At 65.1% G+C, this 115,343-nt stretch carries 102 protein-coding genes and 2 pseudogenes (2 of these 104 cut by a window edge); 62 read left to right on the top strand and 42 right to left on the bottom strand.

What is annotated here, in order from left to right; translation table 11 throughout:
* Both hpnN and F7R19_RS08640 read left to right on the top strand, forming a co-directional pair.
* Positions 1-1,634 carry the 3' portion of a hopanoid transporter HpnN gene (gene hpnN / locus F7R19_RS08645; RefSeq protein ID WP_150979978.1) on the top strand. It extends 1,093 nt beyond the left edge of the window, so only the last 1,634 of its 2,727 coding nucleotides appear in the window; its start codon lies off the left edge, out of view; it ends in the stop codon at positions 1,632-1,634.
* A gap of 92 nt (positions 1,635-1,726) precedes the next feature.
* Entirely contained in the window at positions 1,727-2,596 is an 870-nt protein-coding gene (locus F7R19_RS08640; RefSeq protein ID WP_150979977.1) for an MlaA family lipoprotein, read from the top strand.
* 296 nt (positions 2,597-2,892) lie between these two features.
* Here F7R19_RS08640 and F7R19_RS30565 read toward each other — a convergent pair whose 3' ends face one another.
* The 11 genes and pseudogenes from F7R19_RS30565 to F7R19_RS08590 form a co-directional block, all read right to left on the bottom strand.
* A complete protein-coding gene (locus tag F7R19_RS30565; RefSeq protein WP_317851322.1) occupies positions 2,893-3,534 on the bottom strand; it encodes a sensor histidine kinase in 642 nt (213 codons plus the stop codon).
* Between the two features lie 822 nt (positions 3,535-4,356).
* Positions 4,357-5,313: pseudogene (locus F7R19_RS30560) on the bottom strand (CHASE2 domain-containing protein); the annotation flags it as partial.
* Positions 5,288-6,868 (bottom strand): FecR family protein, encoded by a 1,581-nt coding sequence (locus F7R19_RS08630; protein WP_223506070.1) that lies wholly within the window; start codon positions 6,866-6,868, stop codon positions 5,288-5,290. The gene F7R19_RS08630 and the pseudogene F7R19_RS30560, both read right to left, overlap by 26 nt.
* A gap of 67 nt (positions 6,869-6,935) precedes the next feature.
* On the bottom strand, positions 6,936-7,637 hold the full coding sequence (locus tag F7R19_RS08625; RefSeq protein WP_150979975.1) for a response regulator transcription factor: 702 nt from the start codon (positions 7,635-7,637) through the stop codon (positions 6,936-6,938).
* 546 nt (positions 7,638-8,183) lie between these two features.
* Positions 8,184-9,554 carry an exopolysaccharide Pel transporter PelG gene (gene pelG, locus F7R19_RS08620; RefSeq protein WP_150979974.1) on the bottom strand — a complete coding sequence of 457 codons (1,371 nt, stop codon included), beginning with the start codon at positions 9,552-9,554 and terminating at the stop codon, positions 8,184-8,186.
* 1 nt (position 9,555) lies between these two features.
* Positions 9,556-11,142: a GT4 family glycosyltransferase PelF gene (gene pelF / locus F7R19_RS08615; protein ID WP_150979973.1), complete on the bottom strand. Its 1,587-nt coding sequence runs from the start codon at positions 11,140-11,142 to the stop codon at positions 9,556-9,558.
* Positions 11,139-12,125: a tetratricopeptide repeat protein gene (locus F7R19_RS08610; RefSeq protein ID WP_061957328.1), complete on the bottom strand. Its 987-nt coding sequence runs from the start codon at positions 12,123-12,125 to the stop codon at positions 11,139-11,141. Before F7R19_RS08610 ends, pelF begins: the two co-directional genes overlap by 4 nt.
* A 3-nt stretch (positions 12,126-12,128) precedes the next feature.
* The gene (locus F7R19_RS08605; RefSeq protein WP_407648894.1) at positions 12,129-13,598 is read right to left on the bottom strand and encodes a PelD GGDEF domain-containing protein; all 1,470 of its coding nucleotides are present in this window, start codon (positions 13,596-13,598) and stop codon (positions 12,129-12,131) included.
* 21 nt (positions 13,599-13,619) lie between these two features.
* Positions 13,620-14,168, bottom strand: a complete 549-nt coding sequence (locus tag F7R19_RS08600) for a hypothetical protein (RefSeq protein ID WP_061957327.1) — start codon at positions 14,166-14,168, stop codon at positions 13,620-13,622.
* A gap of 35 nt (positions 14,169-14,203) precedes the next feature.
* Positions 14,204-18,402: pseudogene (locus tag F7R19_RS08595) on the bottom strand (tetratricopeptide repeat protein).
* Positions 18,365-21,250 carry a bifunctional glycoside hydrolase 114/ polysaccharide deacetylase family protein gene (locus tag F7R19_RS08590; RefSeq protein WP_150980033.1) on the bottom strand — a complete coding sequence of 962 codons (2,886 nt, stop codon included), beginning with the start codon at positions 21,248-21,250 and terminating at the stop codon, positions 18,365-18,367. The pseudogene F7R19_RS08595 and the gene F7R19_RS08590 overlap by 38 nt, the downstream one beginning before the upstream one ends.
* 949 nt (positions 21,251-22,199) lie before the next feature.
* Here F7R19_RS08590 and F7R19_RS08585 point away from each other — a divergent pair.
* The 8 genes from F7R19_RS08585 to F7R19_RS08550 all read left to right on the top strand — a co-directional run bounded on the left by F7R19_RS08585 (position 22,200) and on the right by F7R19_RS08550 (position 30,311).
* A complete protein-coding gene (locus F7R19_RS08585; RefSeq protein WP_008650922.1) occupies positions 22,200-22,403 on the top strand; it encodes a cold-shock protein in 204 nt (67 codons plus the stop codon).
* Between the two features lie 74 nt (positions 22,404-22,477).
* A complete protein-coding gene (locus F7R19_RS08580; protein WP_407648893.1) occupies positions 22,478-23,062 on the top strand; it encodes a BON domain-containing protein in 585 nt (194 codons plus the stop codon).
* Between the two features lie 134 nt (positions 23,063-23,196).
* Entirely contained in the window at positions 23,197-24,045 is an 849-nt protein-coding gene (hpnD, locus tag F7R19_RS08575; RefSeq protein ID WP_150979972.1) for a presqualene diphosphate synthase HpnD, read from the top strand.
* A 68-nt stretch (positions 24,046-24,113) separates the two neighbouring features.
* Positions 24,114-26,126, top strand: a complete 2,013-nt coding sequence (gene shc / locus F7R19_RS08570) for a squalene--hopene cyclase (protein ID WP_061957323.1) — start codon at positions 24,114-24,116, stop codon at positions 26,124-26,126.
* Positions 26,123-26,818, top strand: a complete 696-nt coding sequence (locus F7R19_RS08565) for a phosphorylase (RefSeq protein WP_223506068.1) — start codon at positions 26,123-26,125, stop codon at positions 26,816-26,818. Before shc ends, F7R19_RS08565 begins: the two co-directional genes overlap by 4 nt.
* 421 nt (positions 26,819-27,239) lie before the next feature.
* Positions 27,240-28,238 carry a Bug family tripartite tricarboxylate transporter substrate binding protein gene (locus F7R19_RS08560; RefSeq protein WP_150979971.1) on the top strand — a complete coding sequence of 333 codons (999 nt, stop codon included), beginning with the start codon at positions 27,240-27,242 and terminating at the stop codon, positions 28,236-28,238.
* 22 nt (positions 28,239-28,260) lie between these two features.
* Positions 28,261-29,460, top strand: a complete 1,200-nt coding sequence (locus F7R19_RS08555) for a CaiB/BaiF CoA transferase family protein (RefSeq protein ID WP_150979970.1) — start codon at positions 28,261-28,263, stop codon at positions 29,458-29,460.
* Complete coding sequence (locus tag F7R19_RS08550; protein WP_061957320.1) at positions 29,457-30,311, top strand: citryl-CoA lyase; 855 nt, start codon at positions 29,457-29,459, stop codon at positions 30,309-30,311. The genes F7R19_RS08555 and F7R19_RS08550 overlap by 4 nt, the downstream gene beginning before the upstream one ends.
* 33 nt (positions 30,312-30,344) lie before the next feature.
* On the opposite strand, the gene F7R19_RS08545 is transcribed toward F7R19_RS08550, so the two are convergent.
* The 3 genes from F7R19_RS08545 to imuA are packed head-to-tail and all read right to left on the bottom strand — an operon-like array spanning position 30,345 to position 36,309.
* Positions 30,345-33,929 carry an error-prone DNA polymerase gene (locus F7R19_RS08545; protein ID WP_150979969.1) on the bottom strand — a complete coding sequence of 1,195 codons (3,585 nt, stop codon included), beginning with the start codon at positions 33,927-33,929 and terminating at the stop codon, positions 30,345-30,347.
* Between the two features lie 9 nt (positions 33,930-33,938).
* Positions 33,939-35,510: a Y-family DNA polymerase gene (locus F7R19_RS08540; protein ID WP_150980029.1), complete on the bottom strand. Its 1,572-nt coding sequence runs from the start codon at positions 35,508-35,510 to the stop codon at positions 33,939-33,941.
* The gene (imuA, locus tag F7R19_RS08535) at positions 35,443-36,309 is read right to left on the bottom strand and encodes a translesion DNA synthesis-associated protein ImuA (protein ID WP_150980030.1); all 867 of its coding nucleotides are present in this window, start codon (positions 36,307-36,309) and stop codon (positions 35,443-35,445) included. Before imuA ends, F7R19_RS08540 begins: the two co-directional genes overlap by 68 nt.
* Before the next feature lie 221 nt (positions 36,310-36,530).
* On the opposite strand from imuA, the gene F7R19_RS08530 reads away from it, so the two are divergent.
* Entirely contained in the window at positions 36,531-36,854 is a 324-nt protein-coding gene (locus F7R19_RS08530; protein WP_061957317.1) for a hypothetical protein, read from the top strand.
* A 101-nt stretch (positions 36,855-36,955) separates the two neighbouring features.
* Here the strand turns inward: F7R19_RS08530 and F7R19_RS08525 are convergent, their stop codons facing one another.
* The 6 genes from F7R19_RS08525 to F7R19_RS08500 form a co-directional block, all read right to left on the bottom strand.
* Positions 36,956-37,453, bottom strand: a complete 498-nt coding sequence (locus F7R19_RS08525; RefSeq protein ID WP_061957316.1) for a DUF1579 domain-containing protein — start codon at positions 37,451-37,453, stop codon at positions 36,956-36,958.
* A gap of 290 nt (positions 37,454-37,743) precedes the next feature.
* Positions 37,744-38,130: a DUF2880 domain-containing protein gene (locus F7R19_RS08520; protein ID WP_061957315.1), complete on the bottom strand. Its 387-nt coding sequence runs from the start codon at positions 38,128-38,130 to the stop codon at positions 37,744-37,746.
* A 77-nt stretch (positions 38,131-38,207) separates the two neighbouring features.
* Positions 38,208-41,324 carry an efflux RND transporter permease subunit gene (locus tag F7R19_RS08515; RefSeq protein ID WP_061957314.1) on the bottom strand — a complete coding sequence of 1,039 codons (3,117 nt, stop codon included), beginning with the start codon at positions 41,322-41,324 and terminating at the stop codon, positions 38,208-38,210.
* A 6-nt stretch (positions 41,325-41,330) separates the two neighbouring features.
* Positions 41,331-42,488, bottom strand: a complete 1,158-nt coding sequence (locus tag F7R19_RS08510; RefSeq protein WP_150979968.1) for an efflux RND transporter periplasmic adaptor subunit — start codon at positions 42,486-42,488, stop codon at positions 41,331-41,333.
* Positions 42,489-42,490: 2 nt separating this feature from the next.
* Entirely contained in the window at positions 42,491-43,882 is a 1,392-nt protein-coding gene (locus F7R19_RS08505) for a TolC family protein (RefSeq protein WP_061957334.1), read from the bottom strand.
* Positions 43,883-44,072: 190 nt separating this feature from the next.
* Positions 44,073-44,489: a hypothetical protein gene (locus F7R19_RS08500; RefSeq protein WP_061957312.1), complete on the bottom strand. Its 417-nt coding sequence runs from the start codon at positions 44,487-44,489 to the stop codon at positions 44,073-44,075.
* A 524-nt stretch (positions 44,490-45,013) separates the two neighbouring features.
* Between F7R19_RS08500 and F7R19_RS08495 the strand changes: the two genes are divergently transcribed.
* From F7R19_RS08495 to F7R19_RS08455, 10 genes are all read left to right on the top strand, one after another.
* A complete protein-coding gene (locus F7R19_RS08495) occupies positions 45,014-45,928 on the top strand; it encodes a dihydrodipicolinate synthase family protein (protein WP_150979967.1) in 915 nt (304 codons plus the stop codon).
* Positions 45,929-46,056: 128 nt separating this feature from the next.
* Positions 46,057-46,701, top strand: coding sequence for a TRAP transporter small permease (locus F7R19_RS08490; RefSeq protein WP_150979966.1), 645 nt, complete (start codon positions 46,057-46,059; stop codon positions 46,699-46,701).
* A gap of 1 nt (position 46,702) precedes the next feature.
* The gene (locus tag F7R19_RS08485; RefSeq protein ID WP_061957310.1) at positions 46,703-47,968 is read left to right on the top strand and encodes a TRAP transporter large permease; all 1,266 of its coding nucleotides are present in this window, start codon (positions 46,703-46,705) and stop codon (positions 47,966-47,968) included.
* An 84-nt stretch (positions 47,969-48,052) separates the two neighbouring features.
* On the top strand, positions 48,053-49,054 hold the full coding sequence (locus F7R19_RS08480; protein ID WP_150979965.1) for a TRAP transporter substrate-binding protein: 1,002 nt from the start codon (positions 48,053-48,055) through the stop codon (positions 49,052-49,054).
* A gap of 150 nt (positions 49,055-49,204) precedes the next feature.
* Complete coding sequence (locus F7R19_RS08475) at positions 49,205-49,879, top strand: GntR family transcriptional regulator (RefSeq protein WP_150979964.1); 675 nt, start codon at positions 49,205-49,207, stop codon at positions 49,877-49,879.
* A gap of 152 nt (positions 49,880-50,031) precedes the next feature.
* The gene (locus F7R19_RS08470) at positions 50,032-50,454 is read left to right on the top strand and encodes a hypothetical protein (RefSeq protein ID WP_150979963.1); all 423 of its coding nucleotides are present in this window, start codon (positions 50,032-50,034) and stop codon (positions 50,452-50,454) included.
* 11 nt (positions 50,455-50,465) lie between these two features.
* Complete coding sequence (locus F7R19_RS29710) at positions 50,466-50,615, top strand: hypothetical protein (protein ID WP_157779520.1); 150 nt, start codon at positions 50,466-50,468, stop codon at positions 50,613-50,615.
* A 138-nt stretch (positions 50,616-50,753) separates the two neighbouring features.
* Complete coding sequence (locus tag F7R19_RS08465; protein ID WP_061957305.1) at positions 50,754-50,993, top strand: hypothetical protein; 240 nt, start codon at positions 50,754-50,756, stop codon at positions 50,991-50,993.
* A 338-nt stretch (positions 50,994-51,331) separates the two neighbouring features.
* Positions 51,332-52,351, top strand: coding sequence for a hypothetical protein (locus F7R19_RS08460; RefSeq protein WP_223506065.1), 1,020 nt, complete (start codon positions 51,332-51,334; stop codon positions 52,349-52,351).
* 5 nt (positions 52,352-52,356) lie between these two features.
* On the top strand, positions 52,357-53,517 hold the full coding sequence (locus tag F7R19_RS08455; protein ID WP_061957303.1) for a BamA/TamA family outer membrane protein: 1,161 nt from the start codon (positions 52,357-52,359) through the stop codon (positions 53,515-53,517).
* A 66-nt stretch (positions 53,518-53,583) separates the two neighbouring features.
* Here F7R19_RS08455 and F7R19_RS08450 read toward each other — a convergent pair whose 3' ends face one another.
* Positions 53,584-55,569, bottom strand: coding sequence for a PhoX family protein (locus tag F7R19_RS08450; protein ID WP_150979962.1), 1,986 nt, complete (start codon positions 55,567-55,569; stop codon positions 53,584-53,586).
* A 957-nt stretch (positions 55,570-56,526) separates the two neighbouring features.
* Between F7R19_RS08450 and F7R19_RS08445 the strand changes: the two genes are divergently transcribed.
* On the top strand, positions 56,527-57,954 hold the full coding sequence (locus F7R19_RS08445; protein WP_061957301.1) for an L-lactate MFS transporter: 1,428 nt from the start codon (positions 56,527-56,529) through the stop codon (positions 57,952-57,954).
* A gap of 18 nt (positions 57,955-57,972) precedes the next feature.
* Positions 57,973-58,104 (top strand): MFS transporter small subunit, encoded by a 132-nt coding sequence (locus F7R19_RS08440; RefSeq protein ID WP_150979961.1) that lies wholly within the window; start codon positions 57,973-57,975, stop codon positions 58,102-58,104.
* Between the two features lie 87 nt (positions 58,105-58,191).
* On the opposite strand, the gene F7R19_RS08435 is transcribed toward F7R19_RS08440, so the two are convergent.
* A complete protein-coding gene (locus F7R19_RS08435; RefSeq protein ID WP_061957299.1) occupies positions 58,192-59,214 on the bottom strand; it encodes an SDR family oxidoreductase in 1,023 nt (340 codons plus the stop codon).
* A 286-nt stretch (positions 59,215-59,500) separates the two neighbouring features.
* Between F7R19_RS08435 and ligD the strand changes: the two genes are divergently transcribed.
* The gene (gene ligD / locus F7R19_RS08430) at positions 59,501-62,182 is read left to right on the top strand and encodes a DNA ligase D (protein WP_150979960.1); all 2,682 of its coding nucleotides are present in this window, start codon (positions 59,501-59,503) and stop codon (positions 62,180-62,182) included.
* A gap of 39 nt (positions 62,183-62,221) precedes the next feature.
* Here the strand turns inward: ligD and F7R19_RS08425 are convergent, their stop codons facing one another.
* On the bottom strand, positions 62,222-62,404 hold the full coding sequence (locus tag F7R19_RS08425) for a hypothetical protein (RefSeq protein WP_223506063.1): 183 nt from the start codon (positions 62,402-62,404) through the stop codon (positions 62,222-62,224).
* Positions 62,405-62,715: 311 nt separating this feature from the next.
* Here F7R19_RS08425 and F7R19_RS08420 point away from each other — a divergent pair, with 311 nt between their 5' ends.
* Positions 62,716-62,901: a hypothetical protein gene (locus tag F7R19_RS08420; protein WP_150979959.1), complete on the top strand. Its 186-nt coding sequence runs from the start codon at positions 62,716-62,718 to the stop codon at positions 62,899-62,901.
* A 63-nt stretch (positions 62,902-62,964) separates the two neighbouring features.
* Here the strand turns inward: F7R19_RS08420 and F7R19_RS08415 are convergent, their stop codons facing one another.
* The 3 genes from F7R19_RS08415 to F7R19_RS08405 all read right to left on the bottom strand — a co-directional run bounded on the left by F7R19_RS08415 (position 62,965) and on the right by F7R19_RS08405 (position 64,042).
* Entirely contained in the window at positions 62,965-63,213 is a 249-nt protein-coding gene (locus F7R19_RS08415; RefSeq protein ID WP_061957295.1) for a hypothetical protein, read from the bottom strand.
* A 52-nt stretch (positions 63,214-63,265) separates the two neighbouring features.
* Positions 63,266-63,556, bottom strand: a complete 291-nt coding sequence (locus tag F7R19_RS08410) for a hypothetical protein (protein WP_061957294.1) — start codon at positions 63,554-63,556, stop codon at positions 63,266-63,268.
* A 216-nt stretch (positions 63,557-63,772) separates the two neighbouring features.
* On the bottom strand, positions 63,773-64,042 hold the full coding sequence (locus tag F7R19_RS08405; protein WP_150979958.1) for a hypothetical protein: 270 nt from the start codon (positions 64,040-64,042) through the stop codon (positions 63,773-63,775).
* A gap of 238 nt (positions 64,043-64,280) precedes the next feature.
* Here F7R19_RS08405 and F7R19_RS08400 point away from each other — a divergent pair, with 238 nt between their 5' ends.
* Complete coding sequence (locus tag F7R19_RS08400) at positions 64,281-64,565, top strand: hypothetical protein (protein ID WP_061957292.1); 285 nt, start codon at positions 64,281-64,283, stop codon at positions 64,563-64,565.
* A gap of 227 nt (positions 64,566-64,792) precedes the next feature.
* Here the strand turns inward: F7R19_RS08400 and F7R19_RS08395 are convergent, their stop codons facing one another.
* On the bottom strand, positions 64,793-64,996 hold the full coding sequence (locus F7R19_RS08395; protein ID WP_061957291.1) for a cold-shock protein: 204 nt from the start codon (positions 64,994-64,996) through the stop codon (positions 64,793-64,795).
* 305 nt (positions 64,997-65,301) lie between these two features.
* Between F7R19_RS08395 and F7R19_RS08390 the strand changes: the two genes are divergently transcribed.
* From F7R19_RS08390 to ku, 9 genes are all read left to right on the top strand, one after another.
* Positions 65,302-65,538 carry a hypothetical protein gene (locus F7R19_RS08390; RefSeq protein ID WP_061957290.1) on the top strand — a complete coding sequence of 79 codons (237 nt, stop codon included), beginning with the start codon at positions 65,302-65,304 and terminating at the stop codon, positions 65,536-65,538.
* A complete protein-coding gene (locus F7R19_RS08385; RefSeq protein WP_150979957.1) occupies positions 65,535-65,996 on the top strand; it encodes a hypothetical protein in 462 nt (153 codons plus the stop codon). The genes F7R19_RS08390 and F7R19_RS08385 overlap by 4 nt, the downstream gene beginning before the upstream one ends.
* 240 nt (positions 65,997-66,236) lie before the next feature.
* Positions 66,237-66,701, top strand: a complete 465-nt coding sequence (locus F7R19_RS08380; RefSeq protein WP_407648892.1) for a hypothetical protein — start codon at positions 66,237-66,239, stop codon at positions 66,699-66,701.
* A gap of 17 nt (positions 66,702-66,718) precedes the next feature.
* A complete protein-coding gene (gene infA, locus F7R19_RS08375; protein WP_008646230.1) occupies positions 66,719-66,940 on the top strand; it encodes a translation initiation factor IF-1 in 222 nt (73 codons plus the stop codon).
* A 23-nt stretch (positions 66,941-66,963) separates the two neighbouring features.
* Complete coding sequence (locus F7R19_RS08370) at positions 66,964-67,218, top strand: hypothetical protein (protein ID WP_061957287.1); 255 nt, start codon at positions 66,964-66,966, stop codon at positions 67,216-67,218.
* 435 nt (positions 67,219-67,653) lie between these two features.
* Positions 67,654-67,809: a hypothetical protein gene (locus tag F7R19_RS29705; RefSeq protein ID WP_157779518.1), complete on the top strand. Its 156-nt coding sequence runs from the start codon at positions 67,654-67,656 to the stop codon at positions 67,807-67,809.
* A 189-nt stretch (positions 67,810-67,998) separates the two neighbouring features.
* The gene (locus F7R19_RS08365; RefSeq protein ID WP_150979956.1) at positions 67,999-69,999 is read left to right on the top strand and encodes a hybrid sensor histidine kinase/response regulator; all 2,001 of its coding nucleotides are present in this window, start codon (positions 67,999-68,001) and stop codon (positions 69,997-69,999) included.
* 27 nt (positions 70,000-70,026) lie between these two features.
* On the top strand, positions 70,027-70,173 hold the full coding sequence (locus F7R19_RS29700) for a hypothetical protein (protein ID WP_170292571.1): 147 nt from the start codon (positions 70,027-70,029) through the stop codon (positions 70,171-70,173).
* A gap of 24 nt (positions 70,174-70,197) precedes the next feature.
* On the top strand, positions 70,198-71,256 hold the full coding sequence (gene ku, locus F7R19_RS08360) for a non-homologous end joining protein Ku (RefSeq protein ID WP_061957285.1): 1,059 nt from the start codon (positions 70,198-70,200) through the stop codon (positions 71,254-71,256).
* A 112-nt stretch (positions 71,257-71,368) separates the two neighbouring features.
* Here ku and F7R19_RS08355 read toward each other — a convergent pair whose 3' ends face one another.
* A complete protein-coding gene (locus F7R19_RS08355; RefSeq protein ID WP_223506061.1) occupies positions 71,369-71,830 on the bottom strand; it encodes a BON domain-containing protein in 462 nt (153 codons plus the stop codon).
* Between the two features lie 377 nt (positions 71,831-72,207).
* Between F7R19_RS08355 and F7R19_RS08350 the strand changes: the two genes are divergently transcribed.
* On the top strand, positions 72,208-72,453 hold the full coding sequence (locus tag F7R19_RS08350) for a hypothetical protein (protein ID WP_061957283.1): 246 nt from the start codon (positions 72,208-72,210) through the stop codon (positions 72,451-72,453).
* Between the two features lie 196 nt (positions 72,454-72,649).
* Here F7R19_RS08350 and F7R19_RS08345 read toward each other — a convergent pair whose 3' ends face one another.
* Together F7R19_RS08345 and F7R19_RS08340 are read right to left on the bottom strand one after the other, a co-directional pair.
* Complete coding sequence (locus F7R19_RS08345; RefSeq protein WP_061957282.1) at positions 72,650-73,594, bottom strand: tripartite tricarboxylate transporter substrate binding protein; 945 nt, start codon at positions 73,592-73,594, stop codon at positions 72,650-72,652.
* 245 nt (positions 73,595-73,839) lie between these two features.
* Positions 73,840-74,943, bottom strand: a complete 1,104-nt coding sequence (locus F7R19_RS08340) for an alpha/beta fold hydrolase (protein ID WP_150979954.1) — start codon at positions 74,941-74,943, stop codon at positions 73,840-73,842.
* 144 nt (positions 74,944-75,087) lie between these two features.
* Here F7R19_RS08340 and F7R19_RS08335 point away from each other — a divergent pair, with 144 nt between their 5' ends.
* Positions 75,088-76,032, top strand: coding sequence for a LysR family transcriptional regulator (locus tag F7R19_RS08335; protein WP_150979953.1), 945 nt, complete (start codon positions 75,088-75,090; stop codon positions 76,030-76,032).
* A gap of 68 nt (positions 76,033-76,100) precedes the next feature.
* Here F7R19_RS08335 and F7R19_RS08330 read toward each other — a convergent pair whose 3' ends face one another.
* From F7R19_RS08330 to pcaH, 6 genes are all read right to left on the bottom strand, one after another.
* Positions 76,101-78,782 (bottom strand): tannase/feruloyl esterase family alpha/beta hydrolase, encoded by a 2,682-nt coding sequence (locus F7R19_RS08330; RefSeq protein ID WP_150979952.1) that lies wholly within the window; start codon positions 78,780-78,782, stop codon positions 76,101-76,103.
* 183 nt (positions 78,783-78,965) lie between these two features.
* The gene (pobA, locus tag F7R19_RS08325) at positions 78,966-80,162 is read right to left on the bottom strand and encodes a 4-hydroxybenzoate 3-monooxygenase (RefSeq protein ID WP_150979951.1); all 1,197 of its coding nucleotides are present in this window, start codon (positions 80,160-80,162) and stop codon (positions 78,966-78,968) included.
* Between the two features lie 59 nt (positions 80,163-80,221).
* On the bottom strand, positions 80,222-81,400 hold the full coding sequence (gene pcaDC / locus F7R19_RS08320; protein WP_150979950.1) for a bifunctional 3-oxoadipate enol-lactonase/4-carboxymuconolactone decarboxylase PcaDC: 1,179 nt from the start codon (positions 81,398-81,400) through the stop codon (positions 80,222-80,224).
* Positions 81,401-81,412: 12 nt separating this feature from the next.
* Complete coding sequence (locus F7R19_RS08315; RefSeq protein ID WP_150979949.1) at positions 81,413-82,801, bottom strand: 3-carboxy-cis,cis-muconate cycloisomerase; 1,389 nt, start codon at positions 82,799-82,801, stop codon at positions 81,413-81,415.
* Between the two features lie 99 nt (positions 82,802-82,900).
* The gene (gene pcaG, locus F7R19_RS08310; protein WP_150979948.1) at positions 82,901-83,470 is read right to left on the bottom strand and encodes a protocatechuate 3,4-dioxygenase subunit alpha; all 570 of its coding nucleotides are present in this window, start codon (positions 83,468-83,470) and stop codon (positions 82,901-82,903) included.
* Between the two features lie 3 nt (positions 83,471-83,473).
* Complete coding sequence (gene pcaH, locus F7R19_RS08305; protein ID WP_150979947.1) at positions 83,474-84,187, bottom strand: protocatechuate 3,4-dioxygenase subunit beta; 714 nt, start codon at positions 84,185-84,187, stop codon at positions 83,474-83,476.
* Positions 84,188-84,284: 97 nt separating this feature from the next.
* Between pcaH and F7R19_RS08300 the strand changes: the two genes are divergently transcribed.
* The 7 genes from F7R19_RS08300 (at position 84,285) to F7R19_RS08270 (ending at position 90,933) form a co-directional block, all read left to right on the top strand.
* Positions 84,285-85,223, top strand: a complete 939-nt coding sequence (locus F7R19_RS08300) for a LysR substrate-binding domain-containing protein (RefSeq protein ID WP_150979946.1) — start codon at positions 84,285-84,287, stop codon at positions 85,221-85,223.
* A gap of 75 nt (positions 85,224-85,298) precedes the next feature.
* Complete coding sequence (locus F7R19_RS08295; RefSeq protein ID WP_061959973.1) at positions 85,299-85,847, top strand: shikimate kinase; 549 nt, start codon at positions 85,299-85,301, stop codon at positions 85,845-85,847.
* 253 nt (positions 85,848-86,100) lie between these two features.
* Positions 86,101-86,868: an SDR family NAD(P)-dependent oxidoreductase gene (locus F7R19_RS08290; protein ID WP_150979945.1), complete on the top strand. Its 768-nt coding sequence runs from the start codon at positions 86,101-86,103 to the stop codon at positions 86,866-86,868.
* Positions 86,855-88,630, top strand: a complete 1,776-nt coding sequence (gene treF, locus F7R19_RS08285; protein ID WP_211922720.1) for an alpha,alpha-trehalase TreF — start codon at positions 86,855-86,857, stop codon at positions 88,628-88,630. The genes F7R19_RS08290 and treF overlap by 14 nt, the downstream gene beginning before the upstream one ends.
* 629 nt (positions 88,631-89,259) lie before the next feature.
* Positions 89,260-89,817, top strand: coding sequence for a type II toxin-antitoxin system VapC family toxin (locus F7R19_RS08280; protein WP_150979944.1), 558 nt, complete (start codon positions 89,260-89,262; stop codon positions 89,815-89,817).
* 30 nt (positions 89,818-89,847) lie between these two features.
* A complete protein-coding gene (locus F7R19_RS08275) occupies positions 89,848-90,240 on the top strand; it encodes a cupin domain-containing protein (protein ID WP_223506059.1) in 393 nt (130 codons plus the stop codon).
* 21 nt (positions 90,241-90,261) lie between these two features.
* On the top strand, positions 90,262-90,933 hold the full coding sequence (locus F7R19_RS08270) for an MliC family protein (protein WP_150979943.1): 672 nt from the start codon (positions 90,262-90,264) through the stop codon (positions 90,931-90,933).
* A 125-nt stretch (positions 90,934-91,058) separates the two neighbouring features.
* On the opposite strand, the gene F7R19_RS08265 is transcribed toward F7R19_RS08270, so the two are convergent.
* The 5 genes from F7R19_RS08265 to F7R19_RS08245 all read right to left on the bottom strand — a co-directional run bounded on the left by F7R19_RS08265 (position 91,059) and on the right by F7R19_RS08245 (position 96,106).
* On the bottom strand, positions 91,059-92,018 hold the full coding sequence (locus tag F7R19_RS08265) for an acyl-CoA dehydrogenase family protein (RefSeq protein WP_150979942.1): 960 nt from the start codon (positions 92,016-92,018) through the stop codon (positions 91,059-91,061).
* A gap of 108 nt (positions 92,019-92,126) precedes the next feature.
* Entirely contained in the window at positions 92,127-93,287 is a 1,161-nt protein-coding gene (locus F7R19_RS08260; protein ID WP_150979941.1) for an acyl-CoA dehydrogenase family protein, read from the bottom strand.
* 24 nt (positions 93,288-93,311) lie between these two features.
* Complete coding sequence (locus F7R19_RS08255; protein WP_407648943.1) at positions 93,312-94,292, bottom strand: tripartite tricarboxylate transporter substrate binding protein; 981 nt, start codon at positions 94,290-94,292, stop codon at positions 93,312-93,314.
* A gap of 89 nt (positions 94,293-94,381) precedes the next feature.
* Positions 94,382-94,840, bottom strand: a complete 459-nt coding sequence (locus F7R19_RS08250) for a MaoC family dehydratase (RefSeq protein ID WP_061959979.1) — start codon at positions 94,838-94,840, stop codon at positions 94,382-94,384.
* A 96-nt stretch (positions 94,841-94,936) separates the two neighbouring features.
* A complete protein-coding gene (locus tag F7R19_RS08245) occupies positions 94,937-96,106 on the bottom strand; it encodes a CaiB/BaiF CoA transferase family protein (RefSeq protein WP_150979939.1) in 1,170 nt (389 codons plus the stop codon).
* Positions 96,107-96,217: 111 nt separating this feature from the next.
* On the opposite strand from F7R19_RS08245, the gene F7R19_RS08240 reads away from it, so the two are divergent.
* The 17 genes from F7R19_RS08240 to F7R19_RS08165 all read left to right on the top strand — a co-directional run bounded on the left by F7R19_RS08240 (position 96,218) and on the right by F7R19_RS08165 (position 111,894).
* The gene (locus F7R19_RS08240) at positions 96,218-97,111 is read left to right on the top strand and encodes a LysR family transcriptional regulator (protein ID WP_150979938.1); all 894 of its coding nucleotides are present in this window, start codon (positions 96,218-96,220) and stop codon (positions 97,109-97,111) included.
* A gap of 212 nt (positions 97,112-97,323) precedes the next feature.
* Entirely contained in the window at positions 97,324-99,054 is a 1,731-nt protein-coding gene (locus F7R19_RS08235; RefSeq protein WP_150979937.1) for an AMP-binding protein, read from the top strand.
* Between the two features lie 304 nt (positions 99,055-99,358).
* Positions 99,359-99,523: a periplasmic nitrate reductase, NapE protein gene (napE, locus tag F7R19_RS08230; RefSeq protein WP_150979936.1), complete on the top strand. Its 165-nt coding sequence runs from the start codon at positions 99,359-99,361 to the stop codon at positions 99,521-99,523.
* 78 nt (positions 99,524-99,601) lie between these two features.
* On the top strand, positions 99,602-99,928 hold the full coding sequence (locus tag F7R19_RS08225; RefSeq protein ID WP_150979935.1) for a chaperone NapD: 327 nt from the start codon (positions 99,602-99,604) through the stop codon (positions 99,926-99,928).
* Positions 99,909-102,404 (top strand): periplasmic nitrate reductase subunit alpha, encoded by a 2,496-nt coding sequence (napA, locus tag F7R19_RS08220; RefSeq protein WP_150979934.1) that lies wholly within the window; start codon positions 99,909-99,911, stop codon positions 102,402-102,404. Before F7R19_RS08225 ends, napA begins: the two co-directional genes overlap by 20 nt.
* 12 nt (positions 102,405-102,416) lie before the next feature.
* On the top strand, positions 102,417-102,950 hold the full coding sequence (locus F7R19_RS08215) for a nitrate reductase cytochrome c-type subunit (RefSeq protein ID WP_170292570.1): 534 nt from the start codon (positions 102,417-102,419) through the stop codon (positions 102,948-102,950).
* A gap of 21 nt (positions 102,951-102,971) precedes the next feature.
* Positions 102,972-103,571, top strand: a complete 600-nt coding sequence (locus F7R19_RS08210) for a NapC/NirT family cytochrome c (protein WP_150979933.1) — start codon at positions 102,972-102,974, stop codon at positions 103,569-103,571.
* Between the two features lies 1 nt (position 103,572).
* On the top strand, positions 103,573-104,214 hold the full coding sequence (ccmA, locus tag F7R19_RS08205; protein WP_150979932.1) for a cytochrome c biogenesis heme-transporting ATPase CcmA: 642 nt from the start codon (positions 103,573-103,575) through the stop codon (positions 104,212-104,214).
* Entirely contained in the window at positions 104,211-104,879 is a 669-nt protein-coding gene (ccmB, locus tag F7R19_RS08200) for a heme exporter protein CcmB (RefSeq protein WP_150979931.1), read from the top strand. The genes ccmA and ccmB overlap by 4 nt, the downstream gene beginning before the upstream one ends.
* Before the next feature lie 5 nt (positions 104,880-104,884).
* The gene (locus tag F7R19_RS08195) at positions 104,885-105,667 is read left to right on the top strand and encodes a heme ABC transporter permease (protein ID WP_150979930.1); all 783 of its coding nucleotides are present in this window, start codon (positions 104,885-104,887) and stop codon (positions 105,665-105,667) included.
* Positions 105,664-105,786 carry a hypothetical protein gene (locus F7R19_RS30460; RefSeq protein ID WP_263289820.1) on the top strand — a complete coding sequence of 41 codons (123 nt, stop codon included), beginning with the start codon at positions 105,664-105,666 and terminating at the stop codon, positions 105,784-105,786. The genes F7R19_RS08195 and F7R19_RS30460 overlap by 4 nt, the downstream gene beginning before the upstream one ends.
* A complete protein-coding gene (gene ccmE, locus F7R19_RS08190; RefSeq protein ID WP_150979929.1) occupies positions 105,783-106,238 on the top strand; it encodes a cytochrome c maturation protein CcmE in 456 nt (151 codons plus the stop codon). The genes F7R19_RS30460 and ccmE overlap by 4 nt, the downstream gene beginning before the upstream one ends.
* Positions 106,235-108,247 (top strand): heme lyase CcmF/NrfE family subunit, encoded by a 2,013-nt coding sequence (locus F7R19_RS08185; protein WP_150979928.1) that lies wholly within the window; start codon positions 106,235-106,237, stop codon positions 108,245-108,247. The genes ccmE and F7R19_RS08185 overlap by 4 nt, the downstream gene beginning before the upstream one ends.
* A complete protein-coding gene (locus F7R19_RS08180) occupies positions 108,244-108,792 on the top strand; it encodes a DsbE family thiol:disulfide interchange protein (RefSeq protein WP_150979927.1) in 549 nt (182 codons plus the stop codon). Before F7R19_RS08185 ends, F7R19_RS08180 begins: the two co-directional genes overlap by 4 nt.
* Positions 108,785-109,813: a cytochrome c-type biogenesis protein CcmH gene (locus F7R19_RS08175; RefSeq protein WP_150979926.1), complete on the top strand. Its 1,029-nt coding sequence runs from the start codon at positions 108,785-108,787 to the stop codon at positions 109,811-109,813. Before F7R19_RS08180 ends, F7R19_RS08175 begins: the two co-directional genes overlap by 8 nt.
* A gap of 47 nt (positions 109,814-109,860) precedes the next feature.
* On the top strand, positions 109,861-110,751 hold the full coding sequence (locus tag F7R19_RS29980) for a LysR family transcriptional regulator (RefSeq protein WP_223506357.1): 891 nt from the start codon (positions 109,861-109,863) through the stop codon (positions 110,749-110,751).
* An 84-nt stretch (positions 110,752-110,835) separates the two neighbouring features.
* Positions 110,836-111,894 carry an AI-2E family transporter gene (locus F7R19_RS08165; protein ID WP_061958148.1) on the top strand — a complete coding sequence of 353 codons (1,059 nt, stop codon included), beginning with the start codon at positions 110,836-110,838 and terminating at the stop codon, positions 111,892-111,894.
* A gap of 23 nt (positions 111,895-111,917) precedes the next feature.
* Here the strand turns inward: F7R19_RS08165 and F7R19_RS08160 are convergent, their stop codons facing one another.
* Complete coding sequence (locus F7R19_RS08160) at positions 111,918-114,788, bottom strand: TagA domain-containing protein (protein WP_150979924.1); 2,871 nt, start codon at positions 114,786-114,788, stop codon at positions 111,918-111,920.
* A gap of 339 nt (positions 114,789-115,127) precedes the next feature.
* Between F7R19_RS08160 and F7R19_RS08155 the strand changes: the two genes are divergently transcribed.
* Positions 115,128-115,343, top strand: partial view of a LysR family transcriptional regulator gene (locus tag F7R19_RS08155; protein WP_150979923.1) — the 5' end (the start) only. The gene runs 693 nt beyond the window's last position; the window shows 216 of its 909 coding nt (coding positions 1-216); it begins with the start codon at positions 115,128-115,130; its stop codon lies beyond the right edge, outside the window.

The raw sequence follows: 115,343 nt of genomic DNA, 5'->3' as shown, positions 1-115,343 counted from the left end.
AGGAAGCATTGGCGCTGGCCGCGCGCGACGTGGCCGGGCCGCTCACGCTTGCTGCCGCGGCCACCGCCGCAGCGTTCTTCTGCTTCCTGCCGACCGATTACCGCGGCGTGGCCGAATTGGGCAAGATTGCCGGCGTCGGCATGTTCATCGCCTTCGCCACGACCTTCACGATGCTGCCGGCGCTGATCCGCGTGCTGGCACCGCCCGGCGAGAACGAACTACCGGGCTTTGCCTGGCTGGCTCCGGCCGACTCGTTCTTCGAGCGCCATCGCAAGGGGACGCTGGTTGGCGTGCTGGCGGTGCTGTTTGCCGGCGCCCCGCTGCTGCCGCATCTGCGTTTCGATTTCGATCCGCTTCATCTGAAGGATCCGCATTCCGAATCGATGTCGACCCTGCTCGCGCTCAAGGACGCGCCGCAGGCCGGCACTGACGACGTCAAGGTGCTGGCGCCCACCCTCAAGGATGCCGAAGCGGTCGCCGCGCGGCTCAAGGCACTGCCGGCAGTCGAGCGCGTAGTCACGCTGAAGACCTTTATCCCCGACGATCAGCCGCCCAAGCTGGCCACGATTGCCGGCATGGCGAAGAACCTGATGCCGGTGCTGACGCAGCCGACCGCCTCGCCGGCTGACGACGAGCGGCGCGTGGCCTCGCTGCGCAACGCGTCGCGCCAACTGGCGCTGGCCGCCGAGGATCATCCCGGCCCCGGCGCCGCATCGGCCGAGCATTTGTCGCGTGCGCTGAAGCAGCTGGCCGATGCGCCCGCTGCCACGCGCGATCGCGCCGAGCTGGCCATCGCCTTGCCGCTGCGCCTGGCGCTGGGCACGCTGCAGCGCGCGCTGCAGCCCGAAACCGTGACGCAACAAACCCTGCCGCCTGAACTGGTGCGCGACTGGCTGGCGCCAAACGGCCAGGCGCTGGTCAACATCAGCCCGAAACTGCCGCCGCCCGGCGCGGGCAGCGACGCCGCGCGGGAAGCCGCGCTGAACCAGTTCGTCGCCGTGATGGCGCGCGTGCAGCCGGACGCCACCGGTGGCCCGATCGCCATCAAGGGATCGGCCGACACCATCATGACCGCCTTCATCCACGCGGGCATCTGGGCCGTGATGTCGATCACGGTCCTGCTGTGGATCACCCTGCGGCGCGTCGGCGATGTGCTGCGCACGCTGATTCCGCTGCTGGTGTCCGGACTGGTCACGCTGGAACTGTGCGTGATCTTCGGAATATCGCTGAACTTCGCCAACATCATCGCCCTGCCGCTGCTGCTGGGCATCGGCGTGGCATTCAAGATCTACTACGTGATTGCCTGGCGCCACGGCAAGACCAAGCTGCTGCAATCCAGCCTGACCCACGCCGTGCTGTACAGTGCGGCCACCACGGCCACGGCATTCGGCAGCCTGTGGCTGTCGCACCATCCGGGTACCGCCAGCATGGGCAAGTTGCTGGCGCTGGCGCTGGCCTGCACGCTGGCCGGCGCGGTCTTCTTCCAGCCCATCCTGATGGGACGCCCCCGGCGCGAGCTGGCCGGGCGCGGCGAACCGCTCGGTCCGTCGCTTCCCCCACTCACGGTGGCTACGACCATGGCACAATCTGCCGATAAATCAGCAGGATCGGATTCCGGCGCGCCGCGACGCTAGCCCGCCGATCGCCGATACCAGACGACATTCAGGCGGTCTTCCCCCGGAAGGCCGTCTCCATGACAAAAAACCAGAAGCCAGACCGCCTCGCCATGTCCTCCCGTATTTCGCCCCTGCGCGGCACGCCGCCGCAAAGCTCCCGTCGTGCCGTCGCCCTGACACTGGCCTCGCTGACCGTCCTCGCAGCCGGTTGCGCCACCGGACCCGAAGCCAATCCGGCCGATCCGCTCGAGCCGATGAACCGGGCGGTCTTCACGGTCAACGACAAGGTCGACCAGTACGTCGCCCAGCCGATCGCCAAGGGCTACAAGGCGGTAACGCCGGAGCCGGCGCGTATCGCGGTGACCAATTTCTTTGCCAATTTCTCGGACGTGGGCAACTTTGCCAACAACGTGCTGCAAGGCAAGGTCGTCGATGCGGCCGAGACCATGATGCGCGTGGCGATCAACACGGTGCTGGGCATTGGCGGCCTGATCGACATCGCCACGGCGGCCGGCATCCCGCGTCATTCGCAGGATCTGGGGCTCACCTTCGGCACCTGGGGCATTCCGTCGGGGCCGTATCTGGTGCTGCCGCTGTTCGGGCCGAGCTCGATCCGCGACGGCGCGGGGCTGGCCGGCAGCTTCTACCTCGATCCGGCGCACTATTTCGATCCGGCCTGGCGCAACTCGATGTTCGGCATCAACGTGCTCAATACGCGCACCAACATGCTCGGCGCCACCGATCTGCTGTCGCAAGCGGCGCTCGACAAATACGCGTTCGTGCGGGATGCCTACATGCAGCGCCGCCAGTATCTGCTGGGCGATGGCGGCAATGCGCTGCCGTCGTACGAGGAAGACGAGGATACGGCGCCCGCCAGCGGCACGAGCGGCAGCGCACCAAAGACCCCGGACACCTCGACCAAGCCCGACACGCCCGCGGCACCGGCTGTACCGGCGCCCGCGCCCGGCACGACGAAATAACCTGGCTGGCGGTCATCGCCTCACGCGCGTCGACCGCTCGGACGCGACGCATCGGTCATCACAAAAAAACACAAAAAAGCACGCCCACACCGGGGCACGGCGCGGGCGCGAAGACCACGGATGCGGTGTCCGTGGCCCGACAGATCGTAGGCAATTTTCGGAAAACCGATTGCCAACAATTGTGTCGACACGGCGATGGCGCCAGTCTGGCGCAACATGTGCGATGTGTGCCTAGCCGGCGGACGATCGACGATGCGCCGATGGCACGGTATTGAAGCGAAAACGGATGGCGCGGGTCAGCCCGCGCGATGGCGCAGCGGCAGCCAGATCGAGAACGTTGCGCCCTCGCCTGGCGCGCTGTCCAGCATCACGCGCCCGCCATGGCGTTCCGCCACGGTCTTGACGAAGACCAGTCCCAGGCCGCTGCCGGCCGGTGCATTGCTGGCAGGCGCGTGCACACGGCTGAACGGCCGGAACAGCCGCGCCTGCGCGTCCTTCGCGATGCCGGGACCCCGGTCGGCCACCTCGATCGCCATGTAAGGCCCCAGCCTGTGCAGCCGTATCGTGACCGGTTCCCCGGGCGGGCTGAACTTGATGGCATTGCTGACCAGATTGGCGATGGCGCGCACCAGCAGCGCCGGCGCGACCCGCAACCTGACGCCTTCCGCATCGAGCTCCAGCTTCAGTTCGATCCCGCGCGTGCGCGCCAGCGCCCAGAGCTCGTCGGTGGCGTCCAGCACCAGCGATGTCAAATCGGCGTCGGCAAACACCAGGTTCTGGGATTCGGCCTGCGCCAGCCGGATGAAATCGTCGGCCAGCGCCAGCGTGCGATGCGCATGTTCGCCGATCCGCTCGAGCAGTTCCGCCTGCGGCAAGGTGCGTTCGGCGCGCGACTGCAGATCGATCAGGGCCAGGATCGACGCCTGCGGCGACCGCATGTCATGCGACAGAAAATGCAGCGTCTGCTCGCGCTGCCGCTCGGCGCGGCGCACCGCCGTGATGTCGATCAGGCTGACGATGACGCCGGCTGGCCGCCCCGCCTCGCCGTGCAGCGGCGCCCCGTGCAGCAGATAACGGCGGTCGTCCCCGGTCGCCAGTTCCACGCCATGCGAATCGGACGACGACGTCACTGGCGCAGCGGCATCGAGCGCGTCGCACAGCGCGTCCCAATAGGCCAGGCCCGCGCCGGGCGCCGGAAACAGGGTCTCGATGATGTCCGGCAGCCCCGGCCGCTCGAGGCCGCCATAGGCGTCGAACGCCTGCAGGTTGTCGAGCGCGGCCGGCTGCGGCAGATCGTTGATGCCCTGCAGCACGGCAGGCGCCAGTGCGACGGCCCGGCGGTTGGCCACCAGGATGCCGCCATCGAGATTGCAGATCACGGTGGCCTCGGGCAGGCTTTCGAGCCCGTCGGAGAGGAAGCGCCGCATGTCGCGCAGCCGCGCGGTCATGTCGTACACCGCCTGCATGCGTCCATCCAGCGAATGATCGATGCGAGCCGGCACGGCCAGCAGTCCCGGCTCGCGCGCCAGACGCGCCAGTTCTTCGGACAGAAAGCGCAACGCCGCTTCCTGGCGACGCCAGCTCCAGAGCGGATACACCAGCAGGCATCCAAACACCGCTGCCGCAGGCGCGAACCACAGATGCATGCTGCCCACCAGCATGACGCTGCCGCCAATCAATGCGGCCACCAGCAGCGCCACGGCGATCAAGGCGTCGCGCGGCGTCAGCATCCACGCCGCCAGCGCGGCCAGCAGCACCGGCAGCAGCGTGGCAAACCAGCCTGCCAGTTCGGGAACGCGCACGATGCCGGTGCCATCGCGCAGCGCCTGCAGGACATTGGCGATCAGTTCCATGCCGCTCATGCCGCGTCCGTTGCGCGACACCGGCGTGGCCAGCACATCGCCCAGCCCAGTGGCCATCACGCCGACGATCACGTACTTGTCGCGGAAGTACCCTGGGCCGAGCTGGCCGGACAGCACGTCGATCACCGATACGCGCGCGAATGTGCCCGGCGGCCCGGCATAAGGAATGCGCAGGCGGTCTTCGCCGACCCAGCCGGTGCTATCGGTGCGGCGAGCGGTTTCGTGGCGGAACGATTGCGGCGACGGCGGCGACGCCTGGCCGAAGGCGGCCATCGCCGCCGCGAAGTGCCAGACCGGCGGCGCATCGCCATCGCTTTCGCGCAGGAACACCGAGCGCGCGGCGCCATCGGCATCGAGGATCATGTTGATATGACCGACCTAGGCGGGCAGCCTGGCAAGCGGCCCGCGCATCATGAGGCCGGTGGGGCCGGCTTCGGCCACCACCGGCAGGATCACGTTGCGCGCGCGGGCCAATGCCTGCGCCAATTCCACGTCGTCGGCAGGGTAGCGGATATCGGGCTCGGACAGGATCACGTCCATGCCGATCACGCGCGGCTTGTCCGGCGCGATGTGGTCGACCAGCGACGCCAGCACCGAGCGCCGCCACGGCCAGCGACCCAGCGCGCCAATACTCGCGTCGTCCACGGTCACCAGCACGATATCGTCGCGCGCCGGATGCGGCTGGCTGGCGATGGCGAAATCGAGCACGGCCAGGTCGGCGCGCGCAAACCAGTCGAAGCGCGCCACCGCGGCCGTGATGGCAATCACGGCGACAAGCAGCAGCGCCCACTCGACGCGTGTGCGCCGATGAAAGAACGCGGCGGCGCTTCTACCGCGCGTCCGTCTCGATGCCATGGCCTGCCGTTCCCATCGTCACCACACCGCCCCGTGCGTCGCGCAGCACGGCCGGCAGACCTACCTGCTGAGGCGCGCCGAAAGCGGCCGCCGGCGGCATCTGCGCGTCGATGGCGCGCGCGACGCGAATGAAGTACGTGCCCGCCGCCGGGCGCGGCATCGAAATCTCGTTTTGCGTGGCGCGCACGGTCACCACATCGTCCTGGAACGCCGCATCGCGGCTCATTTGCACGACGTAGCCCGATGGCGCGGCGGCTTCGGCCGGCCAGCGCACGCGCAAGGCGTCGCCGTCATCGCTGGCGGCCGGCAGCGGCGCGGCCGGCATCACGGTCAGCGGCGAGGCGTCGCCCCAGGGGCCGGGCTCGCCACGCGCGTCGATCGACCGCAGGCGCCACCACCATCGACCCTCGGCAAGCGCGCGATGCGCCTCGACGCCCGCTTCGCGCACCACGGTCGATTGCCGCGTAAAGCCCGGATCCGCCGAAACGGCCAGTTCATAGCCCTCCGCCTGTGACACGGCGGCCCAGCGGAACATCGCATCGGGACCATAGGCGACCGCGTCCGGCTGCGGCGCGAGCGAGAACGGCGCCGGTGGATTGCGCTTGACCGCGATCGGCAGCACCGCCGCATGTCCGGTCAGGCGATCGGCGGCCAGCGCATTGACCGCCACGAACAGGCGGCCGTCCGACAGATCGTCGATCACGGCCTCGGGCGCCGCGACTTCGGCGGTCCAGATCCATTCGGTCAGCGTCGCGTCGCGCGCCACGCCCACGCGATAACCGGCCGCCCCGTCGACCGCGTGCCACTGAACGGTCAGGCTGCGCGTCATGACCGGATCGGGCGCCGCTGTCACGACCGGCGCCGGCAGCAGCGGCACCGGCTGGCTGAGGCGCCCGCCGGCCGACACGCCGACGCCGAACCCCGCGCCGACCGACGCCTCGCCCGATCGCGCGCCCATATCGACGCGGCCTTCGATCACTTCGCTGCGCGTTCCGACGGAATCGACCGCCACGCGATAGCGGGTACCGCGCACCCCGGTCACCAGTAGCGGCGTGCGGATCTCGTAACGGCCCACGCCCTTGCCATTGGGCGCGACGCGTGACTCCGCCGCGCCGCGCTCCACACCGATCACCGTGTCGGTCAGGCCGCTGCGTGCGAAGGTCCGCAGGCGCCGCACCTCGATGCGGGTGCCGCCGGGCAGCGCGACGCGCGTTCCGTCGGGCAACTCCAGCGTGGCGGAGCCGTCCGGGCCGGTTTGGATCTGTGCGGTTTCGCGCAGCGCATCGCCCGTGCGCAACGGCTTGCCATCTGCCGACACCTGGCCGCGCACGAATACCGCGCGCGCGGTGGCGGCCACCACCGGAATGCGTGACAGGGGCATGCGGATGCGGCTGCCCGGCTTCAGGCGGTACGGATCGGCGACGGCATTGCGCGCCTGCAACAGGCGCCAGTCGTTCGGGCTCGTCATATAGCGCGCCGCCAGTCCGATCAGCGTGTCGCCGGCTTCCACCTCGTAGATGAAATCGCTGCCCTGCGTGCCGGCTGGTGCCGCCATGGCACCGGCCGGCAACATCACTCCAGCCACTGCGCCGCACAGCACAGGGCGGATCCGCGCTTGCCGCCTACGCATCGGCGATTGTCGCGGCTTCGAAGCGGTAGCCGTGCGAATACACCGACGTCAGGCGCACCCCATTTTCGGGACGCAATGTCAGCTTGATTCGCAGCCGCGAGATATGGGTGTCCAGCGTGCGCGAGCCGGCCTCCATGGCGCGCCCCCAGACCGCCTGTTCGATCACGTCGCGCGACATCAGCCGGCCGATATTGCGGAACAGGAACAGCGCCAGATCGAATTCGCGCGGCGACAGATCGGCAATCTGGCCCTGCACGGCGATACAGCGCCGACGCGCGTCCACCACGTAGTCGCCCTGGCGGATCAGGTCATCGTCATGCACGGTATCGGGATAGGCGCGACGCAGCAGCGCGCGCACACGCGCCACGAATTCCGCCGCCCGCAGCGGCTTGGCCAGGTAATCGTCGGCGCCCACGGTCAGGCCCGCGACGATATCGGCCTCGTCGACGCGACTGGTCAAAAACAGAATGGGCGGCAAGCGCCCGGAGTGCTGGCGAACCCAGCTTACGAGTTCATAGCCGCTTACATCCGGCAGTTGCCAGTCCATCAGAATCAGGTCGAACGCCTGATCGCGCAACGCGCGCAGGAAGGCGGATCCGGTGGCAAAGCTGGCACACGTGAATCCGGCCTCTTCGAGTAACTGGCGAATCTGCTCGGCCTGGGCGGCATCGTCCTCCACTGAGGCAATTCTCATCTACTTCCCTCTGATGACTTCGGCCTGTGTCCGGCACGGCGGCGCCATGTTACCGAAACGGGCCATGACACGTCGAGGCTACATTAGAGGGGTTAGCGGCTCTCGGGTGTTGCGGCCATGCCGATTGGCCGAAATATTGTTGCGGGCGTAGCGGATTCGTGTCGCGCACAGCACATCCCCACCGATGCGGATCGGAGCCGGCAGCGCGGTGTCCGGTGCTGCCCCGCACGCGCGAAATCGCCGCCGTCGTCTAGAGAATTTTCATGCGCGACGACGACTTGTCGGCGGCTGCGTCGAAGCGCGTCGAGGTGGTCCTGCGGGCATCGCCTGCAAGGAAAATCGATCTTCAGGTTTCCGAGCCGGGCGCCATGGCAATTTCCGCCGCATGCGTCATCGCAACGCAACGAGAAAATCGACGAGCGCGGACACTATGCGCCAGCGTGGTCGTGCGGCACCGTAACATTTTCAATTCCGACGCAAGCCCACCGATGCGCCCAACAAAAAAGGAGCCGAAGCTCCTTTTCTGGGCAAATGCGGACGCACCGCTTACTGCAGCATATAAGTTTCGTATTCAAGTCGATCAAGTTTGCGATCGAGCAAATACAGCGCAAGTGCCACCACGATGAGCAGCGATACCGCAAAGCCGTAGCCGTACCATGCCGGCCCCAGCGACAGCGTCAGGCGCGTCAGCGCGAAGTTGAGCACGACAAAGGTGCCGGTCAGCATCAGCACCTCGCGGCGACGATCGAGATAGAAATAAATATTGAGCACGCCCAGCAGCACCACCTGCAGGCTGGCGCCGATCACATCCACATAGAGCAGCGGCAGGTACAGCTCAGAAATGCCAAGCAGCCGCAGCAGCCAGCCGCCGATCACGAACAGCAGCAGCGACGCGATGGCCTGCACCTTGACGATCTCGTACAAGCCCAGGCGAATGGTCTGCACCATCGTATTGCGCATGTCTTCGATGTGTTCGAGCGAACTGCCGCCGCGCACCGCGTTGTAGAACGCGTCGTAGTACTCGACGAAATCGGTCTCGATCCGCACCAGGAACACCGCCATGCCCGGGATGATCGCCAGATAGGCCAGGAATACCGGGATGTCGTAAATGATGGACGCATTGAGCGGGCCGATCACAGGCTGGCCCGTGGACGGCGCGTACCAGAACATGAACTTGTCCAGCCAGATGCCAAGGTTGTAGAACAGGCCGATCGCCACCAGGCTTGGATAGGCGTAACGCTTCTGGAACACTTCGAACGACATGAAGCGCTGGCTTGTGTAATTGCGATAGATCAACGTGATCATGCCCACCAGCAGGCACAACTGCCCGACCACGAAGCCGCCCAGCAGCCCTTCCAGCCCGCGCGAGCGCAGCGCCAGCGCCGCCAGCACCGTGATCGTGTAGCCGACGAAGAACGTCCACACGATGGCCTTGTATTGCTTCATGCCGGACAGGAAAATCGCCGCGATCCAGATATTGCTCATGATCACGAAGCCCGCGATCATCAGCAGCCGATACAGCACGGACTGGTCCGGAAAAGCCCAGAACGCACAAGCCAGTCCAATTGCGCCTGCCAGCGCGGTGCTCAGCAGCGCCACCGCGTGGTAGTTGGACAGCACCAGGTCGGCGCGACGCTCGAACAGGCGGTCCGACGTGAAGCGCGTAAACGACAATTGCATCGGCCCGGTCAATATCAAGCTGCACGCGATCAGGTAAGTCACCGACACCTGGAACTGCGTGATCAGGATGCCGGGCACCACCCAGCCAATCGACAGCAGGCCGATCAGCAGGATGCCGAGGATCGACAGGATCCACGGCCCCGAGCTGATCACGCCGGCATAGGCGTAGGCGCTCAGCATGCCGGACAGGCTGTCGCGGCGCAGCATCTTGCGAAGTTCGAATCCGATACCGGCCATCTCAGCGTCCTCCCCCGTGCACCGGGCACCTGGCTGGGCTGGCGCCCCGCTCGCGGCGCGCGTTATCCGGCATCTCCATCAATTCGGTGTAGAGCTCGCGATAGCTGCCGACCATCTGCTCCTGCGTGTAGTAGCGCTCCACGCGCGCAATGCCGGCCGCCTGCGCGGCGCGCCAGCGCTCCGGATGCTGCAGCAGCCCGAGCGCGGCCCCCGCCAGCGCGGCCGGATCGGCGATACGCACCACGTCGCCCGCGGCGCCCAGCGCAGCGTCGTCGCCGGGCAGGCCGAACACCAGTTCGCTGCACGACCCCACGTCGGTGGTCACGCAGGGCACGCCGGCGGCGAAGCCTTCCAGCACCACCAGCGGCAGCGCTTCGGAAATCGAACTCAGCACGAGCACGCCAACCTTGGGCAGCAGTTCGTCGATCTTCTGGAAACCGAGGAATTTCACCTTGTCCGCCAGCCCGAGGCTTTGCGCCAGGCTGCGGCATTCGCGCGCATATTCCGCATCCTCGTCCTCGGGACCGGCGATCCAGCCTTCGGCATCGGGATATTCGCGCACCACGGTCAGCATCGCGCGGATGAACGTCTTGATGTCCTTGATGGGCACCACACGGCCGATCAGGCACAGCACTGGCGGCACGCCCGGCGCGCGCTTTTCGCGCAGCGCGGACAGGCGCGGCAGGTTGATGCCGTTGGGGATATTACGCGTGCGCTCGGCCGGCGCGCCGTCCAGCACCTGGCGGCGTCGGTTGCCCTCGTACAGCGCTGTGATCTCGTCGCCAGCCTCGTAGCAGACCCGGCCAAGCGTTTCAAAGAAGCGCACCCAGAGTTCGCGGAAATAGCTGATCTGGGAAATATCGCGCTCGAAGATGTTCCGGTTGTCGCGGATCCACTGGCTCTGGAACAGGTCGATCTTGCGTTCCTTGGTGTAGATGCCGTGCTCGGACACCAGCAGCGGACGCCCGTTGCGATGCCGCAGCATCGCGCCCAGAAACCCCGCGTAGCCCGTGGAAACGGTGTGGTAGACCTTGGCCGGGATCAGGCCGTCCGCGATGCGCACCAGTTGCCAGAGCGGCTTGTGCATGATGCGGATGGTCCAGAAATAATCGGTGAAGGACGGGTCCGTGCAGAACTTGCGGTACTGGTCGGTGATGGTGTCCCACGCACGCTTGCTGTAGAGGAACGCGTCCTCGGCCAGCGCCCCGCCCTCGCGCAGCGCGGGCATCAGTTCGCGGATCAGCTCGCCGGCCTCGGCTTCCTTGCCCGGCTCGCGCAGCAGTTCATGCAGCGCGTCGGTCTTTTCGAACGCGCGCGCATCGCCGGCGGTGCCATGCACCATCGGCGGCGGCGGAAAGTCGTACAGGAAATGGGTTTCCAGATGCACCACGTTGTCCGGCAGCGCATAGACCATCTCGCCGTAGTCCTGCCTGCGGCTGCCGATGAAGACGATGCCGAAGCGGATCTCCGGAAACGCCCGGATCATCTGATTGACCCAGCTCGACACGCCTCCGCTCACATACGGGAACGTGCCTTCGAGCAGCAACATGACGTCGGCGGACGTCCCCTTGACCAGAATTTCGCTCATGATTGCCAGTACCGCAGCAGAGGCCGCACCAGCGGGAGCGGCGACGGGCTGTCGAAAGCCGCCATCAGCTTGCGCACGGCGGCATAGTCACGTTCCAGGTAGGCGGCTTCCGCCAGCAACGGCAGCACGCGTTCCCGGGCAAAGCCCAGTGTTTCGGCACGGGCCAGGAATTGGCGCGCCTCCGCCGGCGCATTGCGCGTCAGCGCCAGGCGCCCGCGCATGTACCACAGCGCGGCATTGCCGTCGTCGATCTCCAGCGCGGCGCTGGCGTAGCGCTCCACCTGGCTGGCGGTGTAGCGGTACACGTCGCCCTGCACCAGGTTCTGGTAGATCAGTTCCCAATAGAGATCGGCCAGACGCTTGTTGATCTCGCCGCGCGCCTGCGGCGAATCGGCTGCCTCGAGGCGCGGCAGTTCGGCCAGGATCTGCTGCGTCAGCTGCTTTTCGGCGCCATCGAGCATGCCGTAGGCCAGCAGGCGGATGTCGTCGGTGCTGTCGGCCAGCAGTTCGCGCAGCACCGGACTGGCCGTGCGGGCCGGCATCGACTGCATCGCCACCAGCGCGGTCATGCGCTCGGGCAGCGGTGCGCGCGTGTTGCCAAGCTGCGCGCGCAGACGCGCCCCGCCGCCGTGCGTCACGCGCTGGATCAGATGCGTGACGAACTGGGGCAGCGCCACCGACGCAATGCCGGCGTCATCGAGCCGCTTCGGGAACAGCTTTGCGAACAGCAGGCTGCCCAGGCACACCAGCACGCCGCCGAACGGCACCAGAAAACAGAAGGCGGCCAGGTAGGTGTAAGTCCAGCCGAATGGCGTGCGAAAGCGCCGCGGCAACATGCGCCACAGCGCCAGTCCCAGCAGCCCGGCAGCCAGCGCCTGCAATGCCAGGAACGACAGCAGCAGCGGCAGCCCCGTGCCGCCGCGGAACAGCAGCGCCAGTGCGGCGATCTGGACGGCAATGCCGCCGATGGTCAGCTTGCCCATGCGTCAGCCTGTCCGTGTCTGGCCCGCGGCCAGTGCTGCGCCAGCGTTCGATCCGGCATCCGCCGCGGCGGGGGTCGCGTTGCCGCCGTCCAGATGCAGCCGATGCAACAGGCGCACGAGCGCTTCCTCGGCGCCTGCGGCAGGCACCGCCAGCGAATAGACGCCGATGTGCGCGCTGGCGAAATCGGTGCCGAACTGCGCGCGCAGCATATCCTCGATGCGCACCAGATAGGCCGATACCGCCTGGCTGTCCGACAACGGCATCAGCGTCAGCATGGCGCGCTGGTGTGTGCCGCGCGCGGGCCATGCCACGTCGAGCGCCCGGCTGCTGCGCACCACCTGTTCGAACAGCGCGTCGCGCGCCTCGTCCAGATCGAACACCAGCGCCACCACCGAACTCTCGATGCCGGTTTCGCGACGCAGGCGCGACAGACGCGAATAATCGAGCGCAAAGGCGTACGGAATTGCCGGCGCCAGTTCCTGGATGCCGTGCGTGGCGTGCGCGTGGTCCACGCCATCGGCGTAGTAGCCCATCAGCACCATCAGCAACTGCAGGTTCTCGTAGGTCAGCGACAGGAACGGCATGCGCTCCACCACCAGCACGCCGATCAGGCGGTCCGATCCTGCCAGCACCGGAGCCACGGCCACGTAGCGCGTCTGCGCGTCCTGCTGCAGACCGGTCGAGCGCAGATGCGCCAGCTCGCGCGTGTCCAGGCAATGGCGCACCAGCGGATCGTCGATATCGAGCCCGATGGACGGGCCGATCGACGCCACCGCCTCGGGCAGGATCTCGTCGCCGCGGCACGCGAACAATGCCGCGCCTTCGAGCTGGCACGCCTGCGCCACCACCTGCAGCATCGGCTGCGCGCCGGCCAGCGCTTGCGCGTGGTTACCACGCGCGGTGTCCTGCAAGGCCACGGCGCGCAGTTGCGACAGCGTATCGCGCAGCGTGGTCGGACGCGCCAGCAGATCGTTTTCAAGCCGGGCGTGCGAAATCCGCAGCAGATAGTGGTTCTTGGTCAGCGCCGACAGCCGCTCGTCCAGATAGCGGTTCACGGCGCGGGCGCGCGCCAGGCGCGTGTTCCACACGTCGCCGAACTGTCCGGCCACCAGTACCATCAGCAGGCCGCCCAGGAAGAACATGCGCGGGAACGCTTCGTGCGCGCCGAGGCTGTCGAAGAAGAACCAGCCGCCCAAGAGCATCAGCGTCGCGCCGACACCGACCAGCGTGCCATAGCGCAGCGCAAGAATCATCGGCAGCAGCCACGCCCACGGGAATCCCATGCCCAGCAGCAGAGGATTCTGCGGCAATGCCAGCCACGCGGCGGCCATCACCACCGCCATCACGACGATCATCTCCAGCACGGCTGCGGCCCCGCCTCCCGCGGGCGCCAGCCAGCGCGCATAGCGCCCGCCAAGGCCGATGCCCTGCCCCTGGCGCGTTCTTTCCGCGGTTTTAGCCACGCTTGTCACCCGTCCTTTTTCGACTCAATCTCAACCTTGCATCAGCGGCGACAGCAGGCGGCGCAGCAGCTTCTGCGCCACGCCCGACAGCGATTCGCGGCTCCAGCCGGCGTTGCTGCCGGTGGCAGACCACACCACCTGGCCGGTCGCCACGTCGATCAGTTGCAGCGAAATGCCCACCGCCGGTTCGCCGTCGACGCCCACCTTGTAGCGCCATTCCTGCACCGCGCCGGTCAGCGCGTAGCGGGCGCGCTCGCTGCGCGCCCATTCCAGCGCCTTGCCCACCGCTTCACGCTCGGCGGGCTCGAACAGCGTTTCCGGATTCAGCGCCGCGGGATAGCGCTTCAGGTTGGCCACGCCGCCCGTCTTCAGCAGCGATTCGGCGATGGCCTCGGCGCGCAGGCCGGCCTGCGGCGTCTCGGTGTAGTTCACGATCGGCAGCACGGCGACGGTGTCGCCGGGCGCCATCTGCGGTGCGCGGCCCACGTCCGTCACGGCGCAGCCGGCCAGCCAAAGGGCTGCACCGAGCGCGCCACACCATGCCACCAGCCGGCCCATGCGGGTATTGGTCCTGTTCATCTTCGATCCCCCTCGTTACCTTGAAAACTTGATCATCAATAGAGCCAGCGATAGCGCAGGCCGACTTCGGTCAATGGCGTACCGCCGGTGCGGGACGCGGTTTCGTGCAGCACATACAGCGACAAATGGTCGTTGCCGAACACCGATCCGGCCACGCCCAACTGGCCGCGGAAGTTGTGGCCCGCGCGCGAGTCGTACAGCGCGCCGGCTTCCATGAACGGCCGCCACTTGCGCGTGTAGTCGTCGATCAGGTCGGTGCCGAAGCCAAACAGCACACCGGCCTGCGTAAAGCTCTGCGGCATGTAGAACGCCGGCGTCGCCTCGTCATCACCGGCCGGCAGCAGCCGCTGCATGGTCGGCGACAGCGTGCCGCCGTTGGCGCTGTAGATCGCACGCGTGCCCACCACACGCACCGTGTAGTCGGGATACTGCGTGCGGATGCGATAGCCGGCTTCCACGTCGTAGACCATGCCGTGGCCCAGCGCGGTGCGGTCCTGCCCGTAGAACTTGCTGTACTGCACGCGGCCGCTGACGAATTCGCGCAGCCCCAGCCGCCACGTCGCGCCCAGTTCGGCCACGTCCTTCATGCCGCCCACGCGCAGTTGCGACGATTCGTCGGCCTGCTGGTTGTAGCCGATCGTGCCCGTGTACGACACGCGGCCTTCCTGGTTCCAGTTGCCGGTCAGGCGCGCCGTGGTGACGCTTTGCAGCCCGTCACGGCGGCCCACGCCCAGCAGCCAGCGCTTTTGCGTGTCGCGATAACCGAGCGCAAGCTCGGCGCGGCGGTCGGTGCCCGGCACGTTATCCAGCGTCGTGCGGTCCGTGCTGCGCTGGTCGCGGAACACGCCGCGCAGATTGACCGAGTAGCCGGCCACAGACGTGCGCCGCCCGCCAGGCTGTACTCGTAGTATTCGAGCGGCTTCTGGTGCTGGAACGTGACGCGCGGCTCGATGGCCTGCGCATTGAACAGCAGCGCATCTTCAAGCGTTTCCTGCAACGTGTCGTCGCTGCGCGCCACATCCTGCGTTTCGAACGCTTGCGTCTGCGCGGCGGACAGCCGGTCGAGCTGAAGATTGGCCTCGATCTGGTTGGCCACCGGCACGCGGCCCGCCTGGCGTTCCATGATGCGGTCGAGCCGGTTCATGTCGTTCTGGTCCAGCGCGATCGCGACCTCGGCGTAGGCCGGGCGCTCCAGCGTGCGCACGTACTGGCGCGCCAGCCATGCCCGCGCCAGTTCGTTCGACTCCGACGACATGGCCCACGCCAGCGCCACTTCGCGGCTGGCCGCGGCGTACTGCTGCTGGCGGCGGCCTTCGCGTTCGGCCAGCGCGGCGGGCGGCGCCGCTTCGAGCGGCGGCAGGCCCGGCACGTTGCCCAGTTGCGAAGGCGATTTCGGATCACCGGGCGCAGCGCGGCGCGCGGCCGTTTCAGCGCGGTCGCGGCGCAGCATCTCGATCACCAGGGTGCGCGACACATCGCCAGATGCAAAGATCTGTCCCAGCGCCACTTGCTGGCGGCGCAGATCGACGCGCGCCGGGCCACCCTGGTTGTCCTCTTCCTCGCCGTCGGCAGCCTGGTCGTCCTCGTCGGGGTCGACCGCGCGGACCTCGGCGCCCTTCAGGCCCGACGCCGCCCACTGGCCATGGAGATCGACCCACGCCTGCTTGCGGATGCGCCAGGCCGTGGAAGTCTGGCCAATTGCCTCGTATGCGTCGGCGCTCAAGCCGAGCCAGAGCGGATCGGCGCTCTTGCCCTGCTGCATCTTGCGCAGGTAATGCAGCGCAGTGCGGCCGTCCTGGAAGCGCATCGCACCGGCGGCATAGGCGCCCCACAGGCCCGGGTCATCCTCGGCATCGGGCTTGAGACGCTGCATGACCGCCCGGACCTCGCTGTCGGTGCCCATGTCGACCAACGCCCACAGCAGCGCGGCGTAGGTTTCGCTGTCGGCATCGCGCTGGCCCACGGCGTGGCGCAAATCCGCCAGCGAACGATCGCGTTCGCCGGTCAGGCGCCAGTATTCGGCGCGACGAGCGAGGAACGCGGCCGACGCTTCGGCCTCGCGCAGCTGCGCGGGCGTGAGCGTCGCCAGCAGCCGTTCGATGCGGATATAGGCGTGAGCGCGCGTGTAGTAGTAGACCGCTAGCTGCAACGAATCGAGCTTGCCGTTCTTGCGCCAGCCGGCTTCGGCGATGCGCCCGGCGTCGATCGGCGAACGATCGTAGTACTGGATCAGGTTCGAGAAATCGGCTTCCTCGGTATCGCGCACCTCGTCCAGGCAGTCATTGCGCGCCGGCCCTTCGGGCAGCTTCAGGCAGTGATCGTCGTGCGTCTGCGCCATAGCGATCATCATCTGCCGATAGCCATCCTTGAGCAGATCGTCGCGTTGCGTGAGGCGCGCCAGTTCGGTGTAGGTGCGCCAATACAGCAGGTCCTGCGGGCCGGCATTGCGGCGCGCGGGCAGCATCGCATCCATGGCCGGCTGCAGCCTGCCCTTCACATAGAGCAGGTTGGCGCGCTTAAGCGCATACAGCGGCCGCGCGCCATAGCGCTTTTCGAGCTGGCCATAGAGTTCGAATGCGCGGTCGTCGCGCCCGGCGCGCTCGGCCAGTTCGGCATTGCGCTCCATGATCTGGCGGCCGTTGGCGCCGCCGGCGAGCGTATCGAGAAACGCCATGGCCGCGACCGGCTCGCCCAGCCGCTCGTAGGCCGCCACGACCTCGTCGACCACTTTCAGATTGCCGCCGGAAGCACGATGACGCAGCGCGGCCAGATAGGCGCGATCGTCGTTGAGGCCCGGCGCCAGACGCATGACATTGTTCCATGCGCGTTCGTCGCCCGTGGCCTGCGCGTATTCGAGCCAGCTTTGCAGCGCCACCGTGGGCTGCCGGTTCCATTCGGCAACCTGCGCCAGACGCTCGCGCCAGACCGGTTCGCCGGGCAGCTTGCGCACGGCCGTTTGCGCCACGTTCTGCGCCTGATCGAGCTTGCCGGCGGCCAGGAACACGCGATAGGCGAGATCGTAGTCGTCGGCGTTGAACGGTTTGCCTGCCGCGACGGCGGCTGCCACTTCGGCCTTGGCGGCTTCCTGCGCCTGGGCCTGCGTCGGGTTGCCGACGACGGGCGGCGCCGATGCCGATGCCGGCGCGGCCTCGGCTGCCACGCGGCGCATGCCGAAGGCGTCCATCCGTTCGCGCCGCGCCACGCCGCGCGGACCATCGAGATACACGTAGTCGCGTGCGGCCCAGGGCTCGGTGTCCGATACGCGGCGCACTCCGGCGCGCGCGGCCTGTTGCGCCTGATCGCGGCGCAATTCCGCCAGCGCCAACTGTGCCGCGCCGGACGGCCTGGCGGCCGACAGCCTGAGCAGGCGCTCGACATATTTGGCAGCGATATCGGGCTTGTTGGCGGCCAGCGCGAGACGAGTCAGATAGCGCAACACGTCCGGGTCATCGAGCAGCTTGCCGCCGCGACGCTCCGCTTCGGTGAGCGCTTCGTCAAGCAGATTGCCCGACTGCAGCGTCTGCAGCGCCTGCAGGAACAGCGTGCGCTGCTCGTACAGGTTTTTCGAACGCGCCTGCGCGTCGAACAGCGCCTGCGACGCATCGCGATAGTTGCCGCCGGCCAGCGCGATGCTGGCGAGCTGCCGATTGTAGAAATCTGCGTTGGCAGGATCGCGCACGCCCAGCGCCCGGAAAAACACGTTGGCCGCTTCGGCGTCGCCAATCTGGCGCGATTGCGTGCCCAGCGTCTGCAAGTCGGCCAGCGTCCAGCGGCGCATCGTTTCCGGCGCGGCGGCCTGCGCGAGCAGTTGTTTCATCTGCGCCAGACGTTCGGTGCGCTCGGGCGATTCCGGCTGCGCCGCGTAAGCGCGCTGCTGCGTGATCTCGATGCGCGTGCGCAGGATATGGCCAGTGAGATCCTGGCCTTGCACGGCCTGCATGCGTGCCAGCATCTTCTCGGCGTCGTCGAGCCGGCCGCTGCGCGCATATTGCTCGGCCAGCACGCTCATGAAACTGGTGTCGTCGGGCGCCACGCGCGACCACGCCTCCAGATAGGCCACGGTCAGGCCATCGACCGCGCGGCCCTGGCCAAGCAGGCGCTCGCGCAGCGTTTCGCGCGGGAACATCAGCGCCAGCCCCACCCCCACCATCGCGGTAAAGGTCAGAACCAGCGCCGGCGGCAACAGCCGCTCGCGCTCAGGCGCCGCAGCGGACTTCGACTTGTTGCTGGACATGGATCGGATCATTGACCGCAGGCGTATCGAAACGCAGCGTATTGTTGTTGTCGCGCACGCCACGGGCCGGCTTGCCATCGATGGTCACGCTGCACTGGCCGGCATTGGCAAGCCGGAAGAACGGCTTGTAGTAGCCGGAAAACTGGAATCGGGTGGTATTGCCGTCGCGCTGCCAGTCGCGCACCAGGCCGTTGGCCTCGGGCAGTTCCGGCACGGCGCGCGTGGCGGCGGAAACGACACGGAAGCGTGCGTTGCCGCCGTCGAGATGCACGTACACGCCACCGCCGGGCGCCGCGGACGACCCGGTCACGCCACGCGCGCTGGCCACGTCGGGCACGCCCGCGCCGGTCCAGCGCAGGTTGCGCAAGTTGCCATCGCCACGCACCAGCCAGGCGCCGCTTGCCGGCGCGCCGGCCGCGCCCTCGCCCAGTTCGCGCGCCACCGCCATGCCCTGCCAGTCCAGCACCTTCAATACATAGTCGGTGGAATGGATCGGCAGCACCGGCTGCTTGAGCGCGTAGTCATACACGGTGCGCAGCGCCTTCAGCGACGCCACCTTGGTGCCCGAATAGCTGTGGTAGTAGATATTCATGGCCTTGAAACGGTATGGCTTGTCGGTCAGCTCCCAGGTTTCCACCAGGCGCTCGAAACCGTAGTACGGGCCATGCCACAGGTTGGTGTAGATGTTCTCGTTCTGGTTGGTGGCGAAGACCTGGAACGTGTCGTCGGCCTTGTTGATGCCCAGCGGCGCGATGGCGGTCCAGGTGGGATTGCTGCGCGTGATCATGGTGTCGCCGCCGTTCATGTTCAGCACGCCGGCCGCATCGGTCAGCTTCAGCGCCTCGGGCGGCGCCTGGCAATCGCCGGGCCACAACAGCATCTTCACGGGCTTGTTGGGCGACAGCACGCGATTGATATAGTCGATCGAGCCGCCGATCTCGCGGTTCAAATCCATCCTGTAGCCGGGAATGCGCAGGTGGTAGTCCTCGTCGCCCTCCACCACCTTGGCGTCGCTCTTGCCCGCCACGGTGCGCTGCCATTCGAACGGATGCGAATACGTGTGGCTGGCCACCTCGACATAGGGCTGCGCGAAGATCTTGCGCGCGATCGGCTCCAGTTCGCCCGACAACTGCGGGTACATGCCAGCCTTGCCGACTTCGCCCTCGATCACCGACATCGTCATCGGCAGGCGGTAACGGTCGAAGATCTCGCGCAACAGCACCTCGCCCGCATAGCCGCCGCCGGGAATCTCGGCCTTCGACGCAAACCCGTCGCCGTCGATATGGATGGTCAGCAGGCGGCGGCCGTTTTCGGTGGTGGTGTCCGGCACCGGCATTTGCGGCAGGCGCAGCGCCTCACGCAGGAATTCCAGCGGCTGCACGACCCAACGGTCCTGATCGTTGGCCGAATTGGTGCGCACCGTGTACGGGGGACTCACGTAGCCGCCCCACGGCATGATGGCGGCGGCGTCGTACGTCAAGGCGCCCGAGCGCAGGCGCAGCAGCGAACGCGTATTGGGCGCGTCCTCCTGCACCTGGATCGGCAGCGCTTCGGTGCGATCGGGCGCCACCGGTTGTTCGAAGCCCATCATCTTGTCCTGCGACACGATTTGCACCGGCCCCGCCACGCGGCCCTTGACCGTCTTCAGGTTCAGCATGCGCGCCATGGCTCCGGCCGGCTGTGCGCCGAAGCCGTTCATGAACGCAACCGGAATGCCCTGGCCGATCCGCTTCTCGATCCATTCCAGGAAACGGCCCGGGTTCTGCGAAAAATTGCCGTTGGCCCACACCACCACGCCGGCGTAGCGATCGGGCGTGATCTCGGGCAGCACGTCGCGCGTCTCGGCAAAATCGACGCGGTAGCCAAGATAGTTCAGCGGCATCGAGACGAAGCGCACCCCGGCACTGTCGTCGATCAGTTCGCCCTCGCGGCGCTCCTGCACCACCAGCACGCGGCGCGGCAGCACTTCGATGCGGCCCACGCCGACGGTCTGCAGTCCGGGATCGGTGACATACGGCGTGATGCCAAGCGCGTCGATGCGGCGTGCGGTATCGCGCTGGCAGACGCGATCCGTCGGCGGGCAGTAGTCGATGGCGATCAGCGGCAGCTTGTATTGGTCGCGAATGACGCGCGCCTGATTCATCAGCCAGTCGCGATCCTGCTGGCTGACTTGCGTATAGGCGCGCTGCGCCTGGTTCCAGCCGCGGAACAACGATTCGAACACCACGCCATACGCTTGCGCATGCACTTGCGGCAGGATTTCGAAGCCGCGGTTGAACAGCAGTTTCGCGTCGGGATAGCGTGCCTTGATGGCCTGGATCACGCGGACCATGCCCGCTTCCTGCCGCGCGCGCTCGGCGTCGGTCTTGGCCACCAGCTGGTACGAATCGAGCGTATCGAGAAAGAAGCCGCGATAGCCACGGTCCCACAGCGGCGCGATCACGCGGTCCACATAGAACGCCGGCCATCCTTCGGCCGCCTGATCGACCACACGCGCATTCCAGGCATCGTTGCTGCCGCTCAGCCAGGCTTGCGGAATGTCCTTGAAGTACGCGCGGCTGGGCAGCACCTCGCCCACGCTGACATAGGCAAACCAGGCGGTGTTGGGCGTCTTGGCCTGGCGCGGGTCGAAGCCGCTGTCCGGTTCGACCACGGCCACGTCGAAGGCCTGCAGCAGATCGACCGGCGGCCGGGCGCCGTAGTGGAACGCCACATTGGGGGCCGCAGAAGCCGCATCGGCAGGCGGCGTCCGCGGAGTCTGGGCGATGGCTTCGGCCGACGGCGTCAGCGATCCCAGCAGCACGCTGCCCAGCGACGCCACCGCGGCCACCGCGGCCACCGCCAGCATCGCGTGGCGGCAGATACGTCCCAGCGAACGCGTGTGAGCGCCCTGGTCAACCTTTTGGAAAAGCCCCCGGATGATTCGCTGCAATCGCTTCACTGGCTGTTGTCCGCTTCGTTGTTGGTGGTCGTGCATGCGGTGGTCTGGCGCGTTGCCAGGTACCCGTCCCGGCAGAATCTGACCCAGCATTATGCCGATTTCGGCATACGGAACTAGCATTTTTACTAGTTTTTCAGACAGGTCGGATGCTAGGCCATTCGGATGGAGGAGATTGTCAAAAATTGTGCCGGTCGCGCCTTGTCACGACGCGGACATGGGCGTGCATTACCCTGCCGGTCCCAGCCGGGACAGCGTTTGACAATCCGTGCGAAATGGCGGCGAAGCGTTGCACGCCAGCTGCGCTGGCCGTCGCCGTGGGCGGGCGTCCGAACATTGCCGGACACCGCCCTTGAACTAAGAATCGACTGACATTGATGTTCCCCGTATCAGGCCATTGGCGCTTTTCGGCGCCCTTGTTGCGACGTGCGCGCGTGACTGCGGCCGCCGCGTTGTGGTTTTGGCGTCATTCTCCGCACATCATCCATTGGTAGCCATAGTCCATATGGAGTAAGCAATACGACGCTGAATCGTGGCAGAGGCCGGTGCCGGAATCCGCGATACCCTGTTGTTTGATACCGGCTTTCGATACTGGGGATATGGAAATGCGCCGCATATCAGCCGCCCACCCAATCTGATGTCAGACAAATCTGGAATTCGATGTAGAAAAATTTAATATCTGCTGTTTGCATGCCGAAACACCGTTAGGGGCTTAGTCTGATTGACACACGAAAAAAAACCGTCAGAATGGCTCCTCGCATGTGCACCGGCCTGTAGCGTTTTGCTTTTGGTTCGTAGTGGGCAACATGCTTTGTCGGGCAATTACGCTCATCTGAAATTCAAGGTTGGATAGAGAAATATGGAAACCGGTACCGTTAAGTGGTTCAACGACGCCAAGGGCTTCGGCTTCATCACCCCGGACGCAGGCGGCAACGACCTGTTCGCGCATTTCTCGGCGATTGAAGGCAATGGCTTCAAGTCGCTGAAGGAAGGCCAGAAGGTCCGCTACGTCAAGGCCATGGGCCAGAAGGGCGAGCAAGCCACGAAGATCCAGGCTATCTAAGCCGGATCGCCGGGCAGCTTATCTGGCCTGGGAAGCCCCGCTTCGGCGGGGCTTTCTGTTTTTTGCGGCTCATAATGTATTACCTTGCTGACGTTTTGCCGAAGCGACCATTAAGCCTGCAATCGGGTTCGACGGTCGGCGCGTCCATCGCCATGCTGATTTGCACGATGAATATCGTGCATGCCCAGTCAATGCCTCCGACATTGCGTAACTTTGGCAACGATCCGTTCGTAAGAATTTCCCAGGCGATTGCCGATTGCCCGGAGCCCGCCGGCCCGCGAATTTCAGAAGCGCAATGGAAACGCGAGGCGCATCACCGCATCGAGCAAGGCAATCACTGCTATGTGGAAGGCCGCTGTCGCTTAGCCAATGCGTATCAATATGACAACGATATTGCCGAAGCACTACAGCGCCGGCTCGATACCCTGAGCCGCTCACAGCCTGCCTGGCAAAATAGCTCGCTGTGGATCACGGTAAGCGGACGCCGGCTGACGGTGCAGGGATGCGTGGCGCCGGGATTCAACCGCTCGTCATTTCTGAGTGCATTGCGCGAAATTGCCGACGTCGAGCAGGTCATCGACCAGACCACGAGCACGCCCGCGCGTGGCGTTCCATACACTTTATATGACGACTCCGTCACAAATTCGTCGAATCGGTGAAGTTGCTATAATCGCCGGACTTTAAAAACCCCGAATCCATGCCGTCTCCGGGGCATCCGCTGCGGCCATGAACTCACTGGCGCAGAGGAATCCGCCAACCGGAACGGCCGAACCCAAGCGTGCCGAGGAAATCTGTGGCCGGTACTGAAATCGCAACGCCAGGCGGCCCGCACGCCGGACCCGCCGTGTCTTCCGGAAGCTCGTTCCACACCGCCATGCGCATCCTGCCGCCGTCGCAGCGGCAGGCCATGTTCGAGATCTACGCATTCTGCCGCGCCGTGGACGATATTGCCGACGGCGACACCCAGCACGCCGACCGTCTCGCCGCGCTGGAACAATGGCGCACCGACATTGCCGCCTGCTACGCGGGCCGCGCGCCGGCCGCGCTGCGCTCGCTCGACGAGCAGATCAAGGCGTTCAACCTGCAGCAGCAGGATTTTTTCGACGTGATCGACGGCATGATCATGGATGTCGTGGCGACCATCGTCGCGCCGGACGCCGCCACGCTCGACCTTTACTGCGACCGCGTGGCCAGCGCTGTGGGCCGTCTTGCCGTACGTGTGTTCGGCCTGGAAGAGCAGCCCGGTATCGAACTGGCGCACCACCTGGGCCGCGCGCTGCAGCTGACCAATATCCTGCGCGATCTCGATGAGGATGCGGAGATCGGCCGGCTCTACCTGCCGTCCGAAGCGCTGGCCGCGGCCGGCATTCCGCTCGGCTCGCCGCGCGAGGTGATCGATCACCCGGCGATTGAGCCGGTGTGCCGCGGCATTGCGCGCGACGCGCAGGCCCACTACGACGCTTCGGCCGCCATCATGGCGCGCTGCCCGTCGCGCGTGGTGCGCTCGCCGCGCATCATGTACGACGTGTATCACGAGATCCTGACGCGCCTGCTGGCCCGTGGCTGGCAAACGCCGCGCGCGCGCGTGCGCGTGCCCAAGGCGCGGCTCGTCTGGATCGTGCTGCGGCACGCCATTGGCTGACCGCCCTGTTTCACCGACGCTCGCGGCTGCCGCCGCGGCGTCGCCAAGAAAGAAGTGCCCCCCAATTGATGAACCAGGCTGCTACGATCACACGCTCACAGGACGACACGGTGCCGATTGGCACCGCCCACCGCCCTGCTCAACCGTCCTTGCCCGATCCGCTCGACGCCGGCATCGCGCACGCCGTGGACACGCTGCTGGCGCAGCAGCAGGCCGATGGCCACTGGGTCTACGAACTCGAAGCCGATGCCACCATTCCGGCCGAGTACATCCTGATGGTGCATTACCTCGGAGAAACCCCGGACCTGGTGCTCGAAGGCAAGATCGCCAACTATCTGCGCCGCATCCAGAACCGCGATGGCGGCTGGCCGCTGTTTCACGCTGGCGCGTCTGACGTCAGCGCCAGCGTGAAGGGCTACTTCGCGCTGAAGATGGCCGGCGACGACCCCGAGGCCGAGCACATGCGCCGCGCCCGCGCCGCGATCCACGCGATGGGCGGCGCCGAGGAAAGCAACGTCTTCACGCGCACCCTGCTGGCGTTGTACGGCGTCATGCCGTGGCAGGCGGTGCCGATGATGCCGGTGGAAATCATGCTGCTGCCGGAGTGGTTTCCGTTCCATCTTTCGAAGGTGTCGTACTGGGCGCGCACGGTGATCGTGCCGCTGCTGGTGCTGAACAGCCTGCGTCCCCAGGCGCGCAATCCGCGCAAGATCGGCATCGACGAACTGTTCGTGCGGCCGTGCCAGGCCACGCGCCTGCCGCGCCGCGCGCCGCACCAGAGCCCGCTGTGGGTTGGCGTATTCCGTGCGCTCGACGCCGTGGTGCGCGTGGCCGAACCGCTGTTTCCGCGCGCCATGCGCCAGCGCGCGATCGACAAGGCGCGCCGCTTCACTCTGGAACGCCTCAATGGCGAAGATGGCCTGGGCGCGATCTTTCCGGCGATGGTCAACGCGGTGATGATGTTCGACGTGCTGGGTGTGCCGGCCGACGATCCCGATCGCGCCATCGCCCGCAAGTCCATCGACAAGCTGCTGGTCGTCAACGATGACGAAGCGTATTGCCAGCCGTGCCTGTCGCCGGTGTGGGACACCTCGCTGGCCAGCCATGCGCTGCTGGAAGTGGGCGAGCCGCGCGCCATCGCCGCCGCGTCGCGCGGGCTGGACTGGCTGGTGCCGCTGCAGGAGCTGGAACTGCGCGGCGACTGGACGGTGCGGCGCCCCAACGTGCGTCCCGGCGGCTGGGCCTTCCAGTACGCCAATCCCCATTACCCCGATGTCGACGACACCGCCGTGGTGGCCGCGGCAATGGATCGCGCCGACCGCGGCGACCGTTCCAATCGCTATACGCCGGCCATTGCGCGCGCGTGCGAATGGGTGATCGGCATGCAGAGCAGCAACGGCGGCTGGGGTGCGTTCGAGCCCGAGAACACGCATCTGTACCTGAATAACATTCCGTTCGCCGATCACGGCGCGCTGCTCGATCCGCCCACGGCCGACGTCTCGGCGCGCTGCCTGGCCATGCTGTGCCAACTCGGCCAGATGCCCGCCAACAGCGAACCCGCTGCGCGTGCGCTGCGCTATCTGCTGGACGAACAGGAAGCCGACGGCAGCTGGTTTGGCCGGTGGGGCACCAACTATATCTACGGCACGTGGAGCGCCCTGTGCGGCCTGAACGCGGCCGGCATCGGCGCCGATGCGCCCGAGATGCAGCGCGCCGCGCAATGGCTGGCGTCGATCCAGAACGAGGACGGCGGTTGGGGCGAATCGGGCGACAGCTACAAGCTCGAATACCGCGGCTATGAAAAGGCGCCGAGCACCGCGTCGCAGACCGCCTGGGCCATGCTCGGCATGATGGCTGCCGGCGCGGGCCATCACCCGGCCGTGGCGCGCGGCGTCGAATATCTGCTGCGCACGCAGGCCAGCCACGGCCTGTGGGACGAACCGTATTTCACCGCGGTGGGATTCCCGCGCGTGTTCTACCTGCGTTATCACGGCTATTCGCGCTTCTTCCCGCTGTGGGCGCTGGCGCGCTTCCGCAATCTTTTGCGCGACGGTCATCACGCCGTCGCGTGGGGACTGTGAGCGCCGCGGCCACGCTGCAATCGCCGGTCCTGGCGGTCAGCGGCATGGATTTCGAGGCACGCATCGCGGCCGGCCCGGGCGTCGAGACGCTGTACGGCCATCGCGACGCGATGCTGGCACGCGCGCTGGACGCGCTCCTGACGCAAGGCTGCGCCGGCGTGATCAGTTTTGGCGTGGCCGGCGGCCTCGACCCGAGCTTGCCGCCCGGCACGGTCATCGTGGCCACCGCCGTGCGCGGCGGTCAGATGTCGTACAGCACCTCCCCCTACTGGACCGCGGCGCTGCGCCGTGCTTTGCCCCACGCGGCGAGCGGACTGTTGGCCGGTTCCGATACCCCCGTGACCACCGTTGCCGACAAACTGAGGCTTCATGAAGCGCACGGCGCGCTGGCAGTCGACATGGAATCGCATATCGCCGCGCGTGCTGCCCAGGCACACGGCATTCCTTTTGCCGCACTGCGCGTGGTCATCGATCCGGCAGACCGGCCCGTGCCACCGCTGGCCGTGGCCGGGATGGCCGCCGACGGCAGCACCGACATCGCCGCAATCGTGCTGGGACTGCTCAAGGCGCCCCGCCAGTTGGGCGGCCTGCTGCGGCTCGGACGCGACGCCGCGGCGGCAAAATCTGCGCTGACTGCGGCCCGCCGCGCCGTGGGCGCGGACTTTGCCCTGACCGAACTGGCGCCGGCCTAGGCTTTTCCACGCCGCATCTGCCTGAGCCCGGCTGCGTCAGCGCGGCACCCTTCCCATCACGCGTCCATCGCCGCTCCCGGGCGCGCATTTCATCGTCCCCTTCGCCAAACTTTTTTGTCCTGCGCGCCATCGCGTCGAGTGTCGACCGTCGCGCGTCGTGGGCGCCTCACGGTCATCCATGACGATCGACCGACCGCCGCTTCCCGCTTCCCGCTTCCCGCTTCCCGCTTCCCGCTTCCAGCAAGGATCCCCTGCCGCCATCGCCTTCCGTCCGCTGCGCCGCGTCCGGCACCGGCGCGCGGCTGCCATCCCTTGACGGTTTTCCATCCTTGACAGCTTTACCGGCTGCTTCTATTCTCCGTTTCATTCTTTCTTTAAGATCGTTGTTCTATCTTACAGAACGACAAATAACGGAGACCCCATGCCCCGCCCTGTCTGCCCCGCACGCCGCGCGCTGGTTCATGCGCTGATCGCAGCCGCCGCCCTCCCTGTCATGCTTCACGGCGCGCCCGCCATTGCCGCCGATGCGTATCCCGCGCAGCCGATCCGCCTCGTGGTGCCCTTCCCACCCGCGGGCGGCACCGACGTGCTGTCGCGGCTGGTGTTCAACAAGGTCGGCGCGGCCACCCACTGGACCGTCGTGGTGGAAAATCGCGCGGGCGCAGGCGGCAATATCGGGCTCGACTCGGTTGCCAAGGCGAAGGCCGATGGCTACACCATCGGCATGGGCCAGACCGCCAACCTCGCGATCAATCCTTCGCTGTATCCGAAAATGCCCTACGACGCGACCAAGGATTTCACGCCCGTGGCGCTGGTGGCGGCGCAACCGGTGGTGCTGATCGTGCGCCAGGATTCGCCGTATAAGACGCTGGCCGATCTGGTGGCGGCCGGCAAGGCCAAGCAGTTGTCGATGGCGTCGGCGGGCACCGGCACGGTCGGCCATCTGACCGGCGAAATGTTCCAGCGCCGCGCCGGCATCAAGGCGCTGCACGTCCCGTACAAGGGCGCGTCGCCCGCACTGACGGACCTGATGGGCGGCCAGACCGACTTCTATTTCGCCACCCCGCCGATCGCCATGCCGATGCTCAAGGCCGGCAAGCTGCGCGCGCTGGCGGTAACGTCGACCAAGCGCGTGGCGCTGCTGCCTAATGTGCCGACCGTTGCCGAGCAGGGCTACGCGGGATTCCAGGCCGAGGACTGGAAGGCGCTGGTGGCGCCGGCGGGCACGTCGGCCGATGTAGTGGCGCGCCTCAATGCCGAAGTCAACAAGGCGCTCAAGGACAAGGACACCATCGCCAGGCTGCACGACGAGGGCAGCGAGCCGCGCGGCGGCACGCCTGCGGAGCTTGGCGCTTTCATCAAGACCGAGAACGCCCGCTGGGGTGCGATCGTGCGCGAATCGGGCGCCAAGGTCGAATAAATCTTTTTCACGCAGGATCGTTATGCAAAAGCCGCTTCGCAATATCCGCGTGCTCGACCTCACCAACGTGCTGGCCGGGCCCTTCTGTTGCCATCAACTGGCCCATATGGGCGCCGAGGTCATCAAGGTGGAAACGCCGGGCACGGGCGACCTGGCGCGACAGCTCGGCGCGGATGCGGAACTGAACCGCAAGCTGATGGGCGTGTCGTTCCTTGCGCAGAACCCTGGCAAGCGATCGATCACGATCAACCTCAAGCATGCGCGCGGCAAGGAAGTGTTCCGCAAGCTGGTGGCCAGCGCCGACGTCGTAGTCGAAAACTTCCGGCCCGGCGTGATGACGCGCCTGGGCCTGGGCTTCGACACGCTGAAGACCGTCAATCCACGCCTGATCTATTGCGCGATCTCGGGCTTCGGCCAGGACGGCCCGCTGTCCGATCTGCCCGCCTACGACCAGATCATCCAGGGCATGTCGGGCGTGATGAGCATCACCGGCGATGCGCAGAACGCGCCTCTGCGCGTCGGCTATCCGGTGTCGGACACCATCGGCGGCATGACTGCGGCGTTTGCCATCGCCGCTTCGCTGGCCGATACGCAACGCACGGAAGGCTATTTCCTCGACGTGTCGATGCTTGAGGCGACGATGGCCACGATGGGCTGGGTCGTGTCGAACTATCTGATTTCCGGCAAGCAGCCGGTGCCGATGGGAAACGAGAACATGACGGCCAGTCCGTCCGGCACGTTCCGCACCGGCGACGGTCCGCTCAATATCGCGGCCAACAAGCAGGAACAGTTCGAAGCCGTGTGCCGGGTGGTGGGCCGCCCGGACCTGGCTGCGGACCCGCGCTTTGCCGAGCGCCAGGCGCGCCTGGCCAATCGCGCCGCGCTGACTTCCGAGCTGGAGGCCGAATTGGCGAAGAAACCGGCCACCGAATGGTGGCAACTGCTGAACGATGCGGGCGTGCCGGCCGGGCCCGTGATGCAGGTGCCCGACGTGCTGGCGCATCCGCAGGTCAGCGAGCGCGGCATGATCGGCGAATTCACCGATGTGCCGGGCGTCGGCCGCGATATCCGCCTGGTCCGCACCGGCTTCAAGGTCAACGGCGCGGCGCCATCGGTGGACACCCCGCCGCCACAACTGGGCCAGCATACCGACGACATTCTTGGCGAACTCGGCTACGGCGCCGACGACATCGCCGCACTGAAACAGGAGCAAGCACTGTGAGCGATACCCCCGACATCGACGCCGGCCAGCAAGCATCGCAAGACTGGTGGCGCACGCGCATCATCGACATGAAGCCGGGCGAGATCCGCTACCGCGGCTATCCGATCGAACAACTGATCGGCAACGTGTCGTTCGCGCAGATGATCTGGCTGATGCTGCGCGGCGAGCTGCCCGAAAAACGGGCCGGCGCACTGCTCGATGCCGCGTTGATGGCGGCGGTCGATCACGGTCCGCAGGCGCCCAGCATCGCCATTGCACGCATGGCCGCGACGTGCGGCGTGGGGCTCAACAACGCGATGGCGTCCGCGGTGAACGTGCTGGGCGATGTGCACGGCGGCGCCGGGGAACAGGCGGTGGAGCTGTACCACGACATCGCGCGTCGCTACGACGACGGCATGCCCTTTGACGACGCCGTTGCAGCGGGCCTGGCGCACTACCGCGACCTGCACGGCAAATTCGTGTCGGGGTTCGGCCATCGCTTCCATCCGCTCGATCCGCGCGCGCCGCGCCTGCTGGAACTGGTCGACCGCGCTGCCGACGAAGGCGTGGTGTCGGGACGCTACGCCGCGATTGCGCGCGCCGTCGAGGAAAAGCTGGGCGAAGGCCGCGCCAGACCGATACCGATGAATATCGATGGCGCAACCGCCGTGATCTATGCGGAGCTGGGCTTTCCCGCGCCGCTGGCGCGCGGCCTGTTCTGTCTGTCGCGCTCGGTGGGCATTCTGTCGCATGCATGGGAACAGACCCAGCAAGGCGGCCGCAACAAGGGGCCGATCCCGCGCCAGTTCATCTGGACCTACGACGGCGAACCGCAGCGCGACGTGCCTGCGGGCGACGACGGATCGGCATGACTGGCGCGCCGCCCCGCGCGCGTGGGCGGCGCCTCAATGGAAATCGCGGCTGCCCACCATGAGGCGGCCCAGCAGCGGGCTCAAGTCCACCAGTTCCTGCGCCACCAGGTGCCTGACGTCGCCCTGGCGCTGCCAGGTGCCGACCACGCCCAGCAGCGTGGCGCCCAGCACTTCCTTGCGCTGGCGCTCGACCAGATCGGGCCAGATGATCACGTTGACCGATCCGGTTTCATCCTCGATCGAGCTGAAGATCGTGCCGCTGGCGGTCGACGGCCGCTGTCGCACCGTGACGATGCCGCATGCGCGCACGCGGCGGCCATTGCCGCAACGCGACAGCTGCGCGGCCGTCATGTACTTGAGCGCCGCCAGCCGGCTGCGCAACAGCACAAGCGGGTGGCACTTCAGCGACAAGCCCAGGCTCGCGTAATCGGCGGCAACGTCCTCGCCGATCTTCGGCCCGGGCAGCTCCAGCGCGTGTTCCTGCGGCGGCGCGCCGTGCAGCAGATCACGCCGTGCCATCTGCACCGCCGCACCGCGCGCATGCCAGCGCGCCTGGCGTCGATGTCCGGCCAGCGACAGCAGCGCATCGGCCGCGGCCAGCACGTCGATATCGTGCGCATCGAGCGCGGCGCGGCGCGCCAGATCTTCCACGCCGTCGAACGGCCGTTGCGCGCGCGCGGCCTCGATACGCAACGCCGCCTCCTTGCGCATGCCCTTCACGCGGTCCATGCCCAGCCGCACATCGCGAAAGCGCTGTCCCTCGCGCCGCGCCTCGAGCGTGCTCTCCCAGCCGCTGATCGTCACGTCGACGGGCTGCGTCACCACGCCGTGACGGCGCGCATCCTGCACCAGTTGCGATGGCGAATAGAACCCCATCGGCTGGCTGTTGAGCAACGCACACAGGAAGGCGTCGGGGTAATGGCATTTGATCCAGGCGCTGACGTAGACGAGCTTGGCAAAACTGGCCGCATGGCTTTCCGGAAAGCCATACTCGCCAAACCCCTCGATCTGCTTGCAGATGGCCAGCGCGAACGATTCGGGATAGCCGTTCGTGGTCAGCGCGCGCACCAGCGCGTCCTGGTGTTTCTTGAGATCGCCGCGGCGCCGCCATGCCGCCATCGAGCGCCGTAACTGGTCCGCCTGCCCCGGCGAAAAGCCGGCGGCCTCGATCGCCAGTTGCATCACCTGCTCCTGAAAGATCGGAATACCCAGCGTGCGGCCCAGCACGCGGCGGATCACGTCGTTGAAGTAGGTGGGCAGACGCCCTGTGCGACGCAGGTCCTCGCGCCGTTTCAGATAGGGATGCACCATGCCGCCCTGGATCGGGCCGGGCCGCACGATGGCCACTTCCACCACCAGATCGTAGTACTGCCGCGGCTGCAGACGCGGCAGCATCGACTGCTGCGCGCGCGACTCGATCTGGAACACGCCCACCGTATCGGCGCGGCAGATCATGTCGTAGGTGGCATCGTCGGTTTCCGGCAGGTCTTCCATGCGCGTAGGCAGGCCGGCGCGATCGGGTTCGGGATTCGGGATCATCGCCAGCGCGCGCCGGATCGCCGTCAGCATGCCCAGCGCCAGCACATCGACCTTGAGCAGGCCCAGCGATTCGAGGTCGTCCTTGTCCCACTGGATCACGCTGCGTTCGGGCATGGCGGCGTTCTCGATCGGCACCAGCCGCGACAGCTTGCCGCGCGCGATCACAAAGCCGCCCACGTGCTGCGACAGATGGCGCGGAAAGCCGCGCAGTTGTTCGGTCAGGCTGGCCCATTGCTGCACGGCCGGCGAATCGGGATCGAGCCCGTAGCGCGCGATCCGTTCGACAAACGCGGTGCCGCCATCCCACCACGCCTGCCCCTTCACCACCTGCTCCACCACGCCGGCGTCGATGCCGAGCGCGCGGCCCACGTCACGCAACGCGCTGCGCGCGCGATACGTGATCAGCGACGCGGCCAGCGCCGCGCGATCGCGCCCGTACTTGCGGTAGATGTACTGGATGACTTCCTCGCGCCGCTGGTGCTCGAAATCCACATCGATATCGGGCGGCTCGTCACGCTCGCGCGAAAGGAAGCGGCCGAACAGCAGGTTGGCCTGTTCGGGGCTGACCTCGGTGATATGCAGGCAATAGCAGACCAGTGAATTGGCCGCCGAGCCGCGTCCCTGGCACAGGATGCCCTCCTGTCGCGCAAAACGGACGATATCGTGCACGGTCAGGAAGAACGGCTCGTATTGCTTTTCCTCGATCAGCGCGAGTTCTTCCTCGATCTGCTTTTCCCACTCCGGGGCCATGCCGTGCGGAAAGCGCTCCGCGATGCCGTGCCGGACTTCCTGGCGCAGGTATGCGATCGGCGTCAGGCCGTCGGGCACCAGTTCCTCGGGATATTCGTAGCGCAGCGCATCGAGCGAAAAGTCGCACGCGGCGGCGATCCTCAAGGTCTGCGCCAGCGCGTCGCGCGGATAAAGCCGCGACAGCACCTGGCGCATGCGCAGATGCGCCTCGGCATTGGGCGCCAGCGCCATGCCGCAGCTGGGCAGCGGCTGACCCAGCCGGATCGCCGTAAGCACATCGGCCAGCGGCTTGCGCGATCGCACATGCATGTTGACCGCACCCGCGGCCACCAGCGGCAGGCCGGTTTCCTGCGACACCTGCTGCAGGCGCGAGCGGTGCAGCGCTTCGGCATGCCGTTGCAGCAGTTCCAGCGCCATCCATGCACGATCGCCGAAAACGCTGCGGCACCATTGCGCCTGCGCGCGCAGCACGTCGATATCGGCGCAGTAGTCTGGCAGCAGAATCGCCAGGCAATCGGGCATACCGCGCAGATGCGCCTGCTCCGGTTGCGGCGCGGCGATATCGGCGGGATGCAGCAGATAGCTGCCTTTCTCCGCACGCATACGGCCCAGCGTGATGAATTCGCAGAGATTGCCGAAGCCGTTGCGGTTTTGCGCCAGCAGCACCAGGCGCAGCGCCGGCATGGCGTGTTGCGCGGTGGCAGTCAGCGTGAAGCGGCTGCCGAGAATCACATTGAAGGCGTCGGCCGCGGCGGCGCGCGCTTCCAGCATGCGATGGCGGCGCGCCGCGGCATCGGGATCACCGTCGGGATCAAAGCAGGCGTCTTCGTCGCTGTCGTCCGGCATGTCGATACCGGCCGCCGCGCCCGGCCCATCGCCGCGCCTCGCTCCGGCCGCTTCGCCAGCCGGCCCTGCTGCCTGTTCTGCGGCCTGTTCGCCGTCGTACTTGCCGTCCCTTCGGTCGTCCCGTTCGTCGTCCCGCTCGTCGGACGCCATCTCGTCGGGTGCCGCCATGCCGGCCAGCCAGGCATCGACCTCATCGCTCTCGCTGTCCTCGCCCGGCGCCTGCCCTGCCGCCAGACGCCGTGCGCTGCGCGTGACGGCTTCCCACATTTCCTCGCGCAGCGTCTTGATGGCGTGATGGGCGCGCGCCGTGCCGGCCACGGAACATTCGTCGGTCATTGCCAGGCCGCTGTAGCCAAGCTGGAAGGCGCGTGCGATCAGTTCCTGCGGATGCGACGCGCCGTCCAGGAACGTGAAGTTGGAAATGCAGTGCAGCTCGACGTAGTCGGGCAGGGACGGCAGCAGCGAAGACAATGCGGGCAACATCGCCGGTCCTTACGCAAACAGGCCGTGCAGGAACCAGCGGTATTCGCCGCCGTCTTCCTGCCCATCGCGCATGGGCCGGCCCGGGCGCTCGCGATACACCCAGCAGCGCAAGCCGTCGGCGCGTTCGGCAATAAAGTAATCGCGCGTGACCAGCGCACCATCCCACCAGCCGGCTTCGATACGCTCGGGGCGCGTCAGCATCACCAGCGGGCCATCGTGCACAGGCCGATGATGCTGCACGCGCAGCGGCAATGGCGCTTCGAGCAACCAGAGCGGACGCTCGGGCGGCAAGGCCTGCGCCGACGCGCCGCGCGCGGGCGTCTCGTCCACCGGGCGCCACTGGTTGGCGCATTCGGGACGATGATCGGCCAGCGGATGCGGCTGCAATACGTTATCGCGGCCCAGGCGCGCCACCAGCGTATCGATCAGGCGGCCCAGTTCGGCCGGCTCCGCGCCCGGTTCGGGAAACAGCGAATCGCTTTGCGGCACGCAGATTTCCATGGCTTCCACGCGCAGCGCCAGGCCAGCCACCGGCGCATGGAAGCGGACCTTGTCGAGCTTTTCGCGCAGCAGCTTCGAAAGATGCACGGGGTCGCGGCTTGGCTGCGCCAGGCCCAGATGCACCGCGGTGCTGTCAATTTCCTCGCCCAACCGATAGCGCTCGTGCTCCAGCATCAGCACGCAACGCGTGACCCCCGCCTGCTGCGCGGCAAGCCAGCCCGACAACGCCAGCAGCAGGCGCTGCGCGCCGGCCAGCACCCCGTCGGCCGATTCGATACGGCCCGGCAATTCCATGCGCTGCGCAAACGTGGGCGGCGCCTCGAACCACGCAAAGCCGCTGGGCGCCTTGCCATAGGCCTGATCCAGGCGCGCCAGCAGGTCCGTGCCGATGCGGCGCGACAAACCCGCGCGCGGCAGGCGTCGCACCTGGCCCAGCGTGCCGCAGCCGATGCCTTCGAGCCATTCTGGATCGGCCAGCGTGCGCAGGCATTCCACCGGCAGGCGGTCCAGCAGCCGCGTCATGCGCGCGGCCTGCACCGCACGCCGCGCCGGCCTGACAATGCCGCGCGAGGTCTTGCGCAGCGGCTGGCGCGCCAGCCACGCCGCGCCTTGCGCCGTGGTGCCGCTGCCGATCTGCGCAAACGTGCCCAACTGCCGCACGCGCGCGCGGATCGCCCGGCATAACGCGCGATGGCCGCCAAACAGGCGCAGGCTGGCCGTCACGTCCAGCATGACCGTGGCGGATTCGGGGTCGGGATCGATCGTCACGGCTGGCGTGAAATGGAGCAGCGTCAGCGCCACCGACGTAGCCAGCGTCGCCTCGGCCGCCGCATCGCGTTCGATCTGCACCACGTCGGCCGACAACGCCTGCACGCCGCCGCGCCGCATGCCATAGCGCACGCCCAGTGCCGCGGCCGGGCCATTGGCCAGCACCACGCGCTCGTGCTCGATCACCGCCACGGGCAACTGCTGCAGCGTGCCGGAGGCGGAAGCCGACGACATGCCGGCAGGCTCAGGCCAGTTCGGCTGCAGCGCGTCCAGCGACAGGCGCGGCAAATGCACCGCGATCCAGTACGTCATCGGCAACATGATGGGAACTCACCGGCATGGCAGGCGTGACAGGCGTGGAAACCGCGGGCGCACCGGTGCGTTGCGGCACATGGGCCATGCCTTCGAGCGGCAACAGCAGCGGCGTGTCGCGGACCGGGCCGCGCCGCTTGTGAAAAACGATCGACATGAGATTGCCGGGCAGCGGCGACAGCGCCAGCCGCAATACCGCCGGCGACGATTCGCGCAGGACCCGGAGCGGACGCAGCACCCACACCACGGCATCGCCGGCCTGCGCCAGCACCTGCAGACGCCGCAGCGCCTCGGGCCGCGCGTTGGCCAGCCAGACCAGCATCGCGCCAAACGCCTGACTGCGCAGCATCTGTTCGGCGGACCACAGCATGTCCGTGCGCTGGGAAGCGAGGGTCGCCGCCGATGTCGGCCGCACCCAGTACAGCTGGCGCGCCGGCAAGCCGCCCGACACCAAACTGGCGGCATTGGGCAGATAGGGCGGATTGACCAGGCCGATGCGCCGGCCATCGGCGGCCAGCGTGCGCAGCGCGGGCATCAGCAAGCGCAGCTCGCCTGCGCCATCCTGCCCCAGCAGCAGCTCGGTCACGGCGCCAGCGGGCCAGCCGCCGCCGGGCAGCTCGGCGCTCAAGGCGTCATAGCCGGTGGCGCAGACCGGCAGCCGGCCGGCGCGGCCAAGCTGGCCCGCGCGCCACAGGCCGGGATAGCGATGTTCGAGTTCGCGCACCGATTCGCGGGGCGCGGCGGATGGGGGCGCGTGGTCCGCCATGGCTGGCGGTTCCACAAGCGGCAAGGCGGTCATGGTGGCAAGGGCCGCGCCGACGACGCGGCGCGGCATGGCAATTCGTCTAGTACTGTATGTTTATACAGTATCGATGCCGATGCAAGCCAAACTTTGACAAGTGCCGCGCTGGGCGCTTTTCAGGAAAGTTTTGCGCGGCTGCCACATTCCGGGCCGGCAGATTGCAAACAAATGTCAAGCGTCATTGTGAAGTGGCAGGCAGTGGGGAACAATGCGCGGCTATGAAACGGAATACGCGCGAATGCGTGCATCTGCTGATGGAAGGTATGCAGCGCCACGGCCCTCTGCGCCGCGACGCGCTGGCCGAGGCGTGCGGGTTGACTCCCGAGGAAACCACGCGCGCCTTGAAAGCGGCGCGGCAGATGAGCGTGATCGACCATATCCCCTATGAGCCCGGCACCACGGCGCTGGAAATCTTCTATCAGCTGACCGGCCGCCAGTTGCCGCCCGCCCGCAAGAGCTCGCGCATGCCGCCCGCTCCCGACGACCGTTTCCAGCCGCTGCTGGAAGCGTGGTGGAACAGCAGCGAACCCGATCGCGCGTAACGCCGTGCGCCGCGGGCCCCGGCAGCGGCAGCATGCGCTGCCGTCCGGACCCGGCCACCTCACCCCATTTCCACGCCTATTTCCACGCCTATCTCTGACGCCTATTTCTGACGCCGATAGCGGGCCTGCATGATCTGCATCCACTGGCCGTCGTCGGTCTGCATGAACGACGTGAGCGTGCGGGTGTCGTCGTCCTCGAATGCCACGACATCGCGATACTTGGCCATCTTGCCCTCCACGATATTGCCGTCCGGCGTGAAGGACGGGCCGTCGGCGCGCATCGTCAACGTCTTGCCATCGGCTTCGAGATCGCCTTCATAGATCCACATATGGGTCATCATCGACCCCACGAACGTCCCCACGAAATGCTTGCGGCTGGGGTCATAGCCCAGCGTCATCACCGTGGTGGCCGCCGCGCAGCCCGGAAAATCGCCCTCGGAACGCCCCTGCACCCACAGGTCGCCGATCTGGCTGACTTCCTCCGGGATCTTCCATGCCTGCGCCGGCGTGTCCGGCCCCATCTGCGCTTCGCCCTCGCCTATCCACTTGCCCACAAGCTTGTGCAGCCAGCGGTGTTCGTTGGTGATTTCCGTCTTCATTGTCTGCCTCTCCAGTAATGGATCCGGCCGCGGATCCGGTTGCGCCGCGACGTTGTGTACAGCGTACACAATAGGGTAGTCAACGATCCGGCGGATGTCCACATCGGGCGCACCAGATGACAGAAATTTAATTTTGGGGAAAGGCGGCAATCGAAATGCGCCGCCATGCATGCCATGACCCGCGCAACGGGCGTGCCGCAGGCGGACAGCTGCCGGAACGGAGAGAGCGGGAAGCGGCGGGAAGCGGCAGGCACACGGCGGCTGCGCCAACACCGCGGCCCTCCGCGCGATTATTGGGGCAGCCTGATCTTCGGCACGATGAACTGGTTGCCGGGCGCGCGCATCACGTCGCATTGCGCCTCGCCCTTGCGCGCCTGGCCGGCCTGGTTCACGAATTCGATGCTGCCGACCACGCTGTAGACGTCTTCGGCCACGCGGCGCGTGGTGCTGCGCACCCAGCGAAACTGGCCGGGATTCGGCAGCTTGGCCTGCACGGCGTCACGGCACGCGAACGGCGCTTCCGGTGCTTCCGGCTTGCCGCCCCGCTGGCCCAGTTCGATGTTGACGGGCGCCTGCGCATCGGACGCCGGTGCGGCCGCCGACGCCATCATCGGCAGTCCCGCAAGCATCACGAAAGCGATCGACACCGCGCGGTTGCGGCGCGTATGCGTTGTCATGGTCAATGCTCCAAACAAAAAAGGCCGGCACGCGCGCTGCATGCCGGCCGGTCGCCATTGTACTGCGGGCGAGGTTCCTACACGGACAGGTCGCGCGGCTCAGGCTTGTGGTCGTCGAACCAGCGATAGAGCGTCGGCACCATCACCAGCGTGAGCAGCGTCGACGTGATCAGCCCGCCGATCACCACCACGGCCAACGGCCGCTGCACCTCTGAACCCGGGCCCGTCGAGAACAGGAACGGCACCAGGCCAAGCATGGCGATGGTGGCCGTCATCATCACCGGACGGAAACGCTGGGTCGCCCCGCGTACCACCGCATTGCGCAGCGACATGCCCGACTCGCGCAGCGTCCGGATATACGACACCAGCACCACGCCGTTAAGCACCGCCATGCCCCACAGCGCGATAAAGCCCACCGACGCCGGCACCGACAGGTATTCGCCGGTGATGAACAGACCGATGATGCCGCCGATCGATGCGAACGGCAGCACCGTGATGATCAGCGTGGCGAAGCGCAGCGAGTTGAACAGCAGGAACAGCAGGAAGAAGATCGCGGCGATCGTGATCGGCACGATGATCTTCAGGTGGCCCATGGCGCGTTCCATGTTCTGGAACTGGCCGCCCCACTCGAAGTAGTAGCCTTCCGGCAGCTTGACCTTCGCTTCGGTGGCGCTCTGCAGTTCGGCCACGAAGCCGCCCAGGTCGCGATCCTTCACGTTGATCATCACCACCACGCGGCGCTTGCCCATTTCGCGGCTGATCTGCGCGGGGCCGTCGGTGACCTCGATCTTCGCCACGCTCTGCAGCGGCACCTGCACGCCATCGGGCGCCTGCACCAGCAACTGGCGGATGGCCTGCACGTTGTCGCGGAATGCCTCGGGCAGACGCACGGCCGCGGCAAAACGGCGCTCGCCTTCGAAGATGTCGGTGGCGCGCTTGCCGCCGATGGCGATCTCGATGATGTCGTGAATGTCCGATACGTTGAGCCCGTAACGCGCAATCGCCTGGCGGTCGATCTCGATCGACAGGTACTGCTGCCCGGAAATCCGCTCGATACGCACGTCCTGCGCGCCCTGGATGCCGCCCGCCACGCGCGCGATGTCGCCAGCCAGGCCGCGCAGCTTGTCGAGATCGTCGCCAAAGATCTTCACGGCGATATCCGAACGCACGCCGCTGACCATTTCATCGACGCGATCCGAGATCGGCTGCGCCATCACGATCTGCACGCCGGGGATGGCCTTGAGCTTTTCGCGGATGGCGTTGGCGATGTCGTCCTGGGTCCAGCCGTCGGGCCACTCGTCGCGATCCTTCAGGCTGGCGATCGGCGTCGACTCGTTCTGGCCCTGCGGGTCCGCCGGGCTTTCGCCGCGACCCACGCCGGACACCACCGACTTCACGCCCGGCACTTCGAGCACCAGCTTGTTGGCCTGCCTTTCGAGCTTGATCGACTCTTCCAGCGAGATGTTCGGCACGCGGTCGATCGCCGGAACGATCGAGCCTTCCTTCATCTCCGGAATGAACGAGGTGCCCAGCAGCGGCACGATCGCCACCGTGGCCACGAACAGGCCCACGGCGGAAAACACCGTCTTCTTGCTGTTGGCCAGCGCCCAGTGCAGCATGCGCAGGTAATGGCGTTTCATGAACGCAATCACCCGCGTGTCGTGCTCCGCGCCGCCCTTGAGCAGGTACGAGGACAGCACCGGCGACAGCGTCAGCGACAGGAACAGCGAGATCGCCAGCGCAATCGAGATCGTGAAGGCCAGCGGCGCGAACATCTTGCCTTCCATGCCCTGCAGCGTCATCAGCGGCAGGAACACCAGGATGATGATGCCGACGCCGACGATCACCGGCGTGGCCACTTCCTGCACGGCCTTGACCAGCACCTGCGTCTTGGTCAGCCCCGATTTGCCGGCGTGGCCCAGCCGCTCGAACGCGTTCTCCACTACCACCACCGACCCGTCCACCATCAACCCGATGGCGATGGCAAGCCCGCCCAGCGACATCAGGTTGGCCGATAGCCCTACCCGGTTCATCACCATAAACGTCAGCAGCGGCGTCAGCACCAGCGTGGCCAGCACGATCACCGACGAGCGCACATCGCCGAGGAACAGGAACAGCACGATCACCACCAGCACCACGCCTTCGAGCAGCACCTTGGTGACGGTCCAGAGCGCCGCGTCCACCAGTTCGCTGCGGTCGTAGTACGGCACGATCTGCAGCTTGTCCGGCAGCATGCCGCGCTCGTTGATTTCCGCCACGCGCGCCTTGACCCGGCTCACCACTTCCTTGGCGTTGCCGCCGCGCATCATCATGACGATGCCGCCGACGGCTTCGGTCTTGCCATTCTTGACCACCGCGCCCTGGCGCACCTCGTGGCCGATCGTGACCTGCGCCACATCGCGCAGATACACCGGCGTACCGTTGACCTCCTTGAGCACGATGCTGCCGATATCGTCCACGCCCTTGGCCAGGCCCACGCCGCGGATCAGGTACTGCTCCGCGTAGTGCGGCAGCACGCCGCCGCCGGAGTTGGCGTTGTTGCGCGCCAGCGCCTGGTACACCTGCTGGAGACTGACCTCGTAGTGACGCATGCGGTCGGGATTGACCAGCGCCTGGTACTGCCGCACGTAACCGCCCTGCGAGTTGATCTCGGCCACGCCGGGGATCGATCGCAGCAGCGGGCGCACCACCCAGTCCTGCGCGATGCGCCGCTCTGCCAGTTCCTCCTGCGTGAGGTCGCGATCGCCGTCGTCCGCGCGGTCCAGCGTGTACTGGTAGACCTCGCCCAGGCCGGTCGATACCGGACCCAGCACGGGCGTGACGCCCTCGGGCATGCGTCCGGCCACCTCGATCAGCCGCTCCATCACCAGCTGCCGCGCGAAATACACGTCGGTCTTGTCGGTGAACACCAGCGTGATCAGCGACAGGCCGGCCTTGTTCAGCGAGCGCATCTCCTCGAGTCCGGGCAGGCCCGTCATCGACATTTCGATCGGCACCGTGACAAAGCGCTCCACTTCCTCGGGCGAGCGTCCGGTCGCCTCGGTGGCGATCTGCACCTGGACGTTGGTCACATCCGGAAACGCATCCACCGACAGCTTGCCGGCGGCACGCAGGCCGAACAGGAACAGCACCACGGCGATCACGCACACCACCAGCCGCTGTTTGATGGCGGCTTCCACAAGCGATGTCATCATGGCCGCTTACCCCTGTTCCAGGCGCTTGCGCTCGTTGTCGAGATGGAAGGCGCCCTCCACCACGACACGATCGCCCGCCTTGATACCGCCCAGCACCACGCGCATGCCGTCGCTTTCGGAACCGAGCTTCACGCGGGTCAGCCGATACTGGCCCGGCGCGGTTTCAACGTAGACCTGCTCGTCGTTGCCGTCGCGCACCACGGCCGCGCCCGGCACCACCAGCGTATCGACGGGCTTGCCCGCAATCAGCATGGTGGCCAGCATGGCCGGCTTCAGACGCCCTTCCTTGTTCTCGAGTTCGGTGCGGACCAGCACGGTGCGCGACTGCGGATTGACGGTGCGTCCCACGTAAATCAGCCGGCCCGTGATGCGGCCATTGGCGTTGGCCAGCGACGGCACCTCGATATCGACGCTCTGCCCTTCGGCCACCTGTGCGGCCTGCTGCTCGGGCACTTCGGCCACCACCCACACGCGCGACAGATCGGCGACGGTATAAAGCGCATCGGCCGGCTGCACCACCTGGCCCTGCGCGACGTTGCGCTCCACCACAGTGCCGCTGATGCTGGAAAACACCGGCGAATACGAATCGATGCTGCCGTTCTTTGCCAGCGCGGAAACGGCCGCGGTCGACATGCCCAGCACGCGCAGTTGATCACGATAGGCGCGCATTTCCGCGGCAGCGATCGCGTATTCGCTCTGACGGCGCTGCAGCTCGGCGCGGCCGATCACGTCGGCGGCAAACAACTGGCGCGCGCGCTCGGCATTGCGCGCTTGCAGATCGTTCTGCGCCTCGGCCTTCAGGAACGCCATCTGGGCGGCGCCCAGTTCGCTGCTGTGCAGGCGCGCCAGCACCTGACCGGCCTTGACTTCCTGGCCGAGGATTGCGTAGAGGTCCGTGACCCGGCCGGTCACGCTCGCGCCGATGCGCGACACGCGCTGTTCATCGAAATCAATACGGCCCGACACGCGCAGCATCTCGCTGAACGCGGACGTGGCAACCGGCGCCACCTTCAGCGTCTTCTGCAGGTTGTCGGCGGGCTTGACGATGCCCGGCGGCAGCTTCGGGGTCTCGGCCGCCGGTTCGGGATCTTTGGAGCAGCCGGCCAGCGACATCGCCAGCACGACAGCCGCTGCAATGGAAAGCAGGGAATGGGAGGGACGCATGTTCAGTTCGTATTCGGTGTGACGGACATGGACGGCGCAGCGGCGGCATGGGCGCCCGGCGTGGCCGACATGAGCTTTTCAATCTGGATCGCGGCGATCTGCAGTTCGTACTGCGCGTTGATCAATTCGCTTCGCGCGTTACGCAGCACGCGCTGGGCGTCGAGATAGTCGAGAATGCCGCGCTCGCCAAAACGGTAGGCGGCTTCGGCCACGCCCAGCGCCGATTCGGCCTCGCGTACGATGCCCGATTCCAGCGCGGTGACCTGCGCCTGCGTGATCTCGTATTGCTGATAGGCGCTTTCGAGCTCCTGCGACAGTTCGAACTCGCGCGCTTCCAGCGCGGTGCGCGCCTGAGTGGCCTGCGCCGTGGCCTCGCCTACGGGGCCGCTGCGACGGTCCCACAGCGGGATCGTCATGATCAGGCCGATCTGCGAGACATTGTTGTCGGGCTGGCGATCGGTGCTGGCGCGCAGCGACACTTCCGGCCAACGCAGCGAGCGCTGGTAATCGACTCCGAGCCGCGCGCGTTCCAGTTCGCTGCGGCGCTGGTTCAGTTCGGCATTGTTGGCCTGCATCGCGTCGCGCAACACGGCCAGCGTCGGCACGTCTGGTGTGCCCGCCAGGCTGCCGCCCAGCGCAAAGCTCGCGGGCATGGCGCCGCCAACCTGCTGGCGCAGCGCGGCCTTGGCCTGTTCAACGCGCAGCTCCGCGGTCTGCAGCGTTTTCTGCGCGGCCAGCAGTTCAGTTTCGGCCTTGATCAGTTCGTAGCGCGGCGCTTCGCCCACGTCCACACGCACCTTGGCGCGGCCCTGAATCTGGCGCGTCAGTTGCAGATCATCGCGCGCGGCGGCCAGTTCGGTTTCACGGCGCAACACCTGGAAGTACGCGGTCTTCACGCGCGCGGCCAGTTCAGCGCGGAAACTCTTCCGCAGCGCCTCGGAGGCGTCGAGTCCGCGGCCCGCCATCTCCGCGCGCAGTTGGCGCTGGTTCGGATAGTCGAACTTCTGGACGAAGGCGTACGACGGCGCATTGCCACTGGCCACGCCCGGCTGCTTGCCGGACAGGCGCCCATACATCACCTCCACCTGCGGGTTCGGATAGGCGCGCGCGCTGTTGATGGCGGCGCTGGCGGCGTCCACATTGGCCTGCGCGGCCTGTGCGCCCTTGTTGGTCGATTGCGCAAGCTCCAGCAACTGGGGCAAGTCGAAAGTCTCGGCCGCGGGCTTGCTGACCCGTGGCATGGCTTTGGCGGCGTATTGCATGGCAGGCGGCGCCGAAGCACCGGCCTGCACGGCGGGCACGGATGCGCCGGGCGGCACGGGCTGCGCGGCCCAGGCCGTCGCTGTCACGAGCGACAGCGACGCGACCCAAGTCAACGTATGGTTGGTCTTCATGTCAGAAAAAATCGAGCGGTACGGCTGTCCCCAGCGCACGCCCGCCACCAATGGATGCGCCCGGCGAGAGGCCGGTGCGGCAGCGAATGGGGCCGCCGCGGCACAAGGCGTGTCGCAGCGGATATCAGGGGCGCAAGGACAAGGAAGGCGCGCAGGCAGGGCCGATCAGCCCGGTCGCGGCCAGGAGGTGTCAGGCGAGGAGATTGGGCGGTCTGAACACGCCTTCGGATTCGAACAGCGTGCGTGCCTTGGGCACATGGACGGCGCTGTCGCGCGATTCAGCCAGTTGCAGCTGCGGCACGACGATCAGGGCGCTGCTTTCGTCCACCGCGTCGAACAGGTCGAGCGGGTCGAGCAGATCGGCCGACCAGATATTGCAGTAGCCCGGCGGGGGTCCGTCGTCGATCTGGTCGTCCGGACCGTCTTCGGGATCGCCGCGCAGCACCAGTTCCGCGAGGTCGTCCCCGGCGGCCAACATGGCGTAGTCAGGCTCCGCAGCGGGCGCCACCACCGGCACTTTCGGCGCAGCCGCGCGCGCGTTCGCCGCTGCCTGGAAGGACAGCGCGGACAGGCACAGGGCAGTCAGCAGAAAGAGAACAAAACGCATGGGGCGGGGATGGCAGCACTTGGGTGGAGATCGAGCGGTCTTCCCGCGGGTGTTAAGACCGGGGATTTGCTGCAGGACAGCATTGTAACCGAACGCAACATTGACTCGGGAAAGTACGACTAGTTCCTTCCCGGGAAATCGAACACCGGCCGCGAGCCCTGCAGATATCCCACTGCATCGCTTCGATGCTGGCGTGGCGACACCTGCCGGGGAGTCGCATTTCCAAGGCACCCAAGCGCCCGGCGGCACACATCGACGGTGCACGGCATGCCCAGCTTCGGCGCGTCGCACCATTGCAGAAGCCCGCGCCACCGGGGTAGCCGAGCCGGCTGCGCGCCCGCCTCCATCCGCCGAAACCGTTGCGCCAAGCCATATCGCAGATCGCCACGCCTATCCGGGTTTCCACTGGCATCGATCTTGCTAGATCTCCTCACAAAGATATCCTAAATATATTTACAGGATATTTACTATGCGAGGCGAAACGGCTTGTATGCCGGTCGCCCCCATTCACTCGAGGAGTTTTCATGCGCAATCCCCGCTGGACTGGCATCTTCCCGGCAGTCACCACCAAATTCCACGCCGACGAGCGCATCGACGCCGAGGGCACCATAAAGCACATCGATTTTCAGATCCGCAACGGCATCCACGGTCTGGTGACATGCGGGTCGCTGGGCGAGGCGAGCACGCTGTCGCTGGACGAGAAACTCGACGTGGCCCGCATCGCGCTGGAAGCCGCCGACGGCCGCATCCCCGTGCTGGCCAATGTTTCGGAAACCAGCACGCGCGACGCGCTGCGCTATATCGACGGCGCCAACAAGCTGGGCGTAGCCGGCTTCATGGTGATGCCATCGGTGATCTACGTCGCCGACGCGCGCGAGGCGATGCAGAACGTGCGCGCCATGGCCAATGCCGCCCAGAAGCCGATGATGGTCTACAACAATCCCGTCGCGTACCGCGTCGATCTCAAGCCCGAGCATATGGCCGAGCTGGGGGACTGCGAATGGCTCGCGGCCATCAAGGAAAGCACCGGCGATATCCGCCGCGTCACCGACCTGCGCAATACCGTGGGCGATCGCTACCAGATCTTCATGGGCGTCGACGATCTGGCCTACGAAGGGCTCGCGCTCGGTTGCGATGGTCTGCTCGCCGGCGTCGGCTGCGCGTTCCCGCGCGAGACCGTGGCGCTGTTCGACCTGATGAAGGCCGGACAGTTTGCCGAGGCGCTCAAGCTCTACCAGTGGATGACGCCGATGCTGCATCTCGACGTGTCGAACAAGCTGGTGCAGAACCTGAAGCTGATCGACGCCATCGTCGGCGTGGGCACCGAACACATGCGCCGCCCACGCCTGCCGCTGGTGGGCGACGAACGCGCCTTCGTCGAAAAGGTCGTGCGCCAGGCGCTGGCCACGCGTCCGGCGCAATACCAGTCGGTGGCCTGAGCCGCTCGCACGGGCGGCGCGCGCAAGGCCCATCGCGCCGCCCGCATGCGCGCGCATCGCGCGCGTGGCATCCAACTTGCTCGCGCCCCGGGTCCGACCGAAATCCCCCGAACAGGAGTCCTTCAGCAATGTCCGACCTTTCCTCCCCCGCCGTGGCCAATGCCTACGGCAGCCCGCGCGTTGCGCGGCCGGTGCGCTGGGTGCTCCGCCTTTCGGACGCCGTGCTGGCCGTCGAGCGGCATCTGCTTGGCGGCCTGATGACGCTGCTGGTGTTGCTGATCCTGCTGAACGTGGTCACGCGCTATGCCGGCCTGCCGCTGTACTGGGTGGACGAGGCGTCGGTGTATTCGGTGGTCTGGCTGACTTTTGTCGGCGCATCGATCATGACCCGGCTGCGCCTGGACTTTGCCGTCGGCCTGCTGACCGAACAGCTGGGCGCGCGTGCTTCGCGGGCGGCGAAGGTGGTGGCCACCGCCGGCGTGCTGGTGTTCGGCCTCGCGATGATCGCGATGTGCTGGCTCTGGATGGATCCGGTGGGCATCGCACGCTACCACTTCGACGCCAGGGAATACGCGGCCGAGACCTTCAACTTCCTGTACACCGAGCGCACGCAAACGCTCGAATGGCCGATGTGGGCGCTGCAGATGATCATCCCGCTGTTCTCGCTGAGCCTGAGCCTGCATGCGCTGGCCAATCTGCTGGAAGACCTGAACCTGGCGCCGCGGCGCACGTTCGCCGAATTCCAGGTAGGCAACTCCGAGACGGTGAACTGACATGGTGACCACGTTCTTCTTCTGCGCCGTGATGCTGGTGGGCGTGCCGATCGGCATCTGCCTGTGCCTGTCCGGCCTGGCGTTCATCTTCAGCACCGGCGACACCGTATTGCTGCAGTCGTTTCCCTCGCAGATGTTTGCCGGCGTGGACAGCTACGGGCTGATCGCCATCCCGCTGTTCATCCTGATCGGCGAGATCATGAACAGCGGCGGCATCACGCGGCGGCTGGTCGATCTGTCGATGGCGTTCGTCGGATCGATCAAGGGCGGACTCGCGTACGTCAACATCCTTGCCAACATGCTGGTGTCGTCGATCATCGGATCGGCCACCGCGCAAGTGGCCATCATGTCGCAGGTGATGGTGCCCGAGATGGAAAAGCAGGGTTACGACAAGACCTTTGCCGCGGGGCTCACCGTCTACGGCGGCATGTTGGGGCCGATCATTCCCCCGTCGGTGATGTTCGTGGTCTACAGCGTGCTGGCGCAGGTGGCGGTGGGCGACATGCTGATCGCAGGCATCCTGCCCGGCGTGCTGCTGACGCTGCTGTTCTTCGTCATCATCGCCGTCATGGGGCTGTTCTACAACTATCCGCGCAGCGCGCGCAGGTCGTTGCGCGAGCGCGTGGCTACCGTGCTGCAGGCAAGCCCCACGCTGCTGATCCCGATCGTCATCGTCGGCTCGATCCTGGCCGGGCTTGCCAATCCCACCGAGGCGGCGGCGGTTGGCGCGCTGGCCGCGGCGCTGGTGGGCCGCTACGTCACGCGCGAATTCGATCTGCGCACGCTGCCGGCCATTCTGCTGCGCTCGGCGATCTACTCGGCCATCGTGCTGTTTCTGGTGGCCGCCGCCGCGGTGTTTTCGTGGCTGCTGATCTACGGAAAGATCCCGCAGATGGTGGCTGCCTGGATCCAGACCGTGGCGCACAGCCCGATTGCATTCCTGCTGCTGGCCAACGTGATCCTGCTGATCATCGGCACCGTGATCGACGGCATTCCGGGACTGATCATGACGGTGCCGATCCTGCTGCCGGTGGCCACCGAGGTCTATCACATCGATCCGCGCCATTTTGGCGTGGTCATCGTGATCAATCTCGTGCTGGGCCTGATGTCGCCGCCCGTCGGCCTGAGCTTCTTCGTCGCCTCGGCCGTCACGGGCGCCAAGCCCGGAAAGATGTTCATGGTCACACTGCCGTTCTTTGTGATCAGTTGCGTGGCACTGGTGCTGCTTTCGCTATTTCCCAGCCTGTCCATCGGACTGCTGAATTGAGCGCGCGCCGCCGATCCGTTCCGCCCACCCGTCATCCCGATTGTTCCCAACGTCGTTCACCCCGAAAGCCAGGAGAGAAGCGCCATGTCACTGATTACCCGCCGCCATTTCATCAAGTCCACCGCACTGGCCGGCATTGCCGCGCCGCTGGTCATCACCTCGCGCACCCATGCGGCCACGACCAAGGAATTTCGCCTGGGCTTGATTACCCCGGCGGGCCATTCGTGGAACCGTGCGGCGGTGGCGTTCGGCGAATCGCTGAAGAAGGAAACCGATGGCCGCCTGAGCGTGACGGTGTTCCATTCCGGCCAACTCGGCAACGAATCCGCAATGATGCAGCAACTGCAATCCGGCGCGCTCGACATGGGATGGATCCAGGCCGCGGAACTGGGCTCGCGCGTGTCCAGCGTGGCGGCCATCAACGCGCCGTACCTGGTGCGATCCACCGCCAGCGTGGCAAAGCTGGTGCGCACGCCTACCGCGCTGAAGCTGCTCGATGCGTTGCCGCGCGAGACCGGCACCATCGGCCTGGGCTGGGGCATCACCGGCATGCGCGTGGTACTTGCCACGCGCGACATCAACTCGCCAGACGATCTCAAGGGCATGAAGCTGCGGATCAACCCGACGCCCGTCTATCGCGATTTCTATTCGATGCTGGGCGCGGCGCCGACACCGATCCCCACGCCGGCCGTGTTCGACGCCATGACCAATGGCCAGGTCGATGGACTCGAGGCCGATATCGAACTGTCCTGGAACCAGCGCTACGACAAAATCGCCAAGTCGCTGCTGCCAATGAACGCGCTGTTCATGCCATTCGCGCCGCTGGTGTCGGGACGCATCTGGGCTGGCCTGGACGCCAAGGACAAGGAACTGATCCGCGCGCAGGTCAATCAGGCGCTGGTGGCGCAGATCAACGACATCGTAACCACCGAAGCCGGCCTGATCGACAAGCTCAAGCAGTCGTCCGTGCATTTCAAGAGCATGTCCGGCTACGACCCGCAGCCCGTGATCCGCAAGTTCGACGAGATGTGGGTGGCCAAGGCGCCGGCGATTCCGGAGCTGCGCAGGATCGGCGCCGCGGTCTGAGGCCCAGCCGTCCGGCCATGCGGCACCCCGCCGCTGCGGCATAATGTCCGGCACCGTCGCCCGGGTGCCGGATCGGACGGCATTCGCACTGCGGGCGCACGCCCCCGGCCCGTTGCCGCGGCGCCGGGCGTTGCTGCCTACACCTTCGAGATGACAACCCAGACCAAGACCCAGAGCACGCCCGGCCAGGGCAAGCGGCGCGCCGCCGATGTGGCCTACGACAAGATCGAGACGATGATCTCCAAGCTGGAGATCGCACCAGGAAGTCCCGTGGTCGAGGCCGAGCTTGCGGAATTGACCGGGCTTGGCCGCACGCCCGTGCGCGAAGCGCTGATGCGCATGGTGTCGATCGGCCTGATCGTCCAGCAACCGCGACGCGGGCTCATGGTGTCCACCATCGACGTCATGGATCACCTGGACGTGATCGCCACGCGGCGTGTACTGGAACGCCTGATCGCCACCACTGCCGCGCGGCGTGCCACCGACGCCCAGCGCAAGGCGCTGCTTGCATGCGCGCAGAAGATGGTGAAGGCCGCGCAGCGCGGCAATCTCGACGAATACATGGAGGCCGACCAGGCGCTCGACCATGTCAACCACGCCGCCTGCCGCAACCGTTCCGCCGTCAAGGCAGTGGTTCCGTTGATCGTGCAGTGCCGGCGCTTCTGGTATGCCTATCAGCACGAAGGTGAAATAGCCGAAGGCGCGCAAGCCCATCACGCCATGGCCGAAGCCATCGCCAGCGGCAACGAAACCCAAGCCGCCGATGGCGCGCAGGCGCTGATGGACTATCTTGAACGCTTTGCGCGCCGCGTAATTGATGCGTGATTGATGTTGCGATTGATGCGGGATTGACGCAATGCAGGCCGCCGCATTGCGTTGCGTGGCATGTCCACGATTCGGCAACATAAGTTTACTCGCCAGCGCTCAAAACACTCCTTAGACTCGAAGCCATCGACTCGAAAGAAAGGAGGAAAAAAGTGGGCTGGTTTCTTGTCACCATCGCTCTGCCGGTGCTGGCGCCGCTTCTCTCGCTGCTGTGCATGCGAGCCTTCCCGCTTTCCCTCCCCGCCTCCCGCCTCGCATTAGTGAACGCCTTCAAGGACGGGCAACTATGCTGGCCTTCGATGGGCTTCTGCGTATCGGGGCTTTACGAACTGACAGGCAGCACCGCCGCGTTTCTGGCGGACGCGCCGGGCCACCAGTACATGGGCGCAGCACTGATCGTCGTCCTGGTGCTGGCCAGCCTGTTCTCGTCATGCGGGATCGTCTTCACGACACCGCGCAAGCGTCCCGCCGGCGTGACCTGGCTCAGCCATTTCCGGGTACTTGCAACCTCGGTGGTGCTGGTCGCCGTGTCGGCATTCGTCTTCACGATCATTCACCTCAACCTCTCGATCTGACAGGAGGATTCATGCACTCACTCGTCAAGTGGTTTCGCTATCGCTGCAGCACGCCCGACCGCTACATCTCCACGCTTTGCGCCCTGGCATGCGTCGGCGTGGCGTACTGCATCGTCGTCATCGTGGCCGCGCTCTATGTGCACCGGGACCGCATCTTCTGAGCGGCCCCGGCGCAGGCATCGCGCAAACATCAACCATTGGTCCAGCCTATGCAATACATAGCAAGCCGGTCTTGGACGCTATAGCAGAAAAGGCGGATCATCGCGGTCAAAGGTTTCCCCCACCCACCGGAGTCTTCGATGAAGTCCGCCTTGCTCGCCCTGTGTGGCGCAGCCTCCCTGCTTGCCTCGCTGTCCGCCGTTGCCGGCCCTGACTTTGCCGTCATCGAGCGCGCGCGCGACAATGCCCATCAACGCCAGCACGCCAAATCCGTCGAGTGCGGCGCCACAAACGGCGCCCCCGCGGGCGGTGCGGCCAACGACGCGGCCAAAGGGGCCAGCGCCCCGCGCGCCGCGCTGGCGCCGATTCATACCAGCTGAAGTACTCGCAACCGCGGACATACGACGGCTTTGCGCCTTGCGGCCGGACCGCAACGCATGCCTGACCGATCCTGCTTTGGCTTTGGCTCTGGCTTTGGCTTTGGCTTTGGCCCCGACCTCGTTCCGCCTGCGGTGCTGCTAAGTCGGACGCCTCCGATCCGGCGGCGCCAGAATCGCCGACATCAGAAATCCTAAGGGCAGAGACGAAAACATTCACTTCGTCCAAGGTCCTCAATCAGGGAAGATGCCGGATCCGAATCGAAACCAGGGGTCAGTGCGCAATGTCCGCAAGCGGCGCATCCGGCGGCAGCTTGCGCCGCCTTTGCATTCGAAGACCGTTGGCCGGCCTGGGTCTGGCCGTCGCCCTGGCACTGCCGCTCTGCGCGCATGCCTGGACGGCCGGCAATGGCGGCGGCGCTGCAGCGGCGGTTGCCACACCTGACACGCAGTCAGGCCCGTATCGCGGCATCGTCGGGCCGGTCGGCACGCCCGATCCGGCCCCGGCGGAGCCCGCGCAATGGGATCGCGCGCTGCCATTCTTCGCGCAGCGCGTGATCGACAAGGGCTACAGCCTGCCCAATCCGTACGATATCGGCTATTCCTATTTCAACGGCAATCAGCGATATCAGCTCGATCACCTGCAGATTTCGGCCGGCGCCAATCCGCTGCGCGCGGCGGATTTCGTGCAGTTCCAGCAGTCGCGCATCCACAACGTGTCGAATCAGGTGCAGGTTGGCGCGTGGCTGTTTCCATTCATGAACGTTTATGGCATCTTCGGCAACGTCCAGGGCAGCGGCTCCATCGATATCAACTTCTCGTCGCTGACCGATCTCGAACGATTCTTCGGCATCAATATCGGCTGCGGCGGTCGCCGGCCCGGCCCGAATTGCAGCAAGCCGATCAAGCTGCCGACGCAGCACGCCAACTATAGCGGCCACACCTATGGCGGCGGCTTCACGCTGGTGGGCACCTACAAGCAATTGTTCTTCTCGCTGCCGGTGACATACACCGTCTCGGACATTTCCATGTCCGAGACGCCGGTCAAGTCGATCAACATCGGTCCGCGCGTGGGATGGAATTTCCGGCTGGGCCACGGCCTGGGATTGCTCACGCCCTACATCGGCGCCACCTATTTTCGTACGCGCGCTACCATCACCGGGCACTTCGATGTCCCCGTGCCCGATTCAGGCGGCCAGACCGCGCGCCTGAACTACCAGATCGGCGAAAGCGTGGCCGGCAACTGGAGCGGATCGTTCGGGGCCAGCTGGGCCATCAACCGCAGCCTGGGGCTGTTGCTGGAAATCGGCTACGGCTATAACCGCAGCAATATCATCGCCACCGGATTCTTCCGATTCTGACGATCATGCGCACCACCATCGTCGCCTGGCTCTCGCTGTCGGTCTGTGCGGCGTCCGCGGCGGCGCAGACCGCGCAATCGCCGCAGACCGCCTCAGCCGAACACACGAGCTGGATCGACAGAGTCCTGAACAAGCTTGGCGCGTCCAAGGAAGTGGATCTGAGCCACGGCATCGATTGGGGCGTGCTGCCGGGCCCGTTCTATAACCCCGAGATGGGCCTCGGCGTCGGCGCTGCCGCCATCGGTCTCTACAAACCCGGCAACGCGGAAAAGGACACGCAGCTGTCGACGGTGACCATCCACGGATTTCTGACCACCACGGGCGCAGTGGGCATCGGCGTCGACAACAACACGTTCTTTGCCGACGACAGCTACCGCTTTGTCTTCTCTGGCGGGCTGGTGAACATGCCGACGTCCTACTGGGGCATTGGCTACGACAAGGCCATCGACAACGCCAACAAGGAAGGCTACACGCGGCGCGGCGTGGTAGTGCAGCCACGCGTGATGGTGCGCGTACGGCCCAATGTCTACATCGGCGGCGGCTACGATTTCGAGTACGACAATGCGGCGCAACTGGACCGCGGCAGCAGCAGCGCGCTGGCCACCGATCCGCATGGCACGCGGGTTCTCAGCAGCGGCCTGACGGCGCATTTTTCCTACGACACGCGCGACTTCCTGCCCAATCCCTACAAGGGGCAGGCGCTGCTGCTCAACGGCACCGTTTACCGTCGCGCAATCGGCAGCGACACCGATTTCGAATCGCTCGACATCACCTACGACACGTATTTCCGCATGCGCGAACGCGACGTACTGGCGTTCGACATCTATGGCAAATTCAATTGGGGCGATGTGCCGTGGAGCATGATGTCCAAGCTGGGCGACGGGCGACACATGCGCGGCTATTTCATGGGACAGTATCGCGACAAGGCGATGCTGACCGCGCAGGTGGAATACCGCTGGCATATCGCGGGTCGCCAGGGCATGGTGTTCTGGTTGGGAACGGGCGCGATCGCCGGCAATCCGGGCGCCTTGACGTCGGCGCATTGGCTGCCGAACGCGGGCGTGGGATATCGCTTCGAATTCAAGCCGCGCGTTAATGTGCGGTTCGACGTCGGCGTTGGCAGCAACACCAAAGGCGTCTACTTTCAGATCAACGAGGCGTTCTGACTCTACGGCGATAAAAAAGGCGTCGCGGGCCTGTCACCCGCGACGCCCTGCGCTACAGCGCGGCGATTACTTGCCCAGCTTGACGCTGGTAAGGTCGGCGGTCAGGTAGCCCACCGAAGCGCCGAGACCGTTCTTGTAGTTGGCAAACACCAGCGGCTCCACCACGGCCTTGACCTGCGCCTTGATACCGTCGCCGGGGTGCTGGAAATTGCTCATGATGTATGTCCAGCCATTGATCTCGTCTACGGCGTGCAGGCCCGTCGACTCCCCGCCAGCCGGCACCGACATCAGTCGCGACAGCTTCTTCGTGTCGACGTTGTACGCCCACAGGAAGTTGTTGGTGTGACGGCTGCTGTCTTCGCCGATGAACAGCGTGCGCAGCTTTTCCGAGAACTTGAGGTTGTCCGGATTGCCGATGATTTCCGGATCGGACGTGTTGCCCAGCGCGTCGGCGGCGATGTCCTTGCCAAGGAGCAGCCCCTGGGTGTGCACCGGCATCCATTCGCTGTTGATCGCCGCGCCGCTGGTGTCCTTCTGACCGCCGGCCAGCTTGTGCTGCAGCACGCCGCCCGAGTTGATGGCCGCCGGCACGCCGATATTGCTCTGCGCATACCAGCCGCGCGCGGTGTTGTTCGTCACCATCGAATCGACGATATTCTGCAGCGCGGAGTAGGCGACCTTGTCCTTGATGTTGACCGTGGTGCCTTCCATCTTGGTGAAGCCCATGCTCCCGCCCATCAACGCGGCGTAGCGGTGGGTCTCCAGGAACGCCGCAACCAGTTCCTTGCCGGCCTTGACGCGGATCCACTGCGCGACGCCGCTAAGCATGATCTTGGTGTAGGTCGCGTCGGCCGGATCGGTGGTCGACACATCCATGATGTCGGCAATCGTGTGCGACTTGGCCCAGGCTTCCACCTGCGCGCTGCTGGCGTGACCCAGGCGGATCCACGTCAGGTCGGCGCCGGGCGCGGCCGGATCGACCGAGAAACCCGAACCGACCTTGGCCACGTACAGCGTACCGGCCGACAGGTCCTTTTCCTTGTCGGCCACGAACACGAACAGGCCGCTGTTGGTGGCGTCGTCGCCCATCAGCACGGTACGGTTGTCCGGCATCACCTGCACCAGTTCGTGCGAGATGCGGCCCAGGCAGTAATGCTTCTTGATCGAGCCGGTGCCGTCGGGGTTCACCGTCACTTCGGGCAAGTGGCCATACAGATAGGGATTGAACGGGATCGACGAGGTGCCGTACAGATTCCGCGCGTATTCGATGCACTGGGCGTTGGTGGCCGCCGTGAACGCATCGGGCTCGTACTCTTCGCTCGACAGGTGGGTGTTCCACGGCGACAGGCTCGCGCCGCAGGTGATCCACAGACCGTTGGCGCCCGACGTATCGACGTTGTGGTACTTCACCAGCGAGAGCTTGCCGGTAGCGGGGTCCTGGTCCAGCGTCAGGATCGCGATGGGCGACGGCAGGCGGCCGTACATGTCCTTGACCTTGGCCTGGTCCCACGTGGTGTATTCGAACTGCACCACGGCGAAAACCGTGTTGCCCTTCACGCCCGCCACCTTCGCGCCGTCGATCTTCAACAGCGAGGTGCCATCCGGCGAATCGGAGAAGAACTGGCGATTGCCGCTCACCGACGGGTCGATGATCGGGTTGTTGTTGATGTCGAAATAGCCGCCGGCCAGGATCTGGCCGCCCTTGCCGTCCGGCACCAGGTCGCCGGTCATGAAGAACGGCTGGTAGGCCAGCTTGTAGGTCTGGCTGCTGCCGTCGCTGAGCGTCACCTTGAGGCTCGAACCGACAGTCGTGGTGGCCATGGCGGCCGGATTGCTCAGCGAGGGCGCCGGCATTCCCGTGAATTCGGCCGATGCAAAGGTCGGCGTCGCGCCAGGCGTGGTGACCGGCGTGGATCCGTTGCCGGCCGGCGCGTCATCGCCACCGCCACAGGCTGCCAGCAGTGAAGTCGAGGCCAGGCCGAGCGGCAGCATCGGTGCGCCAGCCAGGAATTTCAGTGCCTTGCGGCGCGAAGCGTCAGGTTTTTCGTACATTTCGATTTCTTCCCGTCATCTAGTTGTCATGGAACGGATCAAGCGAAAGACCCTATCCGTTCGCGGTGTGAGGACGACCGCACAGCGATCAGGCCAGGGCGAATCGTATGAACCGTTTGTGACAACAAGTTGAAGACAAGCGACATCGTGTGTACTTGATCCCCATTTGCAAGACGTCCGCCGCGCGCACCCACCAAAAAAAAACGCCGCAGCCGGGATCCGGCCGCAGCGTATCAATTCGCCGGCGCGCGCGACACCCACTATGTCGCCCGTTGCACCCCATTTCTGGTTCGGCCGGCTTGTCCTTTCATGGCCGAGGAAGACCCGCCACGGAACGCATCCTAAAGCGCTTCAATGACGTTTTTGTGACCGCATGTGCGAACAATGAGACGGGCGATCGACCGCCTCGATGTGTGAAGACTAGCCATTTTGCCGAAACTCAATGACGCAAGTGCGCGCGCCCAGCCCTGGGCGCGAATGTGGCAAAAACCCTACGGCTCGCCCCGTGCGATCCCAAATTATCCTCATCAAAGCGGCCAATTCACGTTTTTCGGGAATATGTCATCTTTAGCCTATTGAAGGGTTCAATCGGCCCGGCTAAGGTTCTGCGCATAATAATTTCCCGGCGATATATGCGTCCCAACCATATATCGCTCGCCCCGATCGGAAACACGATGAGCCATTTCTTCGATGCCATTCTCGCGGGCGCCGCGCGCCCCGCGCCGCCTCCCTTGCCGAACCCATCGGGTTCCGCGCCCAATTCCGCCCTGTTTTGTAGCAACCCGTAGCAATCGTCGCGGCATCCGGGGCAAAACATCTCTGAAAGCCCGGATCAGCGACCCTTCTTTGGGTAATTCCAACCACGGCGTGACGGGGTCAACCGGCGGCGGCCAGCGCTGCCGGGCGCGCCAGGCCAGGTGGAAGGATTACCCAGGATCCACGACTGGAGAACATTCAATGAGCAGTGTGATGAATGACGGCGTTAACCCGTCTTATGGGCAGGCGCCGTTCTTTTCCAAGGAAGCGACCTACGCCAAACCGGGTTTTTCCCGCTGGATGGTGCCCCCCGCCGCCCTGGCCGTTCACCTTTGCATCGGCCAGGCCTATGCGTTTTCGGTATTCAATGCTCCGCTATCCAAGGTGATCGGCATTACCGAATCCGCGCCCGACGACTGGAAATTGACCACCCTGGGCTGGATCTTTTCTTTGGCAATTTTCTTTCTTGGCATTTCCGCGGCATTCGCGGGCAAATGGCTCGAGCGCGTCGGCCCGCGCAAGACCATGTTTACGGCGGCCTGCTGCTTCGGCAGCGGTTTCCTGATTTCCGCGCTGGGCGTCTACACGCACCAGATCGCGCTGCTCTACCTGGGCTACGGCGTGCTGGGCGGAATCGGGCTCGGCCTCGGCTACGTGTCGCCAGTATCCACGCTGATCCGCTGGTTCCCGGACCGTCGCGGCATGGCAACCGGCATGGCCATCATGGGTTTTGGCGGCGGGGCGATGATTGCCGCCCCACTGTCGGTAGCGCTGATGAACCATTTCAAGAGCGCCACGTCGGTAGGGGTAACCCAGACCTTCCTGGTGATGGGCGTCGGCTATTTCATCTCGATGACGATCGGCTCGCTGGCGATCCGCGTGCCGCCGCCCGGCTGGAAGCCGGAGGGCTGGACCCAGCCGGTGGTCGAGAACAAGATGATCACCCGTAACCACGTGCATATCGACGAAGCGCTGAAGACGCCCCAGTTCTATCTGCTGTGGCTGGTGCTGTTCCTCAACGTGACGGCCGGCATCGGCGTGCTCGGCCAGGCATCGCTGATGATCCAGGAGAGCTTCAAGGGTAGTGTTTCCGCCGCGGCCGCCGCCGGATTCGTGGGGCTGCTGTCGCTGTTCAATATGGGCGGCCGCTTCTTCTGGGCATCGTCTTCGGACTGGATCGGCCGCAAGAACACCTACTTCGTGTTCTTCGCGCTGGGCGCCGTGCTGTACTGGCTGGTGCCGCAACTGGGCGCATCCGGCAACATTGCGCTGTTCGTGCTGGCCTACTGCATCATCATGTCGATGTACGGCGGCGGCTTTGCCACCATTCCCGCGTATCTGGCCGACATGTTCGGCACCGCCTTCGTCGGCGGTATCCACGGCCGCCTGCTGACGGCGTGGGCGGCGGCCGGCATCGCCGGTCCGGTGCTGGTGAACTACATCCGCGAATACCAGGTGGCGCATGGCGTGACCGGCGCGGCGGCCTACACCATGACGCTGCACATCATGGCGGCGCTGCTGGTTGTCGGCTTCCTCTGCAACCTGCTGGTGTCGCGCGTCAACGAAAAGCATCACATGACCGACGCCGATGTGGCCAGGCTCGGCGCCAGCACTGGCGCTGCCCACTGACGGCACGGAGATCTACATATGGAAAAACAGAACCTGAACGCGCATCCGACCAACAAGGGCCTGCTGGCCGTTTTCTGGCTCTATGTATTGGTGCCGCTGGTGTGGGGTGTGTCCAATACGATCACGCAGGCGCTCAAGCTGTTCCAGTAAGCGTTTTTGTCTCTCGCCGATCCCGATCGGATACACGAATGGCCGCAAGCGATTGCGGCCATTTTTATTTTTCATCGCGCAGGCGCATCAGCCCTCCTCGCGCCGATTGCGCATCTGCAGCATGGCTGCCATCGCCGCCGTCGCCCCAACCACCAGCGCCGTGGTCAGCATCGGATGTCGTGATGACGTCGTGTATGGACAAGACCGCAACGCGCGACGCCGGCCGGCCGGCTCGCCGCGTTCCATCATGCTGTTGCCGGCCACATGCAGCGCGTTGTCCTCACGCGGGCCGGCGGGTGTCCGGGTCTGCTGCGCGCGGCCCATGAAGCGGCGCATCAGTCGATCGAACGCATGCGGCGCATGATAGGCCGCGGCCGAGAACGCCTTTGCAGACGCTCCGACGAACAAGTCGCGCCGTGGATTTTCGGCGGCGAAAAGGATGGCATCCGCCGCCAGTGACGGGTCGTACAGCGGCGGCGGCAGTTTGGGCATCACATGCAGGAAGTTTTTGGCGTGCGTCACCATCGGCGTGTCCAGTCCCGCCGGCTTGATCAGCGTGACGGAAATCGGCGCCTGTTCCTGCTCCAGTTCCAGCCGCAGCGAGTCCGTAAAGCCCTTGATCGCATGCTGCGACGCCGCATAGGCGCCCTGCAACGGAAGTGGTCCATCGCATGCCTCGCTGCCCATATTGATAATTGCCCCGCCGTTCTGCCGCAGATGCACGGCCGCCGCCAGCGATCCGTGCACCACGCCCCAATAGTTGGTGTCGAACAGGCGCCGCTGGTCTTCCAGCGGCACGTCCTCGTACCGTCCAAATATCGTCACGCCGGCATTGTTGATCCACGTGTCGAAACCGCCAAAGCGCTCCAGCGCCGCCTGGGCCACACGGGCGACATCCTCGTGCCGGCCCACGTCCGCAGCGACGCTAATGACTTCCGTGCCATGCTCGCGCAACTCTTCGGCCAGCTTGCCCAGTGCATCTTCGCCGCGCGCCACCAACACAAGCTTGGCGCCCAATGCCGCTGCCCTGCGCGCCGTTATCAGCCCCACGCCGCTCGTGGCGCCGGTCAGCACGATCACCTGCGAGCCGATCTTCTTCAGGGTCTTCATGTTGCCTCTCATGGTTGAGGTAAGCAGGTTCAGGTCAGTGGGAACGTCGGTCCGTAACCGGCTAATCCAACGCAAATCCTGTTCCCGCGGCGCAAGTGCCGATTCTTCACGCGCGCAGGCCTGTGTGCGGCGCAGCAAGCAGGGACAGGTTTTACAAAGCGGGTAAAGACGGGTAAAGACGCGACGCGCGCGCATGTAGGACGCGGACTGCTTTCGCAGGCGGCGTGCGCTGCATAAGCTGAAACCAACCAATTTATGCGTCCCCGCCAGATACGCACCGATCCCCATGGCCAATACCACCGCATCCGACGCCGCCCCGCCTACGCTGGAAAAATACCAGCGCAAACGCAATTTCTCGGCCACGCCGGAGCCCAGCGGCAGCAGCCGCTCGGCCGCGCGCGGCAAGCGGTCAGCCGCCCCATCGGCGCATGCGTTCGTCATCCAGAAGCACGCCGCGCGCCGCCTGCATTACGACTTCCGCCTGGAACTCGATGGCACGCTCAAAAGCTGGGCCGTGCCCAAGGGACCGAGCTTCGACCCATCCGTCAAGCGCATGGCCGTGCATGTCGAAGATCATCCGCTCGACTACGCCGATTTCGAAGGCGTAATTCCGGCCGGCCACTATGGCGCCGGCACCGTTATCGTCTGGGACCGTGGCGTGTGGGTGCCAGACGAAGATCCCGAGGCCGGCTATCGCGACGGCAAGCTGAAATTCGAACTGCGCGGCGAGAAACTGCAAGGCCATTGGACCCTGGTTCGCATGGGAGGCAAGAAACAGCGCGACGACAACGCGTGGCTGCTGATCAAGGAACGCGACGAGTACGCGCGGCCCGCGTCCGAATTCGATGTGGTCGACGCAATGCCGGACAGCGTGCTGACTGGTACAGCAAAAGCGAAAACCGCGGTTGGCAAGAAGGCCGCCGGAAAAAAAAATGCCAGCAAGGGCGCCGCCGCCAAATCGGGAAAAACGAAAAAGCGTACGGCACTGTCCGACTTGCCTGCGGGCGCAAAAAAGGCCGCGCTGCCGTTGGCGCTGTCACCGCAACTTGCCACGCTGGTCGACGCGCCGCCCGCCAATCCCGCGCAATGGCAATACGAGATAAAGTTCGACGGCTACCGCATCCTGGCCCGCATCGACGGGGACGATGTACGGCTGTTCACGCGCCAGGGCAACGACTGGACTGCCAAAATGCGCGGCCTCGCCGCCGAGATTGCCAGCCTCGGATGGCCCGATGGTTGGCTCGATGGCGAAATCGTTGTGGTCGATGCGCATGGCATCACGGATTTCCAGGCGCTGCAGAACGCGTTCGAAACCTCGCACGTGGATGCGATCCAGTTCTACGCATTCGACCTGCCCTATTTCGCCGGCCACGATTTGCGCGCAGTGCCGCTGGCAGAGCGTCGCGCGTTGCTGCGCGGGCTGCTGGCCGACCATGATGCCAGCCGCGTGCGTTTCAGCGACAACTTTGAAGGCAACCCGGCAGACATGCTCGATGCCGCCTGCCGCATGAAGCTGGAAGGCATCATCGCCAAACGTATCGATGCGCCATATGTCAGCACGCGTGCGAATACGTGGATCAAGCTCAAGTGCCAAAATCGCCAGGAGTTTGTCATCGGCGGCTTCACTGACCCCAAAGGCAGCCGAAGTGGCCTGGGATCGTTGCTGCTGGGCCTGCACGATGCACAAGGCAAACTACGCTACGTCGGCAATGTCGGTACAGGCTTCGACACCGACATGCTTGGCGCGCTGCGCAAACAGCTCGACGCGATTCGCGCCGACGAGGCCCCATTCGACCCGCTGCCGCGCGGCATCCGCGGCAACTGGGTCAAGCCGAAACTGGTGGCGGAAGTGTCATTCGGCGCGTGGACGCGCGAGGGTCGCGTGCGCCATTCGGTATTTCACGCCCTGCGCACCGACAAGCCGGCGGCGGCCATCACGCTGGAAGTCCCCTCGAAAGCGCCATCGCGCGGCAAGGGCGCGGCGGCCGCCGACCAAACATCGCACCGCTCATCGACCTCCGCAACGTCAGGGAAAACCGTCGTGAAGACATCCGCAACGCGCAGCAAGCCCACCAGAATGGCGGTGGGCAAGATCGTCGTGAGTCACGCGGACCGCGTTATCGACACATCCACCGGCCTGACCAAGGGCGATCTCGTTGGCTACTACGCGCGCGCGGCGGCGCTGATGCTGCCATATCTGAAAGGACGGCCGCTGGCACTGGTGCGCGCGCCGTCAGGCATCGGCGGCGAGCAGTTCTTTCAGCGGCACGGCGATACGCTTCACGTCAATGGCGTCAACGCGCTGGACCCCGCGCTATGGCCGGGACATCCGTCGCTATTGGAGATCACGCGCGCGTCGGCCATCGTCGAAGCGGCACAATTAAACGTCGTGGAATTTCACACGTGGAATGCCAAGGCGCGCAACATCGACAAACCCGATCAAATCGTCTTTGATATCGACCCTGGCGAAGGCGTCGACTGGGCGACGATTCAGGAAGCGGCCGGCTTGCTCAAGACGTTGCTGGACGCACTGGGGTTGCAAAGTTTCCTGAAGACCAGCGGAGGCAAGGGGTTGCACGTCGTCGTGCCGTTGTCCGCGCGCGCGGGATGGGATGACGTGCGCGCGTTTGCGCAGGATGTGGTCGTGCATATGGCCAAGACCATTCCCGAACGCTTCGTGTCCAAGAGCGGGCCGCGCAATCGCGTGGGCAAGATCTTTATCGACTATCTGCGCAACGGCATCGGCGCGACCACGGCGGCGGCATTTTCGGTGCGGGCACGACCGGGGCTCGGCGTATCGATTCCCGTGCATTGGGATGAGCTGCCGGAGTTGCGCGCATCGGCGCAATGGACCATCGCCAACGTCGACGAACGACTCGATGAGCTATCGAGAAACGATCCCTGGGAGGGGCACGACAAGGTCCGGCAAACGCTGACCGCCGCGCGCAAACTGCTCGACGACGTTTGACGCGCGCCGAAGCACGCGTGCTGCCAAGAACTTTCCGGGCTAGTGGGTGCGATCGATGCGCAGTCGCGCTTCGTCCATGGCCTCGATGGCGGCCAGTTCCCGCGTGGGAAAGCCGCGGCCGTAGCTGCCGAAGGTTGACCGATCGTCGATGGTGTAGAACCAATGCCAATTGCCGAACGTGCGCTCGCCTACATCGAATCGCACATGGCAACCCTTATACATGACACTCTCTATCATTGTGCTTCCTCATATTGCTTTGCGTGATCCGACTCTACGCCGATCTGCGCGTGCGTAGCGGTTTTATTTGCCGAATCCGGCGCGCGGGCGCCATCATCGCACCCGCAGGCAACGAATGCGCCGCGATATTGCGAGGGCAACGGACGACCCTCGCACAAGGAAATAAAAACTCGTGACTGCCAGGGCAACGAGCGTAGAGTGAGCAACCGGTTCAGGAAAAGCGTTCAGCGCCACCGCGTTGTCGCCTTCTCGCGCCCTTCGCATACTTGTCGTGCGGCACACTCGAGGAGACACGCTTGGCCATTTCTTTCGGTTTTAGTCTGTTGCTATTCGTCATTTCGCTTTGGGTCGAATGGCAGCAGAAAAAACGCGAAACGGTAAGCGCCGGGCTGGCCTGGCTCAGCACGTTGAGCTACTCAAGCTCGCTATTGGTCATGGTTTGCGCGATCGCTATCCGGATGCTCGCCAATGCTGGCGAGTGACCGGCCGACGCTGGAACAAAGCGCCATCGGTCCGAAATCGGCTGGCAATAAGCGCTGCCGCGGCTAGCCGCGCGCTTCTTCATCCGGGATATTGAATTGCTGCCGCAACGTCTCGAGCACGGGCCGCAGCGCATCCAGACAGGCATTGCCGTTCTCGCCTTCCATTTTCGATACGCGCCAGTTGCAACCTTGCGCATCGGGTGCGGTCCAGCAGATATCCCCGAAGCACGTACCCTTGCACACATCGAGCTTGTCCTGCTCCGCCCGAATCATCGCGCGCAGTTCAGCCTTATGCTTGGTCTGCCTGTCCATTGCTCGTCTCCTCGTATTTTTCGCCAACACAGCCGGTTCGCTGCAAAGGGTTCTATAAACCGACGACGACCTTCTTATCCACCATCCGGTCGATAATTTCGCGCGCGGTCGTCACTGCGGCATCCATGGCCACGGCAACGCAATCGAATGCGTTGCCTTGAACCTTGAAAACGCCCACCGGCTCGCGGGTCGGGTCATTGCCCTCCTGGCAGATCAGCACCGACGAACTATAGGTGCGCGCCGGCCGGCGCGCGTGCTCGTACCATTTTTTTGCGGGATCGAACCGATACACCAAAGGGTAGATGTCGAACCCCTTGTAGCTGGTACGCCTGGCTTTATCCACTGAGTTCTCCCCTCGATGCGGGCATATGTACTCTACGCGCATTAAGGTCGTGTGCAGTGGATTATTTGGAAGGTATGAACGATTTTCAGAGCGAAACCACGTCCGTCGTAGCGGAATCACGCAACACAGCGCTTTCAAGCGCGTACCGGCGCCGACCCGTCAGCATTTGACTCGAATAATGCCGACCGCGCCGTAGCCGCCGGCAACGTCACCCGGTTAGATACCTTCGAGTAGCAAATCCACCGCAATGCGGCCGCGCTGGATGCATGCCCGTTCGGCTGCCTCATGCGACAGATACGGAGAGGTATGCGCCTTTGGACCCCAGACATGCGCGCCGCCATCGCCGTCGGCCTCGCGCACACTGACTTCATAGCCCCAGGCGACAATTTGCGAAAGCAGGCCTTCGGTTACCGCCACACGGTAGACGTGCATCTGCAGGACGAGCCCGCGATACGAATGCGATGTGTGCGTTCCAGAATTTTCCACGCCCTGAATTGGTTGTCGCCCGCAAAGAGGCGGGCGCTCGGGCGCCGCGGGCACGCTCTCGTGATAAAGGGCCCTAATGCGTAAAAACTCGCGGTGCGTGAGCCCATCATGCGCGCCGGCTCTCGCGTGCGATGTCAGCCGATGTCCTACCCGCCGTGCTTTTCCAATAAAACAAAATAAAAGCGCGGACGGGGTGGAAACAGGCGTAGAGTGGTCAGAAATCCAGTGGGAGCAAACGATGGACAGCCATCCAGCATCTAGCAGCAACGGTTTCGATATCTATCCGCTGGTCTATAAATACGACCCGCCGCGCGAATGGCATGAACGTCGTCCGGACCGATCCTATTGCGCCTCTGTCGTCATTTGCCGCGAAGGCGAACAGCCGACCGACATGAGCGGACGCGTGTTTCACGTGCCCAATGCTCAGTGGTCCGATCTGGGCCAGGCCAAGCGCGCCGCCGTGCAGCGCGGCGAGGACATCGTGGCGGGGCTGGTGCCCGGCGAATCCTTGGGCGGCCTCTGAAATCAGTATTGCCGACGTACCGGATCGGCAAAACACCGCTCGTCGCGGCGTGGCGTGCATGACTGCACATGTCGCACCGGATGTCGAAGACAGAGACATCGCCATGGATGGAGGCCGCCGCAGCGATGATGCCGCGAATTCCGTCCCGCACGATCCGGCGCCCGTGTGCGCCGTTCAATAAAAAACCCCGCCGAAGCGGGGCTTTTCAGACTACGGTGCCGCAAGACTCAGATCGGTTCGATCTTCGTCGCTGCCGGACCCTTCTGGCCAACGCCTGCGACATAGCGCACCTTTTGGCCTTCTTGAAGCGTCTTGAAACCGTTGCCTTGAATTTCGGAGAAATGTGCAAACAGATCGTCGCCGCCTGCGTCAGGCGAGATGAAGCCAAAACCCTTAGATTCGTTAAACCACTTTACTGTGCCGGTTTCCATGTCAGGACTCCTTAAAGATTCTCGCCGAGCCAAAATGCAGGCGAGGCATGACGATCAAGAAAGAAACATGGAGAGAAAGTGAAGCCGCCGGGGCGAGCATCTAACGCTTCTAGGTTACGCTTGAAGATCCTGCACCGACCCTTATACAGGTATGCCCTATCGCCGTCAATGACGAAACGTCTGCGATGGAGTGCGGCATGGGATACGGCGTCGCATAGTACATGCTGCACCAGGCGCGCTGTTTCGATGCGTGTCGGTATGGCGATGCATGCTACAGTGGCCTTCCTTCACCACACGAGGCCCGCATGGCACGCTGCGAAAACTGCCTCGCCGTGATTCCCGACACCGCCGGCACCCCTGGTCATCCCGCGCTGCGCATCATCGATACGCAGCGTCGCAAGATTCCCCGCGCAGCCACCGTCACCGTCAGCACATTCCGCTGCACCGACTGCGGCACGGTATGGCGCTATCGCGACGCCAAGGACGACGGCCCGCAAGGCTGGGCCATTGTCCCGGGCAACGCCGCACCGGAGATCCTGTGAAAGCCGCCTGGGCAACCGCGCATTGCATCAGGGCGTTGCTGTGCGTCGCGCTGGCCACGCTCATGCAGCCGGCCTCGGCAACGCGCTGCAGGAACGGCGCGGAAACGCTCTATACGCAGGATGCATCGTGCCCGGCGGGCTATTCGACAGTGTCGAATTCAGCCAACGGTAGCGTCTCGACGCTGGGCAAGAGCGACGATATCCGGCAGCGTGAACAGGACTATCTCTCCAGCAGCGCCACCGCGCGCGCCGAGCGGAAAATGCGCGACGAGTCTTCGCCATCCGCACAATCGGCCACACCACCCAACGGCATGCGGACCGCGTTGTGCGAAGCCTTGGCCGATCAGTACCGCGCCATCGACGTCACGATGGGACAGCCGAATGGTCCGCACACGATGAACACGCTGGACAAGTTGCAGCGCGACGTGCGCAACGAGCAGATGCGCAACGGATGCTGAGTGGATGAGTGCCGCCGCGCGCGTCGCCTTATGCGTGCAATGCCACTTCAGCAGAAAACCCGCGGAGGTGGTACTATTGGCCCCGCGTCAAAATCACTCGACGCCAATTACGCGGCCCGCACGACATCAACACTAGAAGAGCACAAGCGGCCGACCGGGCGTACACCCGCATCTTTTCAGGGCAGCCATTGCCCGTAACCATTTCCGACCCGCGGCACGTCCGCTCCGCAAAGACTGCGCATGTACCAGCGCGTCCGCTTGCGCAAGCACGGTCAATCTCAAGCCAGCTTCCTCGACTGCGCCGTTGCGCGGCCCCTCGACGCTGACATTTTCGCAATGGCGACCGGTCGCCAGGCCAGCACATATGCGCGCAAATGCGACGCACGGCACAGGGCCTCCCGGATGGATCGCCACCAGCAAGGCAACAATTTGAACTACAGCACGACACCTTTCACCGTATCCGTCTACCCGATTCAGCAGGAACCGGGTCTCTGGTTTGCGAACTACATGATCTCCGAATACAGCGACGGCGCCGAACGCATTGTCGCCAACGTTTCGATGCGACATGCCACGTTCGGTACGGAAGCAAAGGCCAGACAGGCCGCCCGCCATGCGGGCGAGAGCGCGATCGCACGCATGCGTCCGCGGCCGTTTTCGTATCAGCAATCCGCAACCCCCGCCGCGTCGCATCGCGGCATTCTCTGAATCAGACAGGAGCGCCCTTGGCTAAAGAAGAATTGGTGGAATTTGGCGGCAAAGTTTCGGAAGTCCTTCCCGATAATCGCTTCCGCGTCATCCTGGAAAACGGCTTCGAAGTGTGGGCCTATTCGTCCGGACGACTCAAGAAAAATCGCATCCGTGTTCTCGCCGGAGACCGCGTCACGCTCGAAATGTCGCCCTACGATCTGACTAAGGGCCGCATCAACTATCGTCATAAGTCCTGAACGGTCTTACGGGAGAATCGCATATGCCAAATAGCGAGGAATGGGAAGAAATCCATCTGACCCCGAAAGGCTGGATCGCCGGCAGCTATCGCCGCACGCCATGGCCGGCCGTGGAAGCCGCGGCACCTGACACGCGCGTGCTGACTGTTCGGCGGCACGTGACGGCGGTGTACGGCGGGCCTTCGCGCGCCGTGGAAGACCGCACGCCGCAGACGCAGGACCTGGCGCTGATCGAGTCGCTGCTTTCGCAATTCGGCAGCCCCGAATTCAACGTCTGACAGACAGGCGGCGGCCAGAGACGCGCGGCAGTAAGCACGCCGCGACCGCTTCGCCCGCCGCATCGGCCGGAGGTCTCGCGCCGGAACTGGCCGCCGGCAAAAACATGCCATAAGACCAGCGCAAGCGCCCCCATGCCGCACACAAGCGGTGGCATGCGGTGGACGCTTTCGGACCGCCGACGTCCGCCCGTAGCGGCCTGGCAAGAATTGCATTCCTTACCTGCGCAACGATGTCGCGGCTACCACGCCACGGCAACGCACGCTCACCCATTCCGGGTCGGGCCTCACCCGTCACACCCTTCTGCGATCCCTCCCAGGCCTTTGCCGGGCGGCGTAGGCGTTCGTCTGTCAGCGAAGCCGCCGCCTGCGGCACGGTTCTTGCCACTGTGGTCCCAAACCACATGGCCGTCAGGCACTTCAAGCAAGATAAATCCGATGAGACAAGACCGAGATCCCTGGTTTTCGAGCGAGTTCTGGCAGCGTGCCGTGATTGGCATTCTTACGCTGGCAGTGGCGTATTTGCTGGTGTTGCCGGCGACGGGCCACGCCGCGGAAACCACGTTCGCCCGAACCATCGGCGTACTTCGCTGAAGCAAAGCCCCTCTTCATGCTTTACGCAAAAAATACAAAGGATATGGCAGGAATGCCGGAAAAAAATACAATGCGAGCCGTTTCAACATCACCTTGGCTTGCCGGGAGGCAGACCCGGGTGATGCAGCATGCCCAGCGTGTTCCCCGCCTTGCGATCACTATCGCGGCCCACCAAGCCGCCTGCCAGCTATGAACACCTCCCCTGCCAATCAAGCCCCGCGCCAGCCGCTGATTCTTAACGTCGAAGATCGCGACGGTCCGCGCTATGTAAAAAGTCGCATCCTCAACCGTGCGGACTTGTCGGTGCTGGAGGCCTCGAACGGCCAGGCCGCGCTGGCGTTGGTGCGTCAGCACGCACCCGACCTCGTGCTGCTGTCGGGCCAGATGCCCGATATCGATGGACTGGACCTCTGCCGTCTCATCAAGGACGACCCGCAGACCGCCCGCACGATGGTACTGCTGGTATCGGGCGGAACGGACGCGCGTCGGCGCGCACAAGCGCTCGATGGCGGCGCCGACAGCTTCCTGATGGAACCCGTCGAACCCGAGGAACTGATTTCCAACATCAAGGCCCTGCTGCGCATGCGCGGCGCCGAGGATGCCTACCGGCGCACCTCGCAGGCCCTGCACGAGAACGAAGACCTGTTCCGGCAATTGGCCGAAGCGCTGGCCGATGTGGTGTGGATCTTCGATCCCGCGTCGCAGCGCTTCCTGTTCGTCAGCCCTTCGTTCGAGACGCTTTGGGGCCGCCCATTGGAGCCGCTGAAGGAAGACCCGATGCAATGGCTAAAATCGGTGCTGCCCGAAGATCAGACGCGCATGGAGGCCGAGTGGCAGAGCATGCTGCGCGATGGCAGGTTGGACACTGAGTTCCAGCTGGAACGACCGAATGGCGAGATCCGCGAAGTGCACATGCGCGCGTTCCCGGTACGCGCGGCGGACGGTAGTTGCCTGCGCGTGGCTGGGATTTGCCAGGACGTGACTCGCCACAAGCGCGCGGAACGCACGCTGCACAATGAGGAGCGCCGCAAAGACGAGTTTCTCGCGATGCTGGCGCACGAATTACGCAATCCGCTGGCGCCGATGCGTAGCGCGGTCGATCTGCTGCAGCAGTTTTCTCCTTCCCGCGAGGACATGTTCCGCGCCCGCGACATCATCAGCCGGCAGCTGCACCATCTGACAAGGCTGGTGGATGAACTACTGGACGTTTCGCGCTTCAACCAGGGCAAGATCACGCTGCGGCGTGATCTCGTGGAGTTGCGTGGCGCGTTGAACACCGCCGTGGAAACCGTTCGCCCGCTGCTTGAAGCGCGCGACCATACGCTGCGGCTGTCGTTGCCTGAACAGCCATTGCCGATTCGCGGCGACATGGTGCGGCTGACGCAGATATTCGCCAACCTGCTGCACAACGCCGCGAAATACACGCCCAAGGGCGGCCACATTGCGGTCGAAGCCACCGCTGCCGATGGCAAAGTGCTGGTGCGCGTACGCGACAATGGCAACGGTTTGTCGGCCGTGCTGCAGCGTCAGCTATTCGATCCCCTGGCCCCGGGGGTCGGTGATGCGCAGGCCGTTGCGGTGTCCGATCAAGATACCCCCACCGAAACTGCCGACGCGACCATCACCGATCCCGATAATTTTGCCGCGCGCGAAGGCGCCGGCATCGGCCTGACGCTCGTGCAGAAGCTGGTAACGCTACACGGTGGGCGCATCAGCGCGGAGAGTCCCGGGCGCGACCAGGGCAGCACCTTTATTGTCGAACTGCCCGTGGAACCGTGGCAAAACTGGCATCCGCCCACCAGCAAGACGCGCACGCAGTCTGGCGTCGCGCATACGATCATGCTCGTCGACGATAACGCCGACGCGCTGGAAGCGATGACGATGACGCTGGAAACGCTCGGCCACACGGTGATCACCGCGCCCGACGGACAAAGTGCGATCGACTGTGCGGCCAGCGTGCGCCCGGACGTGGTGCTGCTGGATCTTGGCATGCCCACCATGGATGGATTCGAAACGGCACGCCGTCTGCGCGAAATTCCCGAACTGCGCAATGCGCGCCTGGTGGCCCTGACGGGTTTCGGCCAGCCCGACGACCGCCGCCGCACACGCGCCGCCGGTTTCGACCTGCACCTGGTCAAGCCAGCGGATCTGAACGCGCTTACGCGCCTGCTGGACGAACTTGACGCCTGACGCGTCGACGCCCGAAAAAGGAAGCTCATGCATATCACGCCCGAACCCGACGTCGTACCGCCGAAGCCCGAAACGCCGCCGCCAGAGCCGCCCGATACTACGCCGGAGCCGATCAACGATCCGCCGCCCGGCGACCTGCCGCCTCCACCGCCGCAACGCGCTCGTCTGCATTAGACGTATCGACTCCGGTAACGCATCATGTCTCGCATCATCTGGAAAGGCGCCATCAGCTTCGGGCTGGTGAACATTCCCGTTGCGGTGAAATCCGCGTCGCGTTCGAATACGCTGGACCTTGACCTGCTCGACAAGCGCGATATGGCGCCGGTGGGTTACCAGCGGGTCAACAAGCACACCGGCAAGCCGATCGAACGCGATCAGATCGTCAAGGGATATGAGTACGAGAAAGACGAATATGTCGTGCTGAGCGACGAGGATTTTCGTCAGGCCAATGTCGAGGCCACACAGACTGTCGATATCGTCAGCTTTGTCGATGCCGCATCGATCCCGCCCTACTACTTCGATACGCCCTATTACCTCGAGCCGGACAAACGCGGAGAACGTGGCTACGCGTTGCTGCACGCGACGATGCGCAAGACGGGCCGCGCCGCGCTGGCGTTGGTGGTGCTGCGCAACCGCCAGCATCTGGCCGCGCTGCTGGTGGCTGGCAACGCGTTGGTGCTCAACACCATGCGCTTTGCCGACGAAGTGCTGCCCATCGAGGATCTGAGCCTGCCCGGCGGCAAGAAACATGCGGCCAGCGCGCGCGAAGTGGAGATGGCCACGCGGCTCGTCGAAGAGATGACAGAGGACTGGAAGCCGGAGCAGTACCACGACACCTATCGAGACGATCTGCTCGCCCGCATCCGCGCCAAGGTCAAGGCGGGCAAGACCCACGTGCTGACGCCAGCTGCCGAGGAGGAATCACCATCTGCCGGCAAGGGCGCAAAGGTGATCGACATGATGGCGCTGCTCAAACGCAGCATCGGCAATCGCGGCAAGGGCGCAGCCAGCTCGGACGCCGAAACCGATTCGGATGCGGACGCCGATGCAAAGAAGCCTGCGCGCAAGGCGGCCAAGCGTGCTTCCTCGTCGGCCAAGGCGGGGAAGGCGGCCGCGGCGAAGGCGCCAGCCAAGCGTGCGACGCGCAAGACCGCCGCGAAGAAAGCATCCGGAAAATCACCGGCGAAAAAGCCAGCAAAGACCGCCACACGCACCGCCGCCCAGGCAAAGACTCCCGGCCGCCGGAAGGCAGCCTGAGGACACGCGCCTGCAATCATTCGCGAAGAGAAATAAAAAAGCCGCGACACGTGGGAGAGTCGCGGCTCAGCGCGGACCGACTATAGTCGCCGCGCATCAGAAAACCTCGTACTTAACGCGAAGACACCTTGAGGTTGTCCTTCACGTTGTCGACGCCTTTCACCGAGCGCACTGTATCGAGTGCAAGCTGATGCTGCTCCTTGCTCGGCACCGTGCCGGTCAGGTTCACCACGCGATCCTTCGTCTTCACGTGGATGCCGGTGGACTTCAGGTCCTTCGTGGCCAACAGCTTCGTCTTCACCTTGGTCGTCAGCGATCCGTCGGTGACGGCCTGCTTTGCATTATCGACACTCGCGTCAGTTTTCGCGCCCGTGGATGCCGCTGGCAGCTTTTCCTTGTCCCCCTCGGTATGACCGGGCATGCCCGGCGCGTTATTTGCCGGCGGCTGCGTCGATGTGTTGTTCATCGTATCGGCCACTTTCATAAAGCCGCCGTTGTCCAGCGCGTGCGCGCCACCCGCAGCGGCCAGTGCAGCAACCATCAGAGCCAAACGGAAAGTCTTTACGGTCTTCATGCGCATATCTCCTTGTTAGCGTTTGAATCGCAATCAATCAAGTTCATTCATTCCTACACACGGCCTTACTTTGGCGCCTGCACATGCAGCACAAGCCAAACACCGTTGCATGGGATTCTGCAAATTGCGTTCCACCCCGAGCGACAAGGAAAATCTCACGAAAAACAAGGCGGCGAGACCGTCCGGGACCGCTTATCCCGCACTGAAAAACTTGGCCTGTGTAAAAAGCTGGCATGCGTTGTAAATCGCGGCACTACCCGAGTGGGGCATCGACTACCTGTATGTCTGTCAGATGTCATAACCCACACATCCGCACGTGGCACGGCGATTGCTGCAGTAAAGCGTGCGGCAGCCCCTGCCGCGACTTGGAGATAGCAATGGGACAGCAGCAAGGTAGCCAATCCGGTAACCAATCGCAATCCGGACAAAAGCAGCAGGATCAGCAGCAACCCGGCCAACGCAGTGGGCAGCAGCAAGGTAGCCAGGATCAGCAACGCCAAGGCGGCGGGCAGATGGGCAACCAGGACAAGGGCTCTGGCCAGCATCAGCAACAAGGCTCGGGCTCGGGTCAGCAAGGCTCGCAGCAGCAACAGGACAAACAGGACAAGAATCGCCAGCAGTAACGGCGCCAGTCGCCGAACGACGGTTTTTCCCGGGCCTGCAGTGACATCTCCACGGTTGTCACAACACGCTGATGTCTAGCGTGCCTCACGCAAACAGGCCCCGCGCCGGAACTTCCGCAAGGATGTTCCGGCGTCTTTCATTTCCACGGTGAAGCGTTGAATTTCGGTCGCGATAAAAAACGAGCGCGCTTGGCGCTCAACTGATGCGATCCGCCACCGCCGCGATGGTCCGACGCCATACATCGCGCTGGCTCGCGAGATAGTCGACGGCATCCGCCCCCGTGAGACCCAGTGGATCTGCGCCATCCTGCGTAAGACGTTGCCGCAGCGACGCATCGCGCAGTACTTTGGGCAGACGCATCGACAACGACGCGCGACGCGCTGTGTCCAGACTCGGTGCTGCCAGCACACCGTACCAGGCGTCCTGCAGCATCTGCGATATGCCGGCTTCTGCAAAGGTGGGGACCGCAGGCGCCAACGCACTGGGCGCCCGCCCGGTTACGGCCAGCGCGCGCACCCGCCCCTGCCGCATCAGCGGCAACGAGGCCTGCAAGGTGCTCACCAGCAACGCGACGTGCCCCCCTTGAAGATCGACCAGTGCGCGTGCGCTGCCTGGGTATGGGACATGGGTCATCGACACGCCCGCCTGATGGCACATCAGCTCGCCAACGAGGTGCGCGCTGGAATGAATGCCGAGCGATGCATAGGCGATGGTCCCGGGATGCCGGCGCGCTTCAGCGAGCCAATGCTGCAGCGCCCGGCGTGCATCGCCAGCGCCCCAGTGCGCGCCATCGCCTGCCATCAGCAATACGTGCGGCGTGCTGGCCACGATGGCGAGTGGGTGCAACGCGCGCGCAGGCGATTCAAGTGAGCTGGCAAGCAGCGGCCCGATGCTGACCGAGCCCACGGTGCCGAACAGCAGCGTGGGCCGCGCAGCGGGCGCGCGCGCTGCCTCGTGCAGGGCAATCTGGCCTGCCGCGCCAGGCCGGTTATCGACGATCGTTGGCGCGCCATCGTTGCTGAGGCTTTCGGCCACGGTACGTGCCACGTGATCGGCGCCGCCGCCGGAGGCATAGCCCACCAGCAAACGCAGTGGTTCGGCGGCAGCAAACGAAAGACACGGACGCGCGAGCGGCAACATCAACAATGTCGCGACAGCGCGCCTGCGGGTGGAAACTGGCATGAAAGCGGGAGCGGGTCGACAGGCTGCCGGCATGCTAGCACCGCGCGCCTGAAGACGCCGCCCGGACAAACCCGCCTGATAGCGCCTGCTCCCGCCACCCAAGCGCTTCGTTGCGCGCAGCGATGCCAACGCTTGCAGGCGCGGCGTCGCTGCGGCTCGGCTATCCCGCGCCCCCTAACGCGCAGACAGGCGTCATCGATCCACTACAGCTGCGGAGCGCGACATGCCGCGCCACTATTGTTAGCAGACGGATCCGTGCCGAAAACCGCCTGCGCGCCACATTGCGAGCCAAACATTCGCGCCTGATCATGGCCCACGCCCACCACCTCGAACGCGCGGTGTGCACTTGCCTGCCCGGGCTGCGCCAGATGACGCTCGTATCGCCAGTAACCGCGCGCACGTTGCAGGCGCGTGGGGCCTTCCGCCTCGGCGCCGCAAGCCTTGTCCAACACGCGATGATTCGGATCGTTGTCCTCGCTGCCTACCATGTATGTCACCTGGCGCTGCATATAGCGCCGATAGAGCGCCATACCGTTCGCCCCCCTGGCATAGGCAACCATATCGTTCATGCCATAGCGATACTTGTCGTAGTCCGCGCATACCGCCGTGCTGTATGGCGCGAAGCTGCGATAGTCGGGCGCGACGGGCCGCTCGGGCGTGAAATACAGATACGACGACGGATTGGCCACCACGTAGCGCAGATCGATGCCGCTGGCGCGCACGTTCTCGTCGACGTTGTTGAGCACGGCGTAGCGGTGCACGATCTGCGCGCCGCCCGAATGACCAGCCACCGTCACCTTGACAACGTTCGGCAGGCGCTTCCTGTCCGTCACGTACGCCACAAGGTCGTCGAGCACCTGTAGCGAACTGACGCCAGCGCCCGGTCCGGACACCGCGTCTTCACCGCCGATCCAGCCCTGCACGCTCCACACCGGCATGTTGTCGAAATGCTTTGCCGCATCGGGCGTACCAGGAAAGTTCGGCGCTACGAGCAACACTTCGTCGGCATTGCGCCCGCTTTCCTTCAGCAACGCAGCGCCCGCGGCGTAGTAGTCGTCGCCGTTGCGCTGCAAGCCATGCTGGACGAACACCACCGCGCGCACACGGCTCAGGTCACCGTCGAGACGATGGTTGGCATAGACCGGGAAGTCGTATCCCGCGCCAGCGCCGAGGTGCACACGCTGCCATTGCGGCTTGCTTGCGGCGACGGCACTTGCTGGTGCTTGCGGCAAGCCGGCGCATCCGGCCAACGTGCTGAGGGCGGCGACCAATACGGCAAGGGGCAAGGCGCGGAATACGCGGCGCATGAAAAGTCTCCTGGGATGTCTGTTTTTTACCGCCGTTGCGCCCGTGCACGGAGGACATCGGGCTAAACGCCAATATTAATCACATGCCGTCCTTTCGTAAAATATATGCATGGCAGCAATCCCATATTTAATGAATATGTCCGTATGGAATTAAGACATCTGCGCTATTTCCTGACGGTGGCCAGCACAGGCTCGGTTACGCGCGCGGCCGAGCAGCTTGGCATCCAGCAGCCCCCGCTTTCCCAGCAGCTCAAGGCGCTGGAAGCCGAGCTGGGCGTGACGCTGTTCGAGCGTCTGCCGCGCGGCGTGGCGTTGACGCCGGCCGGCACGGCGTTGCATGCCGACGCCGTCGAGCTGTTCGCGCGCATCGACCAGATGCGTGCGCGCATGCAGCGCATGGCTCGCGGCGACGAAGGCTCGCTGGCGATCGGCTTCACCAGTTCCGCGGCCGCGCACCGGCTCACGCCCGAAGTGCTGCGCGCATCCCGTCGGCGATTTCCGCACGTTGCCTTGTCACTGACCGAATGCAACGCCGCCGAAGCCATCGAAAAGCTCGCCGACGGCACGCTCAACGCCGCGCTGCTGCGAGCGCCGGTACTGCATCCGGAAGGAGTGCGATTCGATCTGTTGCTCGAAGAAGAGATGGTGATCGCGCTGCCGCTCGATCACCCATTGCTGCGCCGTCGCGCCATGCGCGGCGAACATGCCGGCGCACCGGTATCGCTGGCGGCGCTGGCCAACGATCCATTCATACTGGTGCGCCGCCCCGGCGCGCCTGGCATGTATGGCGACCTGCTGCGCGAATGCGAGACGCTGGGCTTCACACCGCGCATCGGCGCCGAAGTGGGACGCATGCTGACCAATCTGAACCTCGTGGCCGCCGGCGCCGGGGTCAGCGTGGTGCCTGCATCGATGGCCGGGCTGAATCGCCATGGCGTGGCGTATTGCAGGATGGTGGAAGCCGATCGGCTGCGCGCGCCGCTGACGCTCGGCTATCGCGAAGGGCAAGGCGACGCCGCGCTCGATTCGCTGGTCACGCTGACGCATCGCATCGCGGCGCGCCACCGCAAGAAAGCGGTCGATACGTGAAACCCGCGACGCCGCTGCAGCGCGCACAAGAAACGCGACAGCGGCGCATCGGCCGGTAGACGCTGTGCTCAGTGCAGCAGTCCGATCTCCAACTTGCCAGCGGACGTGCCGATCAGCAGGCCGCTGTTATAGAGGTATGACGCCGTTACCCCACCCGAGGCGCCGATCACGCCTGCCACCGGATTGTTGTAGGCAAGCGTGCCGGCCACCCCGTCACGCACGATACTCGTCCCGTTCAGGTCCGCGTTGATCTGCGCCCCATCGGTGGCCTGCACGCGATACGCGCCGTCGGCCGTCCCCACTGCCAGGCCGGTCGTCGATTGCGGCGCATAGATGTTCATGCCGTACGCCGATGCCGAGCGCGTGAGGATCACGGGCACCGGCTTGCCGTTGACCATGCCGCTGATCAGCGATCCGCTCAACACGCCGTCGCCGGCCGCTATCGTTCCGCCAACGTAGTAGTCGAATGCGTTACGCGTGGCGTTCCACACGATATAGCCCTTGGTGGTGTTCGTACACGCGGCGTCGTACAGGATGAAGCCGCCGCCCGCACTGGCCGCGCACGTCTGCCACGTTGCCGCAGAAGAACGCAGGCGCGCGGATCCGGTTCGCACGCTCACCGATCCGTCCGCCACGGCGGTCTGGATGCCATTGACGTTATAGATATCGGCCACGGCCTTGTAGTCCGACGAGACGTTCTGGAACGCCACCAGCGGCAGGAAGCCGCCACCGGACAGCGGTCTCACTCCGCCGGCCAGCACGCCGCCGCCGGTCAGCGTGAATTGCGCGCCGTTCTCATCGCTGCCATAGGTGCAGCCGCCCTGCGAGACAAGCTGTCCGCTCGCCACCGTGGCAGGCGCGCGCTGCAGGCTGGCGTCGATGGTCACGGTGTACTTGAGCGTGGCCGGATCGATGCGCACCGACAGCTCCTCGCCGCTCGTATTGCCGCCCTTCCAAGTGGTGGCGACCGACGGCATGTTCAGGCACGACTGCACGATGCCCGACGCCCCTTCGCAGGTGTAGTTCACCGCGGCATCCATGCTGCCGGTGCCCTTGTACTTTGGCCACGCAGGATACTGGCACAAGGGGCGTGTGCGGCCGTAGGTGCCGGCATTGGTATCCATCACCTCGCGCGTGCCGGGCGCCACACCCTGCTCCACCCAGTTTTCCAGCGCGGTAAGCGAATTCCACGCGGGCAGGAAGCTGCCGGTGCCGTGACCCATGCCTGGCACCGTATAAAAACGGATGCCCCGGTCCACCGCCGCCTGACCCACGCTCGCGACCACGGCCTTGTACCACGCAATGGTGGAATTCGGGCTGATCACTTCATCGGCCAGGCCGTGCAGCATGATCAGGCGGCCGCCGTTGTTCAGGAATGCGGAGATGTCGGAATTGGTGGCATCTGTCAGCGCGGATACCGTTTGCACGCGCGACGTCCAGCTACCGGGGCTGGCGGGGTCAAACGTCAGGGTGTCGAAGGTGGCGTTGCGCGTGACGAAGAACTTCACCCACTGGTCGCCCGTGACATACATGTTGGCGTCGGCGGTGGTGGCCGGATTACCGGGCACTGCGCGCGTGCCGAGGTCGCGCGTGGTGAATGGGCCAGCCACCAGTGCGCCTTCCAGCAGGTTGTATCCGCCCGCCACGGTCACGCCGTTGGCCAGCGCATAGTTCAGTTGCAGCGGCTGTTCGATCGTCTTGACCGTGTTGATCTGCGCATCGGACAGGCACGTGTCGCCCGTATCCGTACCATTGGCGCAGCGCAGGCTGGCAAGCACCTGCATCGCCCCCACGCGACACCCCTCGACGTTGCTGACGACCTTGTCGGCCGCGCCATCGAGCGTGTCGCACGCATCCATGGCTGCCTTCTGCACCAGCAGCGTCTTGTTGATATTGAGCCAGCCCGCGCCGCCATTCAGGTACAGCGCGCGGCCCACGGCGACGTTGGAAAGACGCGTGCCGGTGTAGTTGAGCGCGGGTTCGTTGGCAATCACGCCGGCGTAATCCTTCGGCCAGCGCTGCACGTAGCTGAGCGCATCGCGCCCGCCCGTCGACGTGCCAAGGAAATAGGCGTGCGAAGGCGCCTTGCCATAACGCTGCGAAATCAGCGCAATGGCTACGTCGTGGGTTTTCTTGAGCGTATCGCCGCCGTAGTTGGCGAGCGCTTCATCATTGGTGGCAAAGCGCCCATCGGTAATGCTGGCGCTCTGGTGCCCGGAATCGTCGCCCCAAGTCGCGTAACCGCGCGCCAGCGGTGCGGGGTCACCGGGCAAGGCAAAGCGCACGGTCTCTGTTCCGTCGATCAAGGTGCCGTCGAACCCGCCGCCGCCAAACTGGATGCCTTTGCCATTCCACTGCGTAGGCAAGTTCACGGCAAAGTTGATATTCGGCGCCGATCCGTCGACCGGCGCAATCGCGCCGCGCACCTGGCAGTATTCGCCAAGCGTATTGCCAGGGGCGTCCGCTGCGATCAGCGTTGCGGCGGTCACGGAGGCACCGCCCGATGCCAGCGCCAGGCTCGAGGCCGGCACCGCTGTGCCGTTCAGCGCAGTACACGCCTCGAGCGCGCTCAGGGCCGGCGGCGCCGGCGCCCCGTCTCCGGGCGCGCCCGGCGGCGTCTGTCCCGCGCCACCGGTATTGCCCGCGCTGGCGGCGTCATCGCTGCCCCCGCAAGCCGCCATCAGCAGCGCCGCCGCGCCGGCCACGCCAAGCAGGCTGGCGCGTTGCCAGCCATTGAATTCGGATGTCATGTCTCGTCTCCTCCAATGCCTCCGGTACTTGTGCCGGATGGCTGGAGCGAGACGGTAGCACCGGCTTATCGGTCCGTAAAATATATGCCTGGCGATATATCCATATATGGAACATATGGATACGGCGCGGCGTTACGGCAGCGCGCCGAGGCATTCGCGCGTCGCCAAGCATTTCGATGGGCGCTAGCGCGGCAGCCCTGTGTAGTTTTCCGCCAGCGATACGCACGCGGCGTGCGAATGCACGAGATAGTCGAGCTCCGCCTGCTGAATCCGCTGCGCGAAAGCGTCGGCCTCGGGAAAACGATGCAGCAACGACGTCATCCACCATGAAAAGCGTTCCGCCGCCCAGACGCGATGCAGGCATTTCTGCGTGTACGCGTCGAGTTCATGCGCATCGTGATGCAGGTAGTGGGCGATCAGGCCATCGGCCAGATACAGCACGTCGCTGACCGCCAAATTCAGGCCCTTGGCGCCGGTCGGCGGCACGATGTGCGCGGCGTCGCCAGCCAGGAACAATCTGCCGAACCGCATTGGCTCGCAGACAAAACTGCGCAGCGGCGCGATGCTCTTTTCGATGCTGGGCCCGGTCACCAGCGACTGGGCAGCCTGGGGATCCAGGCGACGCCGCAGTTCATCCCAGAAGCGGGCATCGGACCAGTCCGCTGCTTTTTCGGCGGAAGGCACCTGCACGTAATAGCGGCTCCGCGTGCGGGAACGCATGCTGCAGAGGGCAAAACCGCGCGCATGGCTTGCATAGATCAGTTCGTCTGCGACAGGCGGCGTCTCCGACAGAATGCCGAGCCAGCCAAACGGATACATGCGTTCGAATATGCGCTTTGCCCCATCCGGCACGCTGGCGCGGCTGACACCGTGAAACCCGTCGCATCCGGCGATGAAATCGCACACCACTTCGTGCGTGACGCCTTGCTTGCGATAGCGCACGCGCGGACGATCGCCATCGAAATCGTGCAATGAAACCGCGTCGGCTTCGTAGATCGTTTGCGCGTCCGCAGCCGCGCGCGCCTGCATCAGATCCCGCGTCACCTCGGTTTGCCCATAGACGGTGACGTCACGGCCAATCAGCGCATGAAAGTCGATGCGATGACGCACACCGCCGAACGACAGCTCGATGCCGTGGTGTACGAGCCCTTCCTCGCGCAGTCTGGCGTCCACCCCCGCGCGTCGCAGCGCGTCGACGGTGACGCATTCCAGAATGCCGGCGCGGATGCGGCTCAGCACATGTTCGGCGCTGTGCTGTTCGATCGCGATATTGTCGATGCCGGCCACGGTCAACAACTGGCCCAGCAACAATCCCGCCGGGCCGGCGCCGACGATCGCGACGCGCGTAGCTTGGTGGATCGGGGACCCATCGAGGGTCATGTCGCGTCTCCTGTTTTTCTTGTGATCGGGCCATCGGCCCAGCGGCGAACGCTGCGCCTTCAGCCGTGCGCGCGCCCTGCGTCGGCGAACACCTCCTCAGCCAGGTGGAACGCCGAATTGGCCGCCGGCACGCCGCAATAGATTGCCGTTTGCAGCAGCACTTCCTTGATCTCGTCGCGCGTGACGCCATTGTTGGCCGCCGCACGCAAATGCAGTTTCAGTTCTTCCGACCGATTCAGCGCCACCATCATCGCAATCGTAATCAGGCTGCGGGTATGGCGCGGCAGCCCTTCGCGCGTCCAGATCTCGCCCCATGCATAGCGCGTGATCAGATTCTGGAATTCCTCGTTCAGCGGCGAGCGCTTCTGTAGCGAGCGGTCGACGTGCGCGCTGCCCAGGACTTCGCGCCGCACCGACAACCCAGCGTCATAACGCGCGTGGTCGTCGGTGACCGGCAGACGGCCATAGACAAAATCAAGCAAGGCCGCGGTGAAACGTCCAGGCTGCTCGCGATTGGAGAGATGGGCGGCCTGCAGCACCACGCACGCTGCGCCGGGGATGGCGTCCGCCAGCGCCTTGCCTTCGGCCGCCGTCGTGGACGGGTCGTCGCTGCCGGCGATCACCAGCACCGGAATGCGGATGGTCTTCACCGCCTCGCGCAAATCCGCGTCGCGCAGCGCGCTGCATCCCAGCGCATAGCCGCGCGGGTCGAGTCCCTGCAGCACCGCGCGCAGATCGTCGAGCGATGCGCCAGCGTCGCGCCGGAATGTCTCCGTGAACCAGCGGCCCAGCGACGCTTCGACCAGTGGCCCCATGCCGTCGCGCATCACCCCATCGATACGCGCCGTCCACGATTCCGCAGTGCCGATCTTCGGCGCCGTATTGGCGACGATGACTTTCGAAAAGCGTTCGGGCGCGTTCACCGCCAGCCATTGGCCGATCAGTCCGCCAATCGACAAGCCGCAGAAAACCGCCTGATCGATGTGCAGCGCATCGAGGATGGCCAGCACGTCGCGCCCGAGCGTTTCGAGCGATGTTTCCGACGCACCGCAGGTGGAACGTCCGTGCCCGCGCATGTCGTGCCGCACCACGCGAAAACGTCCGACCAGCGCGTCGGCCTGCGGCTTCCACATCGTATGGTCGGTGCCCATCGAGTTCGAGAAAATGATGACGGGCGCGTCATCGGGTCCATCAACGGTATAGAACAGCCGCGCGCCAGCGTGATCGAGATAAGGCAAGGTGGTCTCCGGTCAGTCGTTTTTTCGTTCCGCACGCGCGGTGCGCCAGGCGGCCACCGCCGCATCGGCAAACGATGTGGCCTGGCCCGCGTAGCGCGCGGGATCGCTCAGTCTGTCGAGTGCGGCGTCGTCGAGCAAACCCGCATGTGACGGATCGTCGCGCAGTTGCTGTGCGAGCGCATCGCGCAATGTCAGGCCGTGTGCGATGGCGCGATGCGATGCCGCCTCCACGAGCCGGTGCGCAGGCATGCGGCCGATGCGCCGGCCCAGTTCGAGCATCGCGGCTTCGCCGAGAATCAGTCCGTGCGTGATGTCCAGATTCGCGCGCATGCGCGCCGCATCGACATGCAGGCCGCCGATCACGTCGCCCATCTGACGCAACGCGCCGGCCGCCAGCGTGATGATCTGCGGCAGCGTATCCCATTCGGCCTGCCAGCCGCCCAGCGCGCGCTCATGTTCTTGTGGCATCGCCGCAAACATGGTGCCCACCAGTGGCGGCACGCGCACGGCAGCGCTCAGCACCGCCGCACATCCGACGGGATTGCGTTTGTGCGGCATCGTGCTGGATCCACCGCGGCCTTCGCCCGCAGGCTCGGCGGCTTCGGCGATTTCGGTCTGCATCAGCAGCGAGATATCGCGCGCCATTTTGCCCAGCGTGCCGGTCAGCATGCCGAGCGCCGCCGCCACTTCCACCAGGCGGTCGCGGTGTGCGTGCCACGGCAGCGCAGGAAGGTCGAGCTTCAGTGCGCGCGCGAAATAAGTTGCCACTGCCGGCGCATCGTCGCCAAGGCTTGCCAGCGTCCCGGCCGCGCCGCCGAATTGCAAGGCGCGCGCTTGCTGGCGGGCGCGCTCGAGGCGGTGTAGGTCGCGGCACAGGGCGTCGAGCCAGCCGGCAGCCTTGGCGCCGAACGTGGTAGGCAGCGCGTGCTGCAGCCAGGTGCGCGCCACCATCGGCGTATTGCGATGCGCGCCCGCAAGCGCCGCGCATGCATCGCCAAGCTGCAAAAGATCGATGTCGATGGCATCCAGCGCATCGGCTGTCTGCAACACCAGCGCGGTATCGATGATGTCCTGGCTGGTGGCGCCCCAATGCACGTATCGCCCCGCTTCGGCATCGCGCGCGGTAACGGCGGCCGTCAACTGCTTGACGAACGGAATGGCAAGGTTGCCGGCCGCGACAGCGGCGTGCGACAGGGCGTCGAGGTCGATCACCGCGGGCGCGGCGCACACCTGGGCAATCACGCTCGCCGCAGCGTCGGGAATCACGCCGCACTGGGCCTCGGCATGCGCCAGCGCGGCCTCGACATCCAGCATGCGGCGCACGGTGCCGATATCGGAAAATATCTCCAGCACGGCCGGGCTGCCGAACATGGGATCCGTCAGGCGGGAAAATGTGGGCATGGCGTTGTCGGTTGGGGGCGGACCGCAAGGTATGCGCCGATTGTGATGCAAAACGCGGCACCGGTGTCAGCCGGCGCCGCACGCGCCAACACTGGTGCGCTAGATGTCGAAAAACACGGTCTCGGCCGCGCCCTGCAGCACGATGTCCCAACGATAGCGTTGCGGCCCGTCGGACCGCGCCACCAGTGTGCCGATCCGCTCGGCCGGCACCAGCGACAGCACTGCGTCGGCGCTGTTGGCTTCGCCCTCGTCGGGAAAATACATGCGCGTGGCCACGTGCTTGACGAGCCCGCGCATGAACACCGAAACCATGATGTGCGGCGCCTGCGGACGACCGTCGATGCCGGGCACGGCGCCCGGCTTGACCGTGACAAAGCGGAAGGCGCCGTCGGCCTCGGTGGGAACGCGGCCAAAGCCGGTAAAGCCCGGCGCGAGCGGCACATCGCGCGCATCGTCGGGATGGCGATAGCGGCCGGCAGGGTTGGCCTGCCAGATCTCAACCATGCCGTCGGGCACCGGTTCGCCGCGGCCATCGAGCACGCGGCCTTCGATCACGATGCGCTGCCCGGCCAGTTCGGGCGCGTCGGCGGTCAGGTCCGCGCAGTTCAGGCCGGACAGGCCGATATGCAGGTACGGACCGACGGTCTGCGATGCGGTGGCGTACAGCATGGCTTACTCCATTGGCGTGGCATCGCGGCCACGCAAGACGATATCGAACCGGTAACCGAGTGCGTACTCGGGCGAAGTGGTCTCCCAGTCGAAACCTGCAATCAGACGGTTGCGCGCCTTTTCGTCCGGCACGCACTGGAAGATCGGGTCATAGGCGAGCAGCGGATCGCCGGGGAAATACATCTGCGTCACCAGTCGCGTGGCATATGCATTGCCGAACAGCGAGAAATGAATGTGCTGCGGCCGCCAGGCATTGTGGTGGTTGCGCCAGGGGTATGCGCCGGGCTTGATCGTCTTGAACTGATAGTGGCCGTCGGCATCGGTGATGGTGCGTCCCTCGCCCGAGAAATGCGGGTCGAGCGGCGCGTCATGCTGATCGCGGCGGTGCGTGTAGCGGCCTGCGGCATTGGCCTGCCAGATTTCGATCAGCGCGTTCGGCACGGGGCGGCCGTTTTCGTCGAGCACGCGGCCCGTGACGAGCATGCGTTCGCCGATGGGCTCGCCGCCGTTGCCGACGGTCAGGTCGTTATCGCCTGCGCGGACGAATTCGGGGCCGAAGGTCGGACCGGTCACTTCCGACAACGACTGCGGCAGCGTGATCAGTGGTTGAGTCGGCGCGCGCAGTTGCGTGGATGCATAGGGGTCGTAACGATAATCCGGCTGGGTGTTCCAGTACGGCCGGCGGTACGGCGCGGGGCGATCGGAGCGTGGGGGCATCGCTGTCTCCGGGGTGAGGTGGTGGAGTGACGCGACTGTATTGAAGTCAAGAAGTCATGTAAATTGAGTTTGTTTGCAATTTATATGAATTTTATTTATGCAAGCGGCGCTTTCCTCAGATGCTTTCCGCACCCGAATTCGTTTGCGACATCTGCATTGCTTTGTAGCCGTGGCGCAGACCCAGCATTTGGGGCGCGCGGGCGAGCAATTAGGTCTGACCCAGCCCGCCGTGTCGAAAACGCTAAGCGAGCTTGAGGAACTGGCGGGCGCGCGGCTGCTTGTACGTCAGCGCGCCGGCACCACGCTTACCGCCGCCGGCATGCGCTTCCTGCGCCACGCGCTGCGCATTATCGGCGACATCGATGCGGCGGCGGACAGCCTTGTCGGCGCGCACGCGCGCACCCAGGAGCGCATTCGCGTCGGCGCCTTGCCAAGCATCGTGCCGGCGCTGCTGCTGGATGCAGTCACGCGGTTTCGCTCACTTCATCCCGACGTGGGGCTGGCCGTGCAGAGCGGCATGAATCGGACGCTGATCGACTGGCTCAAGGCCGACTTGCTCGATGTGGTGATCGGCCGCATGGACGATCCCGCTGCCATGGAAGGACTGTGGTTCGAATCGCTGGCCGGCGAGCCGCTGGTGTTTGCCGTGCGCGCCGGCCATCCGCTGGCGGAGCAGCCGCGCTTGGGCGTGGCCGACGTGCTGGCGTGGCCGCTGGTAGTACCGGCGGTCGGATCGATCCCGCGCCATAGCACCGAAAGCCTGCTGGCGCGGCACGGCCTGACCCTGCCCGACGGCTGCCTGGAAACGGCCGATGCCTACCTGGGCCGGCTGGTGACCGCGCAAGGCGACGGCGTGTGGGCCGCGCCGATGTCCGCCACGCGGCGCGCCGTGGCGGCCGGCGAAATGACGCTGTTGGGCATCGACACCCAGGGCACCGAGGAACCGATCGGCCTGCTTCGGCGCAGCGATCGCGTACTGGAACCGGTGGCCGAAGCGTTCGCCGAAACCATCCGGCAAATTGCAGCAGCTGTTTGAACAGCAATGCCTTTGCCTGTGCAGACGCACCAGACGTGCTACCGTTGCGCGCATCGGCACGGATCGCTGCGACGCATGCACCTGGACCAGGACACCAACCTCTTTTTTATCGGCTTCATGGGCGCCGGCAAGACGTCGGTGGGTCGGACCGTCGCACGCATGCTCGGCCGGCCGTTCTATGACACCGATCACGAAATCGAGGCGCGCTGCGGCGTGCGCATCGCCACCATTTTTGAACTGGAAGGCGAAGACGGTTTCCGGCGGCGTGAAACACGCATGGTCGACGAATTGACGCGTCGCAGCGGCATCGTGCTGGCCACCGGAGGCGGTGCGGTGTTGCGGCCCGAGAACCGCGAAATGCTGCGCTCGCGCGGCCATGTGATCTATCTGGACGCCACGCTGCCCGATCTATGGCGGCGCACCCGGCGCAACCGCAACCGTCCGCTGCTGCAGGCCAGCAATCCGCGCGCGCGGCTGGAGGCGCTTTTCGGCGAACGCGATCCGATCTACCGTGAGATCGCCCACATCATCATGCCGGCCCACACCGGGAGCGTCGCGCAGGCGGCCGGCCACGTGCTCACAGCCTTGGGACTGACCGCCAGCGACACGGTGCCGCACGCCTGAACCGCACCCGACAGCGGTTTCAGAATCGTCTTACAGCGCCTTCGACTCGCCTATGGCACCCTGCTGGCATGGGTTTCGGCGTGGATCTTCACTCCATCGCCATGGTCGAAACCCCATTGTCGAAAGCCTTTCGGCGAGTCGCACCGCTTGCCATGCGTGGAAGAGTGACGCGTGGGGCGGCTACCGCGGTTTGCAATGATTTTCGGGCAAGCGGGCAGCGCGTCTGCCCGCCTGCGCTACAGGAGTACCGAGCATGCGTTTGCAAGACAGGACGGCCCTTGTCACTGGGGGCGCTGGCGGGATCGGACAAGCAATTGCCCTGCGGCTCGCGCAAGAGGGCGCCGACGTCGTGATCGCGGTGCATCGCCACGATGCCAAGGCCGACGAGATCGCCGATGCAGTGCGCGCCGCCGGCCGCCGCGCCTTTGTCGTGGCCGCGGATATCGGCAACGTGGCGCAGGCTGGCGCTTTGATCGACGAGGGCTCCCGCCTGGCCGGCAGGCTCGACATCCTGGTCAACAACGCAGGCGTTGAAATCCGTGCACCGTTCACGGAAGTCACCGAGACCGATTACGACCGCGTGCTCGACACCAATCTCAAAGGCCCGTTCTTCCTCACGCAGTTTTTTGTCAGGCATCTGCAGGCACGCCAATGCGGCGGCAAGATCATCAACATTAGTTCCGTCCATGAAGAACTGCCGTTCCCGCATTTCACCAGCTACTGCGCGAGCAAGGGCGGGCTTCGCATGATGATGCGCAACCTGGCCATCGAACTGGCGCCGCTTGGCATCACCGTCAACAACATCGCGCCCGGAGCCATCGAGACGCCGATCAATCGCAACCTGATGGCGGATCGCGCCCAACTCCAGGCGCTCATCGACGACATACCGCTCGCTCGTCTGGGACGCCCGGCCGAAGTGGCCGGCTTGGTGGCGTACCTGGCCAGCGCGGAGGCCGATTACATCACCGGCGCCACGCTGGTGATCGACGGCGGATTGCTGTGGAACTATGCCGAACAATGATGCGCCGCGCGGCAACGGCGTGCCGCACGCAGTCGTCCAGACCACCGAGGCCCAGGCGGATGCCACGCCGCACGCTGCGGCTCGCCGCGCCGATAGCACGCACGGGCCCATGCATTGCCACGCCCACGCGCCATCCGTCACGCATCTGCCCTGCCCGGCACCCGCCGCGCTGGCCGGCCATGACGTACCAGACGCGCTTTCCCCAGCGGAGCGCTACGCCGAACTCTTTGTCGCGGTGCAGGCCAGCGGCATGTTCCGCGACAGCAAAACGTTTCCGGACTGCATTCCGCTGTACGAACCCGATGCCATCCTCGCGCGCTATCGCGCAGAGCGCGAGGCGCCGGATTTCTCGCTCGAGGGCTTCGTGTGCGCCCATTTCGCCCGAGAAACCATCCCGGACGACAACTATGTATCGAATCCTGACAATTCGCTGCGCGAGCATATCGATGGCCTGTGGCCGGTGCTGACTCGCGAGCCCACGGAACATCCGCCGCAATGCTCGTTGCTGCCACTGCCGCAACCGTATGTGGTGCCGGGCGGGCGCTTCCGCGAGCTGTACTATTGGGATTCGTATTTCACGATGCTGGGCCTGTCGGCCAGCGGGCGGTGCGACCTGATGCGTGCGATGGCCGATAACTTCGCCTATCTGCTCGATACCTACGGCCATGTGCCGAACGGCACGCGATCGTACTACCTGAGCCGCTCGCAGCCGCCCGTTTTCACGCTGATGGTGGACCTGTTCGAAAACCACGGCGTCGACACGGCCCTGCGCTACCTGCCGCAATTGCGCAAGGAGTACGACTTCTGGATGGATGGCAGCGCACACCTGCAACCGGGCAGCGCCTGGCGGCGCACGGTGTGCCTGCCGGGCGGCGCCCTGCTGAACCGCTATTGGGATGACCGCGCCCATCCGCGCGAGGAGGCGTATCTGGAAGACGTGGAGACGGCACGCCGCAGCGGGCGACCCGCCCACCTGGTGTATCGCGATTTGCGCGCGGCGGCGGAGTCGGGCTGGGATTTCAGTTCGCGCTGGTGCGAACCCGAATTCGTGCAGAACCACGTCAAGTGCGACCTGGCATCGATCCGCACCACGGCGATCCTACCCGTCGATCTCAACGCTCTGCTGTGGCACGCTGAATGCCGGCTGGCCGCATTATCCGACCGGGCGGGCAACCACGCCGACGCAGCGCGCTATCGCGAGGCGGCGGAGCGTCGCCGCGTGGCGATCGACGCGCTCATGTGGGACGAAACGACCGGCGCCTTTTTCGATTTCGACTGGCATCGCGGCGCGCGGCGCACGCAACTGTGCGCCGCCACGCTGATGCCGCTGTTTGTCGGGCTGGCTAGCCCGCAGCAGGCAAGTGGCGTCGCGTCGATCACCGCGGCGCAGCTGATCGAGGACGGGGGGCTCGCCACGACCCGGATCGATTCCGGCCAACAATGGGACCGTCCAAACGGCTGGGCACCACTGCACTGGATCGGCATAGTGGGGCTGCGCCATTACGGATTTGCGGATCTTGCCGACGACATTGCCCACCGATGGCTGAATACGGTGGCCAGCCTCTATACGCACGAATACAAGCTGGTGGAAAAGTATCGATTACTGCCCAGACAGGACGGGGCGAAGGGCGGCAGCGGCGGGGAATATCCGCTGCAGGACGGCTTTGGATGGACCAACGGCGTGGTGAGCGCGCTACTGTCGCAATTTCCGGAACATGCCATGGCACGGGCCGCCGCCGCGCGGTCCGGCGCCGCAGATTAGCGCGAAAGAGCACGCGACTACGCCGCGACAAGGCGTGGCGGATCATTCTCGCCGGCTCTTTCGAATTGTGTTCCCTTGTTCAGAACCGTGAAGCGAGCGGTCCGGGTTTTGCCCCGAAGGCGCCCTTTCGCAATAACTCATGTGAGTTATTGGCGCCGCAAGCGCACGACTGCTAACTTACCGCAGGGTCAATCGACACGACCCGAAACGACTTGGCAACTCTTACTACCCCGACGATCCCGCGCGTCGGGGTATTTCTTTGCGCGCCCACATCGGCGCCTTCCCACAGCCTGCACAGTTGTTGTCCAGCATCAATGTGGTCGTCACAGGTGGACACAAATTTCGGGCCTTTCCAGGTGCATGATCATGGCTTGTCCATCACATCCAAAGGATGACCATCATGCAGAAACCATCAAGACCTCCCAAAGACGCCAAGCCGATTGACAGCGACGCCGGCAGCACAGCCGATCCCGCCGCAACCCCCACTGTGGACGGGCAAACGTCCAGGCCCGACAAGCCCTCGGGGACCAAATGCAGGATGACGTTTGCGGCGTTCCTTCGCTCGATTCCGCCAGGCGACGCGTTCGACGACGCAGATTTCGCGCGTATCCAGTGACGGGGCCCCGTTCATGTATCTCGTCGATACCAACGTCATCAGCGAATACCGAAAAGGACGACGCGCCAATCGAGGCGTCGTCGCCTTCTTCGAAGACGCCGAAGCAGAAGACCAGCCGATCTATCTTTCCGTCGTCACCATGGGCGAACTGCGTCGGGGCGTCGAACTGAAACGTTTCCGCGGCGATCAGCAGCAATGCGAAGTGCTGGATGAATGGCTGCTTGGCCTGCAGCGCCGCTACTTTGATCGCGTCCTTGGCATCGACGCGCGCATCGTCGACCTGTGGGGCCATCTAAGCGTGCCCGATTCGCATAACACGCTCGACACGCTGATTGCCGCTACAGCGTTGATCCACCGATTGACCGTCGTGACGCGCAATGTGCGCGATTTCCGGAACACCGGCGTGCGCATCCTCAATCCGTTCGACGACCATTCCTCTCACTCAAGCCCTGGGTTATGCCGACCCTGCAATGCCCACCGTGGTTTGTCCGGCCTCCCTATCCACATGTCGGGCCATGCGTCCCACCTGGGACAAAACCCGCAGTGCCACGCAGGCACGCGGCTACACTAACGGCTTTACGCACTTCGTCGATCCTTCGCCGTGTCCGATTCCAACCTATCAGCCACGCCGGCTCCATTCCTGACCGATTTTCGCGCCACGCCCACCCCTGCCCACGACAATCCGCGCCCGGATCGCCTGGTCAGAGGCAACCCGAACCGGACCACCTGGACGCACTACAGCGCCGCGCAAGGCAATTTCGACTGCGGCATCTGGACATGCGAGCCGGGAGCCTGGCGCATTGCGTTTCCGGCTGGCAAGGAAGAATTTTTCCACGTGATCAGCGGGCGCCTGCGCATTACCAGCCACGCAGGCGACGCGCGCGAGTTCGGCCCCGGGGACGCCTGCGTCATCCCCGCCGGATTCGAGGGCGTGTTCGAGGTTCTGGAACCGGTACGCAAGCACTTCGTCGTGATCGACCGCAACGCGGGCTGATAGGTCCGCAGGAGATTTTTCATGATCCGCCGTCCCGTCCTCGCCACTGTCGCATCCAGCGCAGCACTTGCCGTGACCCTTGCCGCCGTGTCGGCTGGATTTTCCCCCGCAGGCGCCGCGCAAGCTGCCGGCCCGAGTTTCGATTGCAAGAATGCGCACGAAGACATCGAGCAAATGGTCTGCAAGGACGACACGCTGGCCCAGTTGGATCGCGAGACCACGCGCCTGTACGGACTGGCGCTCGATTCGCGGTCCTTGCCAACGGCGCAGAAGAAGATGCTGCTGGCCGGCCAGCGCGGTTGGCTGCGCGGCCGCAACGACTGCGCAAAGGCCGACGACGCGCGCCTGTGCACCGCAAACAGTTACCTTGAGCGCATCTACGAACTACGTCACACCTATGCGGGGGCACGCACGCAGGACAACAAGGGCATCAGCCGCGGCCCATTCAATATTCGTTGCCCCGGCGAGGCAGTGATCGCCGGCACCTTTGTACAGACGGATCCCGGCTACGCTTACCTGCGCTGGCTTGACCAGCGCCTGGTACTGCGACAAACGCCGGCCGCGTCGGGCGCGCGCTACGCCGCCACCGTGAACGACAGCGAAGCGCTGTTCTGGGACAAGGGCCCCGACGCCCAGGTTACGTTACCGGGCAAGGCCGAGGCCAGTTGCCGCGTGGAAGTGACATCCTACTGATCGACGCGGGACAGCGCATACGGGCGCGTCAGATGCGGGGCGGTCCGAATCCATCTCAATCGCCGACCTTCGATCGCCGGCCTTCACTGGCCGCCCTTCACTGACTGGTCTTCACTGGCCGGCCTTCAGTCGTCGCCCCAGGCGCGTAGCGTGTCCACCGCTGTCGTATCGCTCTCGCACGCCGCCCTGCCGATCTCGCGTGCCCAGTATCGGTCCGATCCGTCCGCCACGCGCCACGCGTGCAGGCGGCGCGTATAGCGCTGTAACTCGTATTCCTCGGTAACACCGATCGCGCCGTGCACCGCGTGGGCGATCGACGTGACAGGCACCACCGCATCGCTCGCATTGAACTTGCCGATCGCCGCCTGCATGCGATCGGGCATCGCTCCGGCCGCCGAACATGCGATCTGCGCTGCCATGCGCGCAGCGGCGACGTATTCCGCCATCACGCTGATCTGATGCTGGATCGCCTGAAACTTGCCAATGCTGCGTCCAAATTGCGTGCGATCGTTGGCGTACTGCAGCGTCAAGTCGAACACGCGGGCCATCGCACCCGCCATTTGGGCCGCATGCAGTGCGGCGCCAATCGTGCGCAGCGTACCGGGCAGCAGCGGGAACGCCGGGGCTGCCGAGCGCGCCAGCGAAACCGTCAGATCGTCGTGTACGCCGGTGCGCCGGACGTCCAGTGTGTCGCGATGTGCCAGCGCAGCCTCGCCGCCCTGCTGTACCAGAAACCATGTAGCCGCAGCGCCGTCCGCCGCATGCGTGCGCGACAGCCCATCGAAGCTGGCCAGCGCGATCGGCGTCTCGGGCACCGGCACGCCAGCCGCGTCGAGCAACGCCCTCGCGAACATCGTCTGCGCCAGTGGCACGGGTAACGCGTGGTATCCCATCGCCATCAGCATCGGCAGCACATCGCGCAACGACAATCCCGCCTCAGGACGCAAGCTATCCGCAAAGCCGCTTTGCTGCAGCGGCTCCCACAACGCCGCCGCATCGCCGCCGGCCTCGATAGCCCGCGCGACCGCGGGCGTGCAGCGATCGCGCAGCACGGTTTCCAGCGCATCCGAGTAGACGTTGTCCATTGCGTTCTCCTGTTACTTCGCTTGATCGCTTGATCCTTCAACCGCTTCATGCAGGGCGGCTCGCTGGCTCCGATAACGGCGCCAGCAGCCCACGCTGCCCCGCTTCGCTTAACGCAGGCCCAGTCCGCGCGCAATCATGCCGCGCAGGATCTCGCGAGTGCCGCCGCGCAGCGAATACGTGGGGGATATCTGGCTGACATACGCGGCGGTGCGGTAAAGCTCCGCATCCGCGGCCAGTTCCGCGTCATCGCCAAGCGCCGCTTCCGCCAGAGCGCCGATCGACTGCTCTAGGGTGGTGCCAAGGTCCTTGACCAGCGCAGCTTCCACCAGCGGACTTTCACCCGCAGCAAGGCGGGCGGTGACGGCCAGCGACATCGCGCGTAGCGCCGCCAGCCTGCCCATGATCTGGCCGATGGTCACGGTATGGCGCTGCACGCCCGGAAGACGACGCAGTGCGGCGATCCACGCGTCCAGCAGCACCACGCTGGAATACAGCCGCTCGGGTCCGCTACGCTCGAACGCCAATTCGGCGTTGACCTGTTCCCAGCCGGCGCCTTCCTGTCCCACCAGCGAGTCGGCGGGAAGGTGCACATCGTCGAACGCCACCTCCGAGAAATGCGCGTCGCCAGCCAGATCGCGAATTTGCCGTACCGTCACGCCCGGCGCGGACAGATCGACGATCATTTGCGACAGTCCTTTTTGCCGATCTCCCGTCTCGCCCGAGGTGCGGACCAACGCCAGCATGTAGGGGCAGCGATCGGCATTGGTCGTCCAGATCTTGCGTCCGTTCAGGCGCCAGCCGCCATCGGGCTGCGGCGCGGCACGCGTCGCCACGCTGGCAAGGTCCGATCCGGAATTGGGCTCGCTCATGCCGATGCAGAAGAACGCTTCGCCGCGACAGATGCGCGGCAGATAGCGCTCGCGTTGCGCGTCGCTGCCATAGCGCAGGATCAACGGCCCACTCTGCCGGTCCGCTATCCAGTGGGCGGACACCGGCGCGCCGCACGCCAGCAACTCCTCTACCAGCACGAAACGCGAGAACGCATCGAGCCCCGCGCCCCCATACTGCGCGGGCAGCGTGATACCAACCCACCCTCGACGCGCCAGCGCGCGGCTGAAGTCGGCGTCGAATCCCATCCAGGAACGTGCCCGCACATCGGCGGGCACCCCCGGCAGGTGCTCCTTCAGAAACGCCTTGACGTCTCGCCGGAACGCAGCGGCTTGCGGCGGCAGTGCCGTCAGCGCAAAGGTGGCAAACAGAGCATGCAATGTCGATCTCCAGTTTGAAACCGCTCAATCCAGCGTCACGCCGGTTTCCTTGACCACCTTCTGCCAGCGGTCGATTTCTTCCGATACGTACTTGCCATACGCTTCCGGGCTGGATGGACGCGGCTCCGCACCCTGCGCCGCGAGGCTGGCGCGCACATCGGCCGATGCCAGCGCCTTGAGCGCCGCCGCATTGAGCCTGCGAACGATGTCCGGCGATGTTCTGGCCGGCACCATCATGCCCTGCCATGCGCCCACATCGAACCCGCGCAGCCCCGATTCGGCCAGCGTGGGTACATCGGGCAACTGTGAGCTACGAGTGCTGCTGGTGACGGCCAGCGCCTTCATGCGTTTGTCCCGGATGAACGGCAACGATGAATTGATGGTGTCGGTCATGAACTGCACCTGGCCGCTGGCCAGATCGGTCAACGCCGGCGCACTACCCTTGTACGGCGCATGCACGGCTTCCAACCCATTGGCCTGCAGGAACAGGAATGCCGCCAGGTGCGTGACATTGCCGTTGCCGGCCGATCCGTATGTCATCTTGCCGGGATTGGCCTTGAGCCACGCCACGAATTCCGGGACGGTGTTCGCGGACACCTGCGCGTTGACTTCCAGGACCAGCGGCACGTTGGCCGTCATGGCCACGGGCAGCAGATCGCGCTTCACGTCGTAGGGCAACTTCCGATAGAGCGCCGGACTCAGCGCGATCGACGACGTGTTGTACAGCACCGTATAGCCGTCCGGCGGCGCCTTGGCGACGATCTCATTGCCGATATTGCCGTTGGCGCCCGGGCGGTTGTCCACCAGCACCTGCTGCCCAAGATCTTCGGACATCTTGCGCGCAATCACGCGCGATACGAGGTCGGTCGGGCCACCGGGCGGGAATGGCACCACCAGCCGGATCGGCCGATCCGGGTATGTCGCAGCCAGCGCCGCGCCCGGCAACGCCGATGCCGCCGCCGCTACGGCGCAGCCCGCCAGCGCCAGCACGCATCGCCGGCGCATTGGATGGTTGGGGTGATGCCTGGCATTTTTGCTCTGTACTGGCATATCTGTCTCCTCCGGTAGTTGCGTGATATCGCCGCCGCGCCACGTCAGCGCCCCGCCAGCAGGCGGCGCGCCGTGTAGGTCATCACCAGTTCCTGGCGCTGGTTGAACACCTCGATCGACGAATCGACCACCGCGCGGCCGCTTTTCGACGTTGGCCGGATGCCGGTGACGGTAATGCGCGCGTGAATGGTGTCTCCCACCACTACCGGTCCGTGGATCTTTTGCGTCAGCTCCAGCATCGCCAGGCCCGTGCCCTGGATCATGGTCTGCAGGATGAAGCCCTCGATCAGCGCGTAAGTGAGCGCCGCTGGCACCGGTCGCCCCTTGATCGCACCGGCTTCATAGCCCTCTTCGATGAAGATGGCCTCGAGCATGCCCGTGACGGAGATGAAGTTGACCAGGTCGGTTTCGGTGACCGTGCGGCGGAAGGTCTCGAAGACCTGTCCTTGTTCGATGTCCTGCCAATAAAAGCCTTGTCCCAGGCGTTGCGGCTGTGCGGTCATGGATGTCTCCTCGATGCGTGAATGAAATGAAAGTGCGCGGGACCATCGGACAATCGGCACGCGGCGGCGATGCGCCGATGGCAGGCGGTGGCCGTGTCAGCGATCCAGCGCATCGATATCCGCATCGCTCATGCCGACGGCGCCCAGAACTTCTCGCGTGTGTTCCCCCAGCCGCGGCGGCACGCCAGCGTGCGCGCGCTCGCCGTCGAAGCGCACCGGGGCGCCGGCAAAACGCAGCGTGCCCATCGCCGCGTCATCCACGCGATCGAAAAATCCAGTGGCAAGCAGATGGGGATCGTTGACCAGATCGTCGAGGTCGTTGACGCGCGCCACCGGAATCTGCAGCGTTTCGCACAGCGCCAGCCACGCATCGGTGCTGCGCGTGCGCACGATGTCGCCGGTAATCTCGTAGAGCGTCTCGATATGGCGCGTGCGTGCGCCGATATTGGCAAAACGTGCGTCGGAAGCCAGATCGTCGCGCCCGGCAGCGGTGAAGAAGTCGCGCCAATGCGCGTCGGTGTACGGCATCATGCAGACGTAGCCGTCGGCGCTCTGGTAGGGACGACGCAGCGGCGCGAGCACGCGCGGATAGCCCGCGGCGCTGCGCGGCGGATCGAAATGCTGGCCGTACAGATGCTCCACCATGTTGAAGGCAACCATCGATTCGAACATCGGTACTTCCACCATGCCACCCTTGCCGCCCTGCCGTTCGCGGCCGGCAAGTGCGGCGGCAATCGACAGCGCGGCGATCAGGCCGCTGGTCTTGTCGGCGGCGATGGTTGGGAAATAGCGCACGGTGCCGGTCTGCGCCGCCATCAATGCCGCATTGCCGCTCAATCCCTGGATGATGTCGTCGTAGGCCGGACGGCCTCCATACGGGCCGTCTTCGGCAAAACCTAGAAGGCTCACGTAGACCAGGCGTGGGTGACGTGCCATCACGCTTGCCGGATCCAGGTCCAGCCTGGCCAGCTTCTGCGGGCGCATGCTGTGCAGCAGCACATCGGCGGTGGCTAGCAGGCGATGCAGCGCGGTCTGGGCGGCCGGCTGCTTCAGGTTCAGCACCACGCTCTTCTTGCTGCGGTTCACGCCAAGAAAAATTGCCGACATACCGTCCTCAGTAGCCGGGCCGGTGCGGCGCGTCGAATCGCCCTCCGGGGTTTCCACCTTGATGACTTCCGCCCCCAGATCGGCCAGCCATTGACTGGCATAGGGGCCCATCACGACCGTCGAAAGATCGACGACCCGGATACCTGACAAGGGCAGCATAGGCGGTGTCTCCTACTGTTTTAGTGATTCTGGCGAGGACACAGCGTAGTGCAGCGCGCCGCTTGCGTCTAATATTAGATTTTTAGGAAGCGATATCCGTTGCATATCACCATGGACCTGCGCCAGCTGCAGCAATTCGTTGTGCTTGCCGAAACCGGCAATTTCCACCGTGCCGCCGAACGGCTGCATATGGCACAACCGCCACTATCGATCTCCATACGAAAACTGGAATCGTCGCTAGGCACGCCATTATTCGTGCGCACCACGCGCGGGGTGAAATTGACGCAGGCTGGCGAAGCGGCGCTGACCGATGCCCGCCGCGCGCTGTTTCATGCGGATCAGGCGCGCGCCGCCGCGCAGTCGGCGGGGCTGGGCGAGCGCGGCGCGCTGCGGATCGGCTTTGTCGGATCCGCCACGTATGCGCTGCTGCCAAGGTTGATTCCTGCGTTCCGCGGTGCCCATCCCGGGATCGAGCTGATCCTTCATGAATCGACCTCGGCGACGATCCTGGACCGCATCGAACGCGGCCAACTGGACGCGGGACTGGTGCGATTTCCGATTCTGTCGAGCGGACCATTCCAGCTGATGCCGCTCGAATCGGACGCCTTCGTCGCGGCGGTGCCTGCAGACAGTCCGTTTGCCGCCAACGACAGCATCGCCCTCAAGGCGCTGGCCGGCGAGCCATTCATCATGCATCCCAGCGCCGACGTGCCGAACCTGCAGGCCGTGGCGATGTTGCTGTGCCAGCAGGCCGGCTTTGTGCCCCGCATCACGCAGGAAGCGGTGCAGGTGCAAACCATCGTCAGCCTGGTGGAAAGCGGGCTCGGCGTGGCGCTGGTGCCGGGCGTCGCGGCACGCTACACCAATCGCCGTGTGCGTTTTCTGCGCTTGTCGAGTCCGCGTCCCACCGCACGTATCGGCATTGCGCTGGCCACCCGGCAGGACGCCGACGATCGTCACGTACAGCGCTTTATCGCTGCAGCGCAGCGAATCGCGCGGGGCTGAGCGCCCGCGTTCCGCCCCGCAACGAAAACCATAGAGGCGGTGCATGGCCGCCATGAAACTTACGCCATCGTTGCCCGCGCGCTGTTGGCCGCGACGTACATTCTGGCTTGCATTGCCGTGGTATCGCGCCTGCGCTGTTGTGCTGCCTCGTCGTCGAGAGGATGGCAAAGCTCGCATCGCCGGACTCGCCCCAACAAGAGCCAGGAGACACGATGGACGAAAGCGTATTCTTCGCCGATCTCGACGCAAGGCACCGCCGCATCTGGCCAGCCGGGGTGCCAACAGCGCCGCACTACCCGCATGGCGAAGTCAGTCTTGGCGAATCGCTGCGCGCGTGGGCACGCATCCAGCCGGACCATCCGGCGCTGATCTATTACGGCCGCACCATCAGCTATGCGGAACTCGATGATCTGAGCGAACGCTGCGCCGAATTGCTGCGCGGCCATGGCGTCGGGGCGGGCGAGCGCGTGGCGGTATTGCTGGGCAATTGCCCGCAGTTCCACATCGTGTTCTACGCGATCCTCAAGCTTGGCGCCGTGTACGTGCCGGTCAACCCGCTGTTCAAGGAACACGAGCTGGCCTATGAACTGAACGATGCGGGCGCCACAATGGCCATCGCGCTCGACACGCTGGTGCCGATGCTGATGGCTGTGAAGCCGGTCACGCGCGTCGGTACTGTGTTCCGCACGTCGGCAGGCGAATTTCTTCCCTCACAGCCAACACTGCCGATCCCTGCCGGCCTGGATGCCGCACCCATCGAGCATCCGGGCTGCGTCGACCTGATGCCGGCGATTCGCCTGTGCACGGGCAACGTGCGTGACGTGCAGGTGGATCTCGATGCGCTGGCGGCGCTGAACTACACCGGCGGCACGACCGGCATGCCCAAGGGCTGCATGCACACGCAACGCGACATGCTGTACACCGCCGCGGCGTCTCTGGCGGTCAGCAGCGAGCACGCGCCGTTGGCCGCGGCGCAACCGAGCGCCGACGTCATGCTCAACTTCCTGCCGATGTTCTGGATCGCCGGAGAGAACCTGGGCCTGATCTATCCGATCTTTAGCGGCGCCACGCTGATACTGCTGTCGCGCTGGGATCCGGTAGCCGTGATGGCGGCGGTGGACCGCTATCGCGTCAACCGTACCTTCATGGTGGTCGACAGCGTCGTGGAGGTGCTGCAGCATCCCGAACTGAACCGCTACGACTTGCGTTCGCTGCAACACACGCGCGTGGCATCGTTCATTCGCAAACTCACGGTCGATCTGCGTCGCCAATGGCAAGCGCTGACCGGCGGCGTGCTGGCCGAAGGTGCCTGGGGTATGACGGAGACGCACACCAGCGACACCTTTACCACCGGCATGCAGAGCGACGATATGGATCTGCACGGCCGCCCGATTTTCGTGGGCCTGCCCGTGCCCGGTACACGCATCAAGATTTGCGATTTCGAAACTGGCGCGCTGCTCCCGATTGGCGCGGAAGGTGAAATCGTGGTGAGCACGCCGTCGCTGCTCAAGGGCTACTGGGGACGCGACGACGCGACCGCCGAATCGCTGCGCGACGGCTGGTTCCGTACCGGAGATATCGGCGCCTACGACGACGCGGGGTATCTGCATTTCCTCGGACGTCGCAAGGAAATGATCAAGGTGCGCGGGATGAGCGTGTTCCCATCGGAACTGGAGGTGCTGCTGGGCCGCCATCCGGCGGTACTCGGCTCCGCCGTCATCGCGCGGCCCGACCGCGAGCGCGGCCAGATGCCGGTGGCATTCATTCGCCTGCGCGCCGGTTACCACGACACGTCGGCGCAGGCACTGACGTCCTGGTGCCGCGACCACATGGCCGGCTACAAGGTCCCGGAAATCCGCGTGGTGGACGAATTTCCGATGACAGCCACCGGCAAGGTGAAGAAGGTGGAACTGCAGAAGCTGCTCGAATCGGACCCGCAGTAGCACGACGAGCCAGGAGACTCGCTGCGCGTCACCATGTCATGACGTGAACGGTTCCACGACGCCGCGCGCCCCGGCGTGGACCCATATTCACTTCGCAAGCGCGGCGCGAACAGTGCTTTTTATTTCAGAGCCGTGCCGAAAGATTCTAATTCGCCGTCTTGGCGCGGGACCGCGCAGAGGTCATCAAAACCTGCCATACGCTCGCACGAGTGCATTGCTTGACGCCCATCGTTCCGGTTCCTTAAATACGTTACGCACAACCGGAGCACCCTCCGGCGACGGTGTACACAGAGCCGGGGGAAACATGGAATCGGACCATCTGGAAGATCCGCAGCGCAAGAAGGAAGAACTGCGCAGCTTCCTGTTTCTGACTGCCGTGATGGTGCCCGCACTCACCGTCATGATCGTGGCCGGCTATGGCTTCATTGTCTGGATGAGCCAGTTGATCAGCGGTCCGCCTTCGCATTGAAGCATCGCAGCCATTGCCTTTAAAGGCCAATGGCAAAAATCAATTCCTGCAAAAGCAGTCTTGATTGGGGGCACACGCATGCCTGCAAGACTTCCGATTCCTATTCAGCCCATTGCCTCGAACGACGAGTGGCATATCGCGGGAATCATGGTGTTCGCGCACCCTGCGAGTCTGGAACGAGTGCGCAATGCAATCGATTCGATGACCGGCACGGAAATCCATGCCGTCAGCGGCGCCGGAAAACTCGTCGTGACCGTCGAGGCGCCGACCTCGCAAGCGATCGTGGCGCAGCTCATGTGCCTGCACCAACTGGAAGGCGTGATCTCGGCCACGCTGGTCTACCAGCACAATGAAGACGCCGCCGCCATGTACGAGGAGATCGACGATGTCAGTCACGCGTCGTGAATTCATCAAGCAGACGGCCATTGCGGCCACCGCATCCGTGGCCGGCCTATCGCTGCCGGCAGAATCCGCCAATTTCGTCACCGACAGCGAAGCCACCAAACTGAAATGGTCGAAGGCGCCCTGCCGCTTCTGCGGCACCGGCTGCGGCGTGACCGTCGCCGTGCGCGACAACAAGGTGGTGGCCACCCAAGGCGACCCGCAGTGCGAAGTAAACAAGGGACTCAACTGCGTAAAGGGCTACTTCCTCTCCAAGATCATGTACGGGCAGGACCGGCTGACAAAGCCGCTGCTACGCATGAAAAATGGCCAATACGACAAGAACGGAGAATTCGCCCCGGTCAGCTGGGAGCGCGCGTTTGACGAAATGGAGCACCAGTTCAAACGCGTGCTCAAGGACAAAGGGCCCACCGCGGTCGGCATGTTCGGATCGGGCCAGTGGACGATCTGGGAAGGCTACGCCGCCGCCAAGCTCATGAAAGCAGGCTTCCGTTCCAACAATATCGATCCCAACGCGCGGCATTGCATGGCGTCGGCGGTGGCCGGCTTCATGCGCACCTTCGGCATGGATGAGCCGATGGGCTGCTACGACGACTTCGAGAATGCGGACGCCTTCGTGCTATGGGGGTCGAACATGGCAGAGATGCACCCGATCCTGTGGTCACGCATCACCGATCGCCGCCTGAGCCATCCCGAGACGCGCGTGGCCGTGTTGTCGACCTTCACGCATCGTTCGTTCGATCTGGCCGACCTGCCGATCATCTTCACCCCACAGACCGACCTGGCGATGCTGAACTACATTGCCAACCACATCATCCGCACCAACCGCGTCAACCAGGACTTCGTCAACCGGCACACGGTGTTCAAGGAGGGCGTGACCGACATTGGCTATGGGCTGCGTGCGGACAATCCACTACAGAAAGCCGCCAAGAATGCCGCCACGCCCGCTGACGCGAAACCCATCACGTTTGACGAATTCGCAAAGTTCGTCTCGAAGTACGACGCCGACTATGTGAGCAAGCTGTCCGGCGTCTCCGCCGACAAGCTGGAACGACTGGCCGAGCTCTACGCCAATCCCGATATCAAAGTGATGTCGCTGTGGACGATGGGTTTCAACCAGCACACGCGCGGCACGTGGGTCAACAACATGGTCTACAACATCCATCTGTTGACGGGCAAGATCGCCACGCCGGGCAACAGCCCGTTTTCGCTCACCGGCCAGCCTTCGGCATGTGGCACGGCGCGCGAAGTCGGCACGTTCTCGCATCGCCTGCCCGCAGACATGGTCGTAACCAACCCAAAGCATCGCGAAGAAGCCGAGCGCATCTGGAAGCTCCCGCCCGGCACCATTCCCGACAAGGTTGGCTATCACGCCGTGTTGCAGCACCGCATGCTCAAGGACGGCAAGCTCAATGCCTACTGGGTGCAGGTGAACAACAACATGCAGGCCGCTGCAAACATGACGCAGGAAGGCCTGCCCGGATACCGTAATCCAGACAACTTCATTGTCGTATCCGATGTCTACCCGACGGTCACGGCGTTGTCCGCCGACCTGATCCTGCCCAGCGCCATGTGGGTGGAGAAGGAAGGCGCGTATGGCAATGCCGAACGCCGCACGCAGTTCTGGCATCAACTGGTCGACGCACCGGGTGACGCGCGCTCGGACCTGTGGCAGGTGATGGAGTTTTCGAAGCGCTTCAGGGTGGAAGACGTCTGGCCAGCGGACCTGATCGCGAAACAGCCCGCCGTGCGCGGCATGTCGCTGTTCGACGTGCTGTTCCGCAACGGCAATGTCGACAAGTTCCCGTTCGAAGAGGTCAGCACCGAGTACAGCAACGCGGAGGCCCAGGCCTTTGGCTTCTATGTGCAGAAGGGTCTGTTCGAGGAATACGCCGCATTCGGCCGCGGCCATGGGCACGACCTGGCGCCGTTCGACGCCTATCACCAAACGCGCGGCCTGCGCTGGCCGGTGGTCAACGGCAGGGAAACACGCTGGCGCTATCGCGAAGGCAGCGACCCTTACGTGAAGGCCGGCACAGGCTTCCAGTTCTACGGCAACGCGGACGGCAAGGCAGTGATCTTCGCGCTGCCCTATGAACCGCCAGCGGAAGCGCCGGACAAGGAATACCCGTTCTGGCTGGCCACCGGCCGCGTGCTGGAGCACTGGCATTCCGGATCGATGACCCGCCGCGTGCCCGAGCTGTATCGCGCGTTCCCCAATGCGATGTGTTTCATGCATCCCGAAGATGCCAAGGCGATGGGCTTGCGACGCGGCGTGGAAGTAGAGGTGATATCGCGCCGGGGCCGCATGCGCACGCGTGTGGAAACGCGCGGACGCGATACGCCGCCGCGCGGCCTGGTCTTCGTGCCGTGGTTCGACGCCAGCCAGTTGATCAACAAGGTGACGCTCGATGCAACGTGCCCCATCTCGTTGCAGACCGACTTCAAGAAATGCGCGGTCAAGATCGTCAAGGTTTAGAGAGGAGACGCCATGGCAACCCGCCGATCCTTGACTGCATGGCCCGGCGTGCGCGCGTGGCTGCATGCAGCGCTGCTCGCCTGCGTGGCACTGGCGACGCTGGGCCTGCCGCCGGCCAGCGCGCAAGGCCTGGTGGACGCCATGCGCGGCCCCACGCCGGTGGCCGATGAAGCAAAGGCGCCTCTGCTGTATCCCACTGAAAACAAGGACATTCGCCGCACACGTGCCTACACCATGCAGCCGCCGACGATTCCGCACAAGATCGACGGCTATCAGCTCGATCGCGATTTCAATCGTTGCATGTTCTGCCACGCTCGCACGCGCACCGAAGAGACCGGCGCCATTCCCGTCAGCGTCACGCATTACATGGATCGGGACAGCAATGTGCTGGCGGAGGTGTCGCCACGCCGCTATTTCTGCACGCAGTGCCACGTGCCGCAGGCCGATGCCAAGCCGCTGGTGGGCAACACGTTTGTCGACGTGGAAACGATGCTCAAGCGCGCCAATGGCAAGAGCGGCGGCGCCAGCGCCCAGAGCGCCAAATAGCCGCACCTAACGGGGCAAGCGATGACGGGCAGACTCTGCGATCTCATCAAACGTTACTGGTGCACCATCAATCGTCCCAGCGCGTATTTCAGCCTGGGCTTTCTGACACTCGGCGGTTTCATCGCGGGCCTGGTGTTCTGGGGCGCGTTCAATACGGCGCTGGAGTTCACCAACACCGAGCAATTCTGCACCGGCTGCCACGAAATGCGCGACAACGTCTATCAGGAACTGCAGGGCACGATCCACTTCGCCAACCGCAGCGGCGTGCGCGCGAAATGTTCCGACTGCCACGTCCCGCACAACTGGACCTCCAAGATGGCGCGCAAGATGCAGGCGTCCAAGGAAGTGTGGGCCAAGATCTTTGGCACCGTGGATACGCCCGAGAAATTCCAGGAACACCGCCTGGTGCTGGCGCAGCACGAATGGGCACGCTTCAAGGCCAACGACTCGCTCGAATGCCGCAACTGCCACGACTACCAGTCGATGGATTTCACGCGGCAGAGCCCGCGCGCGCAGGCCATGCATTCGACCTATCTGGCCGACAAGGAAAAAACCTGTATCGATTGCCACAAGGGCATCGCCCATCGGCTGCCCGATATGGGCAAGGCCGGGGAGCCGTGACATGACGGCAGCCGCCGTGCTGGAAGCCGGCCAGCTCACCGTCCGGCGCATGGGCCGCGCCATCTTTCGCGATATCGAAGTGTCGCTCTCGCCAGGTCAGTTGCTACAGGTCACCGGGCCGAACGGTGCCGGCAAGACCAGCCTGCTACGCGTGCTGACCAGCTTGCTGCAGCCAGCCGAAGGCGGATTGCGCTGGCACGGCCGCGCAATCGGCACGGGCGACGCGGAGTATCTGTCGGCGTTGGCCTATATCGGCCATACCAACGGTATCTACGTCGACCTGAGCGCTGCCGAGAATCTGCGCTTTGCCGCCCGCATGCACGACGCGCCGGCGCAGGCTTCGGCGATCCGCAACGCCTTGGCGTGCCTCGGTCTTGAAGCGGTGGGCAGCGTCCCGGTGCGCGCGCTGTCGCAAGGTCAGCGCAGGCGGGTATCGCTGGCGCGACTGGCGCTAGCGCCACGCCAACTTTGGCTGCTGGACGAACCGCTCACATCGCTCGATCAGGGGTGCGCCGCCTGCTTCGTCGCGCTGCTCGATGCGCATCTGGCGAGCGGCGGCATGGCGGTGATCGCCACGCACCAGTTGCTGCCCCAACGCGGCGCGGTGCTCGATCTGGCTACGCCATCGCGGAGGCTGACATGATTGCCGCGCTCGGCGCCATCATCGCGCACGACGTGTCGCTCGCATGGCGGCGACGTAGCAGCCTGTTGGCAAGCGTGGTGTTCTTTGTGATCGTCTCTAGCCTGTTTCCGCTGGCGGTCGGGCCCGATCCGCAGCAGCTTCGGGTGCTGGCGCCGGGCATTCTGTGGGTGGCCGCGTTGCTGGCATCGATGCTGTCGCTGTCGCGACTGTTCACGCAGGAGCATGCCGATGGCAGCCTCGACCAGCTGCTGCTATGCCCGCATCCGCTTTCGCTGATGGTGCTGGGAAAAATCTGCGCGCACTGGCTGACCAGCGGCCTGCCGGTGCTGGCACTGACACCGTTGCTGGCCCAGCAATACGCCCTGCCCGGCGGTGCAACGCTGCTGCTGACGGCTTCGCTGCTGGTCGGCACGCCGGCGCTGAGTCTGATCGGCGCGGTGGGCGCGGCGCTTACGCTCGGTGTACGCGGCGGTGCGGTGTTGCTGTGCATCCTGGTGCTGCCGCTGTCGATTCCGGTGCTGGTGTTTGGTGCCAGCGCTGGCGCTGCCGCCGACGCCGGCCTGAACGTCGCGCCGCATTTTTCGTTGCTGGGCGCCTGCCTGGCCCTGTCCCTGTGCGTGTGTCCATTGGCCACCGCTGCGGGATTACGCATTGCGATGGAGTGACGCCGATGACCCAGCACGCTTCGTTGCAGGACACCGCCGCGCCCACGCGGCACGCCGGTCGCGCACGATGGACGCGATTTGCATCGCCAGCCCGGTTCTATCCGGTTGCCGGCAAACTCGCCCCGTGGTGTTTCGCCGCGGCCGCGCTATGGCTGGCGCTGGGCCTGTGGCTGGGCTTCGTTGTCGCCCCCACGGACGCGCAACAAGGCGAGGTCTATCGCATCATCTTCATCCACGTGCCAGCGGCCTGGATGTCGATGTTCATCTACGTCGTGATGGCCGGCTACTGTGCGCTGGCGATGGTGATGCGCACGCGGCTTTCGTCGATGATGGCGTCCGCCCTGGCGCCGACCGGTGCGATGTTCACGTTTCTCGCGCTTTGGAGCGGTGCGCTGTGGGGCAAGCCAACGTGGGGGACGTGGTGGGTCTGGGATGCGCGCCTCACGTCCGAGCTGATCCTGCTGTTCCTGTATCTCGGGTTCATCGCGCTGGAATCCGCCATCGACGAGCCGCGCCGCGCGGAGCGGGCGTGCGCCGTGTTGGCGCTGGTGGGTGTGGTGAACGTTCCCATCATCTATTTCTCCGTGCAGTGGTGGAACACGCTGCATCAGGGCGCATCTGTAAGCCTGACCACTGCGCCGACTATGGCCGCGACGATGCTCGCCGGCATGCTGGCAATGACGCTGGCATGCTGGATGTACACGATTGCGGTGGCACTGGTGCGGGTGCGCTGCATCCTGCGCGAACGCGGCGAGGTGGCCGTGCCGATTGGGCAGACGCTGCGATGAACGCGCACGCGGGCTATATCGCCGGCGTCTTCTGCGTGGCGCTCCTGGCGATCGTGATCGAACTGGTCAGGCTGGCGTGGCGGGTACACCGCCGCATCGATCCGGACGACACGCCATGACGCCTCGCCAGCGCAGGCTCGGATTGCTGCTGGCCGCATTGCTGTGCGGCGGCGCGGCGCTGACGCTCGTGCTCAACGCATTCCGGTCGAATCTCGTATTTTTCTTCAGCCCTTCGCAGATCGCAGCCAAGGAGGCGCCATTGGCGCACGCATTCCGGCTCGGCGGACTGGTCGCCCCCGGATCGATCACGCGCGAAGGCGAAACGCTGACCATCCGCTTCGTGGTCACCGATACGCGGCATGACGTGCCGGTGATCTATCGCGGACTGCTGCCTGATCTGTTTCGCGAAGGGAAAGGTGTCGTGGCGCGTGGCACGCTGGATGCCAACGGCACCTTCGTTGCCAGCGAAGTGCTGGCCAAGCACGACGAGAACTACATGCCGCCGGAAGCGGCCGAGGCGCTCAAGCGCGCGGCCAACGACGGCGCCGCCACGCAAAAGGTGCAGCGATGAGTGTGGAACTGGGTCACTTCGCCTTGATCTGTGCGCTGCTTGCCGCGCTGGTGCAGACGGTGTTGCCGCTGGCTGGCGCACCGCGCGGCTTTGTGCCGTGGATGGCATGGGCCAGACCCATGGCGCTCTTGCAGTGGGTGCTGGTGGCCGCCGCCTATCTGTCGTTGACGGCGGCCTTCGTTGGCGACGACTTCAGCGTGCGCTACGTCGCGGCAAATTCCAACAGCGCGCTGCCGCTTGCCTATCGCATCGCCGCGGTTTGGGGCGGCCACGAAGGGTCAATGCTGCTCTGGACGCTGATGCTGGCCGGCTGGTCGCTGTTGGTGGCGCTGTTCAGCCGGCGCTTGCCGCTGAGTTTCGTCGCCCGCGTGCTGGGCGTGATGGGCGGCATCAGCAGCGGCCTGTTGCTGTTCCTGCTGTTTTCGTCGAATCCGTTCGTGCGTCTGCTGCCGCGCGCCATGGAAGGCCGCGATCTCAATCCGCTACTGCAGGATCCCGGCATGGTGTTCCATCCGCCATTCCTTTACATGGGCTATGTCGGCTTTGCCGTGGCGTTTTCTTTTGCGCTGGCGGCGCTGCTGGAAGGCCGGCTCGATGCGGCATGGGCGCGCTGGTCGCGGCCATGGACCATCCTGGCGTGGATGTTCCTGACGGTGGGCATCGCGCTGGGCAGCATGTGGGCGTACTACGAATTGGGCTGGGGCGGCTGGTGGTTCTGGGATCCGGTGGAGAACGCGTCGTTCATGCCATGGCTGGCCGGCACCGCGTTGATCCACTCGCTGGCCGTGACGGAAAAACGCGGCGCGTTTCGCGCGTGGACGGCATTGCTGGCAATTTTCACGTTCTCGCTGAGTCTGCTCGGCACGTTCCTGGTGCGCTCCGGCGTGCTGACATCGGTTCATGCGTTCGCGGTGGATCCCAAGCGCGGCATCTTTATTCTGACGCTGCTGGCACTGGTCACCGGTCTCGCACTGGCGATCTTCGCGTGGCGAGCGCCACAGCTGACGCAACGCGCCGACTTCGACTGGACATCGCGCGAGGCGTTTCTGCTGGCCAATAACGTGCTGCTGGCCGTTGCCGCGTCCGCCGTTTTGCTTGGCACGCTGTATCCGTTGCTGCTCGATGTGCTTGGTCTCGGCAAGGTTTCGGTCGGGCCCGCGTATTTCGAACAGGTCTTCGTGCCGCTGATGGCGCCCGCAGTGCTGTTGATGGGGGCTGCGCCGCTGGCGCGTTGGCGTCGCGGCGAACTGCCGTCGATAGCGCGGCGCTTGCGCTGGGCGGGCGCGGCCAGTGTGGTGATCGGCATCGGTTTGCTGGGCGTGCTGCGCAACCAGTCGGCGCTGACCGGCCTGGGATTGGTGCTGGCGGCATGGTGCGTGGCCAGCGCGGGCGTCAGCCTGAAGGAACGGCTCAGGCATCGGCGCGGATGGCGCGAATCGTTGCGCCAGTTGCCGGCCGGATACTGCGGCATGCTGCTGGCGCACGTAGGCGTCGGGGTGTTCGTGATCGGCATCACGCTGGTCAACAGCCAGGAGACCATGCGCGAACTGCCGATGCGGCCGGGCGACACCGTCACGGTCGACGGCTTCGCCTTCCGCTTCGACGGCGTGGCGCCCGCGGTGGGCCCCAACTACGAGGCGCTGCGCGGCATCATAACGGTCAGCCGCGACGGGCACCCCGTCACGACGCTGGCAACGGAGCGGCGCATCTATCGCAGCCAGGACATGCCGACCACGGAGGCGGCCATCGATACAGCGCTGACGCGCGATCTCTACGTCGCCATTGGCGAAGCTGGCGGCGACACGACCTGGGGCGTGCGCATTTATGTGAAGCCGTTTGTGAAATGGATCTGGGGCGGATGTGCGCTGATGGCGCTGGGCGGCCTGCTTGCCGCGTGCGACCGCCGCTATCGGCTGCGGCAGTCGGCCGCGCGCGAGGTGCAAACGATCGACCCGCGTGTAGCGCCGTCGGCGCTGGCGATCCCGCGCAGCGAGCAAAACGGGCCATGACGCGCTTTCTGATGCCTTTGGCAATCTTCCTGGCCATCGTCGTAGCCCTGGGCGCCGGCCTGCGACACGACCCGCGCGAATTGCCGTCCGCGCTGGTTGGCAAACCGGCGCCGCAGTTTTCGCTTCCGGTGCTGAGCGTGGAGCCGGGCGCGCGGCAGACCGTGAAACCCCAGGATCTGCGTGGCAAGGTCTGGATCCTCAACGTGTGGGCGTCGTGGTGCGCCGCGTGCCGCAGCGAACATCCAGTGCTGATCGACTTTGCCTCTCGCTCCGCCGTGCCGGTCTACGGGCTGAACTACAAGGACTCGCCCGCGGCTGCATTGCAATGGCTGAAACAGATGGGCGATCCGTACGTGCAATCGCTGGTCGACGCCGATGGGCGCGTGGGGATCGATTTCGGCGTCTACGGCGTGCCGGAGACCTACGTCATCGACGCGCGCGGCGTGGTGCGCTATCGACAGGTGGGCCCGGTCACCCGCGAAGTGCTGGAACGCCAGATCCAGCCGCTGCTGAAACAGCTTGCGCAGGGTGATAACCGTGCATAGGCGCGGGCTGATAGCGCTCCTTGCCGCGATCACGCTGCACGCGACGGCTGCCGCGCCGCTGTCGGACGCCGCGCTCGATGCGCGCGTGCACGCGCTGTCCCAGCAACTGCGCTGCCTGGTGTGCCAGAACCAGACGCTGGCCGAGTCGAACGCCGAGCTTGCCGTGGATCTTCGCCAGCAGATTCGCGCGCAGGTCGCACACGGCGCCAGCGATGAGGCCATCAAGACATGGCTGGTGCAGCGCTATGGCGATTTCGTGCTGTACGATCCACCGTTCGCGCCGATAACGTGGCTGCTGTGGATCGGACCGTTTGCATTGCTGGCTGCTGTGGCGATCTGGCTGTGGCGCCATCACCGGAATACGCGCGGCACCCGCGCCGCATCGCTGGCCGAATTGCGCAGACCCCGGCCCGATGATCCGATCGCTCCCGGGCGTCCGCGCTCGCCGTGGACCACCGCCACGTTATGCGTGATGCTGCCGCCAGCCGCCGCCATGCTGTATCTGCATCTGGGCAATCCCGCGGCGCTCGTGCCGGGCGGCGACGCGCACACGCTGTCCGGTGACGCACACACACCGGACATCTCGCAAATCGAAAGCATGGTCGATCAACTCGCCCGCAAACTTCAGGCCGAGCCGCAGGACGCCGGGGGCTGGATCATGCTGGCGCGGTCCTACACGGTGCTGGAGCGTTTCGATGATGCAGCCGCGGCCTTTGCCAGGGCGGTGGCGCTGGCCCCGCACGAGGCCGCAGTGCGATCGGACTATGCCGACGTGCTGGCCAGCCTGAACGGCGGATCGCTGCAGGGGCCGGCGCTTGAGCAGATTCGCGCCGCGCTGGCGGCCGACCCGGACGATCCCAAGGCGCTTGCGCTGGCTGCCAGCGCAGCAGCCCAGCGTGGCGATGCGCGCGAGGCCATCGCCTTTTGGGAGCATCTCTATCGCTTGCTGCCGCCCGATTCGCAAACGGCAACGCGAGTCGCTGCCAATCTGGCCGCAGCAAAGTCGGCTGGGATGAAGTAGCGCACCGCAAAGCGGGCAGACCAAACCGCGAGCGGAACTTGATCGACGTGGACTTGTCGCGCCACTCTCGTACATGGCGCTTTTCCGATATCCACTTACCTGCCATCGATGCATTGCGCCAGGGCAAATTTCGAGCTTGGGAACAGTCTGACAATTCGGGCTCGATTGCTGTACCGCCCCGAGATCCTATGTGGAATACCGCTTCAAAACGTGCGGAGAGGCTGCCTGCCGAAGGCCCCCGCCCTGTTCGCCAGGCCATGGCCTTGCCGGTTCGCCCGCCGGAAGTACTTTATGGATCGTTGCCCATCCGGCACGTCAACACCTGTCAACTGCGGCGATTCGTTCTGATGATGCAATTCCGTTCCGCCAGCGCCGCGGAACGCCACAGCGGCATCAAGGCAGCCGGCATCCTCTACGCCGTCCGGTGTATCGAAGACCGCCTCAGTACCAAGCTGTTCGAGCGCAACGGCACGACGATGCGTCCGACTGCTGCTGCACACCGGCTTTATCCATGCGCCATCCGCCTGCTGGAGATGTGGGATGAGCTGATCGCCGAGCTGCGGCCGCCACCGGACAGCGCGCCGGCAACCGCCGATACTGCGCCAGGCGATGCATCCGCCGAGTCCACGTTGCTCCCTACTCCCGCGTTGCCCGCCTCGCCCCCAATCCCTCCCTCGCCCAAGCCCGCCGCGCGCCCTTTGCCAACCGTTTCCACTGCTTCCACCGGGTCCACCGTCCCTGCTGGCGGCGCCAAACCCAAACCCAAACCCAAAGCCAGGCGCCAGGCCAAATCCCAATCCAGCCCCCAAACCAAACCGCGCGACAAACCGGGCGTGCCCACCCCTTTGGCCGCCGACTCGGCGCTGTTCCCGACTCCTTCCCGCGACACTGCCAAGACCGCCTTGGGCACGCGCCGACCTGTGCGGCGTACCGGCTAGATCGGCCGGCCGCGGGGCAAATCGTCGACAGATATCGACGGCGTCGTAGAATGGCGACTGCTTAGCCGATTAAGGAATCGCCCCATGACCGAGTCCTCCGGTCTGCACCACAAGTCGTTTCTGCTCCTGCTTGCGCTGGTGACCGTCGCGTTCTTCTGGATCCTGTGGCCCTTCTATGGCGCGGTGTTCTGGGGTGCGGTGCTCGCCATCATCTTTGCGCCATTGCAACGCCGTCTCGTCACCGGTCTGCGCGGCCGCGCCAACCTTGCGGCACTGCTCACGCTGCTGCTGGTGCTGCTTCTGGTTATTTTGCCGATGATCGCGATCACGATGTCGCTGATCCAGCAGGGCGTGAGCCTGTACGAAAGCATTCGTTCGGGCCAGCTCAATTTCGGCCACTATTTCCAATCGGCCGCGGACGCCCTGCCGCCCTTCATGCGTGATCTGCTGGCACGCGCCGACCTTGCCAGCCTTTCCGACGTCAAGGACAAGCTCAGCGCCAGCGCGCTGCAGGCCAGCCAGATGCTGGCCACCCGCGCGCTCAGCATCGGGCAAAACACGGCGCAGTTCATGATCAGCTTCGGCATCATGCTGTACTTGCTGTTCTTTCTGCTGCGCGATGGCCCCCAGCTGACGCGCCGCCTGCGGCTGGCCGTGCCGCTGAGCCCCACGTACAAGCAGCATCTGATCCAGAAGTTCACCACTGTCGTGCGGGCCACCGTCAAGGGCAATATCGCCGTGGCCCTCGTTCAGGGGCTGCTCGGCGGCGGTATTTTCGCCGTGCTGGGCATTCAGGGATCGCTGCTGTGGGGGGTCGTGATGGCGTTTCTGTCGCTGCTGCCAGCAATCGGCGCAGGCCTGATCTGGGCACCCGTGGCGGTCTACTTCCTGCTGACGGGCTCGATCCTCAAGGGCTGCGTGCTGGTGGGATTCGGCATGCTGGTGATCGGCATGGTCGACAATGTGCTGCGGCCCATTCTGGTTGGAAAGGACACGCAAATGCCCGACTACGTCGTGTTGATCTCCACGCTGGGTGGCATGGCATTGTTTGGATTGAACGGCTTTGTGATCGGACCGCTGATCGCGGCGCTGTTCATTGCCTGCTGGGACCTGAACAGCACGGAGGACCCGGCCAGCCATTGACCGGGGCGTCCGTGACGCGCAGGTTACGGCATCACAAAATCCCAGCGAATCCCCACGCGCTCAAGCAGCTTGTCGATGTGCCAGCCATGCGCGTCGATCATCAGTTCGTCACCGGCACCGGTAACGTAATGATGTCCGGACGCCAAGCCGGGGTTGTCGGCGGGATTGAACACCAGTTCCAATCCGTACTCGCAGGTCAGCGTCCAGTATCCGCCCGCGTTCATGGTGAAGCGGCTGCCCTTGGCGCCGCAGTTGCGCTTGTAGCCGCGGAACGTCGCCGTCACTGTCTCGCCGGTCTCGGCATCCTGCACGCGGCTATGCAGCATGGAGGGCTCGGACGAGTACGACCAGACGCCGGTGGTAGGCCCTTGGCGCGAGTCGAGCGTCGTGAAATAGATACTCGAGTTGGGCAGGTTGTAGGGGCGATAGAACGGTGTATCGATCCCTGCGGTAACGAAGATCGGCATCTGCAACGATGCGTGCACGGTCACCTCGTCTACCAGTTCGCCGTTATCGCGCAACACGTTCAGCTTGACGCCTTCCGTCGTGGCATAGCTGCCGCTCGGCAGGCCGGCGTTGTCCTCGGCGGTGGCCCAGAGCACAAGCCGTTGGAGGTTGCTGGTGATCTTTCCGGGAGGCACACCGCGATAGTTCGCCGGCATTGAGAGAATCCCGTTGGGCGCGTTTACGGTCTTGGCCGCACGTACCACGACGGTATGTATCATGCCGTCCGGCCCGATCATCGGCACGGTCAGACGCATCGGCTGGCCGTTGGCGTCGCCGACAGCGGTCGTTGGCCCCACCGTCGCATCCTGCGCGACGAAGTGCAACGATGTCGCGTCGGACGGATACCAAGCCACGTCGACGGTCTGGCGCCCACAGCTCTTGGACATGCAGATGGCCGACAGCGTCACCTGCTGATGCTGCAACAACGTGCTGGGATTGACCTCGACGACCTCGGGCAACGCCGTGCCGCTGTCGATCGCGCGCGTGAACAGCGCCGTGTTGCCCGTTGGCGTGATCATCGGATAAGGCTGGGCCGCTTCCCATAGCGTCATCTCGACGGGCCGCTCGTCGAGCGGCACATTGATGGAGAATTGCGCGAGCGCCTTGGGATTGGTGATTTCCGCCTGCTGGATCAGCGCGTACTCATGCCGGCCGCCCGCATAAGTCACGTCGAGGTAGTATTTGGCACCGTTGTACTTTTGCGGCAAGCCGGCCTTGAACGGATCCGGCGCCACAAACGTGTTGCCGCTGGCGGCATAGATTGGCGGGTAGATCTGGCGTGCATCGGGCGAAGTCGCCGCCGCCAGTGTGCCCATCAGCGTGGCCACCGGCACATTGGTCCGTTGCGGCGCCTGCATATCGGCTTCCGGGATCGCGGCGGGCATGTACTGCCGCGCATTGTCGTCCCACTTATAGACGCCCGTGACGCCGTCCTGCTCGAGAATGGTCGGCGTGCTGCGCATCCAGCGCTGCGCCTTGCGGGCGTGGTAACCCGAATACGGCGACGAGCAGCTTGGCGTATTCGACTCGTTGTCGTAGCTCATCGGATCGTTCCTGCTGACCAGCGAATCCGCCGAAGCCGGATAGGAAAATCCCTTCGAAACCCGATACCAGGTGCGATACATGCCCCGCACCGTGTCGTAAGGCAGCGGTTGCGTCGGCAGCAAGGCAGCGTCCTTGGGATACTCGTCGGCAATTCCCCAGCTTTGCGCGTTACCTGCAAAGAAATGCGAAAGGGAAAGCGAATGTCCCACTTCGTGGTCGAAGAGATAGCTGCAATCGGTGTTCCAGTAGATTGCCGACCAGCCGGTCCAGCCGCCTGCCGCGCTATAGTCGTTCAGGTCCTTGTAGACGCCGGCGCTGTTGAGAAACTGCCCTTGCGCGACATAGCTGCCAAAGCTGTATGGAGAAGAGTCGCCATATTCGCTGGTTCGCAGGCCGCGACCGGTATTGGCCTTGTTGACCAGCACCGCCACCTGTTTCAACGCCTGGCTGTAAAGCAGGCCGCCGCCCGCGCTGGCATGGGCGGCTTGCGATGTCGCGCGAATTGGAGCGCCGTCCGCTGGCGCGAAGACCAGGTAACCCCAGCGCGCTTCCGTATAGTCGACGGCGCGCAGCGCGCCGACCGGCAGCACACCGTAGTAGTCGGTGGCACGCTTGGGAAGCGGACCGGTGTCGAGGCTATGGCTGTCCTCGCCCCAGAGCAATACTTTCAGACGTGCAAACGTGAACGGCAGATGCGGCGCCAGCGCCGGCAGCGACGCCGTCGCGCGCCACGCGTCGATTTGCCGCGCTGATTCGCGCGCTTCATCGTAGCCGACTGTCAAGGCCACGCCCCGCCGGATCCAGCCGGCCGGCATCTGCACGGTCCACGCCTTGGAGTTGTACGACGGCAGGCGGGTGACGCTGAGCCGGTCTTCGGCGAAGAACGGCTGCGACGACGGCCCGGCCATATACATCCGGCCCAGCGACACGCCGTTGAGCATGGCTTCCACAAACACGTTACGGTCTTCCGGAATTGCGGTGACCGGCGTGAATTGCAGTAGCGTGCCGCGTCCCTCGACCAGATCCGGTGCACTGCGCGTGTCGTTCTCGCCAATGATGTGTGTCTGGCCGAATTCGAACGCGCCGCTCAGCATGCGCGTTTCGATCACGGGGTCTACGACGGGGGGGTCATCGGGTACGCCCGGTGTATCGGGGTTGACTGGCACATCCGGGATCGCCGGGGTGTCGGGGGAACTGGGCGATGGGACATACGGCGTGTCGGGAACGGCCGGCAACGCTGTTGCGCTGCCGCCATCGCCGCCGCCGCATCCGGCAGCCAGTGCGCCGAGCGCACAGAACATCAGTGTGACCAAACGGCGTCTTGCGGGGGGCGTACTCTTCATGATCTGCAGCTTCGAAAATTGGAAGATTCTTGAGAAGCTGCGATGCCGGGGATCGGGACAACGCAGCAATAGATATGCTTGCGCAGTCGGCCTGTGGTTGACATCGGAACTCAGCGAATTGGCTCCGGCCGCGAGCTGAAGTTGGAAGCGCGTGCCCCGACGCCGGGCGCATCAACCGATGACTCGTCGGCCGACAATCATCGTTTCCCCAAACTGCGCGCTATCAGGTTTGCGACCACACGCCGGGCTATTCCCGGTGCGACGTCCGCGCAGGTACCATCGTCGTTTCACTAACTTGCCGACACCATCGGGAAGCCGGCCAGCCAGGAGGAGCGTTTCGTGGACAGACTGCAGGCGATGAAAACCTTCGTGGCCGTAGTGGAGGGCGGCGGCTTCACGCCGGCGGCGCGCAAGCTCGATGTATCGCTGAGCGTGGTAAGCCGGGTCGTGACCGAACTTGAGACGCACCTGGGCGTTCGGTTGCTGACGCGCACCACGCGCGTCGTCAGGCCCACCGCAACCGGCATGGCGTACTACGAAGACTGCCGCCGCATC

Source organism: Cupriavidus pauculus, assembly GCF_008801835.1.
GTDB lineage: Bacteria > Pseudomonadota > Gammaproteobacteria > Burkholderiales > Burkholderiaceae > Cupriavidus > Cupriavidus pauculus.
This window is presented reverse-complemented; position numbering and strand designations above follow the sequence as displayed.

Coding starts and splice junctions, on each gene's coding strand:
- F7R19_RS08640 (WP_150979977.1), top strand. CDS start 1,727: ATGTCCTCCCGTATTTCGCCCCTGCGCGGCACGCCGCCGCAAAGCTCC.
- F7R19_RS30565 (WP_317851322.1), bottom strand. CDS start 3,534: ATGCGGTCGCCGCAGGCGTCGATCCTGGCCCTGATCGATCTGCAGTCG.
- F7R19_RS08630 (WP_223506070.1), bottom strand. CDS start 6,868: ATGGCGGCACCAGCCGGCACGCAGGGCAGCGATTTCATCTACGAGGTG.
- F7R19_RS08625 (WP_150979975.1), bottom strand. CDS start 7,637: ATGAGAATTGCCTCAGTGGAGGACGATGCCGCCCAGGCCGAGCAGATT.
- pelG (WP_150979974.1), bottom strand. CDS start 9,554: ATGGCCGGTATCGGATTCGAACTTCGCAAGATGCTGCGCCGCGACAGC.
- pelF (WP_150979973.1), bottom strand. CDS start 11,142: ATGAGCGAAATTCTGGTCAAGGGGACGTCCGCCGACGTCATGTTGCTG.
- F7R19_RS08610 (WP_061957328.1), bottom strand. CDS start 12,125: ATGGGCAAGCTGACCATCGGCGGCATTGCCGTCCAGATCGCCGCACTG.
- F7R19_RS08600 (WP_061957327.1), bottom strand. CDS start 14,168: ATGAACAGGACCAATACCCGCATGGGCCGGCTGGTGGCATGGTGTGGC.
- F7R19_RS08590 (WP_150980033.1), bottom strand. CDS start 21,250: ATGCTGGCGGTGGCCGCGGTGGCCGCGGTGGCGTCGCTGGGCAGCGTG.
- F7R19_RS08585 (WP_008650922.1), top strand. CDS start 22,200: ATGGAAACCGGTACCGTTAAGTGGTTCAACGACGCCAAGGGCTTCGGC.
- F7R19_RS08580 (WP_407648893.1), top strand. CDS start 22,478: ATGTATTACCTTGCTGACGTTTTGCCGAAGCGACCATTAAGCCTGCAA.
- shc (WP_061957323.1), top strand. CDS start 24,114: ATGAACCAGGCTGCTACGATCACACGCTCACAGGACGACACGGTGCCG.
- F7R19_RS08560 (WP_150979971.1), top strand. CDS start 27,240: ATGCCCCGCCCTGTCTGCCCCGCACGCCGCGCGCTGGTTCATGCGCTG.
- F7R19_RS08555 (WP_150979970.1), top strand. CDS start 28,261: ATGCAAAAGCCGCTTCGCAATATCCGCGTGCTCGACCTCACCAACGTG.
- F7R19_RS08545 (WP_150979969.1), bottom strand. CDS start 33,929: ATGTTGCCCGCATTGTCTTCGCTGCTGCCGTCCCTGCCCGACTACGTC.
- F7R19_RS08540 (WP_150980029.1), bottom strand. CDS start 35,510: ATGACGTACTGGATCGCGGTGCATTTGCCGCGCCTGTCGCTGGACGCG.
- imuA (WP_150980030.1), bottom strand. CDS start 36,309: ATGACCGCCTTGCCGCTTGTGGAACCGCCAGCCATGGCGGACCACGCG.
- F7R19_RS08530 (WP_061957317.1), top strand. CDS start 36,531: ATGAAACGGAATACGCGCGAATGCGTGCATCTGCTGATGGAAGGTATG.
- F7R19_RS08525 (WP_061957316.1), bottom strand. CDS start 37,453: ATGAAGACGGAAATCACCAACGAACACCGCTGGCTGCACAAGCTTGTG.
- F7R19_RS08520 (WP_061957315.1), bottom strand. CDS start 38,130: ATGACAACGCATACGCGCCGCAACCGCGCGGTGTCGATCGCTTTCGTG.
- F7R19_RS08515 (WP_061957314.1), bottom strand. CDS start 41,324: ATGATGACATCGCTTGTGGAAGCCGCCATCAAACAGCGGCTGGTGGTG.
- F7R19_RS08510 (WP_150979968.1), bottom strand. CDS start 42,488: ATGCGTCCCTCCCATTCCCTGCTTTCCATTGCAGCGGCTGTCGTGCTG.
- F7R19_RS08505 (WP_061957334.1), bottom strand. CDS start 43,882: ATGAAGACCAACCATACGTTGACTTGGGTCGCGTCGCTGTCGCTCGTG.
- F7R19_RS08500 (WP_061957312.1), bottom strand. CDS start 44,489: ATGCGTTTTGTTCTCTTTCTGCTGACTGCCCTGTGCCTGTCCGCGCTG.
- F7R19_RS08495 (WP_150979967.1), top strand. CDS start 45,014: ATGCGCAATCCCCGCTGGACTGGCATCTTCCCGGCAGTCACCACCAAA.
- F7R19_RS08490 (WP_150979966.1), top strand. CDS start 46,057: ATGTCCGACCTTTCCTCCCCCGCCGTGGCCAATGCCTACGGCAGCCCG.
- F7R19_RS08485 (WP_061957310.1), top strand. CDS start 46,703: ATGGTGACCACGTTCTTCTTCTGCGCCGTGATGCTGGTGGGCGTGCCG.
- F7R19_RS08480 (WP_150979965.1), top strand. CDS start 48,053: ATGTCACTGATTACCCGCCGCCATTTCATCAAGTCCACCGCACTGGCC.
- F7R19_RS08475 (WP_150979964.1), top strand. CDS start 49,205: ATGACAACCCAGACCAAGACCCAGAGCACGCCCGGCCAGGGCAAGCGG.
- F7R19_RS29710 (WP_157779520.1), top strand. CDS start 50,466: ATGCACTCACTCGTCAAGTGGTTTCGCTATCGCTGCAGCACGCCCGAC.
- F7R19_RS08465 (WP_061957305.1), top strand. CDS start 50,754: ATGAAGTCCGCCTTGCTCGCCCTGTGTGGCGCAGCCTCCCTGCTTGCC.
- F7R19_RS08455 (WP_061957303.1), top strand. CDS start 52,357: ATGCGCACCACCATCGTCGCCTGGCTCTCGCTGTCGGTCTGTGCGGCG.
- F7R19_RS08450 (WP_150979962.1), bottom strand. CDS start 55,569: ATGTACGAAAAACCTGACGCTTCGCGCCGCAAGGCACTGAAATTCCTG.
- F7R19_RS08445 (WP_061957301.1), top strand. CDS start 56,527: ATGAGCAGTGTGATGAATGACGGCGTTAACCCGTCTTATGGGCAGGCG.
- F7R19_RS08440 (WP_150979961.1), top strand. CDS start 57,973: ATGGAAAAACAGAACCTGAACGCGCATCCGACCAACAAGGGCCTGCTG.
- F7R19_RS08435 (WP_061957299.1), bottom strand. CDS start 59,214: ATGAAGACCCTGAAGAAGATCGGCTCGCAGGTGATCGTGCTGACCGGC.
- ligD (WP_150979960.1), top strand. CDS start 59,501: ATGGCCAATACCACCGCATCCGACGCCGCCCCGCCTACGCTGGAAAAA.
- F7R19_RS08425 (WP_223506063.1), bottom strand. CDS start 62,404: ATGTATAAGGGTTGCCATGTGCGATTCGATGTAGGCGAGCGCACGTTC.
- F7R19_RS08415 (WP_061957295.1), bottom strand. CDS start 63,213: ATGGACAGGCAGACCAAGCATAAGGCTGAACTGCGCGCGATGATTCGG.
- F7R19_RS08400 (WP_061957292.1), top strand. CDS start 64,281: ATGGACAGCCATCCAGCATCTAGCAGCAACGGTTTCGATATCTATCCG.
- F7R19_RS08395 (WP_061957291.1), bottom strand. CDS start 64,996: ATGGAAACCGGCACAGTAAAGTGGTTTAACGAATCTAAGGGTTTTGGC.
- F7R19_RS08390 (WP_061957290.1), top strand. CDS start 65,302: ATGGCACGCTGCGAAAACTGCCTCGCCGTGATTCCCGACACCGCCGGC.
- F7R19_RS08380 (WP_407648892.1), top strand. CDS start 66,237: ATGTACCAGCGCGTCCGCTTGCGCAAGCACGGTCAATCTCAAGCCAGC.
- F7R19_RS08370 (WP_061957287.1), top strand. CDS start 66,964: ATGCCAAATAGCGAGGAATGGGAAGAAATCCATCTGACCCCGAAAGGC.
- F7R19_RS29705 (WP_157779518.1), top strand. CDS start 67,654: ATGAGACAAGACCGAGATCCCTGGTTTTCGAGCGAGTTCTGGCAGCGT.
- F7R19_RS08365 (WP_150979956.1), top strand. CDS start 67,999: ATGAACACCTCCCCTGCCAATCAAGCCCCGCGCCAGCCGCTGATTCTT.
- F7R19_RS29700 (WP_170292571.1), top strand. CDS start 70,027: ATGCATATCACGCCCGAACCCGACGTCGTACCGCCGAAGCCCGAAACG.
- ku (WP_061957285.1), top strand. CDS start 70,198: ATGTCTCGCATCATCTGGAAAGGCGCCATCAGCTTCGGGCTGGTGAAC.
- F7R19_RS08355 (WP_223506061.1), bottom strand. CDS start 71,830: ATGAAGACCGTAAAGACTTTCCGTTTGGCTCTGATGGTTGCTGCACTG.
- F7R19_RS08350 (WP_061957283.1), top strand. CDS start 72,208: ATGGGACAGCAGCAAGGTAGCCAATCCGGTAACCAATCGCAATCCGGA.
- F7R19_RS08345 (WP_061957282.1), bottom strand. CDS start 73,594: ATGTTGCCGCTCGCGCGTCCGTGTCTTTCGTTTGCTGCCGCCGAACCA.
- F7R19_RS08340 (WP_150979954.1), bottom strand. CDS start 74,943: ATGCGCCGCGTATTCCGCGCCTTGCCCCTTGCCGTATTGGTCGCCGCC.
- F7R19_RS08335 (WP_150979953.1), top strand. CDS start 75,088: ATGGAATTAAGACATCTGCGCTATTTCCTGACGGTGGCCAGCACAGGC.
- F7R19_RS08330 (WP_150979952.1), bottom strand. CDS start 78,782: ATGACATCCGAATTCAATGGCTGGCAACGCGCCAGCCTGCTTGGCGTG.
- pobA (WP_150979951.1), bottom strand. CDS start 80,162: ATGACCCTCGATGGGTCCCCGATCCACCAAGCTACGCGCGTCGCGATC.
- F7R19_RS08315 (WP_150979949.1), bottom strand. CDS start 82,801: ATGCCCACATTTTCCCGCCTGACGGATCCCATGTTCGGCAGCCCGGCC.
- pcaG (WP_150979948.1), bottom strand. CDS start 83,470: ATGCTGTACGCCACCGCATCGCAGACCGTCGGTCCGTACCTGCATATC.
- pcaH (WP_150979947.1), bottom strand. CDS start 84,187: ATGCCCCCACGCTCCGATCGCCCCGCGCCGTACCGCCGGCCGTACTGG.
- F7R19_RS08300 (WP_150979946.1), top strand. CDS start 84,285: ATGCAAGCGGCGCTTTCCTCAGATGCTTTCCGCACCCGAATTCGTTTG.
- F7R19_RS08295 (WP_061959973.1), top strand. CDS start 85,299: ATGCACCTGGACCAGGACACCAACCTCTTTTTTATCGGCTTCATGGGC.
- F7R19_RS08290 (WP_150979945.1), top strand. CDS start 86,101: ATGCGTTTGCAAGACAGGACGGCCCTTGTCACTGGGGGCGCTGGCGGG.
- treF (WP_211922720.1), top strand. CDS start 86,855: ATGCCGAACAATGATGCGCCGCGCGGCAACGGCGTGCCGCACGCAGTC.
- F7R19_RS08280 (WP_150979944.1), top strand. CDS start 89,260: ATGTATCTCGTCGATACCAACGTCATCAGCGAATACCGAAAAGGACGA.
- F7R19_RS08270 (WP_150979943.1), top strand. CDS start 90,262: ATGATCCGCCGTCCCGTCCTCGCCACTGTCGCATCCAGCGCAGCACTT.
- F7R19_RS08265 (WP_150979942.1), bottom strand. CDS start 92,018: ATGGACAACGTCTACTCGGATGCGCTGGAAACCGTGCTGCGCGATCGC.
- F7R19_RS08255 (WP_407648943.1), bottom strand. CDS start 94,292: ATGCGCCGGCGATGCGTGCTGGCGCTGGCGGGCTGCGCCGTAGCGGCG.
- F7R19_RS08250 (WP_061959979.1), bottom strand. CDS start 94,840: ATGACCGCACAGCCGCAACGCCTGGGACAAGGCTTTTATTGGCAGGAC.
- F7R19_RS08245 (WP_150979939.1), bottom strand. CDS start 96,106: ATGCTGCCCTTGTCAGGTATCCGGGTCGTCGATCTTTCGACGGTCGTG.
- F7R19_RS08240 (WP_150979938.1), top strand. CDS start 96,218: ATGGACCTGCGCCAGCTGCAGCAATTCGTTGTGCTTGCCGAAACCGGC.
- F7R19_RS08235 (WP_150979937.1), top strand. CDS start 97,324: ATGGACGAAAGCGTATTCTTCGCCGATCTCGACGCAAGGCACCGCCGC.
- napE (WP_150979936.1), top strand. CDS start 99,359: ATGGAATCGGACCATCTGGAAGATCCGCAGCGCAAGAAGGAAGAACTG.
- F7R19_RS08225 (WP_150979935.1), top strand. CDS start 99,602: ATGCCTGCAAGACTTCCGATTCCTATTCAGCCCATTGCCTCGAACGAC.
- napA (WP_150979934.1), top strand. CDS start 99,909: ATGTCAGTCACGCGTCGTGAATTCATCAAGCAGACGGCCATTGCGGCC.
- F7R19_RS08215 (WP_170292570.1), top strand. CDS start 102,417: ATGGCAACCCGCCGATCCTTGACTGCATGGCCCGGCGTGCGCGCGTGG.
- F7R19_RS08210 (WP_150979933.1), top strand. CDS start 102,972: ATGACGGGCAGACTCTGCGATCTCATCAAACGTTACTGGTGCACCATC.
- ccmA (WP_150979932.1), top strand. CDS start 103,573: ATGACGGCAGCCGCCGTGCTGGAAGCCGGCCAGCTCACCGTCCGGCGC.
- ccmB (WP_150979931.1), top strand. CDS start 104,211: ATGATTGCCGCGCTCGGCGCCATCATCGCGCACGACGTGTCGCTCGCA.
- F7R19_RS08195 (WP_150979930.1), top strand. CDS start 104,885: ATGACCCAGCACGCTTCGTTGCAGGACACCGCCGCGCCCACGCGGCAC.
- F7R19_RS30460 (WP_263289820.1), top strand. CDS start 105,664: ATGAACGCGCACGCGGGCTATATCGCCGGCGTCTTCTGCGTGGCGCTC.
- ccmE (WP_150979929.1), top strand. CDS start 105,783: ATGACGCCTCGCCAGCGCAGGCTCGGATTGCTGCTGGCCGCATTGCTG.
- F7R19_RS08185 (WP_150979928.1), top strand. CDS start 106,235: ATGAGTGTGGAACTGGGTCACTTCGCCTTGATCTGTGCGCTGCTTGCC.
- F7R19_RS08180 (WP_150979927.1), top strand. CDS start 108,244: ATGACGCGCTTTCTGATGCCTTTGGCAATCTTCCTGGCCATCGTCGTA.
- F7R19_RS08165 (WP_061958148.1), top strand. CDS start 110,836: ATGACCGAGTCCTCCGGTCTGCACCACAAGTCGTTTCTGCTCCTGCTT.
- F7R19_RS08160 (WP_150979924.1), bottom strand. CDS start 114,788: ATGAAGAGTACGCCCCCCGCAAGACGCCGTTTGGTCACACTGATGTTC.